Source organism: Metabacillus sp. 84 (genome assembly GCF_050107715.1).
Taxonomy (GTDB): domain Bacteria; phylum Bacillota; class Bacilli; order Bacillales; family Bacillaceae; genus Metabacillus_B.
This window is the reverse complement of sequence record NZ_JBNILN010000004.1, coordinates 171,651-286,993: the sequence shown is the minus strand read 5'-3', so window position 1 is coordinate 286,993 and position 115,343 is coordinate 171,651. Positions and strand designations below refer to the sequence as shown.

The 115,343-nt window shown below is 45.8% G+C and carries 120 protein-coding genes, 1 riboswitch and 1 other annotated feature (2 of these 122 cut by a window edge); of the genes, 115 read left to right on the top strand and 5 right to left on the bottom strand.

Annotated elements, in window-relative coordinates; all coding sequences use genetic code 11:
* From murB to pyrE, 31 genes are all read left to right on the top strand, one after another.
* Positions 1-564: the 3' portion of a UDP-N-acetylmuramate dehydrogenase gene (gene murB / locus ACQCV8_RS10385; RefSeq protein WP_426844549.1), read on the top strand. The gene continues 360 nt to the left of window position 1, outside the view; the window shows 564 of its 924 coding nt (coding positions 361-924); the start codon falls outside the window, past its left edge; the stop codon is at positions 562-564.
* A gap of 279 nt (positions 565-843) precedes the next feature.
* Positions 844-1,659, top strand: coding sequence for a cell division protein FtsQ/DivIB (locus ACQCV8_RS10380; protein WP_426844548.1), 816 nt, complete (start codon positions 844-846; stop codon positions 1,657-1,659).
* On the top strand, positions 1,643-2,347 hold the full coding sequence (locus ACQCV8_RS10375) for a DUF881 domain-containing protein (protein WP_426844547.1): 705 nt from the start codon (positions 1,643-1,645) through the stop codon (positions 2,345-2,347). Before ACQCV8_RS10380 ends, ACQCV8_RS10375 begins: the two co-directional genes overlap by 17 nt.
* 28 nt (positions 2,348-2,375) lie before the next feature.
* The gene (locus ACQCV8_RS10370; RefSeq protein ID WP_426844546.1) at positions 2,376-3,101 is read left to right on the top strand and encodes a DUF881 domain-containing protein; all 726 of its coding nucleotides are present in this window, start codon (positions 2,376-2,378) and stop codon (positions 3,099-3,101) included.
* Positions 3,101-3,466, top strand: coding sequence for a small basic family protein (locus ACQCV8_RS10365; RefSeq protein WP_426844545.1), 366 nt, complete (start codon positions 3,101-3,103; stop codon positions 3,464-3,466). The genes ACQCV8_RS10370 and ACQCV8_RS10365 overlap by 1 nt, the downstream gene beginning before the upstream one ends.
* Before the next feature lie 201 nt (positions 3,467-3,667).
* Positions 3,668-4,960: a cell division protein FtsA gene (gene ftsA / locus ACQCV8_RS10360; protein ID WP_426844544.1), complete on the top strand. Its 1,293-nt coding sequence runs from the start codon at positions 3,668-3,670 to the stop codon at positions 4,958-4,960.
* 42 nt (positions 4,961-5,002) lie between these two features.
* Positions 5,003-6,160 carry a cell division protein FtsZ gene (gene ftsZ / locus ACQCV8_RS10355; RefSeq protein ID WP_426844543.1) on the top strand — a complete coding sequence of 386 codons (1,158 nt, stop codon included), beginning with the start codon at positions 5,003-5,005 and terminating at the stop codon, positions 6,158-6,160.
* A gap of 222 nt (positions 6,161-6,382) precedes the next feature.
* Positions 6,383-7,306, top strand: coding sequence for a sigma-E processing peptidase SpoIIGA (spoIIGA, locus tag ACQCV8_RS10350; RefSeq protein WP_426844542.1), 924 nt, complete (start codon positions 6,383-6,385; stop codon positions 7,304-7,306).
* 57 nt (positions 7,307-7,363) lie between these two features.
* Positions 7,364-8,083: an RNA polymerase sporulation sigma factor SigE gene (gene sigE / locus ACQCV8_RS10345; RefSeq protein ID WP_426844541.1), complete on the top strand. Its 720-nt coding sequence runs from the start codon at positions 7,364-7,366 to the stop codon at positions 8,081-8,083.
* A gap of 230 nt (positions 8,084-8,313) precedes the next feature.
* Positions 8,314-9,162 carry an RNA polymerase sporulation sigma factor SigG gene (gene sigG, locus ACQCV8_RS10340; protein WP_426844540.1) on the top strand — a complete coding sequence of 283 codons (849 nt, stop codon included), beginning with the start codon at positions 8,314-8,316 and terminating at the stop codon, positions 9,160-9,162.
* Between the two features lie 174 nt (positions 9,163-9,336).
* A complete protein-coding gene (locus ACQCV8_RS10335) occupies positions 9,337-9,591 on the top strand; it encodes a YlmC/YmxH family sporulation protein (RefSeq protein WP_426844539.1) in 255 nt (84 codons plus the stop codon).
* 115 nt (positions 9,592-9,706) lie between these two features.
* Positions 9,707-10,540 (top strand): peptidoglycan editing factor PgeF, encoded by an 834-nt coding sequence (pgeF, locus tag ACQCV8_RS10330; RefSeq protein ID WP_426844538.1) that lies wholly within the window; start codon positions 9,707-9,709, stop codon positions 10,538-10,540.
* The gene (locus ACQCV8_RS10325) at positions 10,541-11,209 is read left to right on the top strand and encodes a YggS family pyridoxal phosphate-dependent enzyme (RefSeq protein ID WP_426844537.1); all 669 of its coding nucleotides are present in this window, start codon (positions 10,541-10,543) and stop codon (positions 11,207-11,209) included. It begins immediately after the preceding gene.
* Positions 11,210-11,225: 16 nt separating this feature from the next.
* Positions 11,226-11,663, top strand: a complete 438-nt coding sequence (locus ACQCV8_RS10320) for a cell division protein SepF (protein ID WP_426844536.1) — start codon at positions 11,226-11,228, stop codon at positions 11,661-11,663.
* Positions 11,664-11,669: 6 nt separating this feature from the next.
* Complete coding sequence (locus tag ACQCV8_RS10315) at positions 11,670-11,933, top strand: YggT family protein (protein WP_426844535.1); 264 nt, start codon at positions 11,670-11,672, stop codon at positions 11,931-11,933.
* Positions 11,934-12,088: 155 nt separating this feature from the next.
* Positions 12,089-12,865, top strand: a complete 777-nt coding sequence (locus tag ACQCV8_RS10310; protein WP_426844534.1) for an RNA-binding protein — start codon at positions 12,089-12,091, stop codon at positions 12,863-12,865.
* A gap of 94 nt (positions 12,866-12,959) precedes the next feature.
* Complete coding sequence (locus ACQCV8_RS10305; RefSeq protein ID WP_426844533.1) at positions 12,960-13,475, top strand: DivIVA domain-containing protein; 516 nt, start codon at positions 12,960-12,962, stop codon at positions 13,473-13,475.
* Between the two features lie 45 nt (positions 13,476-13,520).
* Positions 13,521-13,744, top strand: a binding site (T-box leader).
* Positions 13,745-13,792: 48 nt separating this feature from the next.
* Positions 13,793-16,558 (top strand): isoleucine--tRNA ligase, encoded by a 2,766-nt coding sequence (ileS, locus tag ACQCV8_RS10300; RefSeq protein WP_426844532.1) that lies wholly within the window; start codon positions 13,793-13,795, stop codon positions 16,556-16,558.
* Positions 16,559-17,132: 574 nt separating this feature from the next.
* A complete protein-coding gene (locus ACQCV8_RS10295; RefSeq protein ID WP_426844531.1) occupies positions 17,133-17,507 on the top strand; it encodes a TraR/DksA family transcriptional regulator in 375 nt (124 codons plus the stop codon).
* 85 nt (positions 17,508-17,592) lie between these two features.
* Positions 17,593-18,072, top strand: coding sequence for a signal peptidase II (lspA, locus tag ACQCV8_RS10290; RefSeq protein ID WP_426844530.1), 480 nt, complete (start codon positions 17,593-17,595; stop codon positions 18,070-18,072).
* Positions 18,072-18,980: an RluA family pseudouridine synthase gene (locus ACQCV8_RS10285; protein WP_426844529.1), complete on the top strand. Its 909-nt coding sequence runs from the start codon at positions 18,072-18,074 to the stop codon at positions 18,978-18,980. The genes lspA and ACQCV8_RS10285 overlap by 1 nt, the downstream gene beginning before the upstream one ends.
* Before the next feature lie 172 nt (positions 18,981-19,152).
* A complete protein-coding gene (gene pyrR / locus ACQCV8_RS10280; RefSeq protein WP_426844528.1) occupies positions 19,153-19,701 on the top strand; it encodes a bifunctional pyr operon transcriptional regulator/uracil phosphoribosyltransferase PyrR in 549 nt (182 codons plus the stop codon).
* A 129-nt stretch (positions 19,702-19,830) separates the two neighbouring features.
* Complete coding sequence (locus ACQCV8_RS10275) at positions 19,831-21,144, top strand: solute carrier family 23 protein (protein WP_426844527.1); 1,314 nt, start codon at positions 19,831-19,833, stop codon at positions 21,142-21,144.
* A 134-nt stretch (positions 21,145-21,278) separates the two neighbouring features.
* Entirely contained in the window at positions 21,279-22,202 is a 924-nt protein-coding gene (locus tag ACQCV8_RS10270; RefSeq protein ID WP_426844526.1) for an aspartate carbamoyltransferase catalytic subunit, read from the top strand.
* Complete coding sequence (locus ACQCV8_RS10265; RefSeq protein WP_426844525.1) at positions 22,186-23,472, top strand: dihydroorotase; 1,287 nt, start codon at positions 22,186-22,188, stop codon at positions 23,470-23,472. Before ACQCV8_RS10270 ends, ACQCV8_RS10265 begins: the two co-directional genes overlap by 17 nt.
* Positions 23,469-24,554, top strand: coding sequence for a carbamoyl phosphate synthase small subunit (locus tag ACQCV8_RS10260; protein ID WP_426844524.1), 1,086 nt, complete (start codon positions 23,469-23,471; stop codon positions 24,552-24,554). Before ACQCV8_RS10265 ends, ACQCV8_RS10260 begins: the two co-directional genes overlap by 4 nt.
* Positions 24,554-27,766 (top strand): carbamoyl-phosphate synthase large subunit, encoded by a 3,213-nt coding sequence (gene carB / locus ACQCV8_RS10255; RefSeq protein WP_426844523.1) that lies wholly within the window; start codon positions 24,554-24,556, stop codon positions 27,764-27,766. The genes ACQCV8_RS10260 and carB overlap by 1 nt, the downstream gene beginning before the upstream one ends.
* Positions 27,763-28,545 carry a dihydroorotate dehydrogenase electron transfer subunit gene (locus ACQCV8_RS10250; protein ID WP_426844522.1) on the top strand — a complete coding sequence of 261 codons (783 nt, stop codon included), beginning with the start codon at positions 27,763-27,765 and terminating at the stop codon, positions 28,543-28,545. Before carB ends, ACQCV8_RS10250 begins: the two co-directional genes overlap by 4 nt.
* On the top strand, positions 28,539-29,468 hold the full coding sequence (locus ACQCV8_RS10245; protein WP_426844521.1) for a dihydroorotate dehydrogenase: 930 nt from the start codon (positions 28,539-28,541) through the stop codon (positions 29,466-29,468). The genes ACQCV8_RS10250 and ACQCV8_RS10245 overlap by 7 nt, the downstream gene beginning before the upstream one ends.
* Positions 29,443-30,156 (top strand): orotidine-5'-phosphate decarboxylase, encoded by a 714-nt coding sequence (gene pyrF / locus ACQCV8_RS10240; RefSeq protein WP_426844520.1) that lies wholly within the window; start codon positions 29,443-29,445, stop codon positions 30,154-30,156. Before ACQCV8_RS10245 ends, pyrF begins: the two co-directional genes overlap by 26 nt.
* Complete coding sequence (gene pyrE, locus ACQCV8_RS10235) at positions 30,153-30,782, top strand: orotate phosphoribosyltransferase (protein WP_426844519.1); 630 nt, start codon at positions 30,153-30,155, stop codon at positions 30,780-30,782. The genes pyrF and pyrE overlap by 4 nt, the downstream gene beginning before the upstream one ends.
* Positions 30,783-30,970: 188 nt before the next feature.
* Here the strand turns inward: pyrE and ACQCV8_RS10230 are convergent, their stop codons facing one another.
* A complete protein-coding gene (locus ACQCV8_RS10230; protein WP_426844518.1) occupies positions 30,971-31,246 on the bottom strand; it encodes a hypothetical protein in 276 nt (91 codons plus the stop codon).
* Between the two features lie 330 nt (positions 31,247-31,576).
* On the opposite strand from ACQCV8_RS10230, the gene ACQCV8_RS10225 reads away from it, so the two are divergent.
* Positions 31,577-32,611, top strand: a complete 1,035-nt coding sequence (locus ACQCV8_RS10225; protein ID WP_426844517.1) for a DUF2332 domain-containing protein — start codon at positions 31,577-31,579, stop codon at positions 32,609-32,611.
* Positions 32,612-32,683: 72 nt separating this feature from the next.
* On the opposite strand, the gene ACQCV8_RS10220 is transcribed toward ACQCV8_RS10225, so the two are convergent.
* Together ACQCV8_RS10220 and ACQCV8_RS10215 are read right to left on the bottom strand one after the other, a co-directional pair.
* Entirely contained in the window at positions 32,684-33,691 is a 1,008-nt protein-coding gene (locus ACQCV8_RS10220; protein WP_426844516.1) for an IS1595 family transposase, read from the bottom strand.
* A gap of 67 nt (positions 33,692-33,758) precedes the next feature.
* Positions 33,759-34,283 carry a hypothetical protein gene (locus ACQCV8_RS10215; protein WP_426844515.1) on the bottom strand — a complete coding sequence of 175 codons (525 nt, stop codon included), beginning with the start codon at positions 34,281-34,283 and terminating at the stop codon, positions 33,759-33,761.
* Between the two features lie 160 nt (positions 34,284-34,443).
* Positions 34,444-34,549, top strand: a riboswitch (SAM riboswitch).
* A gap of 166 nt (positions 34,550-34,715) precedes the next feature.
* Here ACQCV8_RS10215 and ACQCV8_RS10210 point away from each other — a divergent pair.
* The 8 genes from ACQCV8_RS10210 (at position 34,716) to ACQCV8_RS10175 (ending at position 40,718) form a co-directional block, all read left to right on the top strand.
* Complete coding sequence (locus ACQCV8_RS10210; RefSeq protein ID WP_426844596.1) at positions 34,716-34,829, top strand: YezD family protein; 114 nt, start codon at positions 34,716-34,718, stop codon at positions 34,827-34,829.
* A gap of 209 nt (positions 34,830-35,038) precedes the next feature.
* Positions 35,039-35,740: a phosphoadenylyl-sulfate reductase gene (locus ACQCV8_RS10205; protein WP_426844514.1), complete on the top strand. Its 702-nt coding sequence runs from the start codon at positions 35,039-35,041 to the stop codon at positions 35,738-35,740.
* A gap of 13 nt (positions 35,741-35,753) precedes the next feature.
* Positions 35,754-36,815, top strand: a complete 1,062-nt coding sequence (locus ACQCV8_RS10200) for an anion permease (RefSeq protein WP_426844513.1) — start codon at positions 35,754-35,756, stop codon at positions 36,813-36,815.
* Positions 36,816-36,855: 40 nt separating this feature from the next.
* Complete coding sequence (gene sat / locus ACQCV8_RS10195) at positions 36,856-38,010, top strand: sulfate adenylyltransferase (RefSeq protein ID WP_426844512.1); 1,155 nt, start codon at positions 36,856-36,858, stop codon at positions 38,008-38,010.
* On the top strand, positions 38,007-38,612 hold the full coding sequence (gene cysC, locus ACQCV8_RS10190; RefSeq protein WP_426844511.1) for an adenylyl-sulfate kinase: 606 nt from the start codon (positions 38,007-38,009) through the stop codon (positions 38,610-38,612). Before sat ends, cysC begins: the two co-directional genes overlap by 4 nt.
* 57 nt (positions 38,613-38,669) lie before the next feature.
* Positions 38,670-39,443, top strand: a complete 774-nt coding sequence (gene cobA / locus ACQCV8_RS10185) for a uroporphyrinogen-III C-methyltransferase (RefSeq protein ID WP_426844510.1) — start codon at positions 38,670-38,672, stop codon at positions 39,441-39,443.
* Between the two features lies 1 nt (position 39,444).
* Entirely contained in the window at positions 39,445-40,203 is a 759-nt protein-coding gene (locus ACQCV8_RS10180) for a sirohydrochlorin chelatase (RefSeq protein WP_426844509.1), read from the top strand.
* Positions 40,200-40,718 carry a precorrin-2 dehydrogenase/sirohydrochlorin ferrochelatase family protein gene (locus tag ACQCV8_RS10175; RefSeq protein ID WP_426844508.1) on the top strand — a complete coding sequence of 173 codons (519 nt, stop codon included), beginning with the start codon at positions 40,200-40,202 and terminating at the stop codon, positions 40,716-40,718. The genes ACQCV8_RS10180 and ACQCV8_RS10175 overlap by 4 nt, the downstream gene beginning before the upstream one ends.
* A gap of 386 nt (positions 40,719-41,104) precedes the next feature.
* On the opposite strand, the gene ACQCV8_RS10170 is transcribed toward ACQCV8_RS10175, so the two are convergent.
* Positions 41,105-42,814 (bottom strand): Rqc2 family fibronectin-binding protein, encoded by a 1,710-nt coding sequence (locus ACQCV8_RS10170; protein WP_426844507.1) that lies wholly within the window; start codon positions 42,812-42,814, stop codon positions 41,105-41,107.
* Between the two features lie 236 nt (positions 42,815-43,050).
* Here ACQCV8_RS10170 and ACQCV8_RS10165 point away from each other — a divergent pair, with 236 nt between their 5' ends.
* The 17 genes from ACQCV8_RS10165 to spoVM all read left to right on the top strand — a co-directional run bounded on the left by ACQCV8_RS10165 (position 43,051) and on the right by spoVM (position 61,425).
* Positions 43,051-45,723 carry a cation-translocating P-type ATPase gene (locus ACQCV8_RS10165; protein ID WP_426844595.1) on the top strand — a complete coding sequence of 891 codons (2,673 nt, stop codon included), beginning with the start codon at positions 43,051-43,053 and terminating at the stop codon, positions 45,721-45,723.
* Between the two features lie 266 nt (positions 45,724-45,989).
* Entirely contained in the window at positions 45,990-46,907 is a 918-nt protein-coding gene (locus ACQCV8_RS10160) for a YicC/YloC family endoribonuclease (RefSeq protein WP_426844506.1), read from the top strand.
* 65 nt (positions 46,908-46,972) lie between these two features.
* Positions 46,973-47,236: an extracellular matrix/biofilm regulator RemA gene (gene remA / locus ACQCV8_RS10155; protein WP_426844505.1), complete on the top strand. Its 264-nt coding sequence runs from the start codon at positions 46,973-46,975 to the stop codon at positions 47,234-47,236.
* Between the two features lie 15 nt (positions 47,237-47,251).
* The gene (gmk, locus tag ACQCV8_RS10150; protein WP_426844504.1) at positions 47,252-47,869 is read left to right on the top strand and encodes a guanylate kinase; all 618 of its coding nucleotides are present in this window, start codon (positions 47,252-47,254) and stop codon (positions 47,867-47,869) included.
* Between the two features lie 4 nt (positions 47,870-47,873).
* The gene (gene rpoZ, locus ACQCV8_RS10145) at positions 47,874-48,074 is read left to right on the top strand and encodes a DNA-directed RNA polymerase subunit omega (protein ID WP_426844503.1); all 201 of its coding nucleotides are present in this window, start codon (positions 47,874-47,876) and stop codon (positions 48,072-48,074) included.
* A 336-nt stretch (positions 48,075-48,410) separates the two neighbouring features.
* Complete coding sequence (gene coaBC / locus ACQCV8_RS10140) at positions 48,411-49,625, top strand: bifunctional phosphopantothenoylcysteine decarboxylase/phosphopantothenate--cysteine ligase CoaBC (protein WP_426844502.1); 1,215 nt, start codon at positions 48,411-48,413, stop codon at positions 49,623-49,625.
* Positions 49,622-52,033, top strand: a complete 2,412-nt coding sequence (gene priA / locus ACQCV8_RS10135) for a primosomal protein N' (RefSeq protein ID WP_426844501.1) — start codon at positions 49,622-49,624, stop codon at positions 52,031-52,033. Before coaBC ends, priA begins: the two co-directional genes overlap by 4 nt.
* 172 nt (positions 52,034-52,205) lie before the next feature.
* On the top strand, positions 52,206-52,688 hold the full coding sequence (def, locus tag ACQCV8_RS10130) for a peptide deformylase (RefSeq protein ID WP_426844500.1): 483 nt from the start codon (positions 52,206-52,208) through the stop codon (positions 52,686-52,688).
* Positions 52,689-52,693: 5 nt separating this feature from the next.
* Entirely contained in the window at positions 52,694-53,632 is a 939-nt protein-coding gene (fmt, locus tag ACQCV8_RS10125) for a methionyl-tRNA formyltransferase (protein WP_426844499.1), read from the top strand.
* Positions 53,633-54,976, top strand: a complete 1,344-nt coding sequence (gene rsmB / locus ACQCV8_RS10120) for a 16S rRNA (cytosine(967)-C(5))-methyltransferase RsmB (RefSeq protein ID WP_426844498.1) — start codon at positions 53,633-53,635, stop codon at positions 54,974-54,976.
* Positions 54,977-54,979: 3 nt separating this feature from the next.
* Positions 54,980-56,071: a 23S rRNA (adenine(2503)-C(2))-methyltransferase RlmN gene (rlmN, locus tag ACQCV8_RS10115; RefSeq protein WP_426844497.1), complete on the top strand. Its 1,092-nt coding sequence runs from the start codon at positions 54,980-54,982 to the stop codon at positions 56,069-56,071.
* Positions 56,072-56,076: 5 nt separating this feature from the next.
* Positions 56,077-56,838 (top strand): Stp1/IreP family PP2C-type Ser/Thr phosphatase, encoded by a 762-nt coding sequence (locus ACQCV8_RS10110; RefSeq protein WP_426844496.1) that lies wholly within the window; start codon positions 56,077-56,079, stop codon positions 56,836-56,838.
* The gene (gene pknB, locus ACQCV8_RS10105) at positions 56,832-58,784 is read left to right on the top strand and encodes a Stk1 family PASTA domain-containing Ser/Thr kinase (protein WP_426844495.1); all 1,953 of its coding nucleotides are present in this window, start codon (positions 56,832-56,834) and stop codon (positions 58,782-58,784) included. Before ACQCV8_RS10110 ends, pknB begins: the two co-directional genes overlap by 7 nt.
* Positions 58,785-58,796: 12 nt before the next feature.
* Entirely contained in the window at positions 58,797-59,681 is an 885-nt protein-coding gene (rsgA, locus tag ACQCV8_RS10100) for a ribosome small subunit-dependent GTPase A (protein WP_426844494.1), read from the top strand.
* A gap of 2 nt (positions 59,682-59,683) precedes the next feature.
* Positions 59,684-60,334 (top strand): ribulose-phosphate 3-epimerase, encoded by a 651-nt coding sequence (gene rpe, locus ACQCV8_RS10095; protein ID WP_426844594.1) that lies wholly within the window; start codon positions 59,684-59,686, stop codon positions 60,332-60,334.
* Positions 60,335-60,605: 271 nt separating this feature from the next.
* A complete protein-coding gene (locus tag ACQCV8_RS10090; RefSeq protein WP_426844493.1) occupies positions 60,606-61,265 on the top strand; it encodes a thiamine diphosphokinase in 660 nt (219 codons plus the stop codon).
* A 76-nt stretch (positions 61,266-61,341) separates the two neighbouring features.
* Complete coding sequence (gene spoVM / locus ACQCV8_RS10085; protein WP_426844593.1) at positions 61,342-61,425, top strand: stage V sporulation protein SpoVM; 84 nt, start codon at positions 61,342-61,344, stop codon at positions 61,423-61,425.
* Positions 61,426-61,624: 199 nt separating this feature from the next.
* Here the strand turns inward: spoVM and rpmB are convergent, their stop codons facing one another.
* A complete protein-coding gene (gene rpmB, locus ACQCV8_RS10080) occupies positions 61,625-61,813 on the bottom strand; it encodes a 50S ribosomal protein L28 (protein WP_426844492.1) in 189 nt (62 codons plus the stop codon).
* A gap of 490 nt (positions 61,814-62,303) precedes the next feature.
* Between rpmB and ACQCV8_RS10075 the strand changes: the two genes are divergently transcribed.
* The 58 genes from ACQCV8_RS10075 to flhB form a co-directional block, all read left to right on the top strand.
* Entirely contained in the window at positions 62,304-62,666 is a 363-nt protein-coding gene (locus ACQCV8_RS10075) for an Asp23/Gls24 family envelope stress response protein (RefSeq protein WP_426844491.1), read from the top strand.
* A 15-nt stretch (positions 62,667-62,681) separates the two neighbouring features.
* Complete coding sequence (locus tag ACQCV8_RS10070; RefSeq protein ID WP_426844490.1) at positions 62,682-64,343, top strand: DAK2 domain-containing protein; 1,662 nt, start codon at positions 62,682-62,684, stop codon at positions 64,341-64,343.
* Positions 64,344-64,545: 202 nt separating this feature from the next.
* Positions 64,546-65,208 (top strand): L-serine ammonia-lyase, iron-sulfur-dependent subunit beta, encoded by a 663-nt coding sequence (sdaAB, locus tag ACQCV8_RS10065; protein WP_426844489.1) that lies wholly within the window; start codon positions 64,546-64,548, stop codon positions 65,206-65,208.
* Between the two features lie 33 nt (positions 65,209-65,241).
* Complete coding sequence (sdaAA, locus tag ACQCV8_RS10060; protein WP_426844488.1) at positions 65,242-66,132, top strand: L-serine ammonia-lyase, iron-sulfur-dependent, subunit alpha; 891 nt, start codon at positions 65,242-65,244, stop codon at positions 66,130-66,132.
* Positions 66,122-68,170: an ATP-dependent DNA helicase RecG gene (gene recG / locus ACQCV8_RS10055; protein WP_426844592.1), complete on the top strand. Its 2,049-nt coding sequence runs from the start codon at positions 66,122-66,124 to the stop codon at positions 68,168-68,170. The genes sdaAA and recG overlap by 11 nt, the downstream gene beginning before the upstream one ends.
* 80 nt (positions 68,171-68,250) lie before the next feature.
* Positions 68,251-68,838, top strand: a complete 588-nt coding sequence (gene fapR, locus ACQCV8_RS10050) for a transcription factor FapR (protein ID WP_426844487.1) — start codon at positions 68,251-68,253, stop codon at positions 68,836-68,838.
* Positions 68,835-69,827, top strand: a complete 993-nt coding sequence (plsX, locus tag ACQCV8_RS10045) for a phosphate acyltransferase PlsX (protein WP_426844486.1) — start codon at positions 68,835-68,837, stop codon at positions 69,825-69,827. Before fapR ends, plsX begins: the two co-directional genes overlap by 4 nt.
* A gap of 16 nt (positions 69,828-69,843) precedes the next feature.
* On the top strand, positions 69,844-70,788 hold the full coding sequence (gene fabD / locus ACQCV8_RS10040) for an ACP S-malonyltransferase (protein WP_426844485.1): 945 nt from the start codon (positions 69,844-69,846) through the stop codon (positions 70,786-70,788).
* The gene (fabG, locus tag ACQCV8_RS10035) at positions 70,788-71,528 is read left to right on the top strand and encodes a 3-oxoacyl-[acyl-carrier-protein] reductase (protein WP_426844484.1); all 741 of its coding nucleotides are present in this window, start codon (positions 70,788-70,790) and stop codon (positions 71,526-71,528) included. Before fabD ends, fabG begins: the two co-directional genes overlap by 1 nt.
* 71 nt (positions 71,529-71,599) lie before the next feature.
* On the top strand, positions 71,600-71,833 hold the full coding sequence (gene acpP / locus ACQCV8_RS10030; protein ID WP_426844483.1) for an acyl carrier protein: 234 nt from the start codon (positions 71,600-71,602) through the stop codon (positions 71,831-71,833).
* Positions 71,834-71,921: 88 nt separating this feature from the next.
* The gene (gene rnc / locus ACQCV8_RS10025; RefSeq protein ID WP_426844482.1) at positions 71,922-72,662 is read left to right on the top strand and encodes a ribonuclease III; all 741 of its coding nucleotides are present in this window, start codon (positions 71,922-71,924) and stop codon (positions 72,660-72,662) included.
* 272 nt (positions 72,663-72,934) lie between these two features.
* Positions 72,935-76,501 carry a chromosome segregation protein SMC gene (gene smc, locus ACQCV8_RS10020; protein WP_426844481.1) on the top strand — a complete coding sequence of 1,189 codons (3,567 nt, stop codon included), beginning with the start codon at positions 72,935-72,937 and terminating at the stop codon, positions 76,499-76,501.
* 14 nt (positions 76,502-76,515) lie between these two features.
* A complete protein-coding gene (ftsY, locus tag ACQCV8_RS10015; RefSeq protein ID WP_426844480.1) occupies positions 76,516-77,499 on the top strand; it encodes a signal recognition particle-docking protein FtsY in 984 nt (327 codons plus the stop codon).
* A 589-nt stretch (positions 77,500-78,088) separates the two neighbouring features.
* Positions 78,089-78,421, top strand: a complete 333-nt coding sequence (locus tag ACQCV8_RS10010) for a putative DNA-binding protein (protein ID WP_426844479.1) — start codon at positions 78,089-78,091, stop codon at positions 78,419-78,421.
* A gap of 13 nt (positions 78,422-78,434) precedes the next feature.
* Positions 78,435-79,778, top strand: a complete 1,344-nt coding sequence (gene ffh / locus ACQCV8_RS10005; protein WP_426844478.1) for a signal recognition particle protein — start codon at positions 78,435-78,437, stop codon at positions 79,776-79,778.
* 91 nt (positions 79,779-79,869) lie between these two features.
* Entirely contained in the window at positions 79,870-80,142 is a 273-nt protein-coding gene (gene rpsP, locus ACQCV8_RS10000; RefSeq protein WP_426844477.1) for a 30S ribosomal protein S16, read from the top strand.
* A gap of 10 nt (positions 80,143-80,152) precedes the next feature.
* Entirely contained in the window at positions 80,153-80,383 is a 231-nt protein-coding gene (locus ACQCV8_RS09995) for a KH domain-containing protein (protein WP_426844476.1), read from the top strand.
* Positions 80,384-80,597: 214 nt separating this feature from the next.
* A complete protein-coding gene (locus ACQCV8_RS09990) occupies positions 80,598-80,978 on the top strand; it encodes a YlqD family protein (RefSeq protein WP_426844475.1) in 381 nt (126 codons plus the stop codon).
* 9 nt (positions 80,979-80,987) lie between these two features.
* Entirely contained in the window at positions 80,988-81,518 is a 531-nt protein-coding gene (gene rimM, locus ACQCV8_RS09985; RefSeq protein WP_426844474.1) for a ribosome maturation factor RimM, read from the top strand.
* The gene (gene trmD / locus ACQCV8_RS09980; RefSeq protein WP_426844472.1) at positions 81,508-82,239 is read left to right on the top strand and encodes a tRNA (guanosine(37)-N1)-methyltransferase TrmD; all 732 of its coding nucleotides are present in this window, start codon (positions 81,508-81,510) and stop codon (positions 82,237-82,239) included. The genes rimM and trmD overlap by 11 nt, the downstream gene beginning before the upstream one ends.
* A gap of 141 nt (positions 82,240-82,380) precedes the next feature.
* Positions 82,381-82,725 carry a 50S ribosomal protein L19 gene (rplS, locus tag ACQCV8_RS09975; protein ID WP_035411981.1) on the top strand — a complete coding sequence of 115 codons (345 nt, stop codon included), beginning with the start codon at positions 82,381-82,383 and terminating at the stop codon, positions 82,723-82,725.
* A 168-nt stretch (positions 82,726-82,893) separates the two neighbouring features.
* Complete coding sequence (gene lepB, locus ACQCV8_RS09970; protein WP_426844471.1) at positions 82,894-83,445, top strand: signal peptidase I; 552 nt, start codon at positions 82,894-82,896, stop codon at positions 83,443-83,445.
* A gap of 15 nt (positions 83,446-83,460) precedes the next feature.
* On the top strand, positions 83,461-84,318 hold the full coding sequence (gene ylqF, locus ACQCV8_RS09965) for a ribosome biogenesis GTPase YlqF (RefSeq protein ID WP_426844470.1): 858 nt from the start codon (positions 83,461-83,463) through the stop codon (positions 84,316-84,318).
* A 222-nt stretch (positions 84,319-84,540) separates the two neighbouring features.
* Entirely contained in the window at positions 84,541-85,302 is a 762-nt protein-coding gene (locus ACQCV8_RS09960; RefSeq protein WP_426844469.1) for a ribonuclease HII, read from the top strand.
* A gap of 12 nt (positions 85,303-85,314) precedes the next feature.
* Positions 85,315-86,751, top strand: coding sequence for a hypothetical protein (locus tag ACQCV8_RS09955; protein ID WP_426844468.1), 1,437 nt, complete (start codon positions 85,315-85,317; stop codon positions 86,749-86,751).
* On the top strand, positions 86,748-87,047 hold the full coding sequence (locus ACQCV8_RS09950; protein WP_426844467.1) for an EscU/YscU/HrcU family type III secretion system export apparatus switch protein: 300 nt from the start codon (positions 86,748-86,750) through the stop codon (positions 87,045-87,047). Before ACQCV8_RS09955 ends, ACQCV8_RS09950 begins: the two co-directional genes overlap by 4 nt.
* Before the next feature lie 163 nt (positions 87,048-87,210).
* Entirely contained in the window at positions 87,211-88,371 is a 1,161-nt protein-coding gene (sucC, locus tag ACQCV8_RS09945; RefSeq protein WP_426844466.1) for an ADP-forming succinate--CoA ligase subunit beta, read from the top strand.
* Positions 88,372-88,388: 17 nt separating this feature from the next.
* Positions 88,389-89,294 (top strand): succinate--CoA ligase subunit alpha, encoded by a 906-nt coding sequence (sucD, locus tag ACQCV8_RS09940; protein ID WP_426844465.1) that lies wholly within the window; start codon positions 88,389-88,391, stop codon positions 89,292-89,294.
* A 66-nt stretch (positions 89,295-89,360) separates the two neighbouring features.
* Complete coding sequence (dprA, locus tag ACQCV8_RS09935) at positions 89,361-90,263, top strand: DNA-processing protein DprA (RefSeq protein ID WP_426844464.1); 903 nt, start codon at positions 89,361-89,363, stop codon at positions 90,261-90,263.
* A gap of 346 nt (positions 90,264-90,609) precedes the next feature.
* Positions 90,610-92,682, top strand: a complete 2,073-nt coding sequence (gene topA / locus ACQCV8_RS09930) for a type I DNA topoisomerase (RefSeq protein WP_426844463.1) — start codon at positions 90,610-90,612, stop codon at positions 92,680-92,682.
* A gap of 58 nt (positions 92,683-92,740) precedes the next feature.
* The gene (gene trmFO / locus ACQCV8_RS09925; RefSeq protein WP_426844462.1) at positions 92,741-94,051 is read left to right on the top strand and encodes an FADH(2)-oxidizing methylenetetrahydrofolate--tRNA-(uracil(54)-C(5))-methyltransferase TrmFO; all 1,311 of its coding nucleotides are present in this window, start codon (positions 92,741-92,743) and stop codon (positions 94,049-94,051) included.
* 60 nt (positions 94,052-94,111) lie between these two features.
* Complete coding sequence (gene xerC, locus ACQCV8_RS09920; protein ID WP_426844461.1) at positions 94,112-95,011, top strand: tyrosine recombinase XerC; 900 nt, start codon at positions 94,112-94,114, stop codon at positions 95,009-95,011.
* Positions 95,012-95,037: 26 nt separating this feature from the next.
* Positions 95,038-95,580 carry an ATP-dependent protease subunit HslV gene (gene hslV / locus ACQCV8_RS09915; RefSeq protein WP_426844460.1) on the top strand — a complete coding sequence of 181 codons (543 nt, stop codon included), beginning with the start codon at positions 95,038-95,040 and terminating at the stop codon, positions 95,578-95,580.
* A 16-nt stretch (positions 95,581-95,596) separates the two neighbouring features.
* Positions 95,597-96,994 (top strand): HslU--HslV peptidase ATPase subunit, encoded by a 1,398-nt coding sequence (gene hslU / locus ACQCV8_RS09910; RefSeq protein ID WP_426844459.1) that lies wholly within the window; start codon positions 95,597-95,599, stop codon positions 96,992-96,994.
* A gap of 31 nt (positions 96,995-97,025) precedes the next feature.
* Positions 97,026-97,805 carry a GTP-sensing pleiotropic transcriptional regulator CodY gene (codY, locus tag ACQCV8_RS09905; protein ID WP_426844458.1) on the top strand — a complete coding sequence of 260 codons (780 nt, stop codon included), beginning with the start codon at positions 97,026-97,028 and terminating at the stop codon, positions 97,803-97,805.
* Between the two features lie 228 nt (positions 97,806-98,033).
* Complete coding sequence (gene flgB, locus ACQCV8_RS09900; RefSeq protein WP_426844457.1) at positions 98,034-98,420, top strand: flagellar basal body rod protein FlgB; 387 nt, start codon at positions 98,034-98,036, stop codon at positions 98,418-98,420.
* A gap of 4 nt (positions 98,421-98,424) precedes the next feature.
* Complete coding sequence (gene flgC, locus ACQCV8_RS09895) at positions 98,425-98,868, top strand: flagellar basal body rod protein FlgC (protein WP_426844456.1); 444 nt, start codon at positions 98,425-98,427, stop codon at positions 98,866-98,868.
* Between the two features lie 12 nt (positions 98,869-98,880).
* Positions 98,881-99,183 (top strand): flagellar hook-basal body complex protein FliE, encoded by a 303-nt coding sequence (gene fliE / locus ACQCV8_RS09890; protein WP_426844455.1) that lies wholly within the window; start codon positions 98,881-98,883, stop codon positions 99,181-99,183.
* 55 nt (positions 99,184-99,238) lie between these two features.
* On the top strand, positions 99,239-100,831 hold the full coding sequence (fliF, locus tag ACQCV8_RS09885; protein WP_426844454.1) for a flagellar basal-body MS-ring/collar protein FliF: 1,593 nt from the start codon (positions 99,239-99,241) through the stop codon (positions 100,829-100,831).
* Positions 100,832-100,843: 12 nt separating this feature from the next.
* A complete protein-coding gene (gene fliG / locus ACQCV8_RS09880; protein ID WP_426844453.1) occupies positions 100,844-101,860 on the top strand; it encodes a flagellar motor switch protein FliG in 1,017 nt (338 codons plus the stop codon).
* Positions 101,853-102,602 carry a flagellar assembly protein FliH gene (fliH, locus tag ACQCV8_RS09875; RefSeq protein ID WP_426844452.1) on the top strand — a complete coding sequence of 250 codons (750 nt, stop codon included), beginning with the start codon at positions 101,853-101,855 and terminating at the stop codon, positions 102,600-102,602. Before fliG ends, fliH begins: the two co-directional genes overlap by 8 nt.
* On the top strand, positions 102,599-103,918 hold the full coding sequence (gene fliI, locus ACQCV8_RS09870) for a flagellar protein export ATPase FliI (RefSeq protein ID WP_426844451.1): 1,320 nt from the start codon (positions 102,599-102,601) through the stop codon (positions 103,916-103,918). Before fliH ends, fliI begins: the two co-directional genes overlap by 4 nt.
* Entirely contained in the window at positions 103,918-104,361 is a 444-nt protein-coding gene (gene fliJ, locus ACQCV8_RS09865; RefSeq protein ID WP_426844450.1) for a flagellar export protein FliJ, read from the top strand. Before fliI ends, fliJ begins: the two co-directional genes overlap by 1 nt.
* An 11-nt stretch (positions 104,362-104,372) precedes the next feature.
* Positions 104,373-104,954 carry a MotE family protein gene (locus tag ACQCV8_RS09860; protein WP_426844449.1) on the top strand — a complete coding sequence of 194 codons (582 nt, stop codon included), beginning with the start codon at positions 104,373-104,375 and terminating at the stop codon, positions 104,952-104,954.
* A gap of 2 nt (positions 104,955-104,956) precedes the next feature.
* Positions 104,957-107,188 carry a flagellar hook-length control protein FliK gene (locus ACQCV8_RS09855; RefSeq protein ID WP_426844448.1) on the top strand — a complete coding sequence of 744 codons (2,232 nt, stop codon included), beginning with the start codon at positions 104,957-104,959 and terminating at the stop codon, positions 107,186-107,188.
* A 12-nt stretch (positions 107,189-107,200) separates the two neighbouring features.
* Positions 107,201-107,656: a flagellar hook assembly protein FlgD gene (gene flgD / locus ACQCV8_RS09850; RefSeq protein ID WP_426844447.1), complete on the top strand. Its 456-nt coding sequence runs from the start codon at positions 107,201-107,203 to the stop codon at positions 107,654-107,656.
* Position 107,657: 1 nt separating this feature from the next.
* Positions 107,658-108,014, top strand: coding sequence for a TIGR02530 family flagellar biosynthesis protein (locus ACQCV8_RS09845; protein ID WP_426844446.1), 357 nt, complete (start codon positions 107,658-107,660; stop codon positions 108,012-108,014).
* Positions 108,015-108,091: 77 nt separating this feature from the next.
* Positions 108,092-108,886, top strand: a complete 795-nt coding sequence (flgG, locus tag ACQCV8_RS09840) for a flagellar basal body rod protein FlgG (RefSeq protein ID WP_426844445.1) — start codon at positions 108,092-108,094, stop codon at positions 108,884-108,886.
* A 39-nt stretch (positions 108,887-108,925) separates the two neighbouring features.
* A complete protein-coding gene (locus ACQCV8_RS09835) occupies positions 108,926-109,147 on the top strand; it encodes a flagellar FlbD family protein (RefSeq protein WP_426844444.1) in 222 nt (73 codons plus the stop codon).
* Positions 109,140-109,565: a flagellar basal body-associated protein FliL gene (fliL, locus tag ACQCV8_RS09830; protein ID WP_426844443.1), complete on the top strand. Its 426-nt coding sequence runs from the start codon at positions 109,140-109,142 to the stop codon at positions 109,563-109,565. The genes ACQCV8_RS09835 and fliL overlap by 8 nt, the downstream gene beginning before the upstream one ends.
* 32 nt (positions 109,566-109,597) lie before the next feature.
* Complete coding sequence (fliM, locus tag ACQCV8_RS09825) at positions 109,598-110,596, top strand: flagellar motor switch protein FliM (protein WP_426844441.1); 999 nt, start codon at positions 109,598-109,600, stop codon at positions 110,594-110,596.
* The gene (gene fliY, locus ACQCV8_RS09820; protein ID WP_426844440.1) at positions 110,586-111,740 is read left to right on the top strand and encodes a flagellar motor switch phosphatase FliY; all 1,155 of its coding nucleotides are present in this window, start codon (positions 110,586-110,588) and stop codon (positions 111,738-111,740) included. The genes fliM and fliY overlap by 11 nt, the downstream gene beginning before the upstream one ends.
* Before the next feature lie 14 nt (positions 111,741-111,754).
* Positions 111,755-112,117 (top strand): response regulator, encoded by a 363-nt coding sequence (locus ACQCV8_RS09815; protein WP_426844439.1) that lies wholly within the window; start codon positions 111,755-111,757, stop codon positions 112,115-112,117.
* Between the two features lie 10 nt (positions 112,118-112,127).
* Complete coding sequence (locus tag ACQCV8_RS09810) at positions 112,128-112,787, top strand: flagellar biosynthetic protein FliO (RefSeq protein ID WP_426844438.1); 660 nt, start codon at positions 112,128-112,130, stop codon at positions 112,785-112,787.
* Positions 112,784-113,449: a flagellar type III secretion system pore protein FliP gene (fliP, locus tag ACQCV8_RS09805; RefSeq protein WP_426844437.1), complete on the top strand. Its 666-nt coding sequence runs from the start codon at positions 112,784-112,786 to the stop codon at positions 113,447-113,449. The genes ACQCV8_RS09810 and fliP overlap by 4 nt, the downstream gene beginning before the upstream one ends.
* Before the next feature lie 13 nt (positions 113,450-113,462).
* The gene (fliQ, locus tag ACQCV8_RS09800) at positions 113,463-113,732 is read left to right on the top strand and encodes a flagellar biosynthesis protein FliQ (protein WP_426844436.1); all 270 of its coding nucleotides are present in this window, start codon (positions 113,463-113,465) and stop codon (positions 113,730-113,732) included.
* A gap of 1 nt (position 113,733) precedes the next feature.
* The gene (gene fliR / locus ACQCV8_RS09795) at positions 113,734-114,525 is read left to right on the top strand and encodes a flagellar biosynthetic protein FliR (protein WP_426844435.1); all 792 of its coding nucleotides are present in this window, start codon (positions 113,734-113,736) and stop codon (positions 114,523-114,525) included.
* Positions 114,512-115,343, top strand: the 5' portion of a protein-coding gene (gene flhB, locus ACQCV8_RS09790) for a flagellar biosynthesis protein FlhB (RefSeq protein WP_426844434.1). The gene runs 251 nt beyond the window's last position; 832 of the gene's 1,083 nt are visible here — the first part of the coding sequence; the start codon lies at positions 114,512-114,514; its stop codon lies beyond the right edge, outside the window. Before fliR ends, flhB begins: the two co-directional genes overlap by 14 nt.

The window sequence follows — 115,343 nt, the reverse complement described above, 5'->3', positions numbered from 1 at the left end:
GAATTTGCAAGCGGCATCCCCGGTTCTATAGGCGGGGCAGTCTACATGAATGCAGGAGCGCACGGCTCGGATATGAGCAAAATACTGCTGAAAGCCCGCATCTTGTTTGAAGATGGCACCATTGCCTGGCTTACAAAAGAAGACCTGCAGTTCTCCTACCGCACTTCAATTCTTCAAAATAAGCGACCCGGAATTTGCCTGGAAGCTGTCCTTCAATTGGAAGCTGGCGAAAAGGAATCCATTGTGAAAATCATGCAGAAAAATAAAGATTACCGGAGAGAAACCCAGCCCTGGAATTATCCATGTGCAGGGAGCATATTCAGGAACCCGCTGCCTGAATATGCAGGGGCACTGGTAGAAAAAGCAGGGCTGAAAGGTCATAGGATAGGCGGAGCGCAAGTCTCGGATATGCACGGGAACTTTATTGTGAATGCAGGCGGTGCAACGGCTGCAGATGTATTGAATCTGATTGCATTTATTAAAAAAACCATTTTTGAACAATATGGAGTGGAGCTTGAAACAGAAGTCGAAATTATCGGGCGGAAACCTGATAAAACAGCTTAATTAATCCGCCTATTGTGCTATAATGACTAATATAGGAAAAATGTAAAACGGCATCCTGGATGCCGTTTGTTTATATTATAAATTTTGAATTACAGTAGAAAACTATAGAATGAATGTCAGCGGAAAAGAAAAAGGAAGGCTCATGTCTGCGTACCGCTGCAGCGCCGCAAAACCCAAACACTGCTGCAGACCTATGCACCACGTCCGTTCTTTGCTGCAGATGGCGCTTAAAGCTTTATGCACTCCCTTCCGCTTTTGTTCAGAAAGGTGATTGGGAATTTGAATAATCGAATGGAACAGGAAAAAATTGTTTCGATCGAAGACCGCATCCCCAAATTGAAACAGCAGCGCAAGCAAAAAACCAATAAAAGGCTCATTATGTTTTTGTGCCTGTTTTTCATTTTGATTCTTCTTGTTATTTATTTTCAGTCTCCGCTCAGTAAAATAGCGGTCCTTGAAGTAACAGGAAATTCCCACTCAATTGAAAAGGAAATCCTGAAAGCCAGCGGAGTTGAGAAGGGGACAGGCTTCTGGAATCTTAATGAAGACAAGACAATAGCAAATGTAAAAAAACTAAAAGAAATAAAATCTGTACAAGTTTTAAAGACTTTCCCCAATAAAGTCACTCTTCAAGTCGAAGAGTATAGGCGGGTGGCTTATGCTGAAAAAAATGGAAGCTATCTGCCGATACTTGAAAACGGAGTGGTAATAAAATCGGACGCACAGTCGCTGCCTGCTGATGCTCCAATATTGATCAATTGGAACGACGCTGAACACCTTCAGGAAATGGCAACCGCTCTTCTGAAAATTCCGAAGCCAATCACCGCCTCCATTTCAGAGATTTACCATACACCTGAGAAGAATGATTCCTGGCATATCACATTGTATATGAACGAAGGGTTTATCATCAGCGGCTCCGTGAGGAACATAGCAGAAAAGATTAAGGATTATCCTTCAATTGTGTCTCAGCTGAAGCCAGGTTCAAAAGGGATCATTCATATGGAAGTGGGCACGTATTTTGAATCCTTTGACAAGCCTGAAGAAAACAGCGGAAAAACAAAACAGGGAGAAGAGACAGATGAAGTTCAAGGGTAAGTATATTCTGCTCTCCATGGTTATGCTTGTCCTGGGATATTTGATTGCGTTCTCCTACCAGCTTACGAATGAAGGAAGCAAGGGAAGCATTTCAGCAGAAAAGTGGAATAAAGAATATGAATCAAGGCAGCTTCTCGTGGAACAGGAAGAAAAGAATCTTGAGCTTGGGGAAGAGCTGCATAAAAAACAGCAAAGCGTACAAAAGCTTGAAGAAAACCTAAAGAAAGACAAGCAGGCTTCAAGCGTCATGGTGGAAGAAATTGAAGAGCTTAGAATGTATGTCGGTGAAATTGGCGTGAAAGGGGAGGGGGTTCAGATTACCCTCGAAGACTCTTCTTACGTACCTGCCGATGAAAATGCCAATAATTATATTGTTCACGAAAGCCACATCTTTAAAGTAATCAATGAACTTTTAATTTCCGGTGCTTCTGCTGTCTCAATCAACGGGCAGCGAATTTCTGCAGACTCCTATATTTACTGCAACGGCCCGGTTGTGACAGTGGATGGAAATCAGTTCCCAGCTCCGTTCGTCATATCTGCGATAGGGGACCCGGATACGATGCTTGCTGCCTTTACTATTTCAGGCGGAATATCTGATCAGCTCGTCTTCGACAATATCGTCGTAAAATCTGAAAAGAAAAGTGAGATTACAATGAAACCTATGCTTCAGGGTGAACGTGCATCCTGATCGCTCATAGATGTAAGGAGTAAAGAATGTGTCAGGACAGAAAAAGATAGTGGGCTACACGCTGATCATGGGTCTCTTCGGTTTTATGCTGTCCGTTCAGTTTCTATCGATAAAGGAGCCGGTTATTCGAGACACAAGGGACCTATGGGAAATCAGGGAAGATTTAAAGGAAGAACAGAAAAAACATACGGAGCTGGTGGCAGGTATAAGAAAATACGATGAGCTTTTAAGCACCTATGAATCAGGGGAAGAGGCGGCGGGTGAAGCTGCTTTGAAAAATACGCTGCAGGAGCTCAAAATCCAAGCCGGTTTAACCGAAGTAAAAGGAGAAGGGCTCGCGCTTCACCTGAAACCACTGTTTAATGAAGAGCTTATTGGGGAAAATACTCTATCTGTCTCACCGGACCTGCTGAGAAGACTGTTAAATGAACTGAATACGTACGATGCAAAGTATATTTCCATCAATGGCATAAGGGTTACCGGCACAACCGTAATCCGTGACATAAATGGAGTGACGAAAATGGACGGCTACTCATTAAATTCGCTTCCCATTGAAATCAGAATCATTGCGGAGGATGCAGAAAAGCTGTCTGACAGGGTTAAAGCATCCGGTACTCATGACTTGTTCGCCATCGATAATATTAAGCTTGAAGCAGAGGATCCCTCATCTGATATCGTGATTCCGGGAAGCGATAAGAAAATCCCCAGCGGCAAGCTTTCATATGATGAAGGCGTTAAAGGGGGAACTAACTAATGTGGCTGCCAGTGCTTGGGCTGATCCTCGGGATTGCTCTTGGTTTTACCACTGAAATTAAAATCCCTGCAGAGTACTCAAATTACCTGTCCATTGCGATCCTGGCTGCCTTGGATACCCTGCTTGGGGGAATACGCGCCCAGCTTCAAAACATATACGATGAGCTTGTGTTCGTGTCCGGCTTCTTTTTTAACATTTTATTGGCAGCGGCTTTAGCTTTTCTGGGTGTACATCTTGGTGTAGACTTATATCTGGTGGCGGTCTTTGCCTTTGGTGTAAGGCTGTTTCAAAACATTGCGGTTATCAGGAGAATTCTGATTGCTAAATGGAGTGAAGCCAGGAAAAATGTAAAAAAAGTTGAGTAAACTAGAGGGAAAAATGCTTCTTTTGCCGAATAAATTCCTATAGCGGAATTTCTGGCCTAACCGAAAAGGAGCGATTCTGCTGTTTTTGGCATGAAAAGGCAGATTACACACGTAAATCGTGCCCTAATCCAAGATCCAGATTGTAATCCAGCTTATCAAATAATAGAATAGAAATGTAGAGAGAGAAGGAGGTGCCATAGAATGAACAACAGTGAAATCTTCGTGAGTCTCGACATCGGTACATCCAGTGTTAAAGTAATCATCGGAGAAATGGCCGATGATGCTCTTAACGTAATAGGTGTTGGGAACGTCAAGTCAGAAGGATTAAAAAAGGGTTCGATCGTAGATATAGACGAAACCGTTCATTCTATTAAGAAAGCCGTTGAACAAGCGGAGCGCATGGTAGGAATTCCACTTAAAAGAGTTGTAGTAGGGGTTGCCGGAAACCATGTACATCTTCAGGAATGTCATGGAGTGGTTGCGGTTTCCAGTGAAAACAGGGAAATCGCCAATGAAGATGTCCGCCGCGTTATAGAAGCGGCACAGGTTATGTCGATTCCTCCTGAAAGAGAAATTATTGATGTCATACCCCGTCAGTTTATTGTCGACGGTCTGGATGAAATAAATGATCCCCGCGGAATGCTTGGGGTAAGGCTTGAAATGGAAGGGACAATCATTACCGGTTCCAAAACAATCTTACATAATTTGCTTCGCTGTGTGGAACGTGCGGGGCTTGAAATTACAGACATTTGTCTCCAGCCGCTGGCTGCCGGTTCTGTAGCACTTTCCCGGGATGAGAAAAATCTCGGAGTTGCCATGATAGATATAGGCGGCGGCTCCACAACGATCGCTCTTTTTGAGCAGGGTCATCTCCGGTCATCTTCCGTCCTTCCAATAGGGGGAGAGCATCTTACTAAGGATTTGTCCATTGGCTTACGGACCGCTACTGAAGAGGCGGAGAGAATCAAGGTAAAGCATGGGCATGCATTTTATGATCATGCTTCACCGGACGAGGTTTTTGAAGTATCGATAATTGGTACGGATCAAAAACAGCAATTTAACCAGCTGGAAATCTCTGATATCATTGAAGCAAGACTCGAGGAGCTATTTGAAATGGTGCAGCATGAGCTTGCACGTCTCGGAGTCAGAGATATGCCGGGCGGTTTCGTGCTTACCGGCGGCACAGTCAGCATGCCTGGAGTGCTTGAGCTTGCACAGGATATGCTACAGAGCAGTGTGAGAATTGCAAGCCCTGATTATATAGGGGTCAGAGAGCCGCGGTATATGACAGGTGTAGGGCTTATCCAATTTGCTTACAAAAATGCTAAAATTCAGGGAAGAAGAATTGGTTCCAACGTATCCCAGGAAGCTTACACTGAACAGGCGGCAGCTGTAAGAGAAGAACAGCCTCAGCGGACAAGCAAGCCTAAACAGCCAAATGAAGATAAGAAGCAAAGCAAAGTGAAAAAGTTTTTCGGCTACTTCTTTGATTAAAACGATCAACCAGAAGTGATTGATGGATTAGGAGGATTATGCATGTTGGAGTTTGAAACGAATATTGACGGTTTAGCAACAATAAAAGTAATAGGTGTAGGCGGAGGCGGGAACAACGCAGTAAACCGCATGATCGAGCATGGAGTTCAAGGGGTGGAATTCATTGCCGTCAACACGGATGCACAGGCACTGAATCTATCAAAAGCAGAAGTAAAAATGCAAATAGGCTCTAAGCTTACGAGAGGTCTTGGCGCAGGTGCCAACCCTGAAGTCGGGAAAAAGGCAGCGGAAGAAAGCAAAGAGCAGATTGAAGAAGCGCTTCGAGGCGCTGACATGGTATTTGTGACAGCCGGAATGGGCGGAGGAACAGGTACAGGTGCAGCCCCTGTCATAGCTCAAATTGCAAAAGATTTAGGTGCATTAACTGTTGGAGTTGTAACACGTCCGTTCACTTTTGAAGGAAGAAAGCGTGCGATGCAGGCTTCAGGCGGAATTTCATCTATGAAAGAATCCGTTGATACGCTGATTGTCATTCCAAATGACCGTCTTCTCGAAATTGTTGATAAAAATACACCGATGCTTGAAGCCTTCAGAGAGGCAGACAACGTACTGCGTCAAGGTGTACAAGGTATTTCGGATTTAATCGCAGTACCCGGTCTGATCAACCTTGACTTTGCTGATGTTAAAACCATCATGTCCAACCGTGGATCTGCCCTGATGGGAATTGGTGTTGCCACTGGAGAAAGCAGAGCGGCTGAAGCTGCTAAAAAAGCTATCTCAAGTCCGCTTCTTGAAACATCCATAGATGGAGCTCAAGGTGTCTTGATGAACATTACGGGCGGTGCCAACTTAAGTCTTTATGAAGTTCAGGAAGCCGCGGATATCGTTGCTTCTGCTTCCGATCAGGAAGTGAATATGATTTTCGGTTCTGTAATTAATGAAAACCTTAAGGATGAGATCGTAGTTACTGTCATTGCGACCGGCTTCAGCGAGCAGGAGATTAACCCTCCTAAACAGCCTCGCTTCGGAGGAACGGCTCAGCCTGCTCCTAACAAGCCTGCTATGCCTCAGAAACGCGAGCGTGATCGTGAGGTAAAGCGCGAGGAACCTGCACCATACAATGAAACTCCCCGCCAGCAGCAGCCGGACGATGCACTGGATATACCTACCTTCCTGCGCAACCGCAACAGAAGAAGATAAATAGAGTTTAAGCCTGGCACATCGATGATGCCAGGCTTTTTTTTATGCTCCGGTTAAGAGAAACTCTCCGGATAGAAGGGGTTTTGTTCCGACAAAACCCCTGAAAAAAACACGGGTTTCCCCTTCATGAATTGACAGACTTTACAGGACGATCTCTATATACTTATGGCTATATCCTGCATATAAGACAATCATTAGCCTGTTAAGGAAGTAGGTTGAACATTGTCCGTTTATCTAGATGTCATATGGATGCTGAATTTTTTATTTGACTTGTTTTTGCTGCTGCTTACCTCAGTGTTTTTGAAAAGGCCGAAAGTGTGGTATCGGCTTTTGCTGGGAAGCTTGATTGGTTCATCGATCATCTTATTCATGTTTACCCCAGTGAGCCCGTTTTTCAGCAGCCCCGGAGGAAAAGTTCTCATTTCTGCTGCTATGGTCTATACAGCTTATGGTTTTGTCCGCATCAGCTATTTTCTGCAAAATATGCTTATGTTTTATTTTGTCACGTTTGCTATTGGTGGAGGCCTGATCGGGACGCACTATTTTCTTCAGCAGGACAGCTATCTTGCAAACGGTGTACTTGTTACACAGACGACAGGATTTGGAGACCCGGTATCCTGGATTTTGGTTATCTGCGGTTTCCCGCTGCTGTGGCTGTTTTCATCCGGACGCGGAAAGGATGTTCAGGTGAAAAAGCTTCAATATCATGAAATTGTGAATGTTACAGCGGTATTTGGCGACTCCGTTCTATCGATGAAAGGTTTAATTGACAGCGGGAACCAGCTGTTTGATCCCATCACCCGGACTCCTGTCATGATTGCAGATACGGCCCTGCTGAGAGATGAGATTCCGGTAGAGCTGGCAGATCATGTGATGTCCGGACACATTCTTGAAAATCTGCCGGAGCTAGACGAGCACTGGGGTTTAAGAATGCGGATTATCCCCTACAGAGGCGTAGGGCAGCAAAATCAATTCTTAATCGGTCTGAAGCCGGATTCGATCACAATTCATACAGAAAAAGAAGAAATCAGCGTGAAAAAAGCCATTATCGGGCTGAGTTCATCCAAACTTTCGGCCGATGGGGACTTTAGCTGCATTGTTCATCCGCAAATGCTTCAGGGGGCAGCCTCGGCACATGTGTCCTAATATAACCAAATTATTATTAATTTACCCGCATCCTTTAAAATTAGAAGGGGGAGAAAAATGAAAAACTTAAGGCTCAAAGTGACATACTGGTGGTATAAAATCCTAACCAAGCTCGGCTTAAAGACGGATGAAATCTATTATATCGGAGGCAGTGAGGCACTGCCGCCCCCGCTTAATAAAGATGAAGAAGAGATTCTTTTGAAAAAACTGCCGAAAGGGGATCAGGCGGCAAGAGCTATTTTAATTGAACGGAATCTCAGGCTTGTTGTCTACATTGCCAGAAAATTTGAAAATACTGGAATAAATATTGAAGACTTGATCAGCATAGGAACAATCGGGCTGATTAAAGCGGTCAATACGTTTAATCCAGAAAAAAAAATAAAGCTGGCTACATATGCTTCCAGGTGTATTGAAAATGAAATACTAATGTATTTGAGAAGAAACAACAAAATACGGTCTGAAGTTTCATTTGATGAACCTTTGAATATTGATTGGGACGGCAATGAGCTTCTTTTGTCTGATGTGCTTGGAACGGATGATGATATTATTACTAAGGACCTGGAAGCAAACGTTGACAAAAAATTGCTGTTGAAGGCTCTTCAGCAGCTGAATGAAAGAGAAAAACAAATTATGGAGCTCCGTTTCGGACTGCAGGGCGGAGAGGAGAAAACGCAAAAAGATGTAGCGGACATGCTCGGAATTTCGCAATCATACATTTCACGGCTCGAGAAAAGGATTATTAAGCGATTAAGGAAGGAATTCAACAAAATGGTATGATTTTCTAATATGCCATCCTGTATTCAAGCAGGGTGATGACTATTGCAGCACCTGCTGATCGGAGCAGAAGCTGCTGGGGCAGGCCGGGCGAGGCGAAGAGACAGGTATAGAGCCGCCCTTGGATAACCAGCCGGCTGCCGGCAGGCGAATAGAACAGAAAAAATAAAAGGGGAGACAAACCCTTTTTTTATTTGGACCAAAGCAAAAAGTGCAGTCATGAGCTGTTTCCAATGTGCATATTTTTCCAACTGCAGGAAATACTGTTTTTTGTACAGCAGCTCCTGACTGGAGGGAAAGATGTGACACGAAATAAAGTAGAAATTTGCGGAGTAGACACCTCAAAACTTCCCGTGCTGAAAAATGAAGAAATGAGAATTCTCTTCAGAGAAATGCAGAGCGGGAACAACTCAGCAAGAGAAAAACTCGTAAATGGAAATCTCAGATTGGTTCTGAGTGTCATCCAGCGTTTCAACAACCGTGGGGAGTTTGTCGATGATTTATTTCAAGTCGGCTGCATCGGGCTTATGAAATCCATCGATAACTTCGACCTGGGACAAAATGTTAAATTTTCAACATACGCTGTACCTATGATCATCGGGGAGATTAGAAGGTATTTGAGGGATAATAATCCGATAAGGGTTTCCCGTTCCTTAAGAGACATCGCGTATAAAGCCCTTCAAGTAAGGGAAAAGCTGATGACTCAGACATCAAGAGAACCTTCTGCAGAAGAAATTGCAAAAGTCCTTGAAGTTCCTCATGAAGAGATCGTATTTGCCCTGGATGCCATACAGGATCCTGTATCCCTGTTTGAGCCGATCTACAATGATGGCGGAGACCCGATTTACGTTATGGATCAGCTCAGCGATGAACGCAACAGAGATATTCAGTGGATTGAAGAGCTTGCTTTAAAAGAAGGAATGAGACGGCTGAATGACAGGGAAAAGCTTATCCTCAGGAAGCGTTTCTTTCAAGGAAAGACCCAGATGGAAGTGGCAGACGAAATTGGAATATCACAGGCCCAGGTATCAAGGCTTGAGAAGGCTGCTATAAAGCAAATGAACAAGAACATCCAGCAATAGGGACAAGCCATAGGAACTGAGCCGGAAACGGCGAGGTTCCTTTTTTGCTGAAGATATTTTACGGGCCAGGGTTTTGCTGAGGAAATTGGCGCCGCGCGTACCGGTATTTAGAATACTGAACCAAACCGGTCATACATTGGTTAATAAGAGATTTGTTAAGGAGAGATGGAGTGCATGATGAATATTTCCGAGTTCCAGACTAAGGATATTGTCAACGTTTCTGATGGAAAAAAGCTTGGAAGCATCGGGGATTTCGACATTAATGTGACGACAGGAAAAATCCAGGCGATCATCATCTCAGGCCCGGGGAAAATGCTTGGATTTTTCGGGCGGGAAGAGGAATTTGTCATCCCGTGGCGAAACATAGTAAAGATTGGAGAAGACGTCATTTTGGTCCGCGTAGCTTCAAAAGAAGCTTCCCAGGATTAGAAAGAATCAGAGGCTTATAAATGATTAAATTTGCCCTTTATTTATGAACATCAAGGGAAAGATGTGGTAAAATAAAGGCATTCATCATAGGATTTTTGTCGAAAAGGAGATCGGTATGAGTTCTGAGCTGTTTTCAAGTGACCGGGATACATTTTTGAGCCTGAACCGTTTTACAGGAGTGGACTCCTCCATCCTGGCAGGTTTTACGGTGAAAGATGGAGGGACCAGCAAGGATCCATATGCATCTTTAAATATGGGCCTCCATGTCCAGGATGTTCGGGAGGACGTCGTGGCGAACCGGAGGTTATGCGCCGCTGAGGCAGGCATATCTCTGGAAAACTGGGTGTTTGCAGACCAGGTTCATGGAAAAAGAATAGTCAAAGCCGGTCAAAAGGAAAGAGGAAGCGGTGCCTTTCATTACGATCAGGCGATACTGGAAGCAGATGGACTTTACACAAATCAGACTGGTCTTGTCCTAGCCCTTGCATATGCAGACTGTGTACCAATCTTTTTTTATGAAAAAAAGGCGAAACTCATCGGAATTGCCCATGCAGGATGGAAAGGAAGCGTGTTAAATATTGGCGGTGAAATGATTGCTGCCTGGCTTGAAGCAGAGGGTGCTTCTCTTGAAAATATTCATGCCGCGATTGGTCCTTCAATCGGCCCATGCTGCTATAAAGTCGACGACAGTGTCATTTCAAAAGTGAACAAACTGTTTAATCACCATGAAGAGCTTCCCTGGGTAGAAACAGAGCCGGGTCAATACCGTCTGGATTTAAAAAAACTAAATGCAGCTTTGCTGAAAAAAGCAGGTCTTTCCGATAACCAGATTTCCGTCTCCGGACTGTGCACCTGCTGCGAAAAGGATTTATTCTTCTCCCATAGAAGAGATGCCGGCCGAACGGGCCGAATGATCGGTTTTATAGGTTTAAAAGAGGAGGATTCCTGATTGGAAGTAAAACAAAATCTGACTGCAATCATTGGGAATATTGAAGCAGCCTGCAGGCGGTCAGGCAGGAACCGTAAAGATGTCCATGTAGTGGCAGTAACCAAGTATGTGACAGCAGACCGGGCAGAGGAAGCGGTTGAAGCGGGAATTCTTCATCTCGGAGAGAACAGGGATGAAGGTCTCTCCGGCAAATTTGACCGTATTGGGGACCGGGCGGTTTGGCATTTTATCGGCTCTCTTCAAACGAGAAAAGTGAAAAATGTTATTGATAAGATCGATTACATACATTCACTGGACAGGCTCTCACTTGCAAAAGAAATTGATAAACGGGCAGACGCTCCCGTTAAATGCTTTGTGCAGGTAAACACTTCTGGCGAGGAATCCAAACATGGATTGTCTCCGGACGAAACCATCCCCTTCATCGAGGCGTGCAGGGAATATCCGAATATCCTGATTTCAGGACTCATGACCATGGCGCCAAACACGGATGACAAAGGGCTCATCCGGCAGACCTTCCAATCTTTAAGGCAGCTTAGGGACAAAGTGAAGGCTATGGAATTGAGCCACGCCCCTTGTGATGATCTTTCAATGGGGATGTCAAATGATTATACAGTTGCGATCGAAGAGGGAGCTACGTTTATTCGAATCGGCTCTTCCCTTGTAGGATAAACCAGGAGGTGTAAACATGAGTATTAAAAACCGCTTTAAGAATTTTTTTGTGCTGGATGAAGAGGATTACGAGTACCAGGAAGAACAAACATTTGAAGAGGAATATGGATCTGCCGAGCAGCCGGCAGCAAAAAAAGAAGGCAAACAAAATGTCGTTAGTTTGCAAAGTGTGCAAAAATCCTCTAAAGTAGTTTTATGCGAGCCCCGCGCTTATTCGGAAGCTCAGGATATTGCAGATCAGCTGAAAAACCGCCGGGCAATCGTCGTGAATCTTCAGCGCATCCAGCATGATCAGGCGAAACGAATCGTCGATTTTCTGAGTGGAACAGTTTATGCGATAGGCGGAGATATACAGAAGGTAGGGCTGAATATCTTCCTTTGTACGCCTGATAACGTAGATGTATCGGGCACAATCTCTGAACTGGCAGTTGAAGATGAACCTCAAAGGTGGTAATGGACAATGAGCATTGTTTTTACAGTATTAGGGTATTTGCTGCGGTTTTATTCGTACGCCATCATCATTTACATTCTGATGTCCTGGTTTCCGAACGCGAGAGAAACTAAATTTGGAGAAATTCTCGCTTCAATCTGCGAACCGTTTTTAGAGCCTTTCCGTAGAATCATTCCATCTTTCGGAATGATCGACTTTTCTCCAATTGTAGCCATCCTTGTTCTGAATCTTGCACAAGGCGGTCTATGGTCTTTATACAATATGATCAGCTGATTTAAAGGGACGAAAAAGTCCCTTTTTCTATGTGTGCAGAGAAAACACGGCACCAGTTTAAGTGAATGCACTTGATAGCTGAGTATCCGTGTTTTTACTTTTACGCCTTAGGTAAAACGTGAACGAAGCACCCATTATATAGAAACGGTGATAACATGACAGATTTATTTCAGCATTTCAGAGAAGATGAGCGGGATTTTGTTGAAAAAGTAATGGGCTGGAAGGATTTCGTCCAAAGCTCTTACAGTGCGAAACTTACGGACTTTTTGGACCCCAGGGAGCAGGAAATCGTACAGTCAATTGTAGGCGATCAAATGGAGACTAAAGCAGCTTTCGACGGCGGCGCCCCTGGAGCAGAGAGAAAAAGAGCTCTTATTCATCCTGATTACATGAAACCCGGGAAAGAAGACTTTGATCTGATCCTATACGAAATCAGCTACCCTGCAAAATTTGTAGCCCTTGAACACCCTCAAGTGCTTGGAGCGTTAATGTCCATTGGACTTAAGCGTTCCAAATACGGAGATATATTGATGGAAAACGAAGTCATTCAGCTTGTGGCGGCAAAGGAAATGGATGATTTCCTGAGGCTTCAGCTAACTGAAATTGGGAAATCTAAAGTGGAGCTGAAAAAAATCAGCTTCTCTAATGCCATTGCCGTGACGGAGAGCTGGAATGAGGCATCGGCGACTGTCAGTTCTCTCCGCCTTGATGCAGTAGCCGCTGCGATTTATGGACTTTCGCGGCAAAAGGTTCAGCCCCTTTTGCAGGCAGGGCATATTAAGGTAAACTGGCGCACAGCAGAGCAGGGGGCAATGGAGTGTCAGGAAGGGGACACAATTTCTGTAAGAGGGTATGGCAGAAGCAAAATCACAGAAATTCTTGGCCGGACGAAAAAAGACAAGATCAGAATGCACTATGGGCGGCAAAAATAATCGTGAAATTTGGAGGTTTTGCCCCAAAATTCACGAATAATGAATTATAATGGTATGCAGGGACGTATACCGATACATATGGAGGTGGCCTATAGTGCCTTTAACACCGCTTGATATTCATAATAAGGAATTTAATAAAGGGTTCCGCGGTTATGATGAAGACGAAGTAAATGAGTTTCTGGATCAGATTATTAAAGATTATGAAATGGTCATCCGTGACAAGAAAGAGTCTGAAGCACGCGTTGCAGATATGGAAGAAAAGCTGAGCCACTATACGGTCATTGAGGAAACCTTGAATAAATCCATTCTGATTGCACAGGAAACGGCTGAAGAAGTAAAGCGCAATGCTCAAAAGGAAGCTAAGCTGATCATAAAGGAAGCCGAAAAAAATGCCGACCGCATCATTAATGAATCCCTTTCGAAATCCCGCAGAATTGCCATGGATATCGAAGAGCTTAAAAAACAGTCTAAAGTATTCCGCACCCGTTTCCAGATGCTGATTGAAGCACAGCTTGATCTTTTAAAGAATGATGATTGGGATCATCTGCTCGAATACGAAGTGGAAGCTGTTTATGCCGGCGAGGATGAAGAAGCAAAATACCGTCCTTGACTTTTTGCCGGATATTCGCATATAATTTGAGCACAATCGAAATATGAACCGACGATGACAGGGATAGTAATCTGAATGGAGCCTTTATTCAGCGAACCGGGGGCGGTGGGAGCCCGGGTAAAGTTTTCAGACGAACATCACCCTTGAGTTCCTTCCTGAAAAACTGAGTAGGGAAGGCGCATCATTCCCGATACGAATGCTTAAGCGGATGCGTTTTTTGCGTGTCTATAAGGGTGGTACCGCGTGAAGCAAGCCTTCTCGTCCCTTTCCACAGGGATGAGAAGGCTTTTTTGTATTTTATTTTAGGAGGAAACGGAATGGATTATAAAAATACGCTGCTTATGCCAAAAACGGAGTTCCCTATGCGCGGCAATCTGCCAAAGCGAGAACCGGAAATGCAGGAAAAATGGGAAGAAATGAACATCTACAAAATGGTTCAGGAGCATACGAAGGACCGTCCTCTATTTATTCTGCATGATGGCCCTCCCTATGCCAACGGTGATATCCATATGGGTCATGCACTTAATAAAATTCTAAAGGATTTTATCGTCCGCTACAAATCGATGAGCGGCTATAACGCCCCTTATGTCCCGGGCTGGGATACACATGGTCTTCCGATAGAAACGGCTTTGACTAAAAACAAAAAAGTGAACCGCAAGGAAATGTCTGTAGCAGATTTCCGAAAGCTTTGCGAAGAATACGCCTGGACTCAAATTGAAAGCCAGCGCGAGCAGTTTAAACGTCTGGGGGTAAGAGGAGACTGGGATCACCCTTATGTCACGATGAAACCTGAATATGAAGCGCAGCAAATTCTTGTTTTCGGAGAAATGGCTAAAAAGGGGTATATTTATAAAGGTTTAAAGCCTGTTTACTGGTCTCCTTCAAGTGAGTCAGCCCTTGCAGAAGCTGAAATTGAGTATCAGGATAAAAAATCTCCCTCTATTTACGTTGCGTTTGACGTAGCAGATGGAAAAGGTGTTTTGGAGGAGGATGAAAAAATTGTCATCTGGACCACAACTCCATGGACCATTCCAGCGAACCTTGGAATTGCTGTGCATCCAGATCTTGAATACACCGTCGTGCGGGCAAATGACGCGAAATATGTAGTTGCCACAGAGCTGCTTGCCTCCGTAGCGAAAGAGCTTGAATGGCAGGACTTCGAAACCGTCAGAACCCTGAAAGGGAAGGAAATGGACCGGATAGCTGCGAAACATCCGCTCTATGAAAGAGAATCACTCGTCGTCCTTGGCGGGCATGTTACGACAGATGCCGGTACTGGCTGCGTTCACACGGCGCCTGGCCACGGGGAAGATGACTTTTTAGTCGGGAAAGAGTATGGCCTTGATGTGCTTTGCCCAGTCAATGAAAAAGGAGTAATGACCGAGGAAGCTCCCGGGTTTGAAGGGCTTTTTTACGATGAAGCGAACAAACCCATCACCGAAAAGCTTCAGGAAAACGGGGCGCTTTTGAAGCTTTCCTTTATCACCCACTCCTATCCGCATGACTGGAGAACAAAGAAGCCAACCATCTTCAGAGCAACGGCCCAATGGTTTGCATCCATTAAAGATTTCCGGTCTGAATTGCTGGAAGCTGTTAAAGAAACAAAATGGGTCCCTGCTTGGGGAGAAACCAGGCTGTTTAATATGGTTAGAGACCGCGGAGACTGGTGTATTTCCAGACAGCGCGCCTGGGGAGTTCCGATTCCTGTTTTTTATGCAGAGAATGGCGAGCCGATCATTACAGATGAAACAATCAGCCACGTATCCGGTCTATTCCGGAAACACGGCTCCAACGTGTGGTTTGAGCGTGAAACAAAAAATCTTCTGCCTGAGGGATTCACACATAAAGGAAGCCCGAACGGCACGTTCTCCCGCGAGATGGATATAATGGACGTCTGGTTTGATTCGGGTTCTTCCCACCAGGCAGTTCTTCATGAGCGTGAAGATCTCAAGCGGCCGGCTGATCTTTATCTGGAGGGCTCGGATCAGTATAGAGGCTGGTTTAACTCCTCCTTGTCCACATCTGTAGCTGTAACAGGCAAAGCGCCTTATAAAGGGGTGCTTAGCCATGGGTTTGCACTGGACGGCCAGGGCAGAAAAATGAGTAAATCGATCGGAAACGTTGTCTTGCCTTCCAAAGTAATGAACCAGCTCGGTGGGGACATTCTCCGCTTATGGGTCGCTTCCGTGGACTATCAGGCAGATGTACGGGTATCCGACGCTATTCTTAAGCAGGTCGCTGAAGTATACCGGAAAATCCGGAACACGTTCCGCTTCCTTCTTGGAAACCTTGCCGATTTTACTCCGGCAGACGCAGCAGACTGGGAAAATCTGCGGGATGTTGACCGCTACATGCTCGTAAAGCTTAACAAGCTCATTGATAAAGTGAAAAAAGCGTATGAAGAGTATGAATTTGCCGTGATCTATCATGCAGTTCATAACTTCTTTACGATTGAATTGAGCTCCTTTTACCTTGATTTTGCAAAGGATGTTCTATACATTGAAGGGAAAGATCACCCGGACCGCCGTGCCATCCAAACGGTCCTTCATCAAACTCTGCTCGCACTTACAAAGCTTACGGCGCCTATCCTCCCTCACACAGCAGATGAAGTCTGGGAGCATATTGACTCCGAAGCGGCAAAGAGTGTACAGCTGACGGATATGCCGGAAAGCATGGAGATCGAAAATGCTGAAGTGCTTGAGGAAAAATGGGATGCCTTTATGACGCTTCGCGACGATGTTCTAAAAGCTCTTGAAAACGCCAGAAGTGAGAAGGTCATTGGCAAGTCACTGACTGCGAAGATCACACTTTATCCAGACCATAAAACGGCAGCGCTTCTTGGGTCAGTCGAAGAGGATTTAAAGCAGCTCTTCATTGTCTCGGGCTTTGAAATTGGCGGAGATCTGAATTCGGCTCCGGCTCATGCGCAGCACTTCAGCAACATGAAGATTACTGTTGAGGCGGCCGAGGGCGGAACATGTGAGCGCTGCTGGATTGTAACGCCTGAAACAGGAAAGGACCTTGAACATCCAGGTCTGTGCGCCCGCTGTGCAAGCATAGTAAAAGAAGAATATACATCTTAACCAATGGAAGGGGCTGTCTAAAAAGTCCTTTCAATGGAAAATATAGAAACAAAAAACCCCCGGGTCATTCCGGGGGCTTATTTGTGAAAATCGCTTTGATCCAAACCGGCCGGTGTGGCTGTTTGAAGCGCAAGGTGCTTACCTCCAAGTTTCCCAAGAGGTTACCACCCGCTACGCCCGCTGCTGAGCGGCCTGAAGTGAAAATCAGTCAGGTCAACAGCTCTTTTCATTAGGCTTTGTTAAAGCATCGTGTTGATTTTTCACACCTGTTGATTGGAGCGGAAGGCGTGAGACTCCGAGCTAAAAGCTAAGCGAGGAGGAGGCTCACCGCCCAGTCCTTGGATAAGCGAGCGCCTGCTAGCTGCAATCAACAGCCAAGTTTAACAGAGCTTTTCATTAAAATTCAAAAGGAATTACTCGGCAGCCCCTTTTTAAACACAGTTAACTCCCTTATTTGATTGAAACAGCTCCTCGTTTCCCGGCAATAGTCATCTGTGGAAAAAAATGAACAGGGTTAGACTCCGCTGAACGGATAAACTATTTTTACAAACCTTACAGCAGGAGTTGAGCCGCATTGAGCAATGATTTTTTTTCGATCCGAAAGGAGCTTGAATTAATGCGGAAGGAGCTTCAGGAGCGGTTGTTCCACCACTCTATGTTTGAATCAGACCATGATGGAGCGCACAATGGAACGATTTTGCATCATGTTAAAGAAGAGCTGAGGGATGTCGAACACGCGCTAAGCAAAATGGATACCGGCTCTTACGGGTTCTGTGAAAAAACTGGCCTGTCCCTGCCAATTTCCAGTCTGAAATATTTGCCGACGGCAAGAAACGTTCATGATTTTTCCTACCTGGATCAGTATGAGAAAAAGTCACTTCCCTATTCACCAAACGGCAATTCAGATTATGCGGGAGAAATGGTTTACTATAGCCGTTCACACAGTTGAACGGTTTTTTTCTCTATTCCTTACTCTTTTCAAATTTTTATGATAAAATTCATTGTATCTAATTTGAATGCCTGGGGGAACGTACGTGCGTTTAGTAAGCTACATAATAGCAGTTGCGGTAATCATTCTTGATCAGCTCACAAAGTGGCTGATTGTCCAAAACCTGGAAATCGGGGAAAGCATTCCTGTTATTGAAGATTTTTTCTATATTACTTCCCATCGCAATCAAGGTGCCGCATGGGGAATTCTTCAGGGGCAAATGTGGTTTTTCTACATTGTTACGATTGTGGTGACCGCAGCAATCGTGTACTATATTCAAAAGTTTGTTCTGAAAGCGGGACTTTTAGGAGCTTCATTAGGTTTGATGCTTGGGGGAGCCATCGGAAATTTTATCGACCGGGTCCGTTACCAGGAGGTCGTCGATTTTATACAAACCTTTATTTTCTCCTATAATTTTCCAATATTTAACATAGCAGACTCTGCCTTATGCATTGGGGTGGCACTTTTATTTATTCAAATGCTAATCGACAGTAAAAATGAGAAAAAAGAGGGGCAAGCACAGTAATGGACATCCATGAGTATACAATTGATAAAGAGCAGGCTGGAGACAGGCTCGATAAAATCCTTTCTGCCATAAATGAAAACTGGTCAAGAACACAAATTCAGTCTCTTATGAAAAGCGGGCTGGTGCTGGTTAATGGCCAGGCAGTAAAGAACAATTATAAAGGGGCAGAAGGAGATCAGGTCTCAGTCGAGATCCCGGAGCCCGAAGAATTGAATGTTGAAGCAGAGGAAATGAATTTGGACGTTTACTATGAGGACAGTGACGTTCTGGTGGTGAATAAGCCGAAGGGTATGGTGGTTCATCCTGCACCCGGACACGTGACAGGCACTCTTGTAAATGGCCTGATGGCGCACTGCAATGACCTTTCAGGTATAAACGGGGTGATGCGTCCCGGGATTGTCCACCGCATTGATAAAGATACATCCGGGCTGCTGATGGTGGCAAAGAATGATCTTGCTCATGAATCGCTGGTAGACCAGCTCGTTGAAAAAAGTGTTACCCGGCGCTATAAAGCGCTCGTGCATGGAAATATATCGCATGATCAAGGTACGGTCAACGCACCGATCGGCCGGGATAAGCAAGACCGCCAAAGCATGACGGTTACGAGAGAAAACAGCCGGGATGCTGTCACTCACTTTAAAGTGCTGGACCGTTATAAAGATTTTACTTATATTGAATGCCAGCTGGAGACGGGAAGAACCCACCAGATTCGTGTACACATGAAATACATTGGCTATCCGCTCGCGGGAGATCCGAAATACGGACCGCGAAAAACGCTTTCGCTTGAAGGACAGGCGCTGCACGCAGGCGTCCTGGGATTCAATCACCCCCGGACCGGCGAGTACATGGAGTTCGAAGCACCGCTGCCTGAGTATTTCAGCAAGCTTTTAACACAGCTTGAGAAATAACCGTTGACAGGCAGGAATGATTTTGACATAATAACTTTAGTTGAATAGAACCTTTAATTTCAGTCCTGTGAGGCTGGGAAGGGTACGGTTAATGATTAAACAATGGTACTCCCATGCCCTCTTTTCCCAACAGGATGAGAGGGCATTTTTTATTTGAAGGGAGGCAGACGTTATGTCCAAAAAAGCGGTTGTGCTGGACGAACAGGCGATTCGCAGAGCTCTAACCCGAATTGCACATGAAATCATTGAACGAAACAAAGGCATAGATGATTGTCTCCTGATCGGAATTAAAACACGGGGGATTTATCTCGCAAACAGGCTGCAGGAGAAAATCCGCCAGATTGAGGGAAAAGACATTCCAATCGGGGAGCTTGATATTACCCTGTACCGCGATGACTTGACTAAGAAGACGGGCAATCAGGAACCGCTCGTAAAAGGTTCGGATGTCCCGGAGCCGATCCTGGATAAAAAAGTGATTCTCGTTGATGATGTGCTCTACACAGGAAGAACGGTCAGGGCAGCAATGGATGCTCTTGTAGACATGGGCAGGCCGGCTGCCATCCAGCTCGCCGTCCTGGTTGACAGGGGGCACAGGGAGCTGCCGATCAGGGCAGATTTTGTAGGGAAAAACATCCCGACCTCAAGCTCTGAAAAGATAGTGGTTGAAATGGAAGAAGTCGATGAAAGCGACTCTGTATCCATCTATGAAAAAAATAGCTAGTTCTTTTTAAAGCAGTCCCGTGAGACGGCAAAGAGAACCGGAATCAGCATCTGTTTTTAAGATGCGTGTATTTCTGTGTACCTCTTTGCTGAATCCGGCAAAGAGGTTTTTTTAGGAGGAGAGAGATAGATGAAAAATGAAAAAATCGTTTTAGACATTCATGAAAAACCAAAAGCTCCCGTTTGGCTCACTTTAAGCTTCCAGCACCTTTTCGCTATGTTTGGCGCCACAATTCTGGTTCCGTTTCTCGTGAAGATGGATCCCGCTGTTGCACTTATCTCAAGCGGTGTCGGGACTCTCATATTTCTGCTGATCACCAAGTTCCAGGTGCCGGCTTATCTCGGCTCGTCCTTTGCATTTATTGCCCCGCTCGTGGCGGCTCAGACCGGAGGAGGCCCGGGTGCGGCTATGGTCGGAAGCATGCTTGCAGGTGCTGTATATGCTGCGGTAGCGCTCATAATTAAGGCGACTGGCCACAATTGGATTCTCAGAATGCTTCCGCCGGTTGTAGTTGGACCTGTCATCATCGTCATCGGGCTTGGACTGGCCGGAACCGCAGTCGATATGGCAACCAACAACCCTGCGGGTGATTACAGTCTGCTTTACTTTTCTGCAGCACTGGTGACACTTGCCGTAACCGTTATCTGTTCTATCTTCTTTAAAGGATTTTTCAGCCTGATTCCGGTTCTGATTGGTATTTTCACCGGTTATCTTTACTCCCTTGCAATCGGAATCGTGGATTTCAGCAAAGTCATCAAAGCAGGATTTATTCAGGTGCCCGATTTCACCATCCCGTTTGTGGATTATCAGCCGCAATTTACCTGGCAGATCCTCCTGCTGATGGCTCCGGTAGCCCTTGTAACGCTCTCAGAGCATATTGGACACCAAATGGTTTTAAGCAATGTCATTGGCAAAGATTTAGTAGAAAAACCTGGCCTGCACCGCTCGATTTTAGGAGACGGACTTGCGACGATGGCTGCGGCCCTGCTGGGGGGGCCTCCGAATACAACCTATGGTGAAAACATTGGAGTACTCGCGATTACCCGGGTTTACAGTGTATATGTTCTTGGCGGTGCTGCCGTCCTTGCCATTACGTTCGGTTTTATCGGGAAGATCTCGGCTTTAATCAGTTCCATTCCCACTCCAGTGATGGGAGGGGTCTCCATCCTTCTTTTCGGAATCATCGCATCCTCCGGTCTCAGAATGATGATTGACAGCAAAATGGATTTGGGCGATAAAAGGAACCTGATCATCTCCTCGGTCATTCTGGTGATCGGAATCGGAGGAGCGGTCATCAAAGTCGGCGAAAGCTTCGAACTGCATGGCATGGCGCTCGCGGCAATCATCGGCATTATCCTGAATGCTGTGCTCCCCGGCAAGGCGGGAGCGGATACGCTTCATCTTGAAAAGGAAACAGATCATAAAAAATCTGCTGTTTCCTAAATACTCATACCTTTTAAAAAAGTCCGGAGAGGCTTGCAAGGGTGTAAAGAATGGCCGGCTGGCCCTTCTGCTTTCGTGCACCCTGAACCGGTATGTTCAGGGTGTTTTTTTATAAAAACTGAAGGAGGAAGAAGATGAAGCATTTGTTAACCATGTCGGAACTTTCCCTGGAAGAGATCAACTGGATTGTTGAACTGGCCTGTAGGATGAAAGCAGGGAACCTTCCTTCTCTCAGGGCTGAACCGGTTTTTGCTGCCAATCTGTTTTTTGAGCCGAGTACGAGAACACGCTTCAGCTTTGAAGTGGCTGAAAAAAAACTGGGTCTCCATGTTTTGAATTTTCAGGCGGAGAGCTCGAGCGTCCAAAAAGGGGAAACCCTTTATGATACAGTCCGGACGATGGAGGCGATTGGGGCCCACGCCGTTATTATTCGCCATCCTCTTGACCGGTATTTTGATTCTTTAAGGGAACGGGTCAGCATTCCTATCCTAAATGCTGGTGACGGCTGCGGAAATCACCCCACTCAATCTCTGCTGGACCTAATGACCATTCATGAGGAATTTAAATGCTTTAAAGGCCTGACTGTAAGCATCCACGGGGATATCAGACACAGCCGCGTAGCAAAATCCAACGCAGAAACCCTGGCAAGACTCGGGGCTGAGGTGTTGTTTGCGGGACCGCCTGAGTGGCAGGACCCGGCCAATCCTTTTGGAAGGATCACAAGCACGGATGAAGCGATCGAGCAGTCGGATGCTGTCATGCTGCTCCGCATTCAGCATGAAAGGCATACAGCTGCGATAAAGAGCCCGGATGCTTATCTTGCTTCATATGGCTTAACGAAAGAGCGGGAAAGAAGAATGAAGTCGGGGGCAATAATCATGCATCCCGCCCCGGTCAATAGAGGGGTGGAAATCGATGACTTCCTTGTTGAGTGCAGCCGTTCCAGAATTTTCAGGCAAATGGAAAACGGAGTGTATGTCCGAATGGCCTGCTTAGCACGCTCACTTGCTTCTAAAATGCTGAATAAAGGAGAGAATCACCATGTCTTATATTCTTAAAAACGCAAAAGTTTTAGACGACGGAGGGAATTTTCTAAAGCAGGATTTTCTGATCGAAGACGGAAAAATAGCTAAAGCCGCGCCACAGCTTGAGGCAGGGGACCATCAAGTCATCGATGCATCCGGTCATCTCGTTTCCGCAGGCTTTGTGGATGTACATGTCCATTTAAGGGAACCGGGAGGCGAGCACAAAGAAACCATTGAAACCGGAACGAAGGCAGCAGCCAGGGGCGGATTCACAACCATTGCAGCCATGCCGAACACCCGCCCTGTCCCGGATCATCAAGAGCAAATGGAAAAGCTGATCAGGAGGATCAGTCAGAAGGCATCAGTAAGAGTTCTGCCATACGCATCCATCACTGTCAGACAGGCTGGAAAGGAGCTCACAGACTTTACCGCTTTAAAAACAGCAGGAGCCTTTGCCCTTACAGATGATGGGGTGGGGGTTCAGGAAGCGGGAATGATGTTTGAGGCGATGAAAAGAGCGGCAGCAGCAAATCTGAGCATCGCAGCACATTGTGAGGACAACTCCTTAATCAACAGAGGAGCCGTGCATGCAGGGGAATTTGCTGAAAAACATCAGCTGAATGGAATTCCCTCTGTTTGTGAGTCTGTACATATTGCCAGGGATATCCTGCTTGCTGAAGCAGCGGGGTGTCATTATCACGTTTGCCACATCAGTACGAAAGAATCCGTCAGAACGGTGAGAGATGCAAAAAGGGCGGGAATCAATGTCACAGCGGAAGTAACGCCCCACCACCTGCTGCTGTGTGACGAGGATATCCCCGGGCTTGACCCGAATTTTAAAATGAATCCCCCGCTTAGAGGAAAAGAGGACCGTGACGCCCTGCTTGAAGGCTTGCTCGATGGAACAATCGATCTGATCGCAACAGATCATGCGCCTCACACTGCTGAAGAAAAATCGGAAGGAATAAAACTCGCTCCTTTCGGAATCACAGGACTTGAAACGGCCTTCCCGCTCTTATATACCCATCTTGTTTTACCAGGGAAAGCGACGTTAGGCCAGCTGTTGAAATGGATGACGATCCGTCCTGCCGAAACATTTGGACTGCCGTATGGAACCCTTTCAGAAGGGGCGCCAGCAGACCTTGTGATGATTGATCTGGCAGAAGAAAGAACAATTGATCCCGCCGGATTTCTTTCAAAAGGAAAAAATACTCCATTTGCAGGCTGGAGCTGCAGCGGATGGCCTGTAGTAACGATAGCAGAAGGAAACATTGTTTTTGATGAAAGGGGAGTCCGGACATGAAGCGTTTGCTTGTACTGGAAGATGGGACCGTTTTTGAAGGAAACGGATTTGGAAGTGAAAGAGACTCGATTGGAGAAATTGTTTTTAATACAGGAATGACCGGATATCAGGAGATCCTTTCAGATCCTTCCTACTGCGGACAGATTGTGACCTTAACGTATCCGCTGATTGGAAATTACGGCATCAACCGGGATGATTTTGAATCCATAACCCCCTTTACAGGCGGTCTGATTGTAAAAGAGCATTCCCTTTTTCCCTCTAATTGGAGGAGCGGTTATTCGCTTGATGAATACTTGAAAATGAAAGACATCCCGGGCTTATCCGGAATTGATACAAGGAAGCTTACGAGAATCATCCGCAGCCACGGAACGCTCAAGGGTGCCCTCATCTCTGGAAATGCGGACCCGGCAGAAGTACTGGAAAAGCTGAAAGCCGTCCGTCTCCCGGTCAATCAAGTGGAGAGAGTATCAGCGAAAACTCCCTACGCAAGTCCAGGTCGGGGGCGGCGGGTTGTGCTCGTGGACTTTGGAATGAAGCACGGGATTTTGAGAGAGCTGAACAAGAGACATTGTGATGTTGTGGTTGTGCCGCACAATACTTCAGCAGAAGCGGTTCTTCAGCTGAATCCGGATGGCATTATGCTATCGAATGGCCCCGGGGATCCAAAGGATGTCCCGGAAGGAATTGAGATGATAAAAGGCGTCTTGGGGAAGGTCCCGCTCTTTGGTATCTGTCTTGGGCATCAGCTCTTTGCTCTCGCCTGCGGGGCAGACACAGAGAAAATGAAGTTTGGACACCGCGGCTCCAACCACCCTGTAAAGGATCTGCAGTCGGGAAAAGTCGCCATCACCTCGCAAAATCACGGGTACACAGTCAGGGAAGCGTCCTTGCTTCATACAGATCTTGAAGTTACACATCTTGCTCTCAATGACCGGACAATTGAAGGGCTAAAACATAACAGCCTGGCAGCTTTCACTGTGCAGTATCATCCGGAGGCCTCACCTGGTCCGGAGGATGCCAACGGGCTGTTTGATGAATTCATGGAACTGATTGAAACGAAACGGAAGGTAGGGAATCGATAATGCCGAAGCGCACAGACATTCAAAAGATCCTTGTAATTGGTTCTGGCCCCATCGTTATAGGCCAGGCAGCTGAATTTGATTATGCAGGCACACAGGCTTGTATTGCTCTTAAAGAAGAAGGATATGAGGTCGTTCTTGTCAATTCCAATCCGGCTACCATAATGACAGACACGGAAATTGCAGATCATGTGTACATTGAACCGCTTACTGCAGAATTTGTCAGCAATATCATCAGGAAGGAGCAGCCGGATGCCCTTGTTCCCACATTAGGAGGACAGACCGGTCTTAATCTGGCTGTCGAGCTTGCGGAATCTGGTGTTCTGGAAGAGTGCGGGGTTGAGATTCTTGGAACCAGCCTTGAAGCCATCCAAAAAGCGGAGGACCGGGACCTGTTCCGCAGACTCATGAATGAGCTCGGTGAACCTGTACCGGACAGCGAAATCGTTCATACAGTGGAAGAAGCCTTTGTTTTTGCCGGCCAGATTGGCTACCCCATCATTGTAAGGCCCGCCTTTACGCTCGGAGGAACAGGGGGAGGGATCTGCAGCAATGAGGAGGAGCTTGCGGAAATCGTGGCCTACGGTCTTAAAGTGAGTCCGGCTACCCAATGCCTTCTGGAAAAAAGCATAGCTGGATTTAAAGAAATTGAGTACGAAGTGATGAGAGACAGTGGCGATCATGCGATTGTCGTATGCAACATGGAAAACTTTGATCCGGTTGGCATCCATACCGGTGACAGCATTGTCGTTGCCCCGTCCCAGACCTTAAGCGATAGGGAATATCAGATGCTCCGCAATGTATCCCTTAAAATCATAAGAGCGCTCGGCATAGAGGGAGGCTGCAACGTCCAGCTTGCGCTTGACCCGGACAGCTTTCAGTATTACATCATCGAGGTAAACCCGAGGGTCAGCCGTTCATCTGCACTGGCATCAAAAGCTACCGGCTATCCGATCGCTAAGCTTGCTGCCAAAATTGCCGTCGGCCTCACACTGGATGAAATGATGAACCCTGTCACTGGAAAAACGTATGCATGCTTTGAACCGGCGCTGGATTATATCGTGACGAAAATTCCGCGCTGGCCATTTGATAAGTTTGAATCCGCCAACAGATGGCTCGGTACGCAAATGAAGGCGACAGGGGAAGTGATGGCGATCGGGCGGACGTTCGAGGAGTCTTTGCTTAAGGCCATCCGTTCCCTTGAAGCCGATGTGAATCATATAGAGCTCAAGGCTGCGGCAGAACTGGACGATCCCCACATTGAAAAACGGATACGAAAAGCCGGGGATGAGCGGCTTTTTTACCTTGCTGAAGCATTAAGAAGAGGAATCACACCGGTGACGCTTCATGAATGGAGCAAAATCGATTTATTCTTTCTTTCAAAGCTTAACGGAATCATTGAGCTTGAAAAGCAAATTGGACACTCCCCCTTTGACTTAGAAGTTTTAAAGCAGGCTAAGAGCAATGGCTTTTCGGATGAGGCAGTTGCGAAGCTCTGGTCTTCAAATGAGAGGGAAATTTACGAGCTCAGAAAACAGACAGGCCTAATGCCCGTCTACAAAATGGTTGACACGTGCGCTGCGGAATTCGAGTCTTCAACACCCTACTTTTACGGAACGTATGAGGATGAAAACGAATCGGCCGTCACCTCACGCGGTAGCGTTTTGGTGCTAGGCTCCGGTCCGATCAGAATCGGACAGGGAGTGGAATTTGATTATGCCACTGTTCATTCAGTATGGGCAATCAAGGAAGCCGGTTATGAAGCCATTATTATCAATAACAATCCTGAGACCGTTTCAACTGATTTCAGCATCTCCGATAAGCTTTATTTTGAACCACTAACCGCTGAAGATGTAATGCATGTAATCGAACTGGAAAAGCCGATTGGGGTAGTGGTTCAATTTGGCGGGCAGACGGCGATCAATCTGGCAGATGAGCTTTCTGCAAGAGGAGTGAAAATTCTTGGAACGTCACTGGAGGATTTGGACCGGGCTGAAAACCGGGATAAGTTTGAACAAACGCTGCAAGACCTGGACATCCCGCAGCCGCAAGGAAAGACTGCTGTATCTTCTAAAGAGGCTGCTCATATCGCCGGCGAAATCGGCTATCCGGTTCTTGTGCGCCCCTCCTATGTGCTCGGGGGCAGGGCGATGGAAATCGTCTACAGGGAGGATGAACTGCTGCATTACATGAATAATGCCGTTAAGGTCAATCCGGCGCACCCTGTCCTGATTGATAAATACTTAACCGGAAAAGAAATTGAGGTGGATGCCATTGCGGATGGTGAGACGGTTGTGATCCCCGGCATTATGGAGCACATCGAGAGGGCTGGCGTGCATTCGGGGGATTCAATCGCGGTTTATCCTCCTCAAACATTGACTGCAAGCTGTAAAACCAAAATCATTGAGCATACCATCGCGCTGGCAAAGGGCTTGAACATCTCAGGGCTTCTGAACATTCAATTCGTTATTTACCAAGACGATGTATTCGTGCTGGAAGTCAACCCAAGGTCAAGCCGTACTGTGCCGTTTTTAAGCAAGATTACCGGTATTCCAATGGCCAATCTGGCTGCCAAAGTCGTGCTTGGACAAAAGCTCAAGGATATGGGATATGAAACAGGGCTTGCAGAGGAAAAATCCGGCGTATTTGTAAAAGTACCTGTTTTCTCTTTCGCGAAGCTGAGAATGGTCGATATTACGCTCGGCCCGGAAATGAAGTCGACAGGTGAAGTGATGGGCAAGGATGCAACGCTTGAAAAAGCTCTGTACAAGGGCCTGGTTGCTTCAGGAATCCAAATCCATAAATATGGATCAGTTCTGCTTACCGTCGCCGATAAAGATAAAACAGAAGGACTTGAAATCGCGAAACGCTTTAACCGGATCGGCTATCAGATTCTTGCAACGAGCGGAACGGCTGATTATTTAAGGGAGGCTGGCATTCCAGCTAAAATCGTGAATAAAGTCAGTGAACAGCAGCCGAATCTTTTGGATGTCATCAGAAATGGCGAAGCCCAATTTGTGATCAATACGCTGACAAGAGGGAAGCAGCCGGAAAGAGACGGCTTTAAAATCCGCAGGGAATCTGTTGAAAATGGAGTGCCTTGCCTGACCTCCCTTGATACGGCTAAGGCCATTCTCAGGGTGCTCGAGTCCATGAGCTTTTCCACTGAAGCGATGCAGCAGCTGAATCCGAAGCGGGAGGTAATCCATTCATGATCGTAAAGGAGAACATGCTCGTTTTGGCAAACCGTGAAATGGCTAAGGACGTATTTGAGCTTGTTTTAAAAGGGAAGATGACGGAACAGATGAATACTCCGGGGCAGTTTGTCCATGTGAAGGTATCAGAAACCGTAGTTCCGCTCCTGAGAAGACCGATCAGCATAGCAAAGATTGAGAAAAAAGAACAAACGCTAACGCTCCTATACAGAAAAGGAGGAGAAGGCACCGTCCTTCTTTCAAAAAGATCCCCTGGAGACCTGCTTGATGTAATCGGTCCCCTGGGGAATGGATTTCCGGTGGACTCTTCTCTTTCCGGTAAGAGAATGCTGCTGATCGGAGGAGGGATCGGCGTCCCGCCTCTTTACGAACTGTCCCGCCGATTGAAGGCTTTTGGTGCAGAACCTGTCCACGTGCTCGGCTTTGAAAGCAAAGATCATGCATTTTATGAAACGGACTTTGAGAGACTTGGTGATACGTATATTACAACGGTGGACGGCAGCTTGGGTTTGAAAGGTTTTGTGACGGATGCGATCAGCCTGTATGATCTCCGCTTTGAACGGGTCTATGCCTGCGGTCCGACACCAATGCTGAAGGCGATTGAAACCCTTTTTCACGACAGGGAGGTTTACCTTTCCCTCGAAGAGAGAATGGGCTGCGGAATCGGTGCCTGCTTTGCCTGTGTGTGCCATGTGCCGGATTCCCCTCACGGCTATAAGAAAGTTTGTTCGGACGGTCCGGTCTTTAGAGCGGGAGAGGTGGTGCTGCCGTCATGTTAGAAGTGAAATTACCGGGGCTGGAGCTTAAAAACCCAATCATGCCGGCTTCAGGCTGCTTCGGTTTCGGCAAAGAATTCGCCAATCTTTATGATCTGAACAAGCTTGGCGCCATCATGATAAAGGCGGCTACTCCTGAAGCAAGATTCGGCAATGAGACACCTCGGGTAGCAGAAACACCAGGCGGCATGCTAAACGCTATCGGCCTTCAAAATCCCGGTCTTTACGGAGTGATAGGAGAAGAGCTTCCCAGACTGGAGGCTTATGATGTTCCGATCATTGCCAATGTGGCAGGTTCAAGTGTCGAAGATTATGTGGCGGTAGCGGAGAAAATCAGTGCCTGCCCGAATGTAGCGGCACTGGAGCTGAATATTTCCTGTCCGAATGTGAAGACAGGAGGAATCGCTTTTGGAACGGACCCAAACATGGCGGCGGATTTAACGAAAGCTGTTAAAAAGGTATCCAGTGTTCCCGTATATGTCAAGCTTTCCCCTAATGTAACCCATATTTCTGAAATAGCCGCAGCTGCTGAGCAGGCTGGTGCAGACGGGCTGACGATGATCAACACGCTTCTTGGGATGAGGCTCGATTTAAAAACCGGCAAACCGGTTTTAGCCAACAAAACGGGCGGGCTCTCCGGACCGGCCATTAAGCCTGTAGCAATCCGGATGGTCCATGAAGTCAGCCGGGCTGTATCCATCCCGATTATTGGAATGGGGGGGATCCAGTCAGCAGAGGATGTCCTGGAGTTTCTGTATGCCGGAGCGAGTGCGGTTGCAGTAGGAACCGCCAACTTCGTCAATCCATTCATCTGTTCGGAAATCATTGATGCATTACCGGAAGTACTTGCCCGTTACGGATTCAGTCACATTAAAGAATGTATTGGAAGGAGCCATGACTATGCAGCCGGTTATCATCGCGCTTGATTTTGAGAACAAACTGGAAACAGACCGCTTTTTAAGCAGAATGGATCCGCAATCTTTTTATTTAAAAGCTGGAATGGAGCTGTTTTACAAGGAAGGCCCCGCAATAGTGGAGTGGCTGAAATCAAAAGGACATCAAGTCTTTCTTGATTTAAAGCTTCACGATATCCCAAACACTGTAAAAAAAGCAATGAAAGCTTTAGCCTCATTAGAGATTGATATGGTGAATGTCCATGCTGCCGGCGGTGTGAACATGATGGAAGCCGCCCTGGAAGGACTTGATTCAGGAACATCTTCCGGCCAAAAGCGGCCGATCCTCATTGGTGTAACACAGCTGACAAGCACATCCCAAAGAGTATTAAATAATGAGCTTCTCATCCATAGGGAAATGGATGAGACTGTTATTCATTACGCGGGCCTTGTAAAACAGGCAGGATTGGACGGGGTGGTTTGCAGTGTGTGGGAATCTGCGCAGGTGAAGGCATCGCTTGGGGAAGAATTTATAACCGTTACACCCGGTATTCGATTTGCCGGTGAGGCTCCTGCAGATCAAACCAGAATTGCCACTCCCGAAATTGCTCGCAGGAAGAACGTTACCAGTATGGTCGCCGGCAGAAGCATCACTGCAAAAAGTGAACCGATGCAAGCCTATAATCAGATGCTGAAAGAATGGGAGGGTGTTGTACAATGAAACACACGATAGCAAAATCTCTTCTGGACATTGGAGCTGTCACACTTAAGCCGAACGAACCGTTCGTATGGGCAAGCGGCATTGAATCTCCGATCTATTGTGATAACCGGCTTACATTATCCTATCCGCAAATAAGGAAAAGCATTGCAGAAGGCCTGGCTAATGTGATTCAGGAGCACTACCCGGATGCAACACTGATTGCCGGCACTGCGACAGCCGGCATCCCACATGCTGCACTTGTGAGTGATCTCCTCGGACTGCCGATGTGCTACGTCCGCGGGAGTGCCAAGGGGCACGGGAAGGGGAATCTGATTGAAGGACGGACCGGCAGCCATGACCGTGCGGTTGTTATCGAAGATCTGATCTCTACAGGAGGAAGCGCCATTCACGCGGTAAAAGCCCTTCGGGAAGCAGGAGCTGAAGTATTGGGTGTGGCAGCCATTTTCACCTATGGGTTTGATACCGCTGACAGCCATTTCAGTCATGACGGGATTTCTTATCAAACGTTAACGGATTACTCCACACTCATTCAAATTGCGGGGAGAGAAAACCTTATTCAAAAAGAAGATTTGGATAAGCTTGAAAAATGGCGGAAAAATCCGGCTGCTTCTGATTGGAGATCCTGAGCGCGTTTCTGAATATATTGATTTGTCTTGCTGTTTTTTGAGAGCCAGCTGAACGGAAAACCCCCATCACAAGGGGGTTTCTTTGTAAGTAAAACAAACCATATGCAATAGGGGAGAGAGCCTGGAATACGGACTAACTAGATAACCCCTTTTTCCTATATTTAAGGAAAAACCAGAACGCTGCAATATTACAAAAACCAGACAGAAAAGGTTAAAATCAGGCCGATCAGGCCGGCAGCTGTGAAGCTAAGGCGGAACCAGACCGGGATGCGGTGTTCAGGGATTGCTTTTGCGAGGGTGGACCAATACCATAAACCCGCGGCAGCGAATAACCGGAGTCCGCCTTCAGATGTGAACTTCATTTCGTTCAGCTCTGCCCGGCTCGACATCGATGAAAAAGCATAGGCGAATCCTAATGCGGAGAAAATATACCCGATTATAGAGAGGAGCGCTTTCCATGCCATTCTTCTTCAATCCCTTTCTTCAATCAGCATGGTCAGAAAAGATCCTAACCTATTTTCCGTTCTGCCGATAACATACGGAATGTTTGTTTTGAACAGCGGCCCCCCATATACAAACGAATGAAATTCCCCATTCTCACCGCACGGGTCTGCCCGTCCTTCCAGATCTTTTACAAAGGCTCTTTTCGTAAAGATTGTTGCTTATCAATTAAATAAGGAATAATTTACTTTTTATGGTATTATATTATCAAGGGCTTGTTCAGCTAAAACGGAGCTGGTTAACTCAATAATAAGTCTATTTGAGGTATATTACGTTGATCAGGGGGGATTGAAATGGATAAATCACAATTATCTTTGAGATTTACTAATTTCGCTAATATTGAATGTAAAGGTTCTAGTCAATTGTATGAACATTTATCTTTTAAGATTTCTGAAGATGATGAAATACTTGAATTATGTTCCAACTCAAAAGTTGGACAACCAGTACCAAATTTATTGTTTGGATCGATTCATTATTTATTATTAAAGGGGAAAGACCATTCGTTAAAAGAGTATTATCCAAGCCTGACTACACATCCAAGAAAAATTGATGACGAGCTTTTCCTGTATTTTAAAGACTTTTGTAATGTTAATAGAGAAGAAATTATTCCACTTCTAAAAAGTAAATTGGTTCAGACTAATGAGGTTAGGCGTTGTGCATATCTCTATCCACTGTTCTCTATGATATATAAAAAAGTGAAAAAACCTTTATCACTTATTGAAATTGGTACAAGTGCGGGTCTTCAGCTTTTATGGGACAAATATAGTTATTCGTATGGAGATAATGAAATTTACGGAAATAAAAATTCCACCGTTCATATAACTTCTGAAATTAAAGGGTTGAATTCTCCTTCATTTCTTCTTGAAAGTCCCCCTGTTGTATCAAAAGTTGGTATCGATCTACATATAAGTGATCTCAGAGAAGATGAGGATTATCTTTGGTTGAAATCCCTTATTTGGACGGAACACGAGGAAAGGTTGGAGTTATTTGAAGGTGCAGCAAGTTATTTAAAGGAGAATCCAGTAGAGCTCATAGAAGGAGACGGAATAGCCCTGCTAACCGACATTGCGGAAGAACTTCCTAAAGACACAGTAATTTGTATATTCCATACTCACGTTGCAAATCAGATACCAGAAGATTTGAAACACGAACTTTTAGATAAGGTAAGTAAAATTGGTGAGAAGAGAGATGTTTTCCATCTCTATAATAATATTTGGGACAGGAATCTCCACCTTGATTATATTGTTGATGGAGTGGAATACAATCAAACTATCGGTGCTACTGATGGTCACGGAAAATGGTTTGAATGGAATATTGAACAAATATAAGTAACACTCATAATTTCTCGTTGGTTATTCCATTTAATATTAGTGCAGCCGTTCCGTATAGGAATGGCTTTTTTATACTTCACGCAAGAATCTCACTGTTATACTATTTGAGTTTTGACAAGAACTAAGAAGCATTTGATTTATCTGCTCTTTTTCAGCCAACTTCTTACACTGCTGAAGGAAGCTGAACCAATAAAGATAGTTATCCAAATACTTTGTAGCCACTCCTTGGAACCTGTCCATCCATCCTTTTAAACGTTTATGATAGTTATTGACGTTTTGCAGATGGTAGATGCCCTTTTTGACGTACCCCTCTTTGCTTAGGTTTATTGGCTCGTGTTTAAGTGCCTTGATTTGGGCAAATTTCTTGTAGTTAGTGGCTGTATCCGTGCACAATAAAGAAGACGGATCAATATAGCTTCCGATAACCGCGTCTATCTCTTCTGCTTTTACACGACCAGTTCCAGCCTTCTGAGCAATGACTTGACCGCCTCGGTCCTGGGCAACCACAACTGCAATTTTCAGATTACTAATCCCTCTCTTCTTATCTCTTTCGCCTCGTTTCTTTGGCTCCCTATCTAAAGTCTTTCTTCCTTTGAGTGACTCTCTGAAGAAGGTCTCATCACTTTCGACAATCCCTTTTAGCATTTGAAATCCCATTGTACGAAGAGAAAAAAGAACCTTGTGCCGCCAGTAAAAGGCGGTAGATATGTGTATTCTTAACCGTTTTGCGATTTTCGGTAAAGTGTATCCTTCGACCATCATTTGAAAGTATTTAGCCCACTTACCGAGATAACGTGTCCCCGAAATCGGTGTATTGGAGAGGTCATTGAAAGACTTTCCGCAGTCACGACAGAGATACCTTTGTCTACCTCTGTATTTGCCATTTCGTTTTACCTTCACGCTTCCACAATGAACACAACCTAACCCTTCTTTAAAACGTGCTTCTCTAATGGTTGTGTACGCATCTTTCATATCACCTTCTACATTATCGATGAAGTTTTCTTTTAAAAGTTTAAACAGCTTAATTTGATCTTCTTTAGATAAGTCTGAGAATTTGGCATAGATGTCGTTAAACATAGAAAAACCCCCTCCTGAAAGAGTATATTATCACATCTCTCGATAGGGTGGTCAAAATAGCAACAATCTATGCGAAAAGAGCGTTTACAAAAGACTCATCATAGTGCCTTCCGAGAAAATCATAAGGGAGCCTGGCTCCATCTAAGCCAGAAATAACCGCCAAAAACCCATCCGATTGAAATTTTTTGGATAATCTGTCCGGCCGCTCTCCCCATAATGGAAAAATAGCCTTCATCCCATGCCGAGCTGTCAATTCTTCTCTGTATTTTTTTATATCTGCAAGAAAAAGGTCACCATAGGCTGCATGCAGGATTTTCTGATCTCTGCAAGTTTTAAGAAATTCTCCCATGCTTTTATCATATTCCTTATTAGAGGCGGCGGGGGGAATTTCAATGATGTGAAGCGGCAAATCCAGCTCCTCTGCCTGCTTTGCAATCAGACCTTTCGTAACTCCGTGAAAAGGTACTTGACCTGTAATAGAGTCCACTGCCGTAAATAATCCGCAAACTTGAATTTCTTGATTTTCAAGGAGTACTTGAAGCATCATGGCACTGTCTTTGCCGCCGCTCCAGGATACAATGGTTTTTTTCACACGAATCACCTCATATCCATAGTTTATCGTATCGTAAAGTTTTTTTTAACTTAAAAAAACCAGTCAATTCAAGCTTTGATTTAGTTTTGATAAAACCTACCCGAAAACTCGGGTTGACAATCGTTCGAATTGTGCTAAAATTTGAAATCAATACACATCATACTTATCCAGAGCGGTGGAGGGACCTGGCCCTGTGAAGCCCGGCAACCTGCTGAAAAGCAAGGTGCTAAATCCAGCAAAATGGAACCCATTTTGAGAGATAAGGGGAAAAACCTCACTAGTCTTTCTAAAATGGAAGGCTTTTTGCTGTTGATTTTAGGCGGTCCGGCTGCTGTCCGGTTACATGCCGTTTAATCAGCTTGAATGCTGTCAGAGCCTATTTTGTTAAAGGGAGTGCTGTCCGTGGGGGAGCAAGATCAGCTTGATCAAGTAATGGGAAAGCTAAAGGAAATGCTTCAAGCTATGAAATATGGATCGATTACCCTGATCATTCAAGATGGGAAGATCATTCAGCTTGAAAAAAATGAAAAAGTGAGATTGAAATAGAATAGGGATCACGATCGCTGACCAGACAAACTGGAGGCGGGACCTGCGCTGTGGCATAAATGTTTTATTGTGCTTTGGTGCTGTCCCGCTTTTATTTTTTTACAAGAGACCTGCTTGTCCCGGGTGCTTACATGAGTACCCGGCCGGGCCATTGCGGCAGAAGCTGTTGGCTATAAAACCATTGTGTTTAGATTAAGAGAGGTGCAAACATGCTTACTTATGAGAACTGGACCGGCAGCTATCCGGATTTTGAAAATGAAGATCATTTGAAAGAAGCGCTGCACGTGCTGAGCTGGGCATACGGCCATTATGCGGACGAACTGGTGTATGCCTGCAGCTTTGGAATCGAAGGAATCGTCCTGATTGAACTAATATCCAGAATCAAAAAGAATGCAAGAATTGTTTTCCTGGATACAGAGGTACATTTCAAAGAAACGTATGAGCTAATTGACCGGATAAAGGCAAGGTATCCTGATTTAAACATTACGATGAAAAAACCTCCGTTAACGGTTGCGGAGCAGGCAGCAAAGCATGGAGATGAGCTTTGGAAAACCAATCCGAATGAATGCTGCAAAATCAGAAAAGTGCTCCCGCTAAGAGAAGTAATGAGCACCGAAAAAGCGTGGATTTCCGGCTTGAGAAGAGAGCAGTCTCCTTCCAGAAAAGATACAGAGTTTTTAAACAGGGACGGCAAATTTGAGAACATAAAAATATGTCCTCTCATCCATTGGACGTGGAAGGATGTCTGGCGTTTCGCCCATAAGAATGATCTGGATTACAATATGCTTCACGATCAGGGGTACCCGAGCATAGGCTGCAAGCCTTGTACACAGCCTGCTATTGATGTAAGTGACGGCAGGTCAGGACGATGGAATGGCACACAGAAAACCGAATGCGGCCTTCACGGGTGAGGAGTAAATGATAATGGAAGCTGCAGCAATTTTTTTAAGCTTATTTTTCGCCATGAATATCGGTGCGAGCGGAGCGGCTGCATCGATGGGAGTGGCTTATGGAACAGGGGCCATTCCCCGCAGGTTGGCAGCCCTTATTCTTTGCGGAATAGGTGTGATCCTCGGTGCTGTATTGGGCGGCGGAGAAGTAGTGAAGACGATCAGTTCAGGACTAATCCCCAAATCCGTGATTTCCATAGAAATTGTTCTTGTTATTATCGGAGCGGCAGCCATCTCTTTGTTCATGGCGAATTTAATGGGCATCCCGTTATCCACCAGTGAAGTTACGGTCGGAGCAGTAGTCGGGGTGGGGGTAGCCTTCCAGGCCCTTTATGTTCAATCCATCCTTGTTATCATGGCGTTTTGGGTCATTATTCCGGCGGCAGCTTTTTTTATCACCTATGCTGTTTGCAAAATGGCCAAACCGCTTTTCGCAAAGCTTGAGGCAAAGAGGGGGAGCTTGCTGATCTATCTCCTGATTGCGGCAGGATTCTTTGAAGCCTTTTCAGCTGGCATGAATAATGTAGCCAACGCTGTAGGACCGCTGGTCGCTGCTAATCTCATGTCAGTTGGGCAGGGCGTCTGGCTTGGAGGGCTTTTTGTAGCTGCAGGCGCCATCCTTTTAGGAGGAAGAGTACTTGAAACGAACGGGAAAAAAATAACGAATTTATCCAAATCAGAAGGAATCGTTATTTCCACGACCGGCGCTTTACTTGTAGTCATCAGTTCACTTTTTGGACTGCCCGTTCCCTTAACACAGGTTACCTCCACTTCAATCATGGCTTCAGGCGCTGCGAAGAGCGGAGCGCTTGTTTTTCAAAAAGGGATCGTGAAAAAAATTGTAAAAGTATGGCTTGTTTCTCCGCTCGTCAGTTTGGCCATCTCTTACGTACTCGTCAAACTTTTTATAAAATCAGACTTTTACTCCACGTTTTCTGCGATTGCAGTCATGACAGCTACCCTTGGGGTTCTGTCTCTCATGAGGGCTATTAAAAAAGAAAAAAGTTCCGTGCATGAACAAGGCGGGGGAATCTAACGATAAAACCCACTTTTTTAATATGAATAGGAGGATTATAATGAGCTTAACACCGCATGGAGGAACCTTAATTCAGCGAACAGAAATTGGAAAAGATATAGGATTCATCAAAAAAACGATAGAAATAGATGCGATGGCATTGAGCGATCTGGAGCTTCTGGCTAATGGAGGTTTTAGTCCGCTTACAGGATTCATGCCAGAAGAGGAGTATTTGAGTGTAGTAGATAAAACGAGACTTACAAATGGAACGGTGTGGTCGATCCCGATCACTCTGCCTGTTTCTGCCCAAGCAGCGAAGACATTATCAGCTGGAGATCAGGCAAAGCTTAGCTTTGAAGATACCGTTTACGGATTGATAGAGGTCAGCGGGATTTATAAACCGGATAAAGAAAAGGAAGCAGTGAATGTATTCCGGACATCTGACCGGAATCATCCCGGGGTCAAAAAGCTTTTTTCAAGAGGGGATTTTTATGTCAGCGGTGAAATTATCATGACAAAACGAACAAATCCTCCTTTTCCGGACCACTATTATGATCCAATCGAAACACGCTCCGCTTTTGCGTCCAAAGGCTGGAAAACGATTGTAGGATTTCAGACGCGCAATCCTGTTCACAGGGCGCATGAGTATATTCAAAAAACTGCACTTGAAACCGTTGACGGCCTGTTTTTAAATCCGCTTGTAGGGGAAACAAAGTCCGATGATATTTCAGCGGAAATCCGTATGAAAAGCTATGGGGTTCTGCTAAGCGAATATTATCCGAAAGAACGGGTTTTTCTTGGAGTGTTTCCTGCGGCAATGAGGTATGCAGGGCCCAGAGAGGCCATTTTCCATGCCATTGTCCGCAAAAATTACGGCTGCACACACTTTATTGTAGGCAGAGATCATGCGGGGGTCGGTGACTATTACGGCACATACGACGCCCAGCATATATTTGATGAGTTCGCGCCCGAAGAGATCGGAATTACTCCTCTCCGTTTTGAACATAGCTTTTATTGCAATAAATGCGAGGGGATGGCTACGACAAAATCATGCCCTCATAACGCAGAGCACAGAGTCATCCTCTCCGGCACAAAGGTAAGGGAAATGCTCCGCAATGGCGAAGTGCCTCCAAGCACCTTCAGCAGACCTGAGGTCATTAAAGTGCTGATCGAAGGGTTAAAAGAGAAGAAACCGGAAACGGAGGAAGTGCAATGAGCCAGTCAAAAAATGTTACGTGGCACGAGCACTCCATAACAAAACAGGAGCGGAGAGAGAAAAACGGGCATCATAGCTTCGTTATCTGGTTTACCGGACTTTCTGGATCAGGGAAATCCACAATAGCCAATGAACTGGCCCGCATGCTCCATAAAAGCGGGGTTCAGGTTTACGTTCTTGATGGCGACAATGTTCGTCAAGGGCTTAACGGGGACCTTGGCTTTTCAGATGAAGACCGCCGTGAAAACATCCGAAGAATCGGAGAGGTATCCAAGCTTTTTACAGATGCGGGCAGTGTTGTCATTACAGCTTTCATTTCTCCCTTCAAAGAGGACCGAAGTCATGTACGCAAGATAATGGAGCCGGATGAATTCATCGAAGTATTTGCAGAGTGTTCCCTTGAGCAATGTGAAGCAAGAGATCCGAAAGGACTATACAAGAAAGCAAGAAAAGGGGAGATTAAAGGTTTTACAGGGATTGATTCTCCCTACGAAAAACCGGATCATCCTGAAATCACTTTGCAGAGCGGGAAGTATAATCCTGCGGAATGTGCTGAACAGGTTATCAGCTTTCTCAAGGACAAAAAATTCATTCAAGATTAAGCTGACGGATTACCTGCAGTCACATGTGCGGTATAATGGAATTAAGGAGGGATGCGTATGTCTAAGGTGTATCTCGTAGGAGCAGGACCGGGAGATCCGGACCTCATCACGGTGAAAGGCTTGAGATGCATTCAGAAAGCAGATACAATCCTTTATGACCGGCTAGTTAACAAAGAATTGCTGGAGCACGCAAAGGAAGGCGCTGACCTTATTTATTGCGGCAAGCTACCCGATTACCATACGATGAAACAGGAAACGATTAACCGTTTCCTGATTAAATTTGCTAAAAAAGGCTATACCGTCACCAGGCTGAAAGGCGGCGACCCTTTCGTCTTCGGCCGGGGCGGGGAAGAGGCTGAGGCCTTGGCTATGAATGGAATAGATTTTGAAATCGTTCCCGGAGTCACATCCGGCATAGCGGCCGCCGCATATGCCGGGATTCCTGTTACTCATCGGGAAGTGAGCGGCAGTGTCGCATTTGTTGCCGGTCATTATAAAAATGAGGCAGAGGACAAAGAGCGCTGGAAAGGTCTTGTTAATGGTGTGGACACATTAGCGGTGTATATGGGAGTAAGCCAGCTCCCCTACATACAGGAACAGCTGCTGTATCATGGAAAATCCCCTGCTACACCTGCGGCCGTCATTCACTGGGGAACTACCGATGTTCAGAAAACCGTGACGGGAACACTCGAGAATATAAATAAGGCTGTTGATCAGCACGGCATTACCAATCCAAGCATGATCATAATCGGTGACGTGGTCCGATATAGGGATCAGCTGAAATGGTTCGGCAAAGACAAATTCCAGAACGCTGTAAGCGAGGCGCTGTAATATGAAACAAGCTGTACTGTATATATGCCATGGCAGCCGGGTAGAGAAAGCAAGGGCAGAAGCTGTATCATTCATCTCCAAATGCATGGAATCCGTTGATGCCCCCATTCAGGAAATCTGTTTTTTAGAGCTGTCAGAGCCTGATATTCTGTCAGGCTTTGAAGCCTGCATCAAAAAAGGAGCGGAAAGCATAGCTGCGGTTCCTGTGCTCCTGCTGACTGCCGCTCATGCAAAGCTTGATATTCCTGAAGAGCTGGAAAAGGCTGGAGCCTTATATCCTGAAATACCGGTTACATATGGGAAACCGATCGGCGTTCAGGGAGATATGGCGGAGGCAGTTCTGGAGCAGCTGCGTCCGCTCCCTAAAGATGAGGATGTTCGGGTACTTCTCACCGGAAGAGGAAGCTCGGATCCTGACGTTAAAAGAGATTTGGGCATAATCGCAAAGGGGATTGCTGAAAGGGCAGAAGGTGTGAACATAAGCCCGTGCTATTTAACGGCTGCAGAACCGTCTTTCTCAGATATGCTCTCAAGAATTGATGATTTTCCGGAAAAGAACATTTACATTGTTCCGTACTTGCTATTTACCGGACTGTTAATGAAAGGAATCGAGAAAGAAGCGAGTCAGCTTACAACCCGTAAAAACATGACGGTTTGTTCATATGTTGGGTTCTCCATGTATGCGGAAAAAGCATTTTTAAGAAGGGTTAATGAGACACTGTCGGCTCTTTCTGAAAAACCGGAAGCGGAGGCAAAATGATTCCTTTCATGATTGACTTAACAGACAAACCGGTTTTGATTGCCGGAGGCGGAGCAGTAGCCGTGAGAAGATTAAAGCTTTTTTTGCGGGAGAATGCGCGCATCACGGTAATCAGCCCGGAAGCAGACGGAGAAATTCAGGAGCTTCATGCAAAAGGATTGCTTGAATGGAAGCAGCGTCCTTTTGCTCTTGATGATCTAACCGGTTATCTTCTCGTGGTGGCTGCCACAGATGACAGGGAAGTCAACAAAAGCATCGCTGTGAATGCGAACCCTTTGCAGCTTGTAAACATTGCAGATGAGGCGATGGAAGGCAATACTCAGGTTCCGAGCCACGCTTCCAAAGGAAGGCTGACGCTTGCTGTGCATACCGGGGGTGCGAGCCCTGCCAGAGCCAGAGAAATCTGTATTGCTCTCTTGAATGAAATTGAGGAAGGCACAATTGATGAACTGGACACATTATATGAGGAACGTCGGGAAAAAAAACGGAGCAAGCGAAAATACGAAGACCTGTAACGGGTCTTTTTTCTTGTTGAAATAATCACAGGTAACGGGAAGAGCTGCTTAAGAAGGATGTGCCAGGAAGAGCTGAGACCCAGGAGGCTGCCAGCCGCATGAAGAAGTGCAGGCAAGGGAAGCCGATCCTCTGCAGTCTATAAACCACTAAAAGCAATCAATCTTCTGTCCGCATGAAAAAGACCAGTCCGCTCGTTACGGCAGTTTGCTCGCCAATACAAGACACGCAGGTTTCATAATCTTATGTATGGTGAACTTCGCAGGTCTATTGCTTGCTGTTTATCTCATCGGGAACTAGTGTGCTTCCTTCCTTTTTCATTTATTCCCCCTTTACGAGCGCAATTCCGCAAAAAGGAGCATGGCTCAGCCTATGCTCCTTTTTGCTTTCATTCTTTCAGCTTTTTGACCAAATCCGGATCCGGCGTAACAAATACCGTCTGCTGGCGGTCATATATAACAAAACCCGGCTTTGAACCGTTTGGCTTTTTGACATGCCGCACGAGTGTGTAATCTACAGGAACGGAACCCGAACTTCTTGCCTTGCTGAAGTAGGCGGCGATGTTCGCTGCTTCCCGGATTGTAGCATCCTCCGGGTTCCTGGATTTAATGACCACATGTGAGCCGGGGATGTCTTTTGTGTGAAGCCATGTGTCATCCCGGGCAGCCACCCGGCTGGTCAAATATTCATTTTGCTTGTTGTTTTTCCCGACCAGTATGACTGTCCCGCTCGTGGATCGGTACTGTTCGAGTACAGGATTAACAGCCTTCGGTTTTTTCCCCTTTCGATCGGGCTTTTTCTTCATATACCCCTCATCCTGGAGCTCTTCCCGGATTTCTGCCAAATCTTTTGGAGAGGCGGTCTCAATCTGCTGAAGCAGATTATCGAGATATTCAATCTCTTGTTCAGCGAGTTTCACCTGTTCGTGGATGTGAGAGACTGATTTTTTTGCCTTTTGATACTTGTTGAAGTAGCTTTGCGCATTCTCAGATGGCGTTTTTTGAGGGTTCAGGGCTATCTTGACTGAACTGCCAGTTTCATCATAATAATTGATCACCTCAGCGCTCTTATCGCCGCGCTGGATCGAATACATATTGGCAGTGAGCAGTTCTCCGTATAGCTGGAATTTTTCTGCATCCTCAGCATCAAGTAATGATTTTTGCAGCTTTTTAATTTTTGACTTATTTTTTTTCAACTCATTTTGCAGAAATCGTTCAAGATCGTTTCCCTGCTGCTTTACCCGGTCCCGGTCGGCTTTTCCGAAATAGTACCGGTCAAGAAGCTCACTTAATGATCCGTATACTTTTCGATCCCCGCTCATGTGCGTAAGGTCAATTAAATAAAAGGCCTCCTTATCTTCGCCTGTTATCATAACAGGCTTCCAATTTCCTTTTTCAAGGGTATCCATCGTTTCTGTAAACGCCTTTGGGAGGGTTATCCTGTTAACCATTCCGGACCGTTTCGTTATTTCTTTAGCAAGAAGGGGGGAAACGCCGGCAAAATGCTGGACAAGCTGCCGATCGAGATTGCCCGCAAAAAAATCAAGTTTTTTAACAACGTCCTCTTCCGTTATCCCGAATGGAGCCATCTTATTCTGTGAAGGGGGAAAGATGTATTCATGCCCCGGAAGCACAGTCCTGTAGCTGTTTACGGCAGGAGGCAGATGCTTAATGCTGTCAATGATCGTCCTTTGCCCAGAATCAACTAGAATCATATTGCTGTGGCGCCCCATTATTTCAACAATCAGTTCCTTATAAGTCATGTCACCAAGTTCATTTCTGCCTTTGACATGGAAAATGATAATCCGTTCCATATCCTTTTGTTCGATCCGTTCAATGACGCTGCCCTCGAGATGCTTTCGCAAAAGCATACAGAACATTGGCGGCGTACTCGGATTGTCATATGTCTCCTTGGTCAAATGCATCCGGGCATAGCTGGGATGCGCTGATATAAGCAATTTATAATTTGCCCCGCCGGAACGAATCTGCAGGACCAGCTCATTTTTATAAGGCTGATAAATTTTAGAGATTCGCCCGCTCTCAAGCTTTCCTTGAAGCTCTTTTGTTATTGCATATGTGAAAATTCCATCAAATGACATGTCCTTCACCCGCTCTGTTTTTCAAAATTTAGTGGAAAAAGCTCTAATATTCTATTCTCTCACAATTATAGCGCGAAGGGCCAGGAACTTTCACTAAAAACACCCGATTTGTCTGGTATTGAAAGGACTGGGCAAGCTGTCATGCTAATTAGTCATGAACCCGTGCTTGTCTGAATAGGATGGAGGTAGAGCAGAGCTTGACCAACATTTCAGAGCAAGGGGTGGATAGGCTGATCATGAAATGGCATGAGATGGAGATTCAAGATGTGGCGGAGTCCGTCAGCACAGACCGGGAATCGGGGCTCTCCGGCAATGAGGTTGAAGCCCGTTATGCTAAGTTTGGCTACAATGAGCTGCAGGAGGCGGAAAAAACTTCGGCGCTTTTGTTGTTTTTAGGGCAATTCAAGGATTTTATGGTGCTCGTTCTTCTTGGAGCAACGGTTATTTCCGCTTTCCTAGGCGAGTACATTGATGCTGTCGCAATCGTAGCTATAGTGCTTATGAACGGAATTTTGGGTTTTTTTCAAGAAAGAAGAGCAGAAAAATCATTAGAGGCTCTAAAGCAGCTATCAGCCCCACAGGTCAGCTGCCTAAGAGAGGGAGACTGGGTGAGGATCCCTTCACGGGAAGTTGTTCCGGGAGATATTATAAAATTCACGGCCGGTGACAGGATCGGGGCGGACCTTCGGCTGCTCTCCGTTAAAAGCCTGGAAATTGAGGAGTCGGCTCTAACAGGAGAATCGATTCCTGTGCAAAAATCCAGTGAAGCGCTAAAGCTAAAAGATCCAGGACTAGGCGATCTCTCAAACATGGCGTTCATGGGAACTCTTGTTACCCGGGGGAGCGGGATAGGCCTCACAGTTGGAACCGGCATGAAAACAGCGATGGGACAGATTGCGGATCTCCTGCAGTCTGCTGAATCGATGGACACCCCCCTGCAAAAGCGCCTCGAGCAGCTTGGGAAGATCCTCATTGTCACGGCGCTATTCTTAACAGCCCTTGTAGTGGGAGCAGGGGTCCTTCAAGGCCACAGTCTTTATGCGATGTTTCTGGCGGGTGTATCGCTTGCGGTGGCTGCCATTCCGGAGGGGCTTCCTGCCATTGTTACCGTCGCCTTATCCCTTGGCGTTCAAAGAATGATTAAGCAAAAATCGATTGTCCGCAAGCTGCCGGCAGTAGAAACGCTTGGCTGTGCATCCGTCATCTGCTCAGACAAAACCGGAACCATGACGCAAAATAAAATGACTGTAACCGATATATGGTCCGGAGGAAAACATTGGAAGGTGTCCGGAACCGGATTTGAGACTAGCGGGGCATTTACTTTTAAAGACCGGACAATCAGCCCGAAAGAGGAAAAGGCACTCCATCAAATATTAACGTTTGGGATGCTCTGCAATACGGCTGAATTAAAGGATGAGGAGAACGAAAGCCGGATTGACGGTGACCCGACGGAAGGCGCCATGCTGATCGCGGGGATGAAAGCGGGACTCACACGGCCATCCTTAAGGAATTCCTTTAAGATTATTGAGGAATTTCCGTTCGATTCTGCAAGGAAGATGATGAGTGTCATTGCAGAGGACTCGGCCGGAAACAGATTTGTCGTCACGAAGGGAGCACCGGATGTTTTACTTGGCCTTTCCGGACAGGTTTTATGGGAAGACCGGCAGGAGTATATGTCCACTAAATACGCGCAGCGCATAAAAGAATCGATTGAAAGCATGGCATCTAAGGCGCTTCGGACGATCGCTGTTGCTTATAAACCCGTCAATCCGGGCCGGGAATTGAATCAGGAGGAAGCCGAGAAGGATTTGGTCTTTGTCGGACTTCAGGGAATGATTGATCCCCCAAGGCCTGAAGTGAAGCAGGCCATCAAAGAATGCAGGGCAGCCGGCATCAAAACGGTCATGATTACCGGAGATCACGTGATTACAGCACGTGCTATAGCCAACCAGCTGGATCTCCTGCCGCCGGGGGGCAAAGTGATGGAAGGTTCAGCCCTTAACAAGCTTTCTGAAGAGGAGCTTGAGAAGACGGCGGAAAACGTCTACGTGTTTGCAAGAGTGTCTCCTGAGCATAAGCTGAAAATAGTCAAAGCGCTGCAAAACAGGGGTCACATTGTTGCCATGACAGGTGACGGCGTAAACGATGCGCCTGCCATTAAAGCAGCGGATATCGGCATATCCATGGGAATTACGGGAACGGATGTAGCTAAGGAAGCGTCCTCGCTCATTCTGGCAGATGACAATTTTGCCACAATCAAATCGGCTATTCGCGAAGGACGCAATATTTATGAAAACATTCGAAAGTTTATCCGTTATCTTCTCGCTTCCAATGTAGGGGAAATTCTCGTGATGCTCTTTGCCATGCTCCTTGCATTGCCCCTGCCGCTGGTTCCAATTCAAATTTTATGGGTAAATCTTGTGACGGACGGACTTCCGGCCATGGCTCTCGGCCTTGATCAGCCAGAAGGAAATTTGATGAGCCGGAAACCCCGTCATCCGAAAGAGGGTGTTTTTTCAAGAGGGCTTGGCTGGAAAGTGCTATCTCGAGGGTTCTTAATAGGAGCAGCGACCCTGGCTGCCTTTATGTTTATCTATTACAAAGATCCTGAGAACCTCGCTTATGCCCAGACAATTGCTTTTGCCACCCTTGTGATGGCCCAGCTTATCCATGTTTTTGATTGCAGGAGCGAGAAATCAATCTTTGACCGCAATCCTTTTGAGAATCTTTATCTGCTCGGTGCCGTGGCTTCTTCCATTCTGCTCATGCTGGCCGTAATCTACTATCCTCCCTTGCAGCCGATTTTCAAGACGGTCGCGATTGAACCAAGAGACTGGATTCTGGTTATGGGAATGGCCGCACTTCCGACATTTTTGCTGGCAGGTTCACTTTTAACAAGAAAATCCTGAGCTGGTATGGTATAATTCACAAGGTAATAGCGAGTCTATTACCTTTTTGTTTTTCATCTTTTGCTAGAGCGGATTATTGACGGATTAGCAACGGATGATTGAAGCGGTCTCCGGGCATGTAAACGGATAGCTGGAGCGGCGGATATCAGCATCATTGTTTAATAAAGCCTTATTTTATTGGCTTAGCAGGAACAGAATGTGCAAGAGAACCAGCCTTTGAGAAAATCTGCACAAAACGGCTTCTTCTCAAGTGCCAGGAATAAGGAATGAATCAAACCAACTCCCGCACACTGGAAGTGATGAAGATGATTGCCAGCATGACAGGGTTTGGAAGGGCAGTACGCGAAAAAGATGGAAGAAGGATCACTGTCGAAATGAAGTCCGTTAACCATCGTTTCTGCGAGATTAGTATAAAAATGCCTAGACAACTTATGTCCGTTGAGGATAAAATCAAAAAAGTAATCTCGGCCCGCATTCGGAGAGGCCGGTTAGAAGCATACATAACGATAGACGGAGAACCGATCACCAAGCAAACCGTCAAAGCGAACTGGAATCTATTGGATCAGCTGGCCGGTGCAGCGGAACAGATGAAGCTGAGATACGGGCTTGCAGATCAGCTGACTATTGATAGTCTTCTGCGGATGGAACATGCTTATGATGTTCAGGAAGAGGATTCAGACGATCAAGCCGGATTGCTGGAAGCGGTATTGCTGGCTGCAGAAGACGCAGTCGGTGCGCTATTTCAAATGAGGCTTGCGGAAGGAAACCATTTATTGCAGGATATTCAGAAACGGCTTGAGGAAGTACAGGCCGCAGCCGATGAAATTGGGGAATTGGCGCCGGGAGTACAGAGAGTGTACAGGGAAAAGCTTGCGGCCAGACTGAAGGAGATGCTTCAAGCGGATGCAGATGAATCGAGAATCCTGACGGAAGCTGCTCTTTTTGCTGAAAAAGCGGATATTACCGAAGAAGTGACCCGGATTTACGGGCATATAATGCAATTCAGAGAAGCGCTTTCTTCAAAGGATTCGATAGGGCGGAAGCTTGATTTTATCGTTCAGGAGCTTAACAGGGAAGCGAATACGATCGGGGCTAAATCAAGTGACGGCAGGATTTCCGCAAAAGCGGTGGAGTTAAAAAGCATGATTGAAAAAATTAAGGAACAGGTTCAGAACGTGGAGTAGTCGCCTGTTTAGACCGCGGTTTTTCAGGCTAAACTAGAGCTGGTATCCTATAGGGGGAGCAAACGTTGAACATTAAACTTATTAATATCGGTTTTGGGAATATTGTATCAGCCAATAGAATCATCTCAATTGTTAGTCCTGAATCCGCGCCGATCAAACGGATTATCCAAGACGCCAGAGACCGCGGCATGCTGATTGATGCGACTTATGGACGCCGGACGAGAGCCGTAGTCGTTATGGACAGCGATCACATTATTCTCTCGGCAGTCCAGCCTGAAACAGTCGCCCACAGGCTTTCAAATAAAGAAGATTTACCAGATGAAGGGTAGGAGTTGTAAGAAGCTATGAAAGAAAGAGGACTGCTCATTGTCCTTTCTGGTCCCTCGGGAGTTGGCAAAGGCACAGTTAGAAAAGAGATCTTTTCACAGGATGATACAAAATTCCATTATTCCATTTCCGTCACGACACGAAAGCCTAGAAACGGTGAGGTGGACGGCATTGATTATTTCTTTAAATCCCGCGGGGAATTTGAAGATATGATTAAAAACGAAAAGCTGCTGGAATGGGCGGAGTTCGTTGGCAATTATTATGGAACGCCGGTGGATTATGTAGAGAAAACGCTAAGCGAAGGAAAAGATGTATTTTTGGAAATAGAGGTTCAGGGGGCCCTGCAGGTCAGAAAAGCGTTCCCTGAAGGTCTGTTCATATTCCTGATGCCCCCTTCCCTAAGCGAGCTCAAAAACCGGATCGTAACACGCGGAACGGAGTCTGACGAAATCATTGAAAACCGCCTTCTGGCTGCCAAGGAAGAAATCCTGCTGATGGATGCTTATGATTATGTCGTTGAAAATGACCAGGTTAATCTTGCATGTGACCGCATTAAAGCAATTGTCACAGCTGAGCATTGCCGCAGGGAGCGGGTTGCCCCGCGTTACAAAAAGAAAATTTCGGAGGTAGAATAATACGATGCTAAACCCTTCTATAGACTCGCTTATGAACAAATTGGATTCTAAGTACACACTTGTTACGGTAGCTTCAAAGCGTGCAAGAGAAATGCAGATCTACAAGGACCAGCAGATTCAAAAGCCGGTTTCCCATAAATACGTAGGAAAAGCACTGGAAGAGATTGATGCAGGACTGCTTTTTTACGACAAAGAAGAAAATTGATTTTTCATGCTGGCTAAAGCTGACTCCGCAAGCGGGGACTTTTACGAAGCCATGTTAGCAAAGGCTGTTCCGGGCTTCCCCGTCAAACCGGGGCGGCCTCTTTTTAATGGTCAGAAAAAACGGGTCCCTCATGCTCTGAAACAGGGGGGACCTCGTCCAATGCAGGGGCTTAAGAGGACGCAGGCCCAGGCAGGTTGCCACTTGTTATGACAAAGCGGAGTTTCCTTTCGGGCATCAGCACGTTTGTCCCCAGCAGATTTTTAGCCTTCTGCTTTGGGATTGGGCGAAAACTTGGTAAGATAGAAGAAGAATTTATGAAGATTGCGGGGGTTTGCAATGGGAGACAGAAAAAGAATTCTACTTGGAGTAAGCGGCGGCATTGCGGTATATAAGGCAGCCGCCCTAACAAGCAAACTGACTCAGGCAGGCTTTGAGGTTAAAGTCATTATGACGGCTTCTGCCTGTGAATTTGTATCGCCGCTCACCTTTCAGGCACTTTCAAGGAACGATGTCTATACAGATACATTTGATGAAAAAGACTCCAGAGTTATCGCTCATATAGATCTGGCTGATTGGGCGGATCTCGTCATGGTTGCACCTGCGACTGCCAATGTGATCGGGAAGATTGCCAATGGTCTGGCTGATGATATGCTGACCACTGTCCTTCTGGCCGCCACTGCCCCTGTCTGGATTGCACCCGCAATGAATGTACACATGTATGAGCATCCGGCTGTAAAGCGAAACATACAAACCCTTTATGAGGATGGATACCGCTTCGTAGAGCCAAGCGAAGGCTATTTGGCTTGCGGCTATGTAGGACGGGGCAGGCTTGAAGAGCCAGATAAAATCACAAACCTGGTTAAGAGTCATTTTCAACCCGCTGAATCCGGACCTTTATCTGGAAAGAAATTGCTTGTCACAGCAGGTCCGACAGTCGAACCGATTGATCCGGTGCGCTTTTTTTCAAATCGCTCTTCAGGTAAAATGGGCTTTGCCATTGCTGAAAAAGCAGCGGAGTTCGGCGCGGAAGTCACCCTCGTATCCGGTCCATCCAGCCTTGAAGACCCGGCTGGCGTAACGGTGATACGAGTTCAGACAGCTGAGGAGATGCTGCATGAGGTCACCGGGCGCTTCGCTAGTCAGGATGCAGTGATAAAATCAGCGGCGGTGGCTGATTACCGTCCGGCCCACCCTCAAAATCATAAAATGAAAAAACAGGATGGGATGCTTTCCATTCAAATGGAGCGGACCCCTGATATTTTAAAAGCTCTGGGAGAAACAAAAAAGCATCAATTATTAATCGGCTTTGCTGCCGAAACAGATCATGTCCATGAGTATGCGATGCAAAAGCTAAAAAGGAAAAATCTTGATCTGATTATATCAAATAACGTAAATCAGGATGGGGCAGGCTTTGCCGCCGATACGAATGTCGCAGCCATTCACCGTAAGGACGGAACCGTTACAGAATTGCCTCTTATGTCCAAGAAAAAAGTAGCGGAAGCCATTCTTCTGGAGGCAGCCGGAATGCTAGCCGGCAAGCAGACGGAATGAAAATTGCCCGTATTATTGTAGATGTGCCTGCTATGCAGACAGACAGACCGTTTGATTATCTTGTTCCTGAAAAATGGCAAAGTGTAATTGTACCCGGGCTAAGGGTAATTGTTCCCTTCGGACCGAGGAAGGTTCAGGGGTTCGTGACAGAAGTCGCTGCCGCCTCAGATGTCAGCAAGCTGAAAAGCGTTGCAGGCCTGTTTGATTTAACCCCGGCTCTTACAGGAGAGCTTTTGGAGCTTGGGAAATGGCTGACGGAGAAGACGCTGTGTTTTCAAATATCCGCATTTCAAGTGATGCTTCCGGCTGCAATGAAAGCAAAATATGAGAAAAAGATCTGCCTCACCGGATCTTCGGAAGAGCTTGCTCCAGACCTGCGGCCGCTTTTCCATAAGCAGGCTGAGATGGACTGGAAAGAAGCTGAAGCCCATGGTTTATTCGCTTCCCTTCAAAAAGAAATAAAAAATGGAACACTTGAAGTGGTCTATCAGGTTACCCAAAAAGGAAAACAAAAAAAGGTAAGACAGCTCACGATCGCCGAAGATGCTGAATTCATTAAAAGGACAGCTGATGCCATGCCTGCCCAGGCCGCTAAGCAAAAGGCGATTCTAGAGTATTTTATCAAATCAGAAAAGACGGCTGCAGGAGCGTTCGAACTGAAAGAGAAAGCGGATGCCTCCGATGCATCGGTCAAAGCTCTGGTGAAAAAAGGAATCCTGATCGAGACTTGGGAAGAAATTTACCGCGATCCATTTGAAAACAGAACTTTTCAGCCGACCGAGAATATGCCATTGACAGACGAACAGCAAAAAGCTATTGCTCCAGTGCTGGAATCGATTGATTCTCACCGCCACGACGTATTTATGATGTACGGAGTGACGGGAAGCGGAAAAACAGAAGTGTATTTACAAGCAATCGACCGCGTAATAAAAGAGGGCAGGGAGGCCATAGTACTTGTACCCGAAATTTCGCTGACTCCTCAGATGGTGGATCGATTTAAAGGACGTTTCGGTTCAAAAGTAGCTGTATTGCACAGCGGATTGTCCACAGGGGAAAAGTATGATGAATGGAGGAAGATCCAGCGCAAGGAAGTGCAGCTGGCGGTAGGGGCGCGTTCTGCCATCTTCGCACCTTTTGAAAATATTGGAATCATCGTTATCGACGAAGAGCATGAATCAAGCTATAAGCAGGAAGAAAATCCGAGGTATCATGCCCGGGATGTGGCGATTCGGAGAGCAGAAACCTATCACTGCCCCGTCGTTCTCGGCAGTGCAACACCTTCGCTCGAATCCTTCGCAAGAGCAAGCAAGGGCGTTTATCACCTCCTGCCTCTCAGAGAAAGGGTAAACCGGCGGGAGATGCCCGAAGTGAGCGTCGTTGATATGCGGGAAGAGCTTCGGTCCGGCAACCGTTCAATGTTTTCTGCGTCCCTTTTGGAACAGCTGCGCCTGAGACTTGAGAAGAAGGAGCAGTCCGTCCTCTTTTTAAATAGAAGGGGATTCTCATCCTTCGTTATGTGCCGCGACTGCGGGTACGTCATTCAATGCCCGAATTGTGATATATCTTTGACCTATCACCGGCAAGGCCATAAGCTGAAATGCCATTATTGTGCGCACGAAACGCCTATGCCTGCTGATTGTCCGGAATGCAGCAGCGAACATATCCGCTTTTTCGGGACAGGGACCCAAAAGGTAGAGGAAGAGCTGGCAAAAGTTCTCCCTGAGGCACGCGTAATCCGCATGGATGTCGACACGACCTCCAAAAAAGGCGCCCACGCGCGTCTGCTTGGACAATTTGGAGAAGGAAAAGCTGATATTCTTCTGGGCACTCAAATGATTGCGAAAGGTCTTGATTTTCCAAATGTCACGCTGGTTGGTGTGCTTGCAGCCGACACCATGCTCCATCTCCCTGACTTCAGGGCAGCAGAAAAAACGTTTCAGCTCCTGACTCAGGTTAGCGGGAGGGCCGGACGGCATGAACTGACCGGTGAGGTGGTCATCCAGTCTTATACGCCAGAACATTACAGCATCCAGCTCGCTAAAAACCATTATTTCGACGGGTTTTATGAAAGGGAAATGACCGAGAGAAAGCAGCATGCTTATCCTCCGTTTTTTTTCCTTGCAGTTGTGAATGTTTCCCATCCGGATTTGCTGAAAACAGCTGATGTTATGGAGAGTATTGCACAATTTCTCAAGCAAAATCTTGACCGGGACACAAAAGTGCTCGGGCCTGTTGCTTCTCCAATCCCCAGGATCAAAAATAGATATCGCTATCAATGCATGTTAAAATACAAACGGGATGAAAAATTGATTCCGGTCCTGAGGAAAATCATGGATCGCTATCAGCAGGAAATGGCGAGAGACGATTTGGCCATCTCCATTGATTTAAATCCCTCAACACTCATGTAACGCATTTATCTATAGATAAATCGTGCGAAAAGAGCCGGTGTTTCAGGTTTACTTGTGAAGCGGACGAAAAACAGCCAGAAACAGCACGTTGAGCCAAATGTTTAAAATGACCGGCATTCGCCGGTTTTCTATATATTTCACCCTTTTTTCAAAGCAGCTTGGAGGAATGAAAATGACCATACTGAAAATATACGAGCATCCCGATCCGGTACTCGAACAGCCCGCCGGGAAAGTGACAGTTTTTGACCGGGAGCTGGCAAGGCTTCTGAAAGATATGCATGAGACCATGATCGCTTCTGACGGAGTCGGTCTTGCAGCCCCTCAAGTAGGGATTTCCAAAAGAATTGCTATTGTAGATATTGGAGACGAGTCGGGCAAAATTGAACTGGTTAATCCTAAGATCATAGAGAGCCGGGGAGAGCAAACAGGTCCTGAAGGGTGTCTGAGCTTCCCCGGACTTTTCGGTGATGTAAAGCGGGCCGATTATATAAAGGTTCATGCCTGTAACCGGAAAGGAAAACCATATACGATTGAAGCGGATGGCTTTCTGGCAAGAGCGCTGCAGCATGAGATTGACCACCTGGATGGAATTTTATTTACCAGCAAAGTGCTGCGTTATTATAAAGATGACGAGCTTGAGGAAATGGAAGGATGAACTCAATGACAAGAATTGTTTTTATGGGAACACCGGATTTTTCGGTGCCGGTTTTAAGAAAACTAATCGATGAAGGCTACAATGTAGTGGGAGCAGTGACTCAGCCTGACCGGCCTAAAGGGCGGAGAAAAGAACTGACGGCGCCACCTGTAAAAACTGAAGCACTGAAAAACGGCATAAAAGTGCTTCAGCCTGAAAAAATCCGCAATCCGAAGGAACTGGATGAAGTCCTGTCGCTGCAGCCGGACTTGATCATTACAGCAGCCTTCGGCCAAATACTTCCGAAAGAACTGCTGGAAGCACCGAAGCATGGCTGCATCAACGTACATGCATCGCTGCTCCCTGAATTGCGCGGTGGGGCTCCGATACACTATTCGATTCTTCAGGGAAAAGAGAAAACGGGCATTACCATTATGTACATGGCAGAAAAACTGGACGCAGGCGATATCCTTACTCAAAAAGAAGTCATGATAACCGAAGAGGACAACGTCGGCACGCTTCATGATAAATTGAGCAAAGCTGGCACTGAACTTCTTTCTGAAACGCTTCCGCTGCTCTTGGCTGGTAAGCTTAAACCAATAAAACAGGATGATTCGAAAGCAACCTTTGCTTCTAACATAAAAAGGGAGCAGGAAAAAATTGATTGGAGCAAGACGGGAGAAGAAATTTATAATCATATCCGCGGTCTGAATCCCTGGCCGGTTGCATTTACAACATTGAACGGCGAAACCATAAAAATCTGGCAAGGGGAGAAAGTGAGCAGCACCCACCCGGCAGATCCCGGCACTGTGATTGGGATTGACTCAAACGGCTTTGCCGTGGCGACAGGCAATACAACTGCAATTAAAATTACAGAACTGCAGCCTGCAGGCAGGAAAAAAATGAGCGGGGAAGATTATCTGCGCGGATCCCAGTTAGCCCCGGGATTGAGATTGGGTGAATAAATGAAAAAGAGCAATGCGAGAGAGCTCGCTGTTGAAACGTTGACTGCGATTGAGAAGAATCAGGCATATAGCAACCTGCTTCTGAACTCAACGATTCAAAAAAGCACTATGCCTCCCAAAGATGTAGCCTTATATACAGAACTCGTGTACGGGACCCTTCAAAGGAAACTGACCCTTGATTATTTTTTAAAGCCTTTTACAGTAAAAGCGAAAAAAATGGAGCTTTGGGTAAAAGTTCTGCTTAGATTATCCCTGTACCAGATGATCTATCTGGACCGTATTCCGGAGCGGGCTATTTTCTTTGAAGCGGTCGAACTATCAAAAAGAAAAGGCCATAAAGGAATAGCAGGTTTTGTAAATGGTGTCCTTCGTGCCATTCAAAGGGAGGGGGTGCCTTCTTTTGGGGAAATCAAAGATCCAGTCGAAAGACTTGCCGTGGAAACGAGTCATCCGCTATGGCTTGTTAGAAAATGGGTTTCCCAGTTTGGTATAGAAGAAACCAGGAAAATGTGTGAAGTCCACCTTAAGGCTCCTTCTGCTTCAGCAAGGGTTAACCGTATGCGAATGACTCCTGCAGAAGCAATCAGCAGCCTTCAGGAAGAATCAATTGAGGCGGACAAAGGCTTGCTTGCAGAGGATGCAGTAGCCTTTACAAAAGGAAATATTTCAAAAAGCAGGCTTTTCAAGGAAGGTCTTCTCTCCATTCAGGATGAAAGCTCCATGCTTACAGCAAGAGCGCTGCAGCCGCTGGAAAACGAGATTGTTCTAGATGCATGTGCTGCTCCCGGAGGGAAATCAACCCACCTTGCAGAGCTGATGAATGGTACGGGAAAAGTGATTTCGCTTGATTTGCATCCTCATAAAGTGCAATTAATTGCCGATCAGGCAGAACGGATAGGTCTTAATAATATCGTCCCGGAAGTCATGGATGCACGAGAGGCCGGGGAGAAGCTGCAGAAACGCGAATTTGACAAAATTCTTGTAGATGCCCCGTGTTCAGGCTTTGGCGTAATTCGGAGAAAACCTGATATAAAATATGCCAAAAATGCCGAAGATGTAAAAAAGCTCTCCAGGATCCAGCGGGAGATCTTAGAATCGGTTTCGCGTTTGCTTAAAAAAGGTGGTACACTTGTTTATAGCACGTGCACTGTTGACAAAGAGGAAAATGAAGAAGTGATTGCGGATTTCCTCGCCGCCCATCCGGAATTTGAAGAAGACACAGATTTGAACTTGTACCTACCTGAAAAGGTTCACCCATATATCAAAGGCGGAAAACTGCAAATTCTGCCGCACTACTTCGAGACGGACGGATTTTTCATCACGAGATTAAAAAAGAAGGTGTAAACATTGAATAAAACAGAAAAAGCAAAAGAAAAGAAAGCTATCGAGGCAGCAAAGCCATCGATCTACTCACTTGAGCTTCAAGATATTAAAGACTGGGTGGAAAAGAATGGGGAGAAAGCATTCAGAGCACAGCAGATTTTTGACTGGCTTTATATTAAGCGGGCTGCGTCATTTGAACAGATGTCAAACCTGTCGAAAGAACTCCGGGAGAAGCTCGAAAACGAGTTTACGCTTACGACGTTAAAAACGCTGATCCAGCAAACTTCAGGTGATGGAACCATGAAGTTTCTGTTTGAGCTGCATGACGGCTATTCCATTGAAACAGTTTTAATGAAACATGAGTATGGTAATTCCATCTGTGTTACGACACAGGTCGGCTGCAGAATCGGCTGCTCCTTTTGCGCTTCCACTCTTGGTGGATTAAAAAGAAATCTGGAAGCAGGAGAAATAGTTGCTCAGGTCGTAAAAGTACAGAAGGCTCTTGACGAACTTGGCGAACGGGTCAGCTCTGTTGTTATCATGGGGATCGGCGAGCCTTTCGACAATTACGATGAAATGATGTCCTTCCTGAAAATTATCAACCATGATAAAGGGCTGAATATCGGGGCACGTCACATTACAGTTTCGACAAGCGGGATTATACCTAAAATCTACAAGTTTGCCGATGAGCAGCTGCAAATTAACTTTGCTTTATCCCTCCATGCTCCAAATACAGAAATCAGAACCCGTCTGATGCCGATCAACAAGGCATATAAACTGCCGGATCTTATGGATTCTATCCGGTATTACGTTAACAAAACAGGCCGCAGAGTCTCCTTTGAGTACGGTTTGTTTGGCGGGGTGAATGACCAGGTGGAACATGCGGAAGAGCTGGCAGAGTTAATTAAAGGCATAAAATGCCACGTGAATCTGATTCCGGTTAACTATGTTCCGGAAAGGGATTATGTGCGCACACCGAAAGATCAAATATTTGCTTTTGAGAAAACACTTAAAGAACGCGGAGTTAATGTAACAATACGCCGTGAGCAGGGCTCTGATATTGACGCAGCATGCGGACAGCTAAGAGCGAAGGAGCGGAAAGAAGAGACGAGGTGACCTTTTTGGAGACTGCTTTTCAATCGGACGTCGGAAAAGTCCGTTCTCATAATGAGGATTGTACAGGTGTTTTTTTCAACAAGGAACAGGCGGCTTTTGCCGTCGTTGCAGACGGAATGGGAGGCCATCTGGCGGGCGATGTTGCAAGCTCGATGGCCGTTTCCGCTTTCCGTAAGCTATGGGAGGAATCTGAGGGCATTCGGACACCTGAGGATGCGGAGAATTGGCTTAAAGCGAAAATAGCAGAAGTCAACCGCGTTTTATTTGAGCATGCCCTTCAGAATCCTGAATGCAGCGGAATGGGGACAACGTTCGTGGGAGCGATTTGCACCCGTACGTTTGCTACTGTCGGCCATATCGGAGACAGTCGCTGCTACTTGTTGAATGTGAGCGGCTTTAAGCAAATTACGGAGGATCATTCCCTCGTAAATGAACTTGTGCGGTCAGGAGAAATAACAAAGGAAGACGCTGAACATCATCCGCGCAAAAACGTACTGATGAGGGCAATGGGGACAGAGCTTACCGTACAGGTTGAGATCAAATCTTTTTGTACGGAAGAAGGCGATGCTTTGCTGCTATGCTCGGACGGGCTGTCCAATAAGGTGAGCGAAGAGGAAATGCAGCGGATCCTGACAAATGGAACAGGCCTTCAGAATTCAGCTGAAGAGCTTATTCAGCTTGCGAACCTTAATGGCGGGGAAGATAATATTTCAGTTGCCATGGTCCTTATGCCTTCCGGGGATGAGGAAGGTGATTCTGTTTGCTAATAGGTAAGCGTATCAGCGGACGCTATCGCATACTCGAAGTCATTGGCGGAGGGGGAATGGCCAACGTATACCTTGCCCAGGACGTAATCCTTGAGAGGAAAGTGGCCGTAAAGGTGCTTCGTTTTGACTTTGCCAACGATGAAGACTTTATCCGAAGATTCCGGCGCGAGGCGCAATCTACTACAAGTCTTGACCATCCGAACATTGTCAGCATCTACGATGTAGGAGAAGAAAAAGGAATCTATTATATTGTAATGGAATACGTGGCAGGCACCACTTTAAAACAATACATACAAAACCGTGCACCCCTTCATCCTTCAGAAGCTCTTGATATTATGAAGCAGATTCTGTCAGCGATTGCTCATGCACATGATAACCTGATCGTCCACAGGGATATTAAGCCCCATAATATACTGATCGACCATGATGGAAGGGTAAAAGTCACGGATTTTGGAATTGCCATGGCGCTAAGCTCGGCAACGATCACCCATACGAATTCCGTTTTAGGGTCCGTGCATTACTTATCACCCGAGCAAGCGCGGGGCGGTCTTGCAACAAAAAAATCCGATCTGTATTCACTCGGCATTGTCCTTTACGAGATGCTGACAGGAAGGGTTCCATACGACGGTGAGTCCGCCGTTTCCATTGCGTTGAAGCATCTTCAGTCAGAAACGCCGTCACCTGAACGCTGGAACCCGTCCATTCCTCAAAGTATGACAAACATCATTTTAAAGGCGATGGCTAAAGATCCGTTTCACCGGTATGATTCAGCAGAGGAAATGGAAGAGGATTTACATACCGCTTTAGATGCAGCCAGATTGAATGAAAAACGTTATGTTGTTCCTGTGGATGACGATGCGACAAAAGCAATCCCGGTCATTAAGGATGAGTACCTTTCAGGAAACGGCGAAACCATTAACCACTCCCCATCTTCAGGAAAACCGGAGGCAAAGGCGGAAAAAGAGGTTAAGCCTAAAAAGAAAAAAAGCAAATTTGCGGTTTTTATCATTACCCTTTTTCTCATACTGGTGGCTGCAGGAGTCAGCGCCGTAACTTTCGTACCATCCCTGCTGCTTCCTGAGGATGTTTCAGTGCCTGATGTGACCGGTGAAGAATACCCAGAAGCGGTTAATACTCTTAGTAAAGCAGGCTTCCAGGTGACCGAGAAATCGATGGCAAGCGACGAGGTGCCTGAAAATTATGTTGTAAAAACAGATCCTGAGAACGGGAAGATGGCCAAGGAAGGATCCCTCGTAACGGTTTATCAAAGCACCGGCAAAAAAACAGCCGAAGTGGAGGATTTAACAGGGCGGGACGTTGAAACTGCCCGGAATTTTCTTGAGAGGAAAGGGTTCAGTAACGTTGTAACTGAAGAGGTTTACGATGATGAAGAAGAGGCGGGAGTAGTCATTGATCAAAGTCCATCCGCAGGAACAGATGTTATCCCTTCCGAGGATGAAATAACCTTAACGGTAAGCAAAGGCCCGGAAGAAGTTGCCGTGCAGGATTTAAAGGATTACACAAGGAACTCAGTCATTAGCTATACCCAGCAAAGCAATATCCTGCTGAAGGAAAAGGAAGAGTACTCAGATACGGTTCCAGAAGGACAGGTCATCTCCCAGAGTCCTGCTCCCGGAGAGAGCATTAAGCCGGGTGAAACCCTTGAAGTGGTCTTTTCTCTTGGAAAAGAACAGCAGGAGGTAGCTGCGGTTTCAAAAGAGATTGATATTCCTTATGAGCCTGCAACTCCCGATGAAGAGCAAGAGGTTCAAATTCTGATTAATGATGCTGAACGTTCCTTCTCAGAACCGGCCCAGACCTTTAAGATCAAAGGTCCTGAAAAACGGACAATAGAGTTTAAGATTGCACCGGGCCAAAACGCATATTATCAAGTGACCATTAACAGCAGGATCGTCAAAAACGAAACGATCCCCTATCCAGAATAAAGGAGGGAATGTATGCCGGAAGGAAAGATTGTAAAAGCATTAGCGGGGTTTTATTATGTGTTAGATGGTGAGAGGTTCGTCCAATGCAGGGGGCGGGGACTGTTTAGAAAAAACAAAATCACCCCCCTCGTCGGGGATGAAGTGGTGTATCAGGCGGAAAACGATAAGGAAGGAACGATTATCGAAGTCCTGCCCCGAAAAAATGAGCTGGTCAGACCGCCCATATCAAATGTGGACCAGGCTATCCTTGTTTTTTCAGCTATTGAACCTGCCTTCAGCACCCTGCTGCTTGACCGCTTCCTTGTCCTTGTAGAGGCCAATGGCATAGAACCGGTTATCTGCATCAGTAAAACGGACTTGATTGAAAGCGCTGAGCTTAAAGAGAACATCCTTTCTTTTGCCAGCGATTACCAAGAGGCAGGGTACCGCGTATTTCAAACATCTGCAGAAAATATGGAAGGGATTTCTTCACTTGGGCCCTTGTTCGAAGATAAAATCTCTGTGTTTGCAGGTCAGTCAGGAGTCGGTAAATCCTCGCTGCTCAATGCCATTAAGCCCGATCTGGCATTAAAAACTGATGATATCTCAAGCCACCTGGGGCGCGGGAAGCATACGACGAGGCATGTAGAGCTCATAGCGATCGACAGTGGCCTGATTGCAGACACACCGGGATTCAGTTCCTTGGACTTTACGGGTATTGAAGTGCAGGATCTTGGTGATTGCTTCCCTGAGATAAGGGAACGGGCAGGAGATTGCAAGTTCAGAGGATGCACCCACGTATCTGAGCCTAAATGTGCCGTAAAGGAAGCTGTTCAAAAAGGAGAAATTAAGGAATACCGATACACCCACTATTTAAGTTTCTTAGAAGAAATTAAAGACAGAAAGCCGAGGTATTAATGTTGGTATACATTGCCCCTTCTATATTATCAGCTGATTTTTCAAAATTAAAAGAAGAGATAGAAGATGTTGATCGCGGTGGAGCCGACTGGATCCATATTGATGTAATGGATGGCCACTTTGTACCGAACATTACAATCGGTCCTCTTATCGTTAAGGCCGTGCGCCCTGTAACCTCATTGCCTTTAGATGTGCATTTGATGATCGATAATCCTGATCTGTACATTTCCGAATTTGCTGCAGCAGGAGCTGACATGATCTCTGTTCATGCTGAAGCTTGTACCCATTTGCACAGAACCATTCAGCTCATCAAATCAAAAGGGGTAAGGGCTGGAGTGGTTCTCAATCCGCATACCCCTTTGAGTGTACTGGACTATGTTCTTAAAGACGTGGATTATGTTTTGCTTATGACTGTGAATCCCGGATTCGGAGGGCAGGCTTTTATCCCTGAAATGCTCGGCAAAATCAGAGCGCTTTCCTCAAGGATTCAAGAGGAAGGTTTGAATGTACTCATTCAGATTGACGGGGGAGTTAACGGTGAAAATGCCGGAGCATGCATCGATGCGGGAGCACAGGTGATAGTAGCAGGGTCGGCCATATACGGGAAAGCAGACCGTAAAAAAGCGATACAAAGCATCCGTGGAGAAAGCTGAAGGGAATCACCTGTTGGTGGTTCTTTTTTAAAAAGCATTATTGGAACGATGCGCCCCGCTGCAGTCTATAATCTAAAGCGGGACGGGCAGTTGATGTACCCGGCCGTCTCACATTCTCTGCTTTGAAGCAGCTTCCTGCCTGATTACAGCCTTCCGCATCAATGTGCAGATAGCCGGGACATATCGTTCCTGCAGCGGGATTTTCTGTATTCCGTAAAGCAATGCGATTTTGCAGAACGAATAAAGAAAATTAATAAAAGGAGAGAATGGGTTGAAACTTATACATATCGTGGCTGGAGGTCCTGAGCGGCTGATACCGGATCTGCATGCAGAAAACCATAAAGACGTTTCCTGGGCCGGTGTGGACCGGGGAGTCATTTATTTATTTAATCGAAAACTTCCAATGGCAGAGGCTATAGGGGACTTCGACTCGATCTCGGATCTGGAAAGGGAAGAATTGCAATTACGGCACGAAAGGCTGAATATTTATCCCTCTGAAAAAGATAAAACCGACACGGAACTGGCCGTTGATTGGGCCATAAGCAAGAAGCCGGAAAGAATCAGAATTTTCGGAGCTACGGGGGGCAGGCTCGATCATTTTTTCGCCAATATCTATTTGCTGATGAAGGAATTTGAATCTTCTATCCCGATCGAACTCGTCGATCGCTTCAACTTTATCCGCCTGTTGCGTGCCGGCAGTCATACGATCCAAACCGAAAAAACCTATCCGTACATATCTTTTATCCCCACCGGTTCTGATGCTGAAGGACTAACCCTGGAAGGATTTAAATATCCTCTCGAAAATCGGCATATTCCATTTGGTTCCACACTATGTATTAGTAATGAACTGATTCATCACACCGGTACTGTTTCATTTAAAAGCGGCATATTAATGATGGTGAGAAGCCGGGATGAAACAAATATGAAGTGATGGGTGAATAATTCAAAAGGCCATGAGCGTGCGTGGCTATTTTAAAGGATGATTGAAAGGGCTGAGGAGGGAAATTATGAAGTTCTATACGATCAAACTGCCAAAGTTTCTGGGAGGAATTATTCGGGCAATGCTTGGTTCTTTTAAGAAGGACTCATAAACATACAGGCGAATCAGCTTGTTTTCTCTGCCGTGAAAACGAAAAGCAGCGCGATGCTCTGATAAGGGCATCTTTTTTCAGTTAGTGTTTGAAAAAAGACGGTTAATGAAAAATATCACCAAAAAAGAGGAAATGCAGGCTCCCCCTGTTCATTTCCTCTTTGGCGAGCCTTATGCAGGCTTATTTTTTGGCGATCTAATTATACGCGTTCCACTTTACCGGATTTAAGAGCGCGAGCTGAAACGTATACACGTTTTGGCTTCCCGTTAACCAGGATACGCACTTTTTGAACGTTGGCTCCCCATGTACGCTTGTTCGCGTTCATTGCGTGGGAACGTGTATTGCCAGAGCGGGTTTTTCTGCCTGTAACTACACATTTACGTGCCATATGATTCCCTCCTCACCTTGCAAAACCTCATTGAAGCAAGCGATCGATTCATTTCGGTTTGCCTGTTCCGCAGAAAGGCGCACTTCCCTGATGATTGCTTTAACGGTTAAAAATGTCTGTATTCACGAGATACCTTAATAATTTACCATAACCTTCTTTAGTATTGCAACTATTCTTTGTCAAGTTTTTTTCCTTTGCGCCTTATTTCAATTAAGGTTACAATTCGGTTTGTTAGGGGAAGGTATCATTTATAGAATCGCTTACAGCGAGAAGAAAACAGAAGCGTTCAAGAAAAATACCTTGACATACGCAATTAAGCTATGCTGTATAATAATAGAAGCCTGCAAACATGGCATGAATTCAGCCAAGCTTTCAAAATGGTGAAGCCTATAGTAAAATAGCTTTATCATGCGTGCGGCCTTCAAGACTGAGAACACGCCATCTTAAGGCTTGAGGTATATTCATTGAGCGAAAAAAGGGAGGAAATAGCATGTCCATCGAACTTACCACAAAATACGGACAAATCGACATCTCCAATGAAGTTATTGCAACGGTAGCCGGCGGTGCAGCCATTGATTGCTACGGAATTGTAGGAATGGCTACCAAAAATCAGATTAAAGATGGAATTACAGACATCCTCCGCAAGGAAAATTTCAGCAGAGGTGTCATCGTGCGTCAGGCAGAAGACAGCATTCACATCGATATGTATATCATTGTTAGCTACGGAACGAAAATTTCAGAGGTAGCACATAACGTACAGACCAAAGTGAAATATACGCTTGATCACACGGTTGGATTAGCTGTAGACTCAGTAAATATTTTCGTTCAGGGAGTTCGTGTAACGAACCCGTAGTAAGGAGGAAAAATCGTGTCAATCAAAACTTTGGACGGCAACCACTTTGCTGAAATGATTATGCAGGGTGCGAACCATCTATCCAATAATGCCAAAATGGTGGACGCCTTAAACGTCTTTCCTGTGCCTGATGGCGATACAGGAACAAATATGAACTTATCGATGTCATCAGGGGCTAAGGAAGTACAAAAAAATGTGCAGGCCCATATTGGCAAAGTCGGTATGGCTCTTTCCAGAGGGCTGCTAATGGGAGCCCGCGGCAATTCCGGCGTCATCCTTTCCCAGCTGTTCAGAGGGTTTTCCAAGTCGATTGAAGGCAAAAGCTCTATATCGGCCAGGGATTTTGCCCAGGCTTTTCAGACTGGAGTGGATACGGCTTATAAAGCTGTGATGAAACCGGTTGAGGGAACCATTCTCACTGTAGCAAAAGATGCTGCCAAAAAGGCCGTATCTGCCGCAAAAAATGAGGACGATCTTATTAAGCTGATGGAAGCCATTCTTAAGGAAGCAAAAGCTTCGCTTGAGAGGACTCCCGATCTTCTCCCTGTTTTAAAGGAAGTAGGAGTGGTTGACAGCGGAGGCCAGGGGCTGGTTCTGGTGTATGAGGGGTTTCTGGCGGAATTGAAGGGCGAAAAAGTACCGGGCACTCCAATGGCGCTGCCTTCCATGAACGACATGGTCAATGCTGAACACCACAAGAATGTTCATGCCCACATTAATACAGAAGATATCGAATTTGGGTATTGCACAGAATTTATGGTCCGCTTTGAAGAAGGGAAAAAATCGTTTTCTGAAGATCAGTTCCGTAAAGAATTAAGTGAATTCGGAGATTCTCTTCTTGTTATTTCCGATGATGAGGTAGCGAAAATACATATTCATGCAGAACACCCGGGTGAGGTGCTCTCATATGGACAAAAGTATGGAAGCTTAATCAGCATGAAAATTGAAAACATGCGCGAGCAGCACAGCAATCTTGTCAGCGAGCCGGCAAAAGCTGCACCCCAGCCTGAAAAGAAAAAGGAGAAATACGGGATCATTACCGTTTCCATGGGATCCGGGATTGCAGATTTGTTTAGAAGCATTGGTGCCTCCGAAGTCATTGAAGGCGGCCAGACTATGAATCCGAGCACAGAAGATATTGTCTCAGCCATTGAAAAAGTGAATGCGGAGAACATTATCATTCTTCCCAATAATTCTAATATCGTCATGGCGGCACGGCAGGCTGCATCAGTTGTAGAAGAGAACGTGCTGGTTATTCCTTCTAAAACGGTTCCGCAGGGGCTAACGGCGCTATTATCCTTTAATCCAAGCGGTTCACTTGAGGATAATGAGAGTGGAATGACCGAGGCACTGGGCAGTGTAAAATCAGGACAAGTTACGTATGCAGTCCGTGACACTCAAATCGACGGATTGGATATTTCTAAAAATGATTTTATGGGAATCATGAACGGAAAAATTGTAACGAAGGATAAAGTACAGGTTCAGGCCGCCATTAATCTTCTTAATGAAATGATTGGGGACGGCGATGAAATTCTGACTGTTCTTTACGGTTCTGAGACAAACGCTCAAGAGGTTGACCAGCTTATCAAGCATATTGAAACAGCTTTCAGCGACATTGAAGTTGAAGTTCATAACGGTAAACAGCCTCTTTATTCCTTCATTTTTTCTGTAGAATAAAGATCCCGTTTGCTGAGAGACCGTCTATTTCCATGACGGTCTTTTTTTTGTTAAACGGACCTTAGGACAGATCTCATGAGAAGGTCCAAACATGTTTAGCCCTTCGTTTTTTCAAGAGGCATGTACACAATTTATGCAAATCTGGTAAACTGTAAGCAAACTGAAAGTTATGATGTCTGCTAACTAGAGAGGGGTACCATTCATGAAATATCGAAGTGTTTTTGATATTATCGGTCCTGTCATGATCGGCCCTTCCAGTTCACATACAGCGGGAGCTGCGAGGATTGGAAGAGTTGCGAGAAGTCTGTTTGGAAGAGAGCCGAAATGGGCTGCTGTTTCTTTCTACGGGTCCTTTGCCAAAACATACCGCGGTCATGGCACGGATGTTGCCATTATTGGGGGAATACTGGATTTTGATACGTTTGATGAGCGGATTAAGACCTCCCTTCAACTGGCTGATGCTGCTGGGATGAAGGTTACGATTACTGAAGAGGATGCGGTTATGGACCATCCGAATACTGCACGGGTCATTATTGGAGACGACCAGGGACAGCTTGAGCTCGTAGGTATTTCCATAGGGGGAGGAAAAATTGAAATTACCGAGCTTAACGGCTTCCTTCTTCAGCTCTCAGGGAACCATCCTGCCATTCTGGTCATGCATAATGACCGGTACGGAGCGATTGCAGGGGTAGCAAACGTTCTGGCTAAGCATGCCATTAATATTGGACATATGAATGTATCCCGTAAAGAAAAGGGCCAGCTAGCCCTTATGACAATAGAAGTGGACCAGAATATTGACATAGAGGTTATAGAGGAATTGAAAACGCTCCCAAATATTTTGCAAGTGACAAAAATTGCAGAATAGCAAGTTCTGGGTTAAGAGAATGGAGGAATTGGCATGTTTCGTAATGTAGCAGAGCTTGTTGAATTGGCTTATAGCCGGAATTGCAAAATTTCTGAAGTCATGATTCAGCAGGAGATGGAGATAACTGGAAAAAGCAGGGAAGATCTCATTTCAATGATGGACCGCAATCTTCAGGTAATGGAACAGGCAGTGGAGAAAGGCTTATCAGGGGTAAAGTCCCATTCCGGGTTAACCGGCGGTGATGCGGTTCTGATGCAGGCCTATATAGAAAAAGGAAACTTCCTGTCAGGAGAAACCATTCTCGATGCGGTAAGCAAAGCGGTGGCCACGAATGAAGTCAACGCTGCTATGGGTACGATTTGCGCGACTCCTACAGCAGGCTCCGCAGGTGTGGTCCCCGGTACTCTTTTTGCTGTTAAGGAAAAGCTAAAGCCAACGAGAGAAGAAATGATTGAATTTCTTTTTACGTCAGGAGCATTTGGGTTCGTCGTAGCCAATAATGCTTCAATTTCCGGTGCCGCTGGAGGGTGCCAGGCGGAGGTCGGTTCTGCAGCAGGAATGGCGGCTGCAGCCATTACAGAAATGGCCGGCGGTTCTCCTGCTCAGGCAGCCGAGGCAATGGCCATTACCTTGAAAAACATGCTCGGTCTTGTCTGCGATCCGGTAGCAGGACTTGTGGAAGTTCCGTGTGTTAAAAGGAATGCAATGGGAGCGGCGAATGCAATGGTCGCTGCAGACATGGCACTCGCCGGTATCACAAGCAGGATTCCGTGCGATGAGGTCATTGATGCGATGTACAAAATTGGGCAAACCATGCCTGTTGCCTTAAGGGAAACAGCACAGGGCGGACTTGCGGCAACACCTACAGGGCGGGAGCTTGAAGCCAAAATCTTCGGAATCTCCCTCGATCGCCGTGACACCTGATCTTTTGCAGCCTGTTTCCGTGTTGAAAGGGGTAGGGGATGAGACTGCCTCTGTACTCACGGAGATGGGGATCCGGACCATTGAAGACCTGCTTGAATATTTTCCTTACAGGTACGAAGACTACCGCCTGCGGGACCTGGCTGAAGTACAGCACGATGAGAGAGTTACGGTAGAGGGGAAGGTTCACAGCGAGCCTTCTCTTGCTTATTACGGGAAAAAGAAGTCAAGATTAACGTTCAGGCTGCTGGTTGGCCGTTATCTCATTAGTGTCATTTGCTTTAACCGGCCTTATTACAAAAAACAGCTTTCAATCAATCAAATCGTTACGGTTAGCGGAAAATGGGATAAAAACCGGCAGACGATTACTCTTCAGGATCTTTCCTTTTCTACTCATGAGTCCAAACAGGATTTAGAGCCTGTTTATACCGTTAAGGGTTCCCTTACAATGAAGCAGCTCAGAAAGCATATGGTGAATGCCTTGAGGGAATTTGGCAGTCAAGTACCTGAAAACCTGCCTGAACAAATTCGTCATACATATAAGCTGATGCAAAAGGCGGAAGCTGTCAAAACCGTGCATCTTCCTCTAAGCCATGAAGAACTGAAGCATGCAAGGAGAAGGTTTGTTTATGAGGAATTTCTGCTTTTTCAGCTGAAAATGCAGGCCCTTCGCAAAGTGCAAAGAGAGCTCTCGAAAGGAATCACCCATGAGTTTTCCGAAGAAGCTCTTAATGGTTTTATCCAAACCCTTCCTTTTACACTAACTGATGCCCAAAGCAAGGTGCTGGAAGAAATCATAGCCGATATGAAATCCCCTTACCGGATGAATCGTCTGCTGCAAGGGGATGTTGGCTCCGGAAAAACCGTTGTAGCCGCTATTTCGATGTATGCCGCCATTGTGTCAGGATATCAAAGTGCGCTTATGGTTCCCACCGAAATTCTTGCAGAACAGCATGCGAATTCTTTATCATCACTTTTTGAGCCTCTCCATCTTAAAGTGGCCCTGCTGACAAGCTCTGTGAAGGGGAAGCGGAGACGAGAGCTTCTTGAGAGGCTGTCAAAAGGGGATATTCATATAATGGTCGGGACGCATGCTCTTATACAGGATGAAGTGAACTTCCAAAGACTCGGTCTCGTCATTACAGATGAACAGCATCGGTTTGGAGTCGGCCAGAGGAGGGTGCTGAGAGAAAAAGGGGAGTCACCTGATGTTTTATTTATGACCGCAACTCCGATTCCGAGGACTCTCGCCATTACAGCATTTGGGGAAATGGATGTTTCTGTAATCGATCAGCTTCCCGCGGGCAGAAAAACGATTGAGACGTATTGGGTTAAGCATAATTTGCTCGACAGAATACTTGGCTTTGTAGATAAAGAAGTTAAAAAAGGAAGACAGGCCTATGTGATTTGCCCATTGATTGAAGAATCGGAAAAACTGGATGTTCAGAATGCTATAGACGTCCACGCGATGCTCGTTCATTCTTTTTCCCCTGCGTGGAATGTAGGACTGATGCACGGCAGATTGCATCCAAACGAAAAAGAAGCAGTAATGAGAGAATTCAGTGAAAACAAAACACAAATACTTGTTTCCACAACAGTCGTGGAAGTCGGGGTTAATGTGCCGAACGCAACGATTATGGTCATCTATGACGCAGAACGGTTCGGGCTCTCCCAGCTCCACCAGCTAAGAGGCAGGGTCGGGAGAGGAAGCGAGCAGTCATACTGCATCCTGCTGGCAGATCCGAAATCTGAGACGGGCAAAGAGCGTATGAAAATCATGACAGAAACAAATGACGGGTTTGTTCTTTCTGAAAAGGATCTTGAACTAAGAGGGCCCGGTGACTTTTTCGGGAAAAAGCAAAGCGGGCTTCCTGAATTCAGGGTGGCCGATATGGTTCACGATTACCGGGCATTGGAAACAGCCAGAGCCGACGCGGCAAAGCTTATTTATTCCGGCGCTTTTTGGAAGGATCCTGAATATGAAAGGCTGAGAAAGTATCTTGAATCCACTGGGGTTCTTGAAGGGGAGAAGCTCGATTAAATCACGCTTGCATTCCGATAATTAAGATTATATACTACTATTAGTACCTAGTCATAATAGCGCGGATGGGGTAATTTAACATGAAAAGATCGAAAAAAGAAAGACAGCAGCAATTGCTGAAAACGATAAACGGCACCCCTTTTATAACGGATGAAGAACTTTCTGAAGCATTTCAAGTCAGCATTCAAACAATCAGGCTTGACCGAATGGAGCTCAGCATCCCGGAACTTCGGGAGCGGATTCGTTCTGTGGCCCAGGCATCGATGGAGGATGAAGTGAAATCCCTTCCTCCAGAAGAAATAATCGGGGATATTATCGACCTCGAATTGGACCAGAAAGCGATTTCTATTTTTGAGGTGAAAGCAGAACATGTTTTCAGCCGTAATCAGATTGCAAGAGGCCACCACTTATTTGCACAGGCTAACTCACTTGCCGTAGCTGTAATTGACGATGAGCTGGCATTAACAGCAAAGGCCGGGATCCGCTTCACCCGGCAAGTGAAAGAAGGGGAACGTGTCATAGCGAAAGCGAAAGTAGAAAGTGTAAACGAAAACGGCCGCACGAAGGTGACCGTGAACAGCTATGCAGGAAGTGAACTCGTATTTTCAGGCGAATTTGAAATGTACCGCTCCAATCAACCAACAGAAAAAGGGATGAATCACACATGAGAATTGCTATGGACGCAATGGGCGGTGACAATGCCCCTAAAACGATTTGCGAAGGAGCAGTAAAGGCTGTTGAAGCATTTACAGACATCCATGTCACTTTAGTTGGCGATGAAACTGAAATCAGCAAATACGCTTCTGCTCACGAGCGGATTAAAATTATTCATACAACCGAAGTCATTGGCGCTGAGGATGAGCCTGTGAGAGCTGTGCGGCGGAAGAAAAATGCTTCCATGGTGCTGATGGCAGAAGAAGTGAAAGAAGGCAGAGCGGATGCTTGTATATCTGCCGGAAATACCGGTGCACTAATGACAGCCGGCCTTTTTATCGTTGGCAGAATTAAAGGGATTGACCGGCCTGCGCTCGCACCTACTCTTCCGACCTTGGACGGTCAGGGGTTTCTTTTCCTTGATGCAGGGGCAAATGTTGAGGCAAAGCCGGAGCATTTGCTTCAGTATGCCGTGATGGGTTCCATTTATGCAGAGAAAGTGCGCGGGGTGGAAAATCCAACCGTTGGCCTGCTGAATGTAGGGACAGAAGATAAAAAAGGGAATGAACTGACCAAACAGGCCTTTCTGAATCTGAAAGACTCTGGATTAAATTTTAAAGGCAATGTTGAGGCGAGGGATCTTCTGGAAGGAGCAGCTGATGTTGTCGTAACGGATGGTTTTACCGGAAACGTAACATTAAAAACGATAGAAGGGACTGCGATGTCTGTATTCTCAATGCTTAAAGCAGCATTAACGAGCAATTTCACCTCAAAACTCGCAGCAGCCGTATTAAAGCCAAAACTAAGAGAAATCCGCTCACAAATGGATTACTCTGAATATGGCGGAGCTGCGCTTTTCGGTCTCAATGCTCCGGTTGTCAAGGCGCACGGTTCATCTGATGGGAATGCCATTTATAATGCCATCCGGCAAACGCGGGATATGATATTAAATGATGTGTCCGGCACCATTCGCACAGCCATTGCTGAGCGTCAAACCGACTAAGAACGGAGGAAGTAAAATGTCCAAAATCGCATTTGTTTTCCCCGGACAGGGTTCACAGACAGTAGGCATGGGGGAGGATTTTGCCGCACAGACCCCTGAAGGGAAAGAAATTTTTGACAAAGCGGACGAAATCCTGGAGGATCAGCTGATAAAAATCATGCTCCAGGGCCCTAAAGAAGAATTAACTCTTACATATAATGCCCAGCCAGCCCTTGTCACAGCGAGCATTGCAGCCTGGAAGCTGCTTGATAAGGATGGGATAAAGCCGGATTTCACAGCCGGCCACAGCCTGGGCGAATACTCTGCTCTCGTTGCCTCAGGAGTCTTGACTTTTGAAGATGCGGTTCTTGCCGTCCGCAGGCGCGGAGAATTTATGAATGACGCGGTGCCTTCCGGCAAGGGAGCGATGGCAGCAATTATGGGTATGGAATCTGAGCCGCTCCGTGAAATAACGGAGAGCACTACAGCGGATGGTGATTCAGTTCAGATCGCTAACCTGAACTGCCCGGGCCAGATTGTCATCTCCGGAACAGCAAAGGGAGTGGAGCTTGCTTCAGCCAAAGCGAAGGAAGCCGGTGCTAAAAGAGCCATTACGCTAGACGTCAGCGGTCCTTTTCATTCTGAGCTAATGAAGCCTGCTGCAGATAAACTGAAAGCGGTCCTTGATGAAATGACATTAAAGGATGCAACGATCCCAGTGATTCCGAATGTGACGGCTCAGCCGGAAACAGAAAGCAGCCGGATCCGTGAACTGCTGATCAGGCAGCTTTACTCCCCGGTAAGGTGGGAGGAAACCGTAAAAGCTTTGATTGAAAATGGAACTACTGTTTTTGTCGAAATCGGTCCGGGAAAGGTCCTTTCAGGGTTGATTAAAAAAATTGACAGAAGTGTGAAAATCCTGTCAGTTTCAGACATGGACTCACTGAAAGCTGCTGTAGAAGCCTTAAAGGAGGAAGTATGATGCTGGAAGGAAAAGCTGCACTCGTTACAGGGGCTTCTAGAGGAATTGGCCGTGTTATAGCGCTTGATCTGGCAAGGAACGGTGCTGACGTTGCGGTAAACTTTGCAGGAAATGAAGCAAAAGCCGAAGAAACGGTCAAGGAAATTCAGGCACTGGGAAGAAAAGCCATTGCCATCAAAGCGGATGTATCCAATTCAGAAGCAGTTAAAGAGATGATTAAAGATACGATCAGTGAATTCGGAACGCTTGATATTCTCGTTAATAATGCAGGCATTACGAGAGACAATCTGCTGATGAGAATGAAAGAAGACGAATGGGATGATGTTGTCAATACAAACTTAAAGGGTGTTTTTCTTTGCACGAAAGCTGCCACAAGACAAATGATGAAGCAGCGAAGCGGGCGCATCATCAACATCACATCAGTTGTCGGTGAAACCGGTAACCCGGGCCAGGCTAACTATACTGCAGCAAAGGCCGGTGTGATTGGTTTAACAAAAACATCAGCAAAAGAGCTGGCATCCAGAAGCATTACGGTTAATGCCGTTGCTCCCGGCTTTATTTCTACCGACATGACAGAAAAATTGGGTGACGATGTCAAAGAAGCAATGCTAACGCAGATCCCGCTTGCAAAATTCGGAGAAGGGGAGGATATCGCTAATCTGGTCACCTTCCTGGCAAGCGGCAAAAGCGGCTATATAACCGGGCAGACGTTCCACGTAAACGGCGGAATGTTTATGTAGGGATATTTCCAAAATCAAACTGGTCTTTTGACCGCGGATTGACTATAATACTTTGAGGGGAGGTGAATGCAATGGCAGACGTTTTGGATCGCGTAACGAAGATCATCGTCGACCGCCTTGGTGTCGATGCTTCTGAAGTTAAAATGGAGTCTTCTTTTAAAGATGACTTGGGAGCAGATTCCCTGGATGTAGTTGAGCTTGTAATGGAACTTGAAGATGAGTTCGATATGGAGATTTCTGATGAAGATGCAGAGAAAATCGCTACAGTGGGTGACGCAGTTAATTACATACAGAGCCAGGCGTAAAGTATGTTGAAGTCCCGCTATGCGGGGCTTTCTCCCGTTCATACAGGGGGAAAGCCGCCCAATTGTTTTGGTGATGATGGAGGTAGTTATGCAAAAGCATACACATTATAAAGAGAGAAGAAATTTTGCTAAGAAAGCAGCGGAGTTCAAGCAGTTCCAGGAGAGAATCGGCCAGGTTTTCTCTAATGAAAAGCTGCTGTACCAAGCGTTTACCCATTCATCGTATGTGAATGAGCATCGAAAAAAACCTTATGAAGATAACGAGCGTCTGGAGTTTTTAGGAGATGCTGTTCTTGAACTGACAGTTTCCCGATTTTTATACATGAAGTATCCGACCATGACGGAAGGTGACTTAACGAAGCTTCGGGCAGCAATCGTTTGTGAACCCTCACTCGTCTCTTTTGCCGGCGACTTGTCATTCGGCAATCTGATCCTTCTTGGTAAAGGCGAGGAAATGACAGGCGGAAGAGCAAGACCTGCGCTTCTTGCTGATGTTTTTGAAGCCTTCATAGGAGCGTTATACCTGGACAAAGGTCTGGATCCGGTCGTTGCTTTTCTTGAAAAATATGTATTTCCTAAGGTGAACGAAGGTGCTTTTTCTCATGTGATGGATTTCAAAAGCCAGCTTCAGGAACTGGTGCAAAGAGATGGCAGAGGGCCGCTGGAATACAAAATTCAAACGGAAAAAGGACCTGCACACAGCAGGGAATTTGAAGCCGTCGTAGCACTTGAAGGAACAGTGCTTGGAACAGGCATGGGCCGTTCGAAAAAAGAAGCTGAGCAGCATGCCGCCCAGCAGGCTCTTGGAAAAATGCAAACCAAAACTTGATTTTATATAGGCTGACCCAGCTTGAAAACTCTGCCTGCCGGCCAAGATGGATGCAGACAGAGCCGCAAAGCCGGTCAGTCTTTTTTTGCAGTCCGCGTCAATGGCTGCACGGCCGGCATGTTGCCTGCGGCTGTGAAGAGCCTCCTGATACGGAAAGCTCCTGCTGATGACCGCGTCTTTCATGACGGACGGCTGTCCTCAGCTTTTCTATTTTTACATAAAGGATTGTGTTAAAATATGTTTGAATTTAATAAGTGTAAGGAGGAATCTGAATGTTCCTCAAACGATTGGATATAGCAGGGTTTAAATCCTTTGCTGACCGCGCAAGCGTAGATTTTGTCAAAGGTGTAACAGCCGTAGTTGGACCAAACGGAAGCGGAAAAAGCAATATTACCGATGCGGTGCGGTGGGTGCTCGGCGAACAATCTGCTAAATCACTGCGGGGCGGCAAAATGGAAGATATCATTTTTGCCGGAAGTGATACGAGAAGAGGTCTGAACCTCGCCGAAGTTACGCTGACCCTTGATAATGAGGATCAGTTTCTGCCGATTGATTATCATGAAGTAAGCATTACAAGGAAGGTTTTCCGCTCTGGTGACAGCGAATATTTTATTAATAAACAACCATGCCGGCTGAAGGACATCATCGACCTGTTTATGGACTCAGGACTGGGGAAAGAAGCCTTTTCGATTATCAGCCAAGGGAAAGTTGAAGAGATCCTGAGCAGCAAAGCAGAAGAACGCCGCAGTATTTTTGAAGAGGCGGCAGGGGTATTAAAATATAAAACGAGAAAAAAGAAAGCAGAGCATAAATTAGCTGAGACCCAGGACAATCTGAACCGTGTCCAGGATATTCTGCATGAGCTGGAAGGACAGGTGGAGCCGCTTAAAGTACAGGCCTCCATCGCAAAAGATTACCTGGATAAAAAAGAAGAACTTGAACAAATTGAAGTGGCTCTGACTGTCCATGATATTGAAGAGCTTCACCGGAAATGGACCAATCTATCCGAGGCAGCAGAAAGCGGGAAAGAGAAAGAAGCCGCTCTGGCGGAAGAGGTTCTCCGTAAAGAGCAAGCCATCAGTGAATCAAGGAGCAGCCTTTCTAAGCTTGACGATACAATTGACAGCCTTCAGCAAGTGCTTCTTCAGACGAGTGAAGAGCTTGAAAAGCTTGAAGGAAAAAAAGAAGTCCTGAAGGAAAGAAGGCGGAATGCACAGCAAAACCGGGGTCAGCTTGAGCAGCTGATTCAGGAGCTCAGCGGTAAGATAGAGCACCTTAAAAAAGAACGAAAAACCGAAGAAGAAAAAGAAGCACGGCTCGCTGCCGAGATGAAGCAGTCTCAGGCACTTGTGAGAGAAAAGCAAGCCCTGCTGGATGCTCAAAGCGGAAATTTAGATCAGGAGATCGAACAGCTCAAAAGCGATTATTTTGATATCTTAAATCAGCAGACATCTGCCCGCAATGAATCGGCATACATAACCGAACAGCAAAGACTACAGTCGATAAAAAACGAGCGTGCCTGTGACAGCAACAGCAAGTATCTGGAGGAGAGACTTGCGCTTGCGGAGGAAAAAGACAACCTTAAAGCACAGTTTGCAAATATAGAAGCCAAAATGGATGAACAGATCCGGACATTCCGCCATGCCCAGAAAAAGCTCGAGGCAGACAGGGAGACTTACAGCAAAAGAGAATCAGCATTATACAAAGCCTATCAATTTCTCCAGCAGATCCGTTCCAGGAAAGAAATGCTTGAAGCGATGCAGGAGGATTATTCCGGATTCTATCAGGGCGTTAAAGAGATATTAAAGGCAAGGGAGCAATTCGAGGGGGTTCATGGTGCGGTTGCTGAGCTTCTTAAAACAAAAAAGGAGTATGAAACGGCAATTGAAATTGCACTTGGGGCTGCATCCCAGCACATTATCACAGCAGATGAAATAGTTGCCAGAAAAGCAATCAGCTACTTAAAGCAGCATTCATTTGGCCGTGCAACTTTTCTTCCCTTATCTGTGATGAAAAGCAGAAAAATCGGCACAGCTGATAAATTGAAGCTGAAAGAGCATTCTTCTTTTATAGGAATTGCATCAGAGCTTGCTGAATATGACCCCCGCTTCGGAGCAGTCATGGAAAACCTCCTCGGGTCTGCAGTGGTTGCAAAGGACTTAAAGGGGGCGAACGAGCTCTCAAAGCTCCTCCAATTCCGCTACCGGATCGTGACGCTAGATGGAGACGTAGTAAACCCGGGCGGGTCTATGACCGGGGGAGCCGTCAAACAAAAATCCGGCTCACTTTTAAGCCGCAACAGGGAAACGGAAGCGATTGCCGGGCAGCTCGCTGAAATGGAAGAAAAAACAGCGAAGCTTGAACACGAAGTGAAAAGTCTTAAATCCGGAATTCTCGGCCAGGAGCAGCAGGTAGAGTATCTGAGGGTCAAAGGTGAAAAACTGCGGCAGGAGCTTAACTCCGCTCAGACATCATTAAAAGAGGCGGAGTGGAAGGAGAAAAACGTCAACGACCACCTTTCCATATATGACGCTGAGAAGGAGTCGTTTGAATCAGAACGGGAAAAAAACCGTTCACGGTTAGAAGAATTAACCTCACTCATTGAAACATCTGCAGAAAAGCTAAAAGAATTGGATCAGGAAATCGGGCGCCTGTCTTCGCTGAAAAACACTCAGCAGGAATCAAGGGCCGGCCTTCAGGATGAAGTAACAGAACTAAAAGTCATTCTTGCCGGAAAACAGCAGGCATACGAGAATGTATCTGAAAAAACAAGCCGCCTTAAAGCGGAACTGGCAGATCGCTCGAAGCGGCTGAAGGAAGCGGAAGAAGATTTTTCGCTATTGGCGACAGAGGTCAGCTCAAACACGAGCGGAGAGCAAATTCTTTCAAATGCATCTGAGGAAAAATTAAACGAAAAAAACAGAACCATCCAGATGATTGCTGAGCGAAGAACCGAACGGACGAATCTGCAGGAGCAGGTCGAGTCCATGGAAGCGGAACTGAAGGAAAGTTCCCGGATCTATAAGCAAATGGCTGACTGGCTTAAGGACGAACAAGTGAAAATTACCCGTCTTGATGTCGAGCTGGACACGAAACTGAATCATCTTCGCGAGGAATACCTGCTCACGTTCGAAAGGGCGAAAGAAAAACATGTGCTCTCTATGGAGCCTGATGAAGCAAGAAAAAAAGTCAGACTCATTAAACGCGGCATAGAAGAACTCGGAACCGTAAATCTCGGAGCCATTGATGAGTATGAGAGGGTATCAGAACGGTATCAGTTTCTTCACGATCAGCGTGAAGATCTGCTAGAAGCTAAAGACACCCTTCATCAGGTTATTGATGAAATGGATGACGAAATGAAAAGGAAGTTTTCCGGAACGTTTGAACAGATCCGTTCCCACTTCGAATCGGTTTTTCAAGCATTGTTCGGAGGCGGACGGGCTGAACTAAGGCTTTCCAATCCGGAAGACCTCCTGAATACCGGAGTGGACATTGTGGCACAGCCGCCGGGTAAAAAGCTGCAGCATCTAAGTTTGCTTTCCGGGGGGGAGAGAGCACTCACAGCCATTGCCCTGCTGTTCTCGATTCTTAAAGTAAGGCCAGTCCCGTTTTGCATTCTCGATGAAGTGGAAGCGGCGCTTGATGAAGCCAATGTGTACCGGTTTGCCCAGTATTTAAAACAATTCAGCCACGAAACCCAGTTTATCGTCATTACACACCGCAAGGGCACCATGGAAGAGTGTGACGTGCTGTACGGGGTTACGATGCAGGAATCCGGAGTATCCAAACTCGTATCGGTCCGGCTGGAAGATACGAAGGAATTTTCTACAACAAAGTGAAGGGACGCTGAGGGATGAGCTTTTTAAAAAGATTGAAGGAAAGTATTACGAAACAGTCAGATTCCGTAACAAACAAATTCAGAGACGGAATGACGAAAACCAGATCTAATTTTTCCACGAGAGTAAATGATCTTGTCTCCCGCTTCCGAAAGGTGGATGAAGAATTTTTCGAGGAGCTGGAAGAAATCCTGATCGGAGCAGATGTGGGTGTTGCAACGGTTATGGATTTGATTGATGAACTGAAGCTGGAAGTCAAACGGCGGAATATCCAGGATCCCCTTGAAGTAAGGGATGTCATTTCGGAAAAACTCGTGGAAATTTACGATAACGGCAAGCAGTCTTCTGCAGAGCTGAACCTGAAAGAAGACCGTCTGAACGTCATTTTAGTTGTAGGAGTAAACGGGGTCGGCAAAACGACGACGATTGGAAAGCTTGCAAATAAATTTAAATCGGAAGGAAAAACCGTCGTTCTTGCGGCCGGGGATACGTTCAGAGCTGGAGCGATCGAACAGCTTGAAGTGTGGGGACAGCGTACCGGGACCGCCGTGATTAAACAATCGGCAGGCTCGGATCCCGCAGCCGTCATGTTCGATGCGGTGCAGGCAGCCAAAGCCAGAAAAGCGGATGTGCTGATCTGTGATACGGCCGGCCGGCTCCAAAACAAAGTCAACCTGATGAATGAACTCGAAAAAGTAAAACGAGTCATCGAGCGGGAGGTTCCAGGCGCACCGCATGAAGTCCTGCTGGTCCTTGATGCAACAACCGGCCAAAACGCCATGAGCCAGGCTAAACAATTCTCACAATCTACCGATGTAACGGGCATTGTTTTAACAAAGCTTGACGGGACAGCAAAAGGCGGTATCGTTCTGGCGATCCGGAGTGAGCTTGATATACCCGTTAAATTTGTAGGACTTGGAGAAAAAATAGATGACCTCCAGGAATTCAATGCCCAGCAATATGTGTACGGCTTATTTGCCGACCTGGTTGAGGAAGCATAGAATGGACAGGAACCCCTAAAATGGGGTTCTTTTATTTTAGATAAGCGGGGCATGGAACTCCAGAGTCCGGGTGCATCGGAATCTGGCTGTGTTTGTCTCCGCACAACCATTTGACAGCATCCCGCTCATAAACGACAAAAACTCGCTCATAAACGACAAAAACCCGCTCGCAATCGACAGCATCCCGCTCATAAACGACAAAAATTCACTCGCTAATCGACAACGTCGCTGGGCAAGCGCCCTCCGCTTTTCTTTTTGTCCAGCTCCGGGCGCTATGCCGCAGGGCCATTTCACCCCCTCGGTCGAGGCAAAGAGCGCCTCTCGGTCGGGGGCTCCAATGTCCCAGTCGGCATGGGCAAGCGCCCTCCGCTTTTCTTTTTGTCCAGCTCCGGGCGCTAGCGCTTCGGCCGCTTCGCTCTCTCGGTCAAGGCAAAGAGCGCCTTTCGGTCGAGAGCTCCACCGACTCTCAGCGCTGGGCAAGCGCCCTCCGCTTTTCTTTTCGTCAAGAAAAAAACTTGACGCGGGTTGGGAAAATAGGTAGAATGTAAATGTTGTAAAGGCATTTCACTTAACAAAAGGGGAGAGAGCCGTGATTTTAGAAAAAACGACGCGGATGAATTACCTCTTTGATTTTTATCAGTCACTGCTGACATCGAAGCAGAAGAGCTACATGTCTCTTTATTATCTCGATGATTATTCCCTCGGTGAAATTGCCGAAGAATACAGTGTAAGCAGACAAGCCGTTTACGATAACATTAAACGGACGGAAGCGATGCTTGAACAATACGAAGAAAAGCTGCTGCTGCTTCATAAGTTTCAGAAGCGCAACGCAATTATGAAACAGCTCAAGGAACTTGCTTCTGGGACGGAACGCGAAGACCAGCTGCTGGATCTATTCGAAGCGCTGGATCATTTGGAATAAGGAGGCGGTACTGATGGCTTTCGAAGGATTGGCCGACCGGCTTCAGCAGACCATTACGAAGATTCGCGGCAAGGGGAAAGTTTCCGAGGCCGATGTAAAAGAAATGATGCGGGAAGTCCGTTTAGCTTTGCTGGAAGCGGATGTAAATTTCAAGGTTGTTAAAGATTTTGTCAAACGAGTCAGCGAACGCGCTGTAGGCCAGGAGGTTATGCAGAGTCTTACTCCGGGCCAGCAGGTCATCAAGGTCGTTAAGGAAGAACTGACAGCTTTGATGGGCGGAGAGCAAAGCAAAATAGCTGTCGCTAAAAAGCCTCCGACTGTCATTATGATGGTTGGGCTTCAAGGTGCAGGTAAAACAACAACTACTGGAAAGCTCGCTAACCTGCTTCGGAAAAAACATAACCGGACGCCGCTTTTGGTTGCTGCAGATATTTACCGTCCGGCCGCCATTAAACAGCTCGAGACGCTGGGAAAACAGCTTAATATGGATGTTTTCTCCATGGGAGACCAGGTGAGTCCGGTTGAAATTGCCGAACAGGCAATCGCTCATGCGAAGAAGGAGCATCATGATTATGTGCTGATTGATACGGCTGGCCGGCTTCATGTTGACGAGAATTTAATGGACGAATTGACTCAGGTTAAAGAACTGGCAGCTCCTGATGAAATTTTTCTCGTTGTTGATTCTATGACCGGACAGGATGCTGTGAATGTTGCCCAAAGCTTCAATGAGCGTCTCGGTCTGACCGGTGTAGTGCTGACAAAGCTTGACGGTGACACCCGTGGCGGGGCAGCCCTTTCGATTCGGGCGGTAACAGAGACCCCAATTAAATATGTGGGTCTAGGCGAAAAGCTCGATGCGATTGAAGCTTTTCATCCTGAACGCATGGCCTCGCGGATTTTAGGCATGGGGGACGTTCTTACCCTCATAGAAAAAGCCCAGGCAAATGTGGATGAATCAAAAGCAAAAGAGCTTGAGCAAAAAATGAGGACAGCAAACTTTACGTTCGATGATTTCCTTGAGCAGCTGGGACAGGTCAGAAGTATGGGGCCGCTCGATGAATTGCTCGGGATGATTCCGGGTGCCGGCAAAATGAAGGGCCTGAAAAACGTGCAGGTCGATGAAAAGCAAATTGGTCATGTAGAAGCGATTATCCGGTCCATGACGAAGGAAGAAAAACAAAATCCTGACGTCATTAATGCCGGGCGCAGAAGGCGGATCGCCAAAGGCAGCGGTACATCCGTGCCCGAGGTCAACCGTCTGCTGAAGCAATTTGAAGACATGAAAAAGATGATGAAGCAAATGACAAGTATGTCTAAAGGCAAGAAAAAAGGCGGCATGAAGTTTCCGTTCATGTAAATTTCAGGTCTGTTAAGAAAAAACACTTTACAAACCAACACAACATTGATAATATACTATCTTGTGAACTATTTTCGGAGGTGCTTTAATAATGGCAGTAAAAATTCGTTTGAAACGCATGGGAGCAAAAAAATCTCCTTTTTATCGTATCGTAGTAGCAGATTCCCGTTCTCCTCGTGATGGACGTTTCATTGAAACAGTTGGAACTTACAATCCTGTAGCTCAGCCTGCAGAAGTTAAAATTGATGAAGCTTTGGCTCTTCAATGGATGCACAACGGTGCAAAACCATCTGATACAGTGCGTAACCTGTTCTCTACTCAAGGAATCATGGAAAAATTCCACAATTCCAAACTGAACAAGTAAGATGAATCAGATGATCGGGTTAATCGAAACAATTGTGAAGCCGCTTGTAGACGAACCCGATTTGGTTTCGGTGGAAGAAGATGTGCAGGATAAGGTTATTGTGTACCGCCTCACTGTCAGCCGGAGCGACGTCGGGAAGGTCATCGGCAAGCAAGGCAGAATTGCAAAAGCAGTGCGGACTGTGGTTTATGCTGCAGGGACACGCTCTTCTAAACGGATTCAGCTTGAAATAAACGATTAACTTCGAAGGACGGGGCTCTCAGAGCCCCGTCCTTTTTAGTGACTGCGGAGTGTGGGAAAAAGCCAGCTGTAACACTGGCCGATATGAGCCTGATGCCTCTTAACACCCTCAACCATGCCATTGCCAGTCTTTTAGGAAGAGTGCAAGGCAATCTTTTTTATTTAATGGAAAAAATGATAAAATAAAGAGAATGAGTTTGAAGGGTGGATGACGAGTGAAAATCTTGCAGACGGTGTCAGTTATGCAGGTGCTTACAGAAGGCAGCAAAACAAAACTTCTGGACGGTTTCAGCTCGACGATGGAGCAGCTGAACAGAGAATGCGACCAGCTATATTTTCAGCTCAAAAAACTTGAGAAAACCAATATCAGCAATGAAATGCGCCAGCAATATAAAAAAGAAATCGAAAAACGCAAGGATAAAATCAAAATGGTCGAATTTCAAATCGACCAGCTTCACACTCTGCCACTGGGCAGTGAGCTAAAGGAAAAAGAGGTTCAGGCGCTGGTCGAGCTTGGTATAGGAGATTCATGGACAAGCTCTTCTGCTGAACGGAGCATCATTATTACAGATGGTATCATTACCGAAATTCGCTGAGGTGACAGGATGGAAGAGAAATGGTTTAATGTTGGAAAAATTGTGAATACACATGGGATTCGCGGAGAAGTCAGGGTGGTATCTGTAACAGATTTCGCTGATGAACGCTATAAGCCCGGCAAAAAGATTTTTATTTTTGGAGAAAAAAATCCAAAGCCTCTGGAAGTTGAAATTGAGAGCCATCGAAAGCACAAAAGCTTTGATCTGCTTACCTTTAAAGGCTATCCGAATATTAATGATGTAGAACCGCTCAAAGGAATGGCGATCAGGATTCCGGAGTCTGAATTATCAGAGCTTGATGAGAACGAATTTTATTTTCATGAAATTATCGGCTGCACTGTTTATACAGACGAAGGAAAAGAAATTGGCACGGTTAGAGAAATTCTGACTCCTGGTGCAAATGACGTTTGGGTGATTAAACGTCCGCGCCGAAAGGACGTGCTGATTCCTTATATTCAGGAAATAGTAAAGGAAATCAATCCGTCTGAGAAAAGAATTATCATCACACCGATGGAAGGCTTGATCGAAGATGAGGATTGACTTTCTCTCCATCTTTCCTGAAATGTTTGAAGGGGTTCTCCATCACTCAATCATGAAGAAAGCACAGGAAAAATCGGCTGTCGAGTTTAACGTAATCAACTTCAGGGATTATGCTGACAACAAGCATCAGACGGTCGATGACTATCCGTACGGCGGAGGGGCAGGGATGGTGCTGAAGCCCCAGCCGATTTTTGATGCGGTTGAGGCTGTCAGAAATTCCTCTCCCGCGAATCCCCGTGTCATCCTTGTTTGTCCCCAGGGTGAGCGATTTAACCAGATGAAGGCTGAGGAGCTCGCGAAGGCCAATCATCTCGTTTTCATTTGCGGACATTATGAGGGCTACGACGAGCGCATCAGAGAGCATCTCGTAACGGACGAAATTTCCATTGGGGATTTTGTTCTGACGGGAGGGGAGCTGCCGTCAATGACGATTGCAGACAGCGTTGTGAGGCTGCTGCCGGGAGTACTGGGAAATGAAGATTCACCGGTGCTTGATTCCTTCAGCTCCGGGCTGCTTGAGCACCCCCACTATACGAGGCCGGCAGATTTTAGGGGAATGAAGGTTCCTGACACGTTAGTATCCGGCAATCACAAGCTGATTGATGAGTGGCGGGAAGAAGAATCACTGAGAAGGACCTTTGAAAGAAGGCCTGATTTGCTCGAGAACTACAGTCTTACAGATAAACAAAAGAAATACATCGAAAATCTTAAAAAGCTTTGAGATACCAGTTGCATGCTGCTATAAGAATATGGTAAGATATTTTTTGTGGTTTGCAGAGATTTATTTTCTGCATACCTTATTAAGATGTTCCGCTGCAATAGTAAGATTGGAATGAGCATCTGTTGGAAGGAGTTGAATACGATGCAAAAACTAATTGAAGAAATCACAAAAGAACAGCTTAAAACTGATCTTCCTGCGTTCCGTCCCGGTGACACTGTACGTGTACACGTTAAGGTTGTTGAGGGAACACGTGAAAGGATCCAGCTTTTTGAAGGTGTTGTGATTAAGCGTCGTGGCGGTGGAATCAGCGAAACATTTACGGTCCGTAAAGTATCTTACGGTGTCGGTGTTGAGCGTACGTTCCCGGTACACACGCCAAAAATCGCTAATCTTGAAATTGTACGCCGCGGTAAAGTACGCCGTGCGAAGCTTTACTACTTGCGTGAATTGCGCGGTAAGAAAGCCCGTATTAAAGAAATCCGATAAATTAGAGAAAGAGCTTGTTAAAGCAACAAGCTCTTTTTTTATAGTCTGTAATTATCCATAAAATAGCAACAGGGTCACAGCCCTCAAATTCCCCATCAAAGATCCAGGTTTTAACTTACCCAAACTGTGTAAAAATAGAATTAGCTGAAGATTGGGATGGTGAGCTGTTTGACAAAGGAAAGAAAAGAGTTTTTTGAGTGGCTCAAAGCAATTGCACTGGCCGTTATTATTGCAGTCATCATCCGCCAGTTTTTATTTTCAACAGTAGTTGTAGATGGTGAATCCATGCTTCCGGCACTTAATCCATTCGACCGGATGATCGTCAATAAGGCGGGGTTTTCTTTGTCAGGCCCAGAGCGTTTTCAGATTGTTGTTTTCCATGCATCCCAGGATGAAGATTACATTAAAAGGATCATCGGACTGCCGGGTGATTCAATTGAATATAAGCGGGACCAGCTATACATAAATGGCAGGCCCGCTGCGGAGCCGTACCTTGAAGAATACAAGAAACGGCTCATAGATCCTCCGCTCACTGAAAACTTTTCTCTGGAAGAAGTGACTGGAAGAAAGAGAGTTCCTGAAGGGCATGTATTTGTAATGGGAGATAACCGGCGGATCAGCAAAGACAGCCGGCATATAGGAACAGTGCCTGTTGCAGAGATTTTGGGGGAAGCCAAAATTGTTTATTGGCCGCTTCCGGATATGCGTATTGTGAAGTAAAAGGAAGGTGTAAGTATGGCGATACAGTGGTTTCCCGGCCATATGGCTAAAGCCAGAAGGCAGGTAACGGAAAAGCTGAAGCTGATTGATATAGTGTATGAACTGGTAGACGCAAGGCTCCCTTTGTCATCGAGAAACCCGATGATTGATGAAATCATTTCATCTAAACCACGGATTATTCTCCTGAATAAAGCGGACATGGCAGATGCCAGAGTTACAAAGGAATGGCTCGCTTATTTTAAAGATAAAGGAATGCATGCGCTGCCGCTTGATGCCCAGTCCGGAAAAGGATTAAAGGATATTCTGCCTTTATCCAAAGCTGTTCTGAAGGACAAGCTTGAGCGCCTTGAAGCGAAGGGGGTCCGGCAGAGAGCAATCAGAGCACTTATTATTGGGATTCCGAACGTCGGAAAGTCAACGCTCATCAACAGGCTCGCCAAGAAAAATATGGCGAAGACAGGCGACCGGCCAGGTGTGACGACGGCCCAGCAGTGGGTAAAGGTCGGGAAGGAAATTGAACTGCTTGATACCCCGGGTATCCTTTGGCCAAAATTTGAAGATCAGCTCGTTGGATACAAATTAGCTGTAACAGGAGCGATTAAAGATACCATATTAAACTTGCAGGATATAACTGTCTATGCTTTGCAATTTTTAAAAGAACATTATCCGGAACGTCTCAAGGAACGCTATGGGCTTGAGAGTATACCGGAAGAAATCGTTCCTCTCTTTGATGAGATCGCGGTTAAAAGGGGCTGCATGATGAGCGGAGGAATGATTGATTACGATAAAACCTCAGAGCTGGTCCTGAGAGAAATCCGTTCTGAAAAAATGGGCCCCCTATCATTTGAAAGACCTGGGGAAGAAATCGGATAAAATTTTTCGCCATGCCTAAAAAATGCTTTAAAATGAAAACTCAAGAACGCTGCCATATTATGCAGTCTTGGGTTTTTATTTTGGGCTGAGAAAGGGAGAAGGACAGCCGGGCTGTGTGCTAAAAAGAGAAATAAGCCGGCCGGCAGTCTTTTCTCCTGCTTTTTTGCATAACTCTTTATTTTTGATGAGCACTCCCGATAATACATATGAAGGAAGATCAATATGAAAACGATAAAGGAAATAGAATCCATCATTACGGGGATCGACTGTCTTCACGATCCTTCGCTCAGCAGGCTGCTTCAGGATAGCAGGGTTTCAGTAAGAAGACTGGCAGAACGGCACAGACGTAAGCTGCAAAAAAAGCAGGAACTGAGACTCGTTTTTGAAGAACTGAAAGGATTTGAGAATGCAGCCCGGTCCAAAGGTTTTACATCCATAGCCGGTATTGATGAAGCAGGACGCGGACCGCTTGCAGGACCTGTTGTTGCAGGAGCCGTTATTTTACCTGAGGATTTTTATCTGGAAGGGCTCAATGATTCGAAAAAGCTGTCAGAAACAAAGAGGGATTTCTTTTTCGAGGTCATTGAAAGAGAAGCACTTGCCATCGGAGTCGGGATTGTGCACGCAGAAGAAATTGACAGGATCAATATCTACCAGGCTGCTAAGAAAGCGATGAAGCTTGCTGTTGAAGACATGCAGATGGGTCCTGATTATTTGCTGATAGATGCAATGGAAATTGAGTTGGATATTCCGCAGGAAAAGATCATTAAGGGGGATGCGAGGAGCATTTCCATCGCTGCCGGGTCAATCGTCGCGAAGGTGACGCGGGACCGTTTAATGAAAAAATTGTCGCATTCCTATCCCGGCTACGGTTTTGACCGGAATATGGGCTACGGAACAGCGGTGCATCTACAGGCTCTAAGGCAGCACGGAGCTACTCCTCATCACCGGAAAACCTTTAGCCCTGTAAAAGAAATTCTTTAATGGGAGGGAAAGATGTTGGATCGGATACTCTCAAGTCTTCCTTCATTTTCAGGCAGCGGACCGCATGCCCGCATGCCGCTGCAGCCTGGACAGATCGCTTCAGGAAAAATAGTGGAATTATATCCTAATCAGCGGGCATTAGTCCAGATTGGAGACCGCAAACTGCTCGCCCACGCGGATGTTCCGCTTACAAAAGGCGCTGTCTATATTTTTCAGGCTTCAGGGAGGGAACAATCTGTTTTGGCTTTGAAAGTCTTAGAAAAACTCGAGTACTCGGAGCAGGCTTCAAATACCGGTCTCCTGAATTCTGCAGGAACCAGCAGCCGCCTTTCCCAAGTGCTGCAAAGGCACTCAGAATTGACACAGCACCTTCTAAGAGGAAATATCCCCTTTTCAGCAGAGGAATTGCGCAAAGCCGGAGAATGGCTTATAAGCCTGCCAGAGAGCTTAAAACCTCATGGGCTGTCAGCAGCTGCGGCTGTATTTGAAAAACAGCTGCCTGTCACAGAAGAAATTTTGTCCGCAATGCTTGAGACAAGGTCAGGCGGCTCAATAAAAGACAGCCTGCAGACTTTATCCGCAGCATTGGGGAAGCAGCCTAACCCTTCACAAGCGGAATTGGGATTAAAGCAAATGACCGAGAACGTCTTATCGTTGACCAATCAGAGAAAGGCTGTGCATTTGCTGGATATGGTCCGTCAGGCAAGCCTTCTCAGGAAGCCCGATCATGTGGCTGATGGAATTTTGAGAAAAGCGGAAGGGAATCCTCCTCCGGAAGAGCAGATCCGCCTTGCTCTGGCACCCGGCTCAAAAGAGGTTTTATTCTCCACGGAAGAACAATCCTGGCTTAGAGAAAAAGCTAAAGAGCTGGCTGTCTTATCCCAGCCTAAAGAGTGGATCCGGCTGTTTTCTGCTTTAAGAGAGACGTTGGGGTTAGGGGAAGCATCCGGTGAAACATTCAGAACGCTGCTTGAGCAGGCGGTTAACGGCAAAGGGCCCGCTGCTGAAGCATCAGAAAGGCTTGCAGCAAGACTGAATGGCTACCAGCTGGCACAGAGTGATCAGCCCGGATTCGCTGCCGTATGGCACCATTACCCTATTCAGGATGAACGGATCGGTTCTGATGTTTCAATAAGCTTTCAATTAAGAAAAAACCCGGACAATTCGATAGATCCTGCTTTTTGCCGTCTTGTCTTTTATCTCGAACTATCCAGTCTCGGACCGGTTATGGCGGATGTCCACATCCAAAACCGGATTGTCTCAGCAACGGTGAGCACCGAACCGGATATGTCCTTTGTGACTCCCGCTGCAAATGCCTTGCTTAAAACCAGGTTTGAGAACCTTCCCTATACGTTTTCCGGTATTGCTTTTAAGAAATTAATAAAAGAAGGGCTGGATGAGGCAGCACCTCATCATTCTGCCCGAAAAGGATACGATTGGACGATATGAGTGATTCCAGAAAGAGAAAGGCAGCTGCTCTTAAGTACGAAAACGGAAGCCAGAAAGCGCCCAGGGTAACGGCAAAGGGACAGGGCCTGATTGCGGATGAAATAATCAGCCGTGCCACCAAGGCTGGTGTACCTGTCAAAGAAGACCCATCTCTTGCCACCCTTCTGCATATGCTTGAGATCCAGCAGGAAATTCCAGAAGAGCTGTATACCGTAGTTGCTGAAATATTTGCTTATTTATATGAACTGGACAGAAGTGCCGGCGACAGCAAAGCAAAGCATTCCAAAGAAACCTAATCCTACATTTTTTATATTTTCACAAAAATAATTTTCACTTCAAAATTACGAATCTTTTGAAGGATTTAAAGATTTTGAGTGGAATGGTAGACAACCAATCAACTATTTTATAAAATGAAAGCGCAGTCTAATTTAGCTGATACATAGGTTAGGAGGATGGGAAATGAATATCCATGAGTACCAGGGAAAAGAAATCCTCAGAAAATATGGGGTCGCAGTACCAAATGGAAAAGTGGCTTTCACTGTTGAAGAGGCAGTTGAAGCAGCAAAAGAGCTGGGAACACAGGTAACTGTGGTAAAAGCACAGATTCATGCAGGCGGCCGCGGTAAAGCAGGCGGGGTAAAGGTTGCGAAAAATCTGGATGAGGTAAAAGAATACGCAAGTGATATTTTAGGAAAAACGCTGATTACTCATCAGACGGGTCCTGAAGGAAAAGAAGTCAAGCGTTTACTTATTGAGGAAGGCTGCGACATTAAAAAGGAATATTATGTGGGTCTTGTGCTGGACCGTGATTCTTCAAGAGTCGTACTGATGGCTTCAGAAGAAGGCGGAACAGAAATTGAAGAAGTAGCAGAAAAAACACCTGAGAAAATTTTTAAAGAATCCGTTGATCCGGCAGTCGGTCTGCAAATGTACCAGGCGCGCCGCATCGCATTCAACATTAACATCCCGCGTGAGCTTGTGGGCCAGGCGGCTAAATTTATGATGAGCTTATACAAAGCGTTCACTGAGAAAGACTGTTCAATTGCAGAAATCAACCCATTGGTTGTTACAGGCGACGGCAAAGTAATGGCGCTTGATGCAAAGCTGAATTTCGATGCGAATTCTTTATACCGTCAAAAAGATGTTCTCGAGTACAGAGATTTGGATGAAGAGGATGCGAAGGAGATTGAAGCATCGAAATACGATCTGAGCTACATCTCATTAGATGGAAAAATCGGCTGCATGGTTAATGGAGCCGGACTTGCGATGGCTACAATGGATATTATCAACTACTATGGCGGAGAACCCGCAAACTTCCTTGATGTTGGGGGCGGTGCGACGGCTGAGAAAGTAACCGAAGCGTTCAAGATTATTTTGTCCGACCGGAATGTTAAAGGAATCTTCGTCAACATTTTCGGCGGTATCATGAAGTGCGACATCATTGCAGAGGGCGTAGTGGAAGCTACAAAGCAAGTTGGCCTTGAAATTCCATTGGTTGTCCGCCTTGAAGGAACAAACGTTGACCTGGGCAAGCAGATTCTAAAAGATTCAGGATTGAATATTACAGCAGCTGAGTCCATGGCGGATGGAGCTCAAAAAATCGTTTCTTTAGTAGGCTAAGAAAGGCGGGGGAGAAAATGAGTGTTTTCGTTAATAAAGATACAAAAGTAATCGTTCAGGGTATTACCGGATCAACAGCTCTGTTCCACACGAAGCAGATGCTTGAGTACGGCACGAAAATTGTGGGCGGAGTTACGCCTGGTAAAGGCGGCACAGAGGTTGAAGGAGTGCCGGTATTTAATACAGTGATTGACGCAAAAAATCAAACAGGTGCAAATGCATCCGTCATTTACGTTCCAGCGCCTTTTGCAGCTGACTCCATCATGGAAGCAGTAGACGCAGAGCTTGACCTTGTTATTTGTATTACAGAGCATATCCCGGTCATGGATATGGTCAAGGTTAAGCGCTACATGGAAGGCAAAAAGACGCGTTTGGTCGGTCCTAACTGCCCGGGTGTCATCACACCGGATGAGTGTAAAATCGGGATTATGCCGGGATATATCCATACGAAAGGCCATGTGGGAGTTGTTTCCCGTTCAGGAACACTTACATATGAAGCTGTTCATCAGCTTTCACAGGCTGGAATCGGCCAGTCCACTGCTGTTGGAATCGGAGGAGACCCGGTGAACGGCACCAACTTTATCGATGTGCTAAAAGCCTTTAACGATGATCCTGAGACTTATGCTGTCATCATGATCGGAGAAATTGGCGGAACAGCGGAAGAAGAAGCCGCAGAGTGGGTAAAAGCCAATATGACAAAGCCGGTAGTAGGGTTCATCGGCGGGCAGACAGCTCCTCCAGGAAAGCGGATGGGGCATGCCGGCGCGATTATCTCCGGCGGCAAAGGAACAGCAGAAGAAAAGATTAAAACCATGAATGCTTGCGGCATCCAAGTAGCGGACACGCCTTCAGTCATGGGAGAAACGCTCATATCTGTTCTAAAAGAAAAAGGAATATATGAGAGCTGCAGAACACATTCATAATTAAATAGTAGAAACGGGTGCAGCGCACCCGTTTTTATTCGTATTTCATGCAGAAAGGGTGCTCGTGTGAACGCGGTTACAGAAAAACTCCTCCTTCTTTCTCATTGCCGGGGACTGAGTCCTGCAAACTTGAGAAAGCTATACTTGATTGATCCTTCCAAAAGCCTTCTCCTTAGCCTAAAGCCTTCGGATTACCTATCACTGGGACTGGTTTCCCAAAATTCCTCAAGCGCATTTACTGCAGATTTTCGATCGCTGGAGCCCGCTTACATTCAGAAAAACTTAGAAAAAGAAGGGGTCTCCTTTCTGACGATGAATGATTCATATTACCCTCGCGGATTAAAAGAAATACCAGATCCCCCAGTCCTGCTTTTTTATAAAGGAGATGTCTCCTTGCTGCTACAGAAGCACTCCCTGGGAGTCGCAGGATCCAGAGCATGCACAGCATACGGACTCGACTCCCTTACAAAAGTTCTCGTTCCCTTAATTAAAAAAAAATTCGTCATTATCAGCGGCCTTGCAGAAGGGATTGATGCTGCTGCCCACCGTCTTGCAATTAATAACGGAGGGAAAACAATAGCAGTCCTCGGTGGGGGATTCCAGCATATCTATCCCCGCTCCAACATAAAACTTGCGCAGGATATCAGTAAAAATCATCTGCTGCTGTCTGAATATCCGCCAGCTATGAAGCCGCAAAAATGGCATTTTCCCGAAAGGAACAGGCTGATCAGCGGTTTGTCATCAGGACTGCTCATTCCGGAAGCCAAGCATCGCAGCGGCTCTTTGATAACAGCGCAATTTGCACTGGAACAGGGGAAAGAAGTGTTTGCTATCCCGGGGAAAATTTCAGATAGCACCTCGGACGGAACGAATGAATTGATTAAGGATGGTGCAAAGCTTGTAATGAATTACCGGGACATTCTTGAAGAGTTTGCAGGTGTTAATAATGAGACAATCCATCCGAATTAAGGAATAAAATACCAGAGGACCGGAAATTACTGTTTGACAAACGCATGATATATATTTAATAATAGTGGGGATTTAACTTCAAATAATAAAAATGCTTACATTAAGCTTTTATAAACGCTTATTTCAAGAAACAGACAATAATTCGCTTTTTTAAGTCCGAGGAAAGCAGGGGCAGCCCTGCAAGCGTCAGTGAAAAACAGCTATATGCAGGGCAGGGCCCCGCGGGAATTTCAAAGGCGTGTATTTTGCATTTATGAGCCAGTGGAATCAGCGGGCGGAAATCTAATCGCATCCCGCTGCATGTAACATACAAAGAGAGAGATTACCTCTTGAGGGGGACATAAGTATGTCAGATTACCTTGTAATTGTAGAATCACCTGCAAAAGCAAAAACAATTGAAAAGTATTTAGGGAAAAAATTTAAAGTGAAAGCCTCTATGGGACATGTCCGTGATTTGCCGAAAAGCCAAATCGGGGTTGATGTAACACAGAACTTTACTCCAAAGTACATTACAATCCGCGGAAAAGGCGATGTATTAAAAGAACTGAAATCCGCGGCAAAAAAAGCAAAGAAAGTATATCTCGCAGCCGATCCGGATCGTGAAGGTGAAGCGATTGCATGGCATCTTGCCCACAGCCTTGACCTTGACGTCCATTCAGATTGCCGTGTTGTTTTTAACGAAATCACAAAAGATGCCATCAAAGAATCATTTAAACATCCAAGAGCCATTAATATGGACCTTGTTGATGCCCAGCAGGCCAGACGAATTCTTGACAGACTCGTCGGCTATAAAATCAGTCCGATTCTCTGGAAGAAGGTCAAGAAAGGGTTAAGCGCAGGCCGTGTTCAATCTGTTGCTGTCCGGCTGATTATTGACAGGGAAAAAGAAATCGGCGCGTTTACTCCAGAAGAGTACTGGAGCATCGAGGGCCAGTTTTTTAAGGGGAAAGACCAGTTTGAAGGGTCTTTTTACGGCATAGACGGGAAAAAACGGGAGCTCAAAACTGAAGATGATGTAAAAGAAGTGACCGCACGTCTAAAAGGCCATTCGTTTGAAGTGGCCAATGTGACGAAGAAAGAGAGAAAGCGGAATCCTGCTGTCCCGTTTACCACATCCACCCTGCAGCAGGAAGCAGCCAGGAAATTAAATTTCAGAGCGAAGAAAACGATGATGATTGCCCAGCAATTATATGAAGGAATCGATCTTGGCAAGGAAGGAACTGTCGGGCTGATCACTTATATGAGAACGGATTCCACAAGGATTTCAGAAACGGCCCAGACTGAAGCTTCTGGATATATCGAGCAGCAATACGGAAAAGAGTATCTTGGCATGAAAAAAACAGCTAAGAAAAACTCCAATGCTCAGGATGCTCATGAAGCGATTCGTCCGACATCTACATTAAGAGATCCATCCTCTATGAAGGAGTATTTAAGCCGCGATCAGCTCCGTCTGTATAAGCTGATATGGGAACGCTTTGTATCAAGCCAAATGTCATCTGCTGTGCTTGACACAATGAGCGTTGACCTGGATAATAACGGAGTTATCTTTAGAGCGACCGGTTCAAAGGTTAAGTTCCCGGGCTTTATGAAAGTGTATGTAGAAGGGAATGACGATCAGGTTGAAGAGAAGGACCGCTACCTGCCTGATCTGAAGGAAGGCAATGAAGTATTTTCCAAAGATATTGAACCTGCGCAGCACTTTACACAGCCGCCACCAAGGTACACAGAGGCGAGGCTTGTTAAAACGCTGGAAGAGCTTGGAATCGGCCGTCCATCTACATATGCTCCAACTCTTGATACCATTCAGAAAAGGGGCTATGTATCACTTGATAACAAACGGTTTATCCCAACCGAACTCGGTGAAATCGTTCTGGAGCTGATTGTAGAGTTTTTCCCTGAAATCATTGACGTTGAATTTACCGCGAGAATGGAGAACAGTCTCGATGAAGTGGAAGACGGGCATATCCAATGGGTAAAAATCATTGATGATTTTTATAAGGACTTCGAAAAACGGATCACCATCGCAGAAACGGAAATGGAAGAGGTCGAGATCAAGCCTGAATATGCCGGGATCGACTGTGAAGAATGCGGGAATCCGATGGTTATAAAAATGGGACGCTACGGCAAGTTTATGGCATGCTCCAACTTCCCGGATTGCCGGAACACAAAACCAATCGTTAAAGATATCGGAGTCCCTTGCCCAAAATGTGAGAAGGGCAATGTGGTGGAACGAAAATCCAAGAAAAAAAGAATTTTTTACGGCTGTGACCGGTATCCTGAATGCGATTTCCTTTCCTGGGATAAACCGATTGCAAGAAATTGTCCGCGCTGTGAAGCGATGCTTGTTGAGAAAAAGCTTAAAAAGGGTGTTCAAGTCCAGTGTACGGCCTGTGACTACAAAGAAGAGCAGCAAAAGTAACGGTGAGCCCTCTTGCTCACCTTCTTTTTGTTTGCATCTGCAGGGAGGAAAAACGAAAATGAATCAGACTACTGTTGTTAATGTAATTGGAGCCGGCCTGGCCGGAAGTGAAGCGGCCTGGCAGCTGGCAGAAAGAGGCGTTCACGTTCATTTATTTGAAATGAGACCCGTTAAGCAAACTCCGGCCCATCATACAGATAAGTTTGCAGAGCTTGTCTGCAGCAACTCTCTGAGAGGAAATGCGCTGACCAATGCGGTGGGTGTGTTAAAAGAAGAAATGAGGCATTTGAACTCTGTCATTATAAAATCTGCTGACGACTGTGCGGTTCCGGCTGGCGGAGCACTGGCTGTAGACAGGCATGAATTTGCAGGTCTTGTGACAGAGCGGGTGAAAAACCACCCGAATGTGACAGTCAGAAATGAAGAAGTGACGAGCATACCGGAAGGGCCAACCATCATCGCAACAGGCCCCCTCACTTCAAAAGCCCTGTCGGATGAACTGCAGAAGCTGACTGGAGAAGATTATTTCTATTTCTATGATGCCGCAGCTCCGATTATTGAAAAAGAGAGCATTGATTTGGAAAAGGTATATCTTAAATCACGCTATGATAAAGGGGAAGCAGCCTATTTAAATTGTCCGATGAATGAAGAGGAATTTGACAGGTTCTACGAAGCGCTTATAGAAGCTGAAACCGTTCCTTTAAAAGAATTTGAGAAGGAAATTTTCTTTGAAGGCTGCATGCCGATTGAAGTTATGGCAAAACGAGGCAAGAAGACGATGCTTTTCGGACCGATGAAGCCGGTAGGACTCGAAGATCCCAAAACAGGGAAGCGGCCCTACGCTGTTGTCCAGCTTCGGCAGGATGATGCCGCAGGCACCCTCTATAATATTGTCGGTTTTCAGACACATTTAAAATGGGGCCCTCAAAAAGAGGTGCTTAAGCTGATCCCGGGACTTGAAAATGCTGAAATCGTCCGTTACGGGGTAATGCACCGCAACACCTTTATCAATTCTCCGAACCTCTTAAAGCCAACCTATCAGTCCAAGCACCGGGATGACCTGTTCTTTGCAGGGCAAATGACCGGAGTCGAGGGGTATGTAGAATCTGCTGCGTCAGGCCTTTTGGCCGGTATTAATGCGGCAAATCTCGTTCTTGGCAAGGAGCTCGTCGTTCTCCCGGCAGAAACAGCGCTCGGGAGCATGGCAAATTATATTACAAATGCCAACCCAGATAACTTTCAGCCAATGAACGCCAACTTTGGCATTCTCCCGGAGCTTCCTAAACGGATAAAAGTTAAAAAAGACCGGTATGAAGCGTACGCAGAAAGAGCGTTGGAAACAATTCAAAAAATTTCGAAAACAATTTAATATTCATTGCAAGGGCGGTTACAATGTGATAACATTTAATCGCCCTTGTGAGGTGATGAAATGGAAAATGTTAAGAAATGTTTAATTTTGTTCGTAGAATATTTACAAATTGAGAAAAACTATTCACAATATACAATTGTGAATTATACTGCAAATATTGATGAATTCTCTGTTTTTATGCAGGAAGAGGGGATTGCTGGTCTAGATCTTGTCACCTACCAGGATATTAGGCTCTATCTAACTAGACTTCATCAAAGTAAACTGGCAAGAAAAACCATCTCCAAAAAGATTTCAAGTCTCAGAAGTTTCTATAAGTTTCTCAACCGTGAAAAGCTGCTGACGGAAAATCCGTTTGCTCTCGTATCTCTGCCGAAGAAAGAAGGGAGAATTCCAAACTTTCTTTACGAACAGGAACTGGAGCTCCTGTTTTCGGTTTCAGATCTGAACACCCCCCTGGGCCAGCGCAATCAGGCCCTGCTGGAAATGCTTTACGCAACAGGGATAAGGGTAAGCGAATGTGCGGGCATGAAAATCCGGGATGCAGATTTGTTTATGGGAACGATTTTAGTAACAGGCAAAGGGAGCAAGCAGAGATATGTCCCATTCGGAAGCTTTGCACAGGATGCATTAGAGCTGTACTTGAATGACGGCAGAAAAAAGCTTGTTCAAAACACGGCTGATAGTGAGTCCATCTTTGTCAACAGCCGAGGCAATCCGCTGAAACCCGGCGGAATCAGGCATATTTTAAACGAATTGGTTAAGAAATCATCTGCAAACCTACATATTCATCCGCACATGTTTCGTCATACGTTTGCTACCCATCTTTTAAATGAAGGCGCAGACTTGCGAAGTGTTCAGGAGCTGCTGGGGCATTCCCATCTATCCTCCACACAAATTTATACACATGTTTCTAAGGACCAGCTGAAGAAGACGTATATGTCTCATCATCCTAGAGCATAACCTGTTTATTAGAGGAGGAATTGAATATGGGCGAATTCCATGCAACCACAATTTTTGCGATCCACCATAATGACGGCTGGGCGATGGCTGGAGACGGTCAGGTCACATTCGGCAATGCTGTTGTAATGAAGCATACGGCAAGAAAAGTACGCAGATTATTTAACGGGAAAGTTGTCGCGGGATTTGCAGGTTCAGTTGCCGATGCTTTCACTTTATTCGAGATGTTTGAAGGCCGTCTGGAGGAGTATAATGGAAATCTTCAGCGGGCAGCAGTGGAACTGGCTAAGGAGTGGCGGAGCGATAAAGTGCTCAGACGCCTGGAGGCAATGCTGATTGTTATGAACAAAGAAGATCTGCTTCTCATATCCGGAACCGGAGAAGTCATTGAACCTGACGATGGGATCCTGGCTATCGGTTCTGGAGGAAATTACGCTCTATCGGCCGGCAGAGCTTTGAAACGCTATAGCGGCGAGACTTTGACTGCAAGGGAAATTGCTGAAGGAGCACTCCGGATTGCTGGAGAAATCTGTGTGTATACAAATGGCAATGTGATTGTAGAAGAGCTGTAGGAAGGGATTGGTAAAGATGAAAAGCCAATTAACACCCCGTCAAATTGTTGAACGCCTGGATCAATACATTGTTGGACAAAATGATGCAAAACGGGCAGTAGCAGTTGCCCTCCGAAACCGTTACAGAAGAAGTCTGTTAACCGATTCCCTAAAGGATGAAGTCGTTCCTAAAAACATTTTAATGATCGGACCTACCGGAGTCGGAAAAACGGAAATCGCGAGACGGATCGCTAAGCTTGTCGGAGCACCTTTTATTAAAGTCGAAGCGACAAAATTCACAGAAGTAGGCTATGTAGGACGAGACGTTGAAAGCATGGTCAGAGATCTAATGGAAAGTTCCATCCGCATCGTGAAGGAAGAAAAAATGAGTGAAGTGAAAGGTTCAGCGGAAGAAAATGCCAATCGGCGCCTTGTTGAACTTCTCGTCCCATCCAAGAAGAAAAACCAGCAAAACAAAAATCCTTTCGAAATGCTTTTTGGAGGCACCCAGACCCAGGAGCAGCAAACATCCTACGATGATGACTCGGATTTGGCTGAACGGAGAAAGAAAATGGATCACCAGCTCAGAATGGGTGAGCTGGAAGATCGGTATGTAACGGTCGAGGTGGAAGAGCAGCAGCCGTCCATGTTTGATATGCTGCAGGGCTCGGGTATGGAACAGATGGGCATGAACATGCAGGATGCACTCAGCGGTTTTATGCCTAAAAAAACTAAAAAGCGGAAGCTTACGGTTAAAGAAGCCAGAAAAGTTCTACAGAATGAAGAAGCACAAAAGCTGATTGATATGGAAGAAGCGACTCAGGAAGCCGTTTCGAGAGCAGAACAGTCCGGAATTATTTTCATTGATGAAATAGACAAAATTGCCAAAAAGAACAGCGGCGGCGGCTCTGCTGATGTGTCAAGGGAAGGAGTACAGCGTGATATCCTTCCTATTGTTGAGGGCTCAACGGTCGTAACCAAATACGGTCCGGTCAAGACAGATCATGTTTTGTTTATCGCAGCAGGAGCATTCCATATGGCCAAACCATCTGATTTAATCCCTGAGCTTCAAGGGAGATTTCCAATCCGGGTGGAATTGACGAAGCTGACTGCAGAGGATTTCGTAAGGATTCTTGTCGAACCGGATAATGCTCTTCTTAAACAATATAAGGCTTTACTGGAAACAGAAGGTATAAAACTTGAATTTTCTGACGATGCTATTCGTAAGATTGCAGATGTTGCATACCATGTCAATCAGGATACAGATAATATTGGAGCAAGAAGACTACATACCATTCTGGAGCGGCTGCTCGAAGATCTTTCATTCGAAGCTCCGGACGTTACGATGGATCAAATATCGATTACCCCGCAATATGTTGAAGAAAAACTGGGGAAAATCGCAAACAATAAAGATTTAAGCCAATTTATCTTATAGAGATTGATTATTTTTAGGAGGAAACCCAATCATGGCTTTACTAGAGAAAACGAGAACGATTAATGCAATGCTGCAAAAAGCGGCCGGAAAACCGGTTAACTTTAAAGAAATGTCAGAAATACTAAGTGAAGTAATTGAAGCAAACATATTTATTGTCAGCAGAAGAGGCAAGCTCCTCGGATTTGCCATTAATCAGCAAATTGAACATGAGCGGATGAAACAGATGCTTGAAGACAGACAGTTCCCTGAGGAATATACAAAAAACTTATTTAAGGTATCAGAAACTTCATCAAATTTGGATGTATACAGTGAATATACGGCTTTCCCTGTTGAAAACCGCGACCTGTTCAAAAACGGGCTAACGACAATTGTCCCAATCATCGGCGGAGGAGAAAGGCTCGGTACGCTGATCCTTGCCCGCTTAGAAGCTCAGTTTGAGGATGATGACCTGATTATGGGTGAATATGGGGCAACCGTTGTCGGAATGGAGATTTTAAGGGAAAAAGCCGAGGAGATTGAAGTGGAGGCAAGAAGCAAGGCTGTCGTGCAAATGGCTATAAGCTCTCTTTCTTACAGTGAACTTGAAGCAATCGAGCATATCTTTGAAGAACTGAACGGCAGTGAAGGACTCCTGGTAGCAAGTAAAATTGCTGACCGTGTTGGAATTACCCGTTCAGTAATTGTAAATGCACTGCGCAAGCTGGAAAGTGCAGGTGTGATTGAATCGCGTTCTCTTGGTATGAAAGGGACGTATATAAAAGTGCTTAATGACAAATTTCTCATGGAATTGGAACGTTTAAAATCAAATTAACGAAAAAAGACACTCCATAATGGAGTGTCTTTTTATTTATGTGAGCATAAATACTTATGTTTTATAGGACTAAAGTCCCGTTCAAAAAATAGAACAATATAAGCACGAAAATTTACAAGAACTTCATAGACTTTAAGCCCATATATCACTACAATAACAGTATAGATTTAACATTTTTCGACATGAACAACATACGAATGTCTTAGAACTATTGTGGGGGTTAGGTTATTGCTTTTTTCGAATACAGTGACAACTCTTGAAAATGCACTCAAAACAACCAATATACAGCAAAAAGTTATATCAAATAACATTGCAAATGCAGATACTCCAGGCTTTAAAGCTAAGAAAGTCTCCTTCGGCAGCCTTTTAACCAGGGAAATTTCCAACATACAGGCGAACAAAACAGATGTGAGACATATCGATTTTTCCAAAACCTCTACTGGAGGAGCCGTCATAAAAAACAAGGACAGCGCCTATCACGCAAACGGCAACGGAGTAGACATTGACTCGGAAATGGCGGATTTGGCAAAAAATCAAATTCAATACAATGCCCTGGTCGACAGGCTTAATGGAAAGTTCAAATCATTGCAGACCGTTTTAACAGGAGGCAGGTAAACATATGACGATTTTTAACACATTAAACACTGCCGCATCTGCCCTTACAGCCCAAAGGCTTAGAATGGATGTCGTATCATCCAATATCGCCAATGCGGAGACCGCAAGAGGAAAGCTTGTGGATGGAGAATGGCAGCCGTATCAGCGGAAAATGGTTGAAGTCAAGGAAAAAAACAGCTTTTCGTCCATGCTTTCAAGAGCCGGAAACGGAATGGCTGGCAGCGGAGTGGAAGTGACTAGAATCAGCGAAGATGAATCGCCATTTAAACTGGTTTACGACCCTGCTCACCCTGATGCAGATGATCAGGGCTACGTGCGGATGCCGAACGTAGACCCGCTGAAAGAAATGACCGACTTAATCAGCAGCACCCGCTCCTATGAAGCAAATGTGACCGTCTTTAACGCTTCCAAGAGCATGCTTCTCAAAGCATTGGAAATCGGAAAGTGAGGATGAACAAGGATGATCAACGGAATTAGCCCCGCATCTCTTCAGGCAATCGCGCCATCAGGCCCTTCAGCTCAGTCTGCAGGGGGAACACAGCCTGGCCAGTTTGGAGAGATGCTGAAGAATGCCTTGAATGAAGTAAACCGGACACAATTGGAATCAGATAGCATGACAAACGCACTTGCGAACGGCCAGAATGTTGAACTGCAGGATGTCATGATTGCAGCAGAAAAAGCCAGCGTGACCCTGTTATCTGCTGTAGAAATGAGAAATAAAGCGATAGAAGCATATCAGGAAATCATGCGTATGCAAATGTAAGATGACTATTGCCGCCTTTTAACGAGTCGTCATCAGAACCGGGGGAACAGTAAGAATGAATCAAAAGATAAGAAATGCGGGTGAGAAAATCCTCCAATACTGGAGGAGCAAGTCAAAAGGGCAAAAAGGGATGATCATTGGGGGGTTTCTGGGAGCGGTCATAGCAATCGCTGTGCTGGGCTTCTTTTTATCAAGGCCGAACCTGGTTCCGCTCTACAATGAATTGACACTTGAAGAAGCAGGTCAGATTAAGGAAACACTCGATGGAAGAGGCGTGCAGTCTGAAATTGCCGATAATGGCACTTCAATTCTCGTGCCAGCTGAAATGGTCAACAGCCTTAAAGTTGATCTGGCAGCAGAAGGGCTTCCTGAAAGCGGATCGATTGATTATTCCTTTTTCGGTCAAAATGTAGGGTTTGGAATGACAGATAATGAGTTTGATGTGTTAAAGCTGAAGGCTACTCAAACGGAGCTATCCAACCTTATTAAAGGAATTGAGGGAGTCCGTGATGCGAGTGTCATGATTAATCTTCCTCAGGAAACGGTGTTTGTAGGGGAGGAAGCAGAACAGGCATCTGCTTCCATAGTGGTGACTATGAAGCCGGGTACCAATCTGGACCAGACGAGAGTGGACTCTCTTTATCATCTCGTATCCAAGAGTGTACCGAACCTTCCTGCTGATAATATCGTCATAATGGACAACAACTTTAATTACTTTGACAAAAATAAAGACAGCGACCCGGCGGTAAGCAATTTTGCCACACAATATGACATTAAGAACGGCATAGAGCGTGATTTGCAGCAGCAGGTTCAAAAAATGCTTGGAACCATGATCGGCCAGGATAAGGTTGTCGTTTCCGTTACAACAGACCTGGATTTCACTCAGGAAAACCGGGAAGAAAATCTCGTAGAGCCTGTAGATGAAGAAAACATGGAGGGCATTCAGGTCAGCGCCGAAAGGATTACTGAAGCCTATACCGGAAATGGGGCTGAGGCAGCCGGCGGTACAGCAGGCACAAATGAAGGCGATATTCCGAACTATGAAGAATCTGCCCGGAATGGAGAGGGCGATTACGAGCGGACTGAAGAGCGGATAAACAATGAAGTAAACCGCATTAAAAAACAAATTACAGAGAGTCCTTATAAAATAAGGGATTTGGGAATACAAGTGATGGTCGAGCCGCCTAACCCTGAAAATCCGGAATCTATTCCGGAGGAGCGGGTTGAGGATATCAGACAAATGCTCTCAGCGATCGTGCGGACTTCCATAAATAAGGAAGAAAATGCTGAACCCATCTCAGACGAGGATATTGAAAGTAAAATTGTCGTATCCGTTCAGCCCTTTGAAGGAAAGCTTCAGCCGCTTGAAAGTACGGAATCTGCCGGCATTCCAATCTGGGTGTATGTCGCAGGCGGCATTTTGCTGGCGGTTATCATTCTTCTGATCATCCTCTTATTCAGAAAAAGAAAAACGAATGATGAAGAGTATTACGAGGAGATTGTAACGACTGCGCCGCTTCATGTGCCTGATGTAAATAACGACAGTGAAACTGAAGGCGATGTAAGACGGAAACAGCTCGAAAAACTAGCAAAAGAAAAGCCGGAAGATTTTGCGAAGCTGCTCAGAACCTGGCTCTCTGAGGATTAAGGAGGAACGGACGTGGCAAGAAGAGATCAAACAAAGTTATCCGGAAAGCAAAAAGCGGCCATACTCCTTATTTCCATGGGACCGGACGTTTCAGCTTCTGTTTATAAACATCTTTCCGAGGAGGAAATTGAGAGACTCACGCTTGAGATTTCCGGAGTCCGGACAGTGGATTCTTCAAAAAAGGAAGATATCGTAGAAGAATTTCATGAAATCGCAATGGCTCAGGATTTTATCTCATCCGGCGGCATTGCCTATGCAAAAGAAGTGCTTCAAAAGGCATTGGGCGAGGAACGGGCAGTATCAATAATCAGCCGGTTAACCTCTACGCTGCAGGTAAAGCCATTTGATTTTGCCAGAAAAGCAGAACCAACGCAAATACTGAACTTTATCCAAAACGAGCATCCGCAAACGATTTCTCTGATTCTATCTTATCTGGATCCGGTGCAGGCGGGTCAGATTCTGTCTGAGCTTCCCCAGGAAGTCCAGGCAGATATTGCAAGGCGGATTGCCGTTATGGACAGAACCTCCCCTGAAATCATCAATGAGGTCGAACAGGTTCTTGAGAAGAAACTCTCCTCTGCATTTACGCAGGATTATACTCAGACCGGCGGGGTGGAAGCAGTAGTGGAAGTGTTGAACGGCGTGGACCGCAGTACAGAGCGAACCATTCTCGATGCTCTGGAAATACAGGACCCGGAACTGGCTGAAGAAATTAAGAAGAGAATGTTCGTCTTTGAAGACATTGTGACTCTTGATAACCGGGCGATTCAGCGCGTAATCCGGGATGTGGACAATGAAGATCTGAAACTGTCTCTTAAAGTGGCGAGTGAAGAAGTAAGAGACATTGTTTTCAAAAATATGTCTACCAGAATGGCCGAAACATTCAAAGAAGAAATGGAGTATATGGGGCCGGTCCGATTACGGGATGTTGAAGAATCCCAATCGAGGATTGTCGGTGTGATCAGACGTCTTGAGGAGAACGGTGAAATTGTAATTGCCAGAGGCGGAGGAGACGATATCATTGTCTAAGCTGATCAAGTCCCGATATTCTTTGAAACAAGCGGTTTCTCCTGAACTGGTGCCCATCATTAAAATGGACGAAAGACTATTCTTCCAGGAAAAGAGTGAAGAGCCTGAATTCCTTCAAAACGCAAGATTGATGAGCGAAAAACTGATCTGCCGGGCAAGAGAAGAAGCAGATGAAATGCGACTGGCTCTGGAAGCTGAAAAGAGCAGCTGGGAGCAGGAACGGCTCGTTCTGGAGGAAAAAGCAAGAGAAGAAGGCTATAAGGAAGGGCTGAATTACGGCAGGCAAGATGGACTGGAACAAATGGGAGGACTCATTCAGGAAGCGAATCGGCTAGTATCCTTATCCAGAGAGGACTACCTGGAAAGAATCGCTTCTTCGGAGGAAACCATCGTCTCCCTTGCTGCAAGAATGGCTGAAAAAGTGATTGGATCGATCCTGGAAGACAACCCCGATAAGATGAAAGAGATGGTTAAGCAGCTTTTAAAGGAAGTCAAAGATTACGATGAAATCAAAATATTTGTTCATCCAGACCGCTATGAATATGTGCGTTCCCAGAAAGAAGAGCTAAAACAGCTTCTCACAACTGAACAGGAATTATTTCTTTATATGGATGACAGCCTTTCTTCTTTTGACTGTTACGTTGAAAGTTCATTCGGACGGATTGATGCTTCTGTCGAAACCCAGCTGAGTCAGCTGGAGCAGCAGCTTCTTGAAAGACTAGGTGAAGGAGGATCCTCATGAAAGCAGCGGACCTGCTGAATACAATTGATATGCTTGATTCCTATAAGCGTTACGGCAAGGTGAAAAGGGTAGTCGGCTTAATGATTGAATCCAGAGGCCCCGCCAGCTCCATAGGGGATTTATGCTACATCCACACCGGGTCAGGAAAAATTAAAAAAATACCGGCCGAGGTAGTCGGGTTTAAAGAAGAAAATATCCTGCTCATGCCCTTTTCCCCCGTTTCAGATATTTCACCGGGAAGCATAGTCGAGGCGACGAAAGAGCCTCTTAGAATTAGAGCCGGTGTTCCGCTGATCGGAACCGTTCTTGATGCACTCGGTATGCCGCTCGATGATGCCGCGCTTCCAAAAGGGCTGTCGTATGTTCCATCGGACCAGGCTCCTCCGAATCCTATGAAGCGGCCTCCGATCAATGAACCGATGGAGGTCGGGGTGAAGGTAATCGATTCTTTGCTCACAGTCGGAAAAGGTCAGCGGGTAGGAATTTTTGCGGGAAGCGGCGTCGGGAAAAGCACGCTGATGGGAATGATTGCGAGAAATACGAAGGCGGATCTTAATGTCATCGCACTGGTGGGGGAACGAGGAAGAGAAGTTAGGGAGTTCATCGAGCGCGATTTAGGGCCCGAGGGCCTAAAGAGATCAATCGTTGTTGTGGCTACTTCAGATCAGCCAGCTTTGATGAGGATGAAGGCTGCCTATACTGCAACGGCAATTGCCGAGTACTTCCGTGATACGGGCAGGAATGTCATGCTGATGATGGATTCGGTAACGAGGGTCGCCATGGCCCAAAGGGAAATCGGTCTTGCCATCGGAGAGCCTCCCACGACGAAAGGCTATACGCCTTCGGTCTTTGCAATCCTTCCGAAGCTCCTTGAACGGGCCGGTACAAACGAGAATGGTTCCATTACGGCTTTTTATACCGTCCTTGTGGATGGAGACGATATGAATGAACCGATTGCAGACACGGTAAGGGGAATATTGGACGGACACTTTGTTTTGGATCGCGAGCTTGCCAACAAAGGGCAGTTTCCGGCCATTAATGTACTGAAAAGCATCAGCCGGGTCATGAATCAGCTCGTTCCTTCAGAGCATAAGCAAGCTGCCGGCAAGCTCCGGGAATCCCTCTCTACTTATCTCAATTCAGAGGATTTGATTAACATTGGCGCCTACAAAAAAGGTTCTTCCTTTCAAATAGATGAATCCATTAGACTCTACCCTGAGATTCTGGGCTTTTTAAAGCAGGAAGTACATGAAAATGTCACACTGGCAGAAAGTGTTACCCAATTATTTATGAAAATGGAGCTGAATCACAACTGATGGAATACGCGTTTCGTTTCCAGAAGATTCTGGAACTAAGGGAAAATGAAAAGGAGCAGCGTCTTTCGGAATACAACCGGTCTGTACAGGACTTTGAGTCAGCCGCAGAAAAACTATACGATTCCATGAAGAAAAAAGAAGTTCTTGAGGAAAATACGAAGGTAAAGCTCGAGAGCGGGATGCAAATCCAGGAAATCCGCCATTATCAGCAATTTGTAACCAATTTAGAAAAAGCGATTGATTATCATCAGAAGCTTGTATTTATCAGCAGAAAAAGAATGCAGGATAAACAGGAAGTACTGATGGAAAGCAATGCTGAGGTTAGAAAGTTTGAGAAAATGAAAGAACGCGATTTTGAAAAAATTAAAGTTCTGGAAAAAAACAATGAGACGAAGAACATGGATGATCTCTCCATTCGATCGTACATGTATCGGGAAATATAGGTGGAGGAAATATGGAAGAAAGCAAAAAGGAATATGGGTGGATGCAATGGTTCATATTCGTCATTTCGATCCCGCTTGCTTTTACGATTGCCCTGATTGCGGTCATCCTTTCAGTGGCAGGATATGATATTGGCGGATCTGTCATGCAGCTTGCTGGAAAAAGTGAAGAAACCGAAATGGATGTACCAGAAAAAAGCACCGGCCAAAAGAATCAGCAAAAATCTGATGCTGCTCCCAATAAGGACCTAACAGATGAAATCAGCAAGCAAAAGCAGGAAATAAAAGCGATGGAAAATGATGTCCTTTTAAAAGATAAAAAGATTGCAAGTTTAACTAAAGAAGTGGAAGACCTCAAAATTCAGATCGAAGAAGCCAAAAACAGCAAAACCGCCCAAAAGGATATTTCGAAGCTATATGAGGGAATGTCTGCCGGCAAAGCAGCGGAAATCCTTCCCCTGCTGAGCGAAAAAGATGCAAAAACCATACTCAGCTCTATGAAGGATGAGCAGATCACCGGCATCCTTGAAAAAATGACTCCGGAAAATGCAGCACTGTATACAGAAATGATGGCCAGTTTTGAAGGAGGTGAATAAACATGATCCGTGCTGTTATGCAGCTGCAGCAAGCAGTTCAACCGAACAGCCTTTCACTATCAAAACCTGCTGAATCTGCATTCGGTGCCTATCTGGGGATTACCATCAAAGGATCCGCCATTAGCCAGGAAAAAAGCCCGGAGTATCCTTCCTCGGGAACTGAAAAACACTCGATTCACTTGAGCGAATCAGAAGCGCTCGAACTCATTCATCTCCTTCAAGGAGAACTAGCTTCACAGTCTGAAGATCAGGCTGCAGTTCCAGATCAAAGCATCATGGAAAGCATTCTATCCGACATCGTGGACACGCTTTACACTGCTGCTGAAAAGAGTCCTGAACCTGCTGTTCTAACACTGAATGGGAACGCAAGCAATATCCATGCACTGGCTGAAAGGCTGTCGAAGGGAAGGAAGGAAAACCAGATTCCTTCCGGGGAAGAACCGCTTCAGAACCTGTTAAAAGCGATAGAAGGGCCAGAAATGAATCCAAAAGATTCAATGGGGACCATTATAGAGAACCATAGCCCTGCAGACATGCCGGGAATCTCCTCGCATCCTTCCGGAGAAGAACCGCTTCAGAACCTGTTAAAAGTGATAGAAGGGCCAGAAATGAATCCCAAAGATTCAATGCGGGCCATTATAGAGAACTATAGCCCTGCAGACATGCCGGGAATCTCCTCGCATCCTTCTGGGGAAGAACCGTTTCAGAACCCATCAAGAGGGGCAAACGGGCCAAGTACTAGTCACCAGTACTTAGATATTGGTGTACTTATGGAAAGCCAAGTTCAAAAGCCAGTGCTGTTGAACGGTGCGGAACCACAGAGTGAACTTCAAGCAGTACAGGAGCCGGCTGGATCAAAGCATAACCCGCTTCAATCATATTCAGTGCCTGTTCTGCTTAAGGGAAGCCAGATGAATCAAAATGATGGGGAAGCAACATTAAGAAAACGAATGTCAGCTGTCGAAGCGAATCCCGCATATCCTTCAGCCATTAAGATGCTGGCAGCCCAGACCAGCATGGAGAATATGCAAGCTGGTTTAAGTATGAATCGCATAGACGAAGAAAGAATACCCGCTGATTACAGCAAAGTTCTTTCTAATCTGGGGTTAAATGAAGAAACCGGCATCACCAAAAATCCAAATACAACGAACGTTTTTGCTGACGGTGTGATTGAGCTTCCTTACCCTTTGACTGAAGCAAACAGCGAAGACGTAGGAAGAGCTTTAACCTCTCAAGTCAGCCAGCGCATAACACGATTGCCTTTTCAGCCTTTAGAAGCTCATAAAACCTTCGTTTTTCAGCTATTTCCTGAGCATCTTGGTGAACTGAAGGTAGAACTGGTTAAAACCGGATCCCAGTGGAAAGGGACATTTCTTACAGAAAATACGGGACTGCAGTCACTGTTGAACAAGCTGCCGGAAGGACTGGCCGGTGTGCTGGAACCCCTGCGCATCAGGACCCTTCAGCAGCATCCTCTTACTTTGCAGCCGATACAGCATTCCAGTCAGCCTGTACAAACGGATTTAAGACAGCAAGATGGTCAAACGGCTGAGCAAATAAGATATAGAAAGGAAGGCATTAGCTTTCCTGCTGAAGCAAACAGATTTGGCACTCCACCTTATAAAGCACAAGGCCTGAATCCATCTGCCCTTTCCGGATTTAGTCAATCAGATCAAGTTCAGCTGAAAGACACCATAGAAGCCGGGGGTAAGGTGACAGATTCCGATAAATCACCCTTTATCCCACAAAGCGCTTTACCGAAAGTGGAGCAGTTCTCACTATTTGTTAAAACCGATGGACCTGCAGGGAATGTAAACCAGCAAGACCTGATTCAGCAAATTCAAAAACTGCTGTCTAACAGCAGATTCTCAACGTTTCAGTCTTCTGAAAAGCTGTTTCTTAAGCTTTATCCAGAGAGGCTTGGAGAGCTGAGGATTGAAATTATGCAGTCGGACGGAAAATGGTCAGCCAAGTTCACTGCCGCAAGCCTTCTCGTTAAAGAAGCAATCGAAACCCATATTCACCAATTAAAGCAAGGGCTATCCGGTCAGCAGATTCAAATGGAAAAAATTGAAGTTGTTCAATCATTTGCCTCTTCGCAGAAACAAGATGACCATCAGCAGTCTTCAGGAGAACGGCAAAGAGAACCATCCCAGCGCCAAAGACAGCAGGAAGATCCAGATGAACGTTCATTTGAAGATTCCCTTCTAGAGCAGCTGGCGAATGAAATGTAAAAGGAGGCCGCTATGGAAACGAAAATTGATTCATCCTATATGTTCTCAAACTTAAAAACAGAAGAAAGAAAGCCTAACGATCAGTTAGGGAAGGATGAATTCCTTGAAATCCTGATGACCCAGCTTCAAAATCAAGACCCGCTAAACCCGATGGAGGATAAAGAATTCATTGCGCAAATGGCATCCTTTTCTTCACTGGAGCAAATGACCAACATGAACAACACCATGCAGGACTTTTTGAAACACCAGTCAGGAAGCAAGATTCTTCAATACAGTTCTCTCATTGGAAAGGAAATTTCCTATTCCTATAGAGAAAAAGATGATCAAGGAAATGAAGTATCAAAAGAAGGTGTACAGCAGGTAAAGGCGGTTAGCCAGAAAAATAATGAAGTGGCGCTTGAGCTGATGGATGGAACGATAATCTACTCGGATGAAATCGTGAGGGTGTCAGATAAAGGCGGTGAATGAAATGCCTAAACGCATTGATCACCTTCAGCAGCACCCGCTCTCACTGCTGGTGAAAACAAAACCCAAGCCAGCTGATCAATCCTTTCAATCTCTTCTGGAAAAAGAAATTACGATCAGTAAGCATGCACAGCTCCGGCTTGAGGAACGCAGCATCACCATGCCGGATGAAACATGGGTGAAAATGAAAGAAAAAATGGAAGACGCGAAGCAAAAGGGAATAAACGATGCACTCGTTCTCTCCAAGGAAGCAGCCTTTATCGTCAGTGTCAAAAATTCAACGGTGATTACAGCCATGAACCGCAAAGAAGCAGTTTCACAGATTTTCACGAACATAAATGGAACAATTATACTGGATTAAAACGGCCGGACCCGCTAAAGGGAAGCCGGGCTGCGGATGGAATGAAGCAGCCAGCCAAAAAAATGGGGGAATAAACAATGTTAAGATCACTATACTCAGGCGTAAGCGGAATGAAAAACTTTCAAACAAAGCTGGATGTTATCGGGAACAATATCGCAAACGTAAACACATACGGATTCAAAAAAGGACGTACTGTATTCCAGGATTTGTACAGCCAGTCAGTTTCTGCAGCAACTCAGCCTGCCAATGGGCTCGGGGGAACGAACCCGAGCCAGGTAGGTCTTGGGTCACAGATTGCTACAATCGATACCATTCATACGAGCGGAAGCTTACAGTCTACCGGGAGAAACCTGGATCTTGCTATTGCCGGAGATGGATTTTTCCAAGTGAAATCGTCTACTGATCCTAATACGTCTTACACAAGATCAGGAAATTTCTATTTGGACAACACTGGTAACGTCGTAAACTCGGAAGGGCTTTACCTCCAGGGTGATGGCGGTATAATCAATATCCCTACAGATGCTAAAAGCATGAGCGTTGGGCAGGATGGAAGTGTGTCCTTTGTAGATGTGAATGGGAACCTTCAGGAAGCCGGCACGATACAGATTGCAAAATTCCCTAACCCGGGCGGTTTGGAGAAAACAGGTGCTAATCTGTATAGCCCTACGAACAACTCCGGTGCAGCGACTGCGGGAGACCCAGGAGAAAATGGAACCGGTCTGATCCAATCCGGAATGCTCGAAATGTCAAACGTTGACCTTTCAGAGGAATTTACTGAAATGATCGTCGCTCAAAGGGGTTTCCAGTCCAATACAAAAATCATTACCACTTCTGATGAAATTCTGCAGGAGCTTATGAATCTCAAACGATAGATGGGGGGCAGGGAACAGCCTGAAGCTGTTCCCGAACTTATGATTAAAGTGACCCGGTTAAACGGACAGCCTTTCTATTTAAATGCCCTGCAGATAGAGCAGGTTGAGTCCTTTCCTGATACCGCCATCACTCTTACGAATGGCAGGAAATTTATCGTAATGGAAAAGGAAGAGGAAGTTGTGCGGCACATAACGGTCTTTTACAGTCAAATCGGCCTTTTAGCCTCAGCAAATAAGCTAAGGGAGCATGAAAATGAATAAAAAGCTATTATCGATCATGTTTATCATCATAACCTCGATCACTCTTATTGGAGTAGCCGCGCTGGCGGTTGTTACGAACGTTTTTGAAAAAGAAGCGAGCGGTGCTCCATCAATCGATGAAATTGTGGAGGCTACTGTGGAAGTACCTGAACTGACAACAAATCTGGCTAGCGGAAACATTGTGAGGATTTCACTTAAACTTGAAACAGATTCAAAAGAAGCTAAAGAGGAATTGGAAAAAAGAGAGTTTCAGGTGAAGGACGTAATCATCTCGGAGCTCAGCACCATGAAAGCTGAGGAGCTATCGGGCAAAGCCGGAAAAGAATCACTAAAGAAAAAATTTATGGCCAGCATTAATAAGCTGATGCACGAAGGAAAAGTTGAGAAGGTCTATACTACCTCCTTTATACTCCAATAATTCAATTTCCGCGTTTACAGGAGGTGAAGAATATGTCTGGGGAAATATTATCCCAAAGTGAAATCGATGCCCTGCTGTCTGCCATCACGACAGGAGAAATGGATGCCGAAGAGCTAAAGAGAGAAGATGCCGAAAAGAAAATCAAAACGTATGATTTTAAGAGAGCTCTTCGTTTTTCAAAAGATCAGATCCGAAGTCTGACACGAATTCACGAAAACTTTGCCCGTCTTCTCACAACTTATTTTTCTGCACAGCTGAGAACCTACATCCAAATATCGGTTGCTTCGGTGGACCAGGTGCCTTATGAAGAATTCGTCCGCTCGATGCCCAAAATGACCATCCTGAACATTTTTGAGGTTCAGCCCTTAGAGGGGCGCATTGTGATGGAGGTTAACCCGAATATTGCCTATGCCATGATGGACCGGGTAATGGGAGGAGCGGGCTCTGGCTTTAATAAAATTGATACGTTAACAGAAATTGAGACGAGGATCATGTCCAGTCTTTTTGAAAAATCATTGGACAATTACCGGGAAGCGTGGAGCTCAATTGCTGAAATGGAACCTGATATGCAGGAATTCGAGGTTAATCCGCAATTCATCCAGATGGTGTCTCCAAACGAAACCGTGATCGTCATTTCTTTAACCGCCCAGGTAGGGGACACGAGCGGAATGATTAACTTATGTATTCCGCATGTTGTTCTTGAGCCGATCATCCCAAAACTGTCTGTGCATTACTGGATGCAGTCGGATCGTAAAGAGCCGAACGCATTGGAAACAGAAGCACTTCAAAAACGGGTTGAATTGACAGAAATCACCCTATCGGCGGAGCTGGGCTCCTCAGAAATTACCATTCATGAGTTTATGGAGCTGCAGGCAGGCGACATTATCCAAATGGATCAGCCAATCGGCAAGCCGCTCCTTATTAAAGTAGGAGACAAGCCTAAATTTACAGGTCAGCCTGGAAAATTAAACCGCAAATTAGCTGTGCAAGTCATTGACCACTATTTTGGGGGTAACGAAGATGGGGAGTAATGAAATGCTATCACAAGATGAAATTGATGCTTTGCTTAAAGGTACTGGATTAGAAGAGGGCGTGCCAGAAAACGGCGGGACGAACAATTATCTGGATGAAATGGAAGCAGACGCCCTCGGTGAAATAGGCAACATTTCATTTGGAAGTTCAGCAACTGCACTTTCTGCGCTATTGAACCAAAAGGTAGAGATTACAACACCTGCTGTCTCCATAATCGAGAAAAAGGAGCTTGCAAGTGAATTCCCGCAGCCTTATGTAGCCATTGAAGTAAATTATACGGAAGGGTTTAAAGGCAGCAATTTGCTGGTAATTGAGCAAAGTGATGCAGCGATTATCGCAGACTTGATGATTGGAGGAGACGGCACAAACCCGGATCCTTCACTTGGGGAAATTCATTTGAGTGCCGTTCAGGAAGCCATGAATCAGATGATGGGTTCTGCAGCAACAAGCATGTCAACCGTGTTTAATAAAAAAGTAGATATCAGCCCCCCAAGACTGGATCTGCTGAATATTCATGCGGGTGAAGGAACGGACACGATTCCGGATGCTGAGATGATCATCAAGGTTTCGTTCCGGCTGAAAGTGGGCAATCTGATTGACTCTAAAATTATGCAGGTGCTCCCGCTTCAATTTGCTAAGGACCTGATTCATGAGCTAATGAACCCTCCGGCAGCAGCTCCGGAGCCGGCCGTAACAATGAAAATGCCTGAACATCAACAGAGCACTCATCATCAGAAGCAGGCGCCGGCCGCTCAAAGCAATCCGCATTCACAGCAGCCTGCCCGGCAGCAGGAGGATAGCTACTCACCTCCTCAGCCTGAATATGACGTGAAGACTGCTGAATTTGCACCCTTTGAACCAATGCAGTCAGCCGGCACAGAAAACCGGAATCTTAATCTGCTTATGGATATTCCGCTGCAGGTAACCGTTGAACTCGGCCGGACTAAACGGTCGATTAAGGAGATATTAGAGCTTTCTTCAGGCTCCATCATAGAGCTTGACAAGCTGGCCGGAGAGCCGGTTGATATTCTCATAAACCGCAAGATTGTAGCCAAAGGGGAAGTCGTAGTCATTGATGAAAATTTTGGAGTGCGGGTAACAGATATCATTAGTCAGCAGGATCGATTAAACAAACTTAAATAATGGGAGTGGCAAACATGGCTAAACGAATTTTAATAGTAGATGATGCAGCATTTATGAGAATGATGATCAAGGATATTCTTTCTAAAAATGGTTTTGATGTAGTTGCAGAAGCGGCAGATGGTTTACAGGCTGTTGAAAAATACAAAGAGCATCAGCCTGATCTCGTCACAATGGATATTACCATGCCTGAGATGGATGGAATTACCGCTCTTAAAGAAATTAAAAAGCTAAACCCGAACGCTAAAGTGATCATGTGTTCCGCTATGGGGCAGCAGGCTATGGTTATTGATGCCATCCAGGCAGGGGCGAAAGACTTTATTGTTAAGCCATTCCAGGCAGACCGCGTAATTGAAGCGATTCAAAAATCGCTTAGCTAGGCTGGTGTACATGGTGAACAAAGCTGTACACTGGATTTCGATCCTGCTGATCACACTTACATTCATGAACACGGCCTTTCAGTCTGTACCGGTTCAGGCTGCCGGCAGCGGAGGGACGGTAGAGGATTACCTGAAGCAGGAGCAAAAGGAAAACCAGGAAAAAAGCGAAAATCCACCAGCTGAACCCCGGGAAGCATCAACGCCTGGGGTAACGGTATGGGACTTTTTGAAAATGATTGCTGCCACTCTATTCGTAGCCGGTTTGATTTATCTTCTTTTCCGATTGCTCCAATCCAAAAATAAATGGATAAAGCCGATGGGCTATCTTCAGAATCTCGGAGGAACATCACTCGGTCAAAACCGGTCCATTCAAATCGTCAGAGCCGGTGATGAAATTCTTTTAGTCGGTGTAGGAGACTCCGTTCAGCTCTTGAAAGTAATCAGCGAGGAAGAGGAAATAGAGAAAATAGTTCAACAGTATGAGGATAAAGGGCCTGATTTAAGTGGAGCGAAACTGTTTTTATCTAAGGCAGCTCAAACAGTCGGAAACAAACAGCCTGATAAAAACCATTCCTCATTTAAAGATTCTCTTCAAAAGCAGCTTAATGAGCTTGGAGCCGAAAGAAAGCAAAAAACCGAAGAATGGCTAAAGAGAGGGAATCGAGAATGAACGAATTGATGGGGATCCTGGGTTCCGGGGAAGCACAAAATGTGAGCACATCCGTGCAGCTGCTGCTCTTGCTTACCGTCCTGTCTCTCGCTCCAAGCATCTTAATCCTTTTTACATGCTTTACACGCATTGTGATTGTGCTTTCTTTTGTGAGGACGTCGCTGGCAACCCAGCAAATGCCTCCCAATCAGGTGCTGATCGGGCTTTCGCTTTTCCTGACCTTTTTTATCATGGGGCCGGTATTATCGGAGGCGAACGAGCAGGCACTGACTCCTTTATTAGAGGAAAAAATTACTCTTGAGGAAGCCTATACTAGAGCAGAAAAGCCATTTAAGGAATTTATGAGCAAACATACGAGGCAGAAGGACCTTGAACTTTTTTTAAACTACGCCAATATAGAGAAGCCGGAAACAGTCGCGGATATACCGATTACAGCGCTCGTTCCCGCCTTCGCCATCAGTGAAATCAAAACAGCTTTTCAAATCGGATTCATGATTTTTATTCCTTTTCTGGTGATTGATATGGTGGTCGCAAGTATTCTCATGTCAATGGGGATGATGATGCTTCCGCCGGTCATGATATCCCTTCCTTTTAAAATTCTGCTGTTTGTTCTCGTGGATGGATGGTATTTAGTCATTAAATCATTGCTTCAGAGCTTTTAGGGGAGGAAGGAAAATGAGTTCGGAAATGGTAATCTCCATTGCGGAGAAGGCGGTTTATACCACTTTATTGATCTGCGGGCCGCTTCTGGCGGTAGCACTCGTCATTGGACTGGCGGTAAGCATTTTTCAGGCAACAACACAAATTCAGGAGCAGACGCTGGCCTTCATTCCTAAAATCGTTGCGGTAATGGTAGGATTGATTTTTTTCGGGCCGTGGATGCTCACAACTCTCGTATCCTATGCCTCAGACATTTTTGGCAATCTGGACCGGTTTGTAGGATGAAATGTCACTTTTAAACAACTACCCTTTTTTCTTATTAATCTTTGCCCGGATTACTGCATTTATGATTACTATGCCTCTCTTTTCTTATCGGACGATCCCGGCCTTTCATAAAGCGGGTTTCTCATTTTTTCTCGCTTTGATCATGTTCGAGACACTTAACCCTGCAGATATGGCCATAGACGGAACTTATTTTCTCCTGCTAATGAAAGAGGTTTTCACGGGGCTGCTGATTGGATTTATAGCGTATATGATTTATACAGCGATTATGATAGCCGGCAGTTTTATAGATTTTCAGGTTGGATTTGCCATTGCCAATATTATTGATCCGCAAACCGGGGCACAGAGCCCTTTGATCGGACAGCTGCTCAATACGCTTGCCCTGCTGCTTATGCTGAGCTTGAATGCCCATCATATGCTTCTGGACGGTATGTTTTACAGTTTCACATATATCCCAGCCGAAGCTTTTTCCTTTACGCTTACCAGTGAAGGAATTCCGGAATTTATCATCAAATCATTCTCAGCTATGTTCCTGATCGCCTTCCAAATGTCGCTGCCGCTCGTCGGATCTTTATTCATTGTGGATATTGCATTGGGGATTGTCGCCAAAACGGTACCGCAGATGAATATTTTTGTTGTAGGGCTTCCTGTTAAAATGCTGACGGCTTTTGTATTGATGATCATTGTAATGAGTGCACTGTTCTTTGCAATGGAGGGCTTATTTGACATGATGGCAGAGACGATCAGAGACCTGATGCAGGGAATGGGAGGAGACGGCAGGAATGAAGCAGCTTAAACTGAACATTCAATACTTTTCAGGAGAAAAAACAGAAAAAGCCACCCCTAAAAAAAGGCAGGATTCCAGGAAAAAAGGACAGGTCGCAAAAAGCGCAGATGTTAACATGGCCGTAAATCTGCTTGCTGTATTTTTTGCTTTACTGGTCACAGGCGCCTTCTACAGGGACCGGCTCATCGCGTTTGTCCGCCAGAGCATTACAGAATATATGATGCTTGAAGTGACAGAAGAAAGCATTAAAGCATTAATGACCTCGGTTACCCTTGAAGCAGCCTATCTTCTTGCTCCGGTCATGGCCGCCGCCCTTGCCGCCGGAATTTTCAGCAACTACCTTCAGGTCGGATTTATGTTCTCAACTGAAAGCATTCAGCCTAAGCTTGAGAAAATCGACCCGATCAAGGGCTTTAAGCGGATCTATTCTATACGCGCACTGGTGGAGTTTCTAAAATCCATTCTGAAAATCCTGTTTACTGGAGGGGTTACTGCGGCGGTGATCTGGTTTCAGCTCGGCGATATTTTAAGACTCCCGTACTTAACGGTCGAGCAGTCTCTCCAGTTTTTAGGGGGGCTTACCGTTCAAATGGGCTTAGCGGCAGGAGCTGCTCTTTTATTCCTATCGCTGCTGGATTATCTGTATCAAAAATACGATTTTGAAAAAAATATCCGGATGTCTAAACAGGATGTAAAAGATGAATACAAGAAATCTGAAGGTGATCCGCTTATTAAATCTAAAATCAAACAGCGGCAGCGGGAAATGGCAATGCGGAGAATGATGCAGGATGTCCCGGATGCGGATGTCATTATTACAAATCCGACCC

Excerpts from the sequence above, each read along its gene's own strand:
- ACQCV8_RS10375 (WP_426844547.1), top strand. The coding sequence starts at position 1,643 with ATGAAGTTCAAGGGTAAGTATATTCTGCTCTCCATGGTTATGCTTGTC.
- ACQCV8_RS10365 (WP_426844545.1), top strand. The coding sequence starts at position 3,101 with ATGTGGCTGCCAGTGCTTGGGCTGATCCTCGGGATTGCTCTTGGTTTT.
- ftsA (WP_426844544.1), top strand. The coding sequence starts at position 3,668 with ATGAACAACAGTGAAATCTTCGTGAGTCTCGACATCGGTACATCCAGT.
- ftsZ (WP_426844543.1), top strand. The coding sequence starts at position 5,003 with ATGTTGGAGTTTGAAACGAATATTGACGGTTTAGCAACAATAAAAGTA.
- sigE (WP_426844541.1), top strand. The coding sequence starts at position 7,364 with ATGAAAAACTTAAGGCTCAAAGTGACATACTGGTGGTATAAAATCCTA.
- sigG (WP_426844540.1), top strand. The coding sequence starts at position 8,314 with ATGTGCATATTTTTCCAACTGCAGGAAATACTGTTTTTTGTACAGCAG.
- ACQCV8_RS10335 (WP_426844539.1), top strand. The coding sequence starts at position 9,337 with ATGATGAATATTTCCGAGTTCCAGACTAAGGATATTGTCAACGTTTCT.
- pgeF (WP_426844538.1), top strand. The coding sequence starts at position 9,707 with ATGAGTTCTGAGCTGTTTTCAAGTGACCGGGATACATTTTTGAGCCTG.
- ACQCV8_RS10320 (WP_426844536.1), top strand. The coding sequence starts at position 11,226 with ATGAGTATTAAAAACCGCTTTAAGAATTTTTTTGTGCTGGATGAAGAG.
- ACQCV8_RS10315 (WP_426844535.1), top strand. The coding sequence starts at position 11,670 with ATGAGCATTGTTTTTACAGTATTAGGGTATTTGCTGCGGTTTTATTCG.
- ACQCV8_RS10310 (WP_426844534.1), top strand. The coding sequence starts at position 12,089 with ATGACAGATTTATTTCAGCATTTCAGAGAAGATGAGCGGGATTTTGTT.
- ileS (WP_426844532.1), top strand. The coding sequence starts at position 13,793 with ATGGATTATAAAAATACGCTGCTTATGCCAAAAACGGAGTTCCCTATG.
- ACQCV8_RS10285 (WP_426844529.1), top strand. The coding sequence starts at position 18,072 with ATGGACATCCATGAGTATACAATTGATAAAGAGCAGGCTGGAGACAGG.
- pyrR (WP_426844528.1), top strand. The coding sequence starts at position 19,153 with ATGTCCAAAAAAGCGGTTGTGCTGGACGAACAGGCGATTCGCAGAGCT.
- ACQCV8_RS10275 (WP_426844527.1), top strand. The coding sequence starts at position 19,831 with ATGAAAAATGAAAAAATCGTTTTAGACATTCATGAAAAACCAAAAGCT.
- ACQCV8_RS10270 (WP_426844526.1), top strand. The coding sequence starts at position 21,279 with ATGAAGCATTTGTTAACCATGTCGGAACTTTCCCTGGAAGAGATCAAC.
- ACQCV8_RS10265 (WP_426844525.1), top strand. The coding sequence starts at position 22,186 with ATGTCTTATATTCTTAAAAACGCAAAAGTTTTAGACGACGGAGGGAAT.
- ACQCV8_RS10260 (WP_426844524.1), top strand. The coding sequence starts at position 23,469 with ATGAAGCGTTTGCTTGTACTGGAAGATGGGACCGTTTTTGAAGGAAAC.
- carB (WP_426844523.1), top strand. The coding sequence starts at position 24,554 with ATGCCGAAGCGCACAGACATTCAAAAGATCCTTGTAATTGGTTCTGGC.
- ACQCV8_RS10250 (WP_426844522.1), top strand. The coding sequence starts at position 27,763 with ATGATCGTAAAGGAGAACATGCTCGTTTTGGCAAACCGTGAAATGGCT.
- ACQCV8_RS10245 (WP_426844521.1), top strand. The coding sequence starts at position 28,539 with ATGTTAGAAGTGAAATTACCGGGGCTGGAGCTTAAAAACCCAATCATG.
- pyrF (WP_426844520.1), top strand. The coding sequence starts at position 29,443 with ATGCAGCCGGTTATCATCGCGCTTGATTTTGAGAACAAACTGGAAACA.
- pyrE (WP_426844519.1), top strand. The coding sequence starts at position 30,153 with ATGAAACACACGATAGCAAAATCTCTTCTGGACATTGGAGCTGTCACA.
- ACQCV8_RS10230 (WP_426844518.1), bottom strand. The coding sequence starts at position 31,246 with ATGGCATGGAAAGCGCTCCTCTCTATAATCGGGTATATTTTCTCCGCA.
- ACQCV8_RS10225 (WP_426844517.1), top strand. The coding sequence starts at position 31,577 with ATGGATAAATCACAATTATCTTTGAGATTTACTAATTTCGCTAATATT.
- ACQCV8_RS10220 (WP_426844516.1), bottom strand. The coding sequence starts at position 33,691 with ATGTTTAACGACATCTATGCCAAATTCTCAGACTTATCTAAAGAAGAT.
- ACQCV8_RS10210 (WP_426844596.1), top strand. The coding sequence starts at position 34,716 with ATGGGAAAGCTAAAGGAAATGCTTCAAGCTATGAAATATGGATCGATT.
- ACQCV8_RS10205 (WP_426844514.1), top strand. The coding sequence starts at position 35,039 with ATGCTTACTTATGAGAACTGGACCGGCAGCTATCCGGATTTTGAAAAT.
- ACQCV8_RS10200 (WP_426844513.1), top strand. The coding sequence starts at position 35,754 with ATGGAAGCTGCAGCAATTTTTTTAAGCTTATTTTTCGCCATGAATATC.
- sat (WP_426844512.1), top strand. The coding sequence starts at position 36,856 with ATGAGCTTAACACCGCATGGAGGAACCTTAATTCAGCGAACAGAAATT.
- cysC (WP_426844511.1), top strand. The coding sequence starts at position 38,007 with ATGAGCCAGTCAAAAAATGTTACGTGGCACGAGCACTCCATAACAAAA.
- cobA (WP_426844510.1), top strand. The coding sequence starts at position 38,670 with ATGTCTAAGGTGTATCTCGTAGGAGCAGGACCGGGAGATCCGGACCTC.
- ACQCV8_RS10180 (WP_426844509.1), top strand. The coding sequence starts at position 39,445 with ATGAAACAAGCTGTACTGTATATATGCCATGGCAGCCGGGTAGAGAAA.
- ACQCV8_RS10175 (WP_426844508.1), top strand. The coding sequence starts at position 40,200 with ATGATTCCTTTCATGATTGACTTAACAGACAAACCGGTTTTGATTGCC.
- ACQCV8_RS10170 (WP_426844507.1), bottom strand. The coding sequence starts at position 42,814 with ATGTCATTTGATGGAATTTTCACATATGCAATAACAAAAGAGCTTCAA.
- ACQCV8_RS10165 (WP_426844595.1), top strand. The coding sequence starts at position 43,051 with ATGAAATGGCATGAGATGGAGATTCAAGATGTGGCGGAGTCCGTCAGC.
- ACQCV8_RS10160 (WP_426844506.1), top strand. The coding sequence starts at position 45,990 with ATGAATCAAACCAACTCCCGCACACTGGAAGTGATGAAGATGATTGCC.
- gmk (WP_426844504.1), top strand. The coding sequence starts at position 47,252 with ATGAAAGAAAGAGGACTGCTCATTGTCCTTTCTGGTCCCTCGGGAGTT.
- rpoZ (WP_426844503.1), top strand. The coding sequence starts at position 47,874 with ATGCTAAACCCTTCTATAGACTCGCTTATGAACAAATTGGATTCTAAG.
- coaBC (WP_426844502.1), top strand. The coding sequence starts at position 48,411 with ATGGGAGACAGAAAAAGAATTCTACTTGGAGTAAGCGGCGGCATTGCG.
- priA (WP_426844501.1), top strand. The coding sequence starts at position 49,622 with ATGAAAATTGCCCGTATTATTGTAGATGTGCCTGCTATGCAGACAGAC.
- def (WP_426844500.1), top strand. The coding sequence starts at position 52,206 with ATGACCATACTGAAAATATACGAGCATCCCGATCCGGTACTCGAACAG.
- fmt (WP_426844499.1), top strand. The coding sequence starts at position 52,694 with ATGACAAGAATTGTTTTTATGGGAACACCGGATTTTTCGGTGCCGGTT.
- rsmB (WP_426844498.1), top strand. The coding sequence starts at position 53,633 with ATGAAAAAGAGCAATGCGAGAGAGCTCGCTGTTGAAACGTTGACTGCG.
- rsgA (WP_426844494.1), top strand. The coding sequence starts at position 58,797 with ATGCCGGAAGGAAAGATTGTAAAAGCATTAGCGGGGTTTTATTATGTG.
- spoVM (WP_426844593.1), top strand. The coding sequence starts at position 61,342 with ATGAAGTTCTATACGATCAAACTGCCAAAGTTTCTGGGAGGAATTATT.
- rpmB (WP_426844492.1), bottom strand. The coding sequence starts at position 61,813 with ATGGCACGTAAATGTGTAGTTACAGGCAGAAAAACCCGCTCTGGCAAT.
- ACQCV8_RS10075 (WP_426844491.1), top strand. The coding sequence starts at position 62,304 with ATGTCCATCGAACTTACCACAAAATACGGACAAATCGACATCTCCAAT.
- sdaAB (WP_426844489.1), top strand. The coding sequence starts at position 64,546 with ATGAAATATCGAAGTGTTTTTGATATTATCGGTCCTGTCATGATCGGC.
- sdaAA (WP_426844488.1), top strand. The coding sequence starts at position 65,242 with ATGTTTCGTAATGTAGCAGAGCTTGTTGAATTGGCTTATAGCCGGAAT.
- fapR (WP_426844487.1), top strand. The coding sequence starts at position 68,251 with ATGAAAAGATCGAAAAAAGAAAGACAGCAGCAATTGCTGAAAACGATA.
- plsX (WP_426844486.1), top strand. The coding sequence starts at position 68,835 with ATGAGAATTGCTATGGACGCAATGGGCGGTGACAATGCCCCTAAAACG.
- fabD (WP_426844485.1), top strand. The coding sequence starts at position 69,844 with ATGTCCAAAATCGCATTTGTTTTCCCCGGACAGGGTTCACAGACAGTA.
- fabG (WP_426844484.1), top strand. The coding sequence starts at position 70,788 with ATGCTGGAAGGAAAAGCTGCACTCGTTACAGGGGCTTCTAGAGGAATT.
- acpP (WP_426844483.1), top strand. The coding sequence starts at position 71,600 with ATGGCAGACGTTTTGGATCGCGTAACGAAGATCATCGTCGACCGCCTT.
- rnc (WP_426844482.1), top strand. The coding sequence starts at position 71,922 with ATGCAAAAGCATACACATTATAAAGAGAGAAGAAATTTTGCTAAGAAA.
- smc (WP_426844481.1), top strand. The coding sequence starts at position 72,935 with ATGTTCCTCAAACGATTGGATATAGCAGGGTTTAAATCCTTTGCTGAC.
- ftsY (WP_426844480.1), top strand. The coding sequence starts at position 76,516 with ATGAGCTTTTTAAAAAGATTGAAGGAAAGTATTACGAAACAGTCAGAT.
- ffh (WP_426844478.1), top strand. The coding sequence starts at position 78,435 with ATGGCTTTCGAAGGATTGGCCGACCGGCTTCAGCAGACCATTACGAAG.
- rpsP (WP_426844477.1), top strand. The coding sequence starts at position 79,870 with ATGGCAGTAAAAATTCGTTTGAAACGCATGGGAGCAAAAAAATCTCCT.
- ACQCV8_RS09995 (WP_426844476.1), top strand. The coding sequence starts at position 80,153 with ATGATCGGGTTAATCGAAACAATTGTGAAGCCGCTTGTAGACGAACCC.
- rimM (WP_426844474.1), top strand. The coding sequence starts at position 80,988 with ATGGAAGAGAAATGGTTTAATGTTGGAAAAATTGTGAATACACATGGG.
- trmD (WP_426844472.1), top strand. The coding sequence starts at position 81,508 with ATGAGGATTGACTTTCTCTCCATCTTTCCTGAAATGTTTGAAGGGGTT.
- rplS (WP_035411981.1), top strand. The coding sequence starts at position 82,381 with ATGCAAAAACTAATTGAAGAAATCACAAAAGAACAGCTTAAAACTGAT.
- ylqF (WP_426844470.1), top strand. The coding sequence starts at position 83,461 with ATGGCGATACAGTGGTTTCCCGGCCATATGGCTAAAGCCAGAAGGCAG.
- ACQCV8_RS09960 (WP_426844469.1), top strand. The coding sequence starts at position 84,541 with ATGAAAACGATAAAGGAAATAGAATCCATCATTACGGGGATCGACTGT.
- ACQCV8_RS09955 (WP_426844468.1), top strand. The coding sequence starts at position 85,315 with ATGTTGGATCGGATACTCTCAAGTCTTCCTTCATTTTCAGGCAGCGGA.
- ACQCV8_RS09950 (WP_426844467.1), top strand. The coding sequence starts at position 86,748 with ATGAGTGATTCCAGAAAGAGAAAGGCAGCTGCTCTTAAGTACGAAAAC.
- sucC (WP_426844466.1), top strand. The coding sequence starts at position 87,211 with ATGAATATCCATGAGTACCAGGGAAAAGAAATCCTCAGAAAATATGGG.
- sucD (WP_426844465.1), top strand. The coding sequence starts at position 88,389 with ATGAGTGTTTTCGTTAATAAAGATACAAAAGTAATCGTTCAGGGTATT.
- topA (WP_426844463.1), top strand. The coding sequence starts at position 90,610 with ATGTCAGATTACCTTGTAATTGTAGAATCACCTGCAAAAGCAAAAACA.
- trmFO (WP_426844462.1), top strand. The coding sequence starts at position 92,741 with ATGAATCAGACTACTGTTGTTAATGTAATTGGAGCCGGCCTGGCCGGA.
- xerC (WP_426844461.1), top strand. The coding sequence starts at position 94,112 with ATGGAAAATGTTAAGAAATGTTTAATTTTGTTCGTAGAATATTTACAA.
- hslV (WP_426844460.1), top strand. The coding sequence starts at position 95,038 with ATGGGCGAATTCCATGCAACCACAATTTTTGCGATCCACCATAATGAC.
- hslU (WP_426844459.1), top strand. The coding sequence starts at position 95,597 with ATGAAAAGCCAATTAACACCCCGTCAAATTGTTGAACGCCTGGATCAA.
- codY (WP_426844458.1), top strand. The coding sequence starts at position 97,026 with ATGGCTTTACTAGAGAAAACGAGAACGATTAATGCAATGCTGCAAAAA.
- flgC (WP_426844456.1), top strand. The coding sequence starts at position 98,425 with ATGACGATTTTTAACACATTAAACACTGCCGCATCTGCCCTTACAGCC.
- fliE (WP_426844455.1), top strand. The coding sequence starts at position 98,881 with ATGATCAACGGAATTAGCCCCGCATCTCTTCAGGCAATCGCGCCATCA.
- fliF (WP_426844454.1), top strand. The coding sequence starts at position 99,239 with ATGAATCAAAAGATAAGAAATGCGGGTGAGAAAATCCTCCAATACTGG.
- fliI (WP_426844451.1), top strand. The coding sequence starts at position 102,599 with ATGAAAGCAGCGGACCTGCTGAATACAATTGATATGCTTGATTCCTAT.
- fliJ (WP_426844450.1), top strand. The coding sequence starts at position 103,918 with ATGGAATACGCGTTTCGTTTCCAGAAGATTCTGGAACTAAGGGAAAAT.
- ACQCV8_RS09860 (WP_426844449.1), top strand. The coding sequence starts at position 104,373 with ATGGAAGAAAGCAAAAAGGAATATGGGTGGATGCAATGGTTCATATTC.
- ACQCV8_RS09855 (WP_426844448.1), top strand. The coding sequence starts at position 104,957 with ATGATCCGTGCTGTTATGCAGCTGCAGCAAGCAGTTCAACCGAACAGC.
- flgD (WP_426844447.1), top strand. The coding sequence starts at position 107,201 with ATGGAAACGAAAATTGATTCATCCTATATGTTCTCAAACTTAAAAACA.
- ACQCV8_RS09845 (WP_426844446.1), top strand. The coding sequence starts at position 107,658 with ATGCCTAAACGCATTGATCACCTTCAGCAGCACCCGCTCTCACTGCTG.
- flgG (WP_426844445.1), top strand. The coding sequence starts at position 108,092 with ATGTTAAGATCACTATACTCAGGCGTAAGCGGAATGAAAAACTTTCAA.
- ACQCV8_RS09835 (WP_426844444.1), top strand. The coding sequence starts at position 108,926 with ATGATTAAAGTGACCCGGTTAAACGGACAGCCTTTCTATTTAAATGCC.
- fliL (WP_426844443.1), top strand. The coding sequence starts at position 109,140 with ATGAATAAAAAGCTATTATCGATCATGTTTATCATCATAACCTCGATC.
- fliM (WP_426844441.1), top strand. The coding sequence starts at position 109,598 with ATGTCTGGGGAAATATTATCCCAAAGTGAAATCGATGCCCTGCTGTCT.
- fliY (WP_426844440.1), top strand. The coding sequence starts at position 110,586 with ATGGGGAGTAATGAAATGCTATCACAAGATGAAATTGATGCTTTGCTT.
- ACQCV8_RS09815 (WP_426844439.1), top strand. The coding sequence starts at position 111,755 with ATGGCTAAACGAATTTTAATAGTAGATGATGCAGCATTTATGAGAATG.
- ACQCV8_RS09810 (WP_426844438.1), top strand. The coding sequence starts at position 112,128 with ATGGTGAACAAAGCTGTACACTGGATTTCGATCCTGCTGATCACACTT.
- fliP (WP_426844437.1), top strand. The coding sequence starts at position 112,784 with ATGAACGAATTGATGGGGATCCTGGGTTCCGGGGAAGCACAAAATGTG.
- fliQ (WP_426844436.1), top strand. The coding sequence starts at position 113,463 with ATGAGTTCGGAAATGGTAATCTCCATTGCGGAGAAGGCGGTTTATACC.
- fliR (WP_426844435.1), top strand. The coding sequence starts at position 113,734 with ATGTCACTTTTAAACAACTACCCTTTTTTCTTATTAATCTTTGCCCGG.